The following is a 113,836-nucleotide window of genomic DNA, read 5'->3' on the forward strand; positions in this document are numbered from 1 at the left end:
GCCGGGCCGCGCGGCCCGGCACCGCGCGCGCCTCGTTCGACCGTCCGAGCCAGTCCCCTTACCGAGGAGGATGCGATGCGCACACCACCACCAGGCAGTCCGCCGTCGCGGCGGAGCACCATCGGCGCGGCCGTCGCCGCGGTCGCGGCACTGCTGCTCGCGCAGCTCGCCGCCCCGGCCCGCGCCGCGGGCCCGGAGACCACGGCCGGGCTCGACCAGGAAGCCATCACGGTGGCGAGCTCGTCGCCGCAGCTCGCCGACGCCGTCAACTGGGCCATGGCGCGTGCACGGCAGCACGTGCAGACCGGCAAGCGCGGCCCGGTGAACGGAAACGGCAGCAACCCCGGCACCGGCGAGGCCGACTACATCCCGTCGTACTGGGCGGGCTACGCCCACCGCACCGCCTTCTACTCACGGGACTTCGTGCACCAGGCCGCGGGCGGCCACCTTCTTGGCCTCGAGGAGGAGAACAAGTCCATGCTCACCGCCTTCGCGGCGAGCGCGAACGAGGCGCGCAAGTGGTATCCACTCTGGGCTTTGAACTTCGACGGCAGCCCCTACAACGTGGACTACCGCAGCGACACCAACTTCGTGCGCGAGGTGCCCGCCGTCTTCGAACTCGTGCAGGAGGCCGAGGAACAGTACCGCTGGACCGGCGACGCCGACTACCTCGACGACCCGGTGCTCTGGCAGTACTACACCACGGCGGTCACCGAATTCGTCGCGCTCCACGACACGCAGCTGCCCAACGGCATCGCCGAGGGCACCGGCCGGGGCATCTTCCAGGGCGCCGCGAGCTACAACGAACGTAGCGACCAGGCCGTGATCGAAGCCGGCGACGGGCTCGCCTCCCAGTACCGGGCGTACCTCGCCTACGCATACCTCGCCCGGGAGAAGGGCGATCTCGCAACGGCGGCGACCTTCGAGCAGAAGGCCGCGGCGCTCAAGCGGTCCTTCGAGGACGACTGGGGCGTCGTCCGGGGCACCTGGGAGTACGTGCGGGGTCGCGGCCCGGCGAACGAGCCGTACGCCGGCTTCGGCCGCGAGAACTCCGTCTTCTACGCGGTCAAGGAGTTCCTCGACGCCAACGACAAGCGCACGTGGGACTACCTTGCATACCTCGACCACATGTACGTCGAGGACCGGCCGCCGAACATCGAGGCGACCACGTACGTACCCGACGCGCTGTTCAACTACGGCTTCGACGAGCAGGCGTGGACCTGGATGAAGGACATCACCGCCAAGCTCCACCTTCCACACGAGGTGCCCACGCAGGGCACGAACGGCGACTACCCCGAGACCAGCTTCACGCTCCTGTCGCAGACCGTCGAGGGACTCGCCGGGGTCCGGCCCAACGCGCCCGAGCACGCGGTGTCCGTCCGCTCGCACCTGCCCGCGGAGATCGGATGGCTCGACCTCGACCACATCCGTGTGGGCGAGCACGACTTCGGCGTCCGCCACGACGGCACGACGAAGACGGTCGTCAACCACAACGCCGGACCCCAACCGCTCGAGGTCACCGTGCAGTTCCCCGGCGGCTGGCCGAAGCTGAAGGTCGACGGCAAACCCGTGAAACCCGAGTACGTGCACGTGAACGGCCGGGCGCTCACCCAGGTCACGCTGACGGTTCCCGTCGGCGCGTCCGTCACCGTCACCACGAGCGGTGACGTGAACCCGAACCGGCACGGCGACCTCATCCTCACTCACCCGCAGGACTACGCGCTGCTCTCGCCCGCCGACGGTGCGACGGGCCTGCCCGCCAAGGGTGTGACCTTCGCGTGGGAGCCCTCGGTCAACGCGCGGGAGTACCGCCTGCGGGTCGCTAGCGACGCCGCGATGACCGACGTCGTCGCCGAGGCCACGGTCACGGAACCAACCGCGAGGATCGCCTCCCTCGATGCCGGGCGAACCTTCTACTGGGAGGTCACGGCGGTCAACCCGAAGACCGGACAGGAACTCGTGGTCCCCGGCGGGGAGTGGGGGTTCCGCACCCTGCCCGCCGCCGTGCCCGAAGCGCCATCCCCGGTGGCCGCGTACCGCGTCGGTGACGCCGTCGGCGTCACCTGGACGGCGGCCGAGAGCGCGCTGACGTCGACGGTCTACCGCACGCCGGCGGGGAGCGACGACTTCACGGCCATCGCGACCGGGCAGACCGGCAGGTCCTTCCTGGATCGCGAGGCGGCCGGCGGACCGTATCGGTATCGGGTGACCTCGACGAATGAAATCGGCGAGGGGCCGGGCACGGTCGTCGAGGAGCAGGCGGCGCCCGCCGACGGCCCCGCCGAACACCTCAGCGACCGTGACTGGGTCTCGGCGACGGCCGGGTGGCGGTCGGTGCTGAAGGACCGCGCCGTGTCGGGAAACCCGATCCGCCTCGCCGGCACCGAGTACGCCAAGGGCATCGGCACCCATGCGAACTCGGAGGTCGTCTACGACCTCGAACCGACGGACACGAGGTTCATCGCGATCGTCGGCATCGACGACGTGCAGCGCACCTCGCCCAACGCGTCGGTCGTCTTCCAGGTGCTCGCCGACGGCAAGGTCGTGTACGACAGCGGCCTCATGCGCGCCCAGCCGTACTCGCCACCGCAGCGCGTCGAACTCGACGTCCTCGGTGTCGAGCGGCTCGTGCTGCGGGTCACGGACGCCGGCAACACGAACAACAGCGACCACGCGGACTGGGCCGACGCCAAGGTCCTCCGCCTCCCGGGGAGCTGATGCGCGTCGCGGGGCGGAAAGTCGAAGGCTCCCTTCGATATACGCCTGTCCAAAGACCGCAGGTAGTCGTCAACAACCCGAGTTACCCCGTTCGTTTGACAGACCCTTGACTCGGCTGCGGCGGACCGGGCCGCCGAGGCGGCAGTGGCAGCCGCCCGTGCCGGCGTCTACGCGCCCGCCAGCGGTCCCAACTGACGTTTCGGGACGTCCGTGGCGGATCGGTTTCGGGACCGTCCGACTTGACGATCTTTGGTTTGGTGACAGCCCGTGGCGAAGGGGCTTGCGATCATGCTTACGTCGCGCGGCGCCGCCTGGGCTGGCTCCCGGTCAGCGCCGCCGTCGGGATCGGGCTTGGCGCGGTCGTCCTGGTCGCCAATGCGGTGCTGGTCTTCGCGAGCTGACGCACGTCACGCCATGATCGCCGTTCCGGGAGCGGCGATCATGGCCTGCCTCCGGTGCCGTCGCTCCCCGCCAGGCCGCCACATGGAGCGCAGCGACGTGGACAGCGCGCAAGCCGGGTCCCCGCCGCGCGGGACCGGGTGCTGCACGCCGCCGTCGCGCTCACCGACCATGCGTCGATTCCGTGAGCACGCACGACCTCGCCGAGGAGCTGGGCGCCCGACTGCTCCTGCTTCAACCCTGCGTGCTACGAGCCGGGGCGTCGCCCGCCACCGGTCGCCACCGGTTCGATCAGCTGCGAGAACTCCTCGGGAAGTTGGGCCATGGCGTTCTCGAACTCGTCTCGGGTTACGGCCTCACACAGGGTGGTGAGCACCGCGCGGACCCCGGCACCGGCGAGCGCACGGTCGACCTCCGGACGATCCCCCACCCGCCGCACAAACTCGTCGAGCCCGAACGAGGTGGCCATCTCCCCTCCGAGCGGTCTGCTCAGGTGTTCGGCAAGTCGGTCCGGAAGCTGATAGGCGAGGTCCTCAGCCTGGCCGGCGCTGATCCGATCCGCCAACGTCTCCAACGTCACGCCGGTCAGTGTCGCCGCCTGGTCGGTCGACACCTTTGCCCGCGTGGCCACGGCAATGATGAAATCGTCGTATTCCACCTGATTCTCCTCTCCGGCCAGCTCCTCGTGAACGGCTGGAACGCAGCACGTCGCTTCGTTGAGCGAACTGGTACCTCGACAGCCTGCTAGGACGGAGGGTGATCCGGCCTCATCCCCATCGGGCGAATCATCACGGCGCCCTGCGGCGACGTCCTCGACATTCCGGTGGAACGGGACGAGCGGGAGAGGTGTTGGCGAGGCTGCGCCAGGGCGGCTACGGGCTCACCCGCGGCTGCAGACCGGTCCCGCCGGGAGGGCCTGCGCGGGACCCACCGGGCGGACCTGGTTTGGCCTGAACGCCCCCGGCCATCTCGCGGCGGCCATCACTGCATTGCCGACGGTCGGCTGTCGGGCGGATGACCGATGTATACGGCCTCCGCCCTGCTGCGCCGTTTCCGCTCTCCGGCGACCTCCGCTTTTGTAAGTTGGCGACAGAAGCGTGCCTCCGCCCCCGAGGGGCGTACCCGAAGGAGGCATACGCGTGAGGCCCGGCCCGCTCCCCCGGATCCTTCGCCGGCGAGGCGAGCCGGACTATCCGACGTTCCTGGAGCTCTTCTTCGACCTGGTCTACATCTTCATGCTGTCCAGGCTCTCGGCAGGGCTGGCCGGGGACCTCACCGTCCGGGGCGTCGCCCAGACCGCCGTCCTGTTGATGGCCGCCTGGTGGGTCTGGGTGCTGACCGCGTGGCTCACCGATCTGTTCAATCCACGGCTGCCGGTCATCCAGGCCACCGTCCTGACGGTCATGTTCGGCACCTTGTTGATGGCGATCGCGGTGCCGTACGCCTTCGCCGGGTACGGCTGGCTGTTCGTCGCGGGGTACTTCGGCATCCATCTCGTCCGGGACGCCGTCCTCATCCCCGGTACCCGGGTGAATCGCCCGATCCAGGCCCGGAGCGTCCGGGTGTTCTTCTGGTTCGGCGTCACGGCGCTGCCATGGGTGGCCGGGGCGGTCGTGCACGGAACGGCCCGGCTGCTGCTCTGGTCGGTCGCGGTGGCGGTCGACCTCGGGTCGGCCCGCTTGGGCTGGCCGACGCCGAAACTGGGTCGCACCGAACTGGCCAGTCAGATCTTCACCGGCACCCACCTGTCCGAGCGGCATCGAGAGATCTTCATCATCGCCCTTGGCGAGCTGATCCTGAGCTGCGGCATCGGGCTGGCCGGCAGCGGCTTCCAGGCCGGCCGGGTGGCCACGAGTTTCGTCGGGTTCGCCGGCGCTGTCGTGCTCTTTCAGCTCTACTTCCACCGGGTGCGGCAGCTGTTGGCACCGCCGGCCGTCACGGCGGTGGAGCGGGTCCGGCCCGGCACCTCCACCTCGTACAGCCACCTGGTGATGGTGGCCGGGGTGCTGGTGGTGTCGACCAGCGTCGCGCTGGTCATCGACCAGCCGTTCGGTGCGGCACCGGCGGCCTGGATCGTCGCGATCCTGGGCGGGCCGGCGCTGTTCCTGCTCGGGAGTTGCCTGTTCGACGCCGTGGTCACCGGGCGGGTCCTCTGGTCCCGGGCGGTGGGGATCGTGGTGCTGTGCGTCATCGGCCCCGTGATGCCGCTGCTTCCGCCGCTGGCCATCCTGGTCGTGGCGAATCTGGTGCTGCTGCTCATCCTGGTCTGGGAGACGCTGCCCGCACACGTGCGGCCGGTCCAGGTCACCGCGCCGAGCGGGTGAAGGTCACCCGAGCGCTGGTGGCATCGGCGCGCGGGCGTGCCGGCGGGTGCTCACCAGGTTCGCCGCGGCGACCAGGGCCAGGATGCTCATGGCGAGCAGCGCGACCACGACCGGCGGCAGCAGGCCCGCGGCCGGCGCCGCGCCGGCCAGCAGGACCAGCCCGGCCAGCCGGGACCGGGAGATCCGACCGAAGACCGTGTAGTCCAGCGCTGCGCGGCCGGCCAGGAACAGCGCCGGTCCGCCGAGGATGACCGCAGCCCACGCCGGCGGCGTCTCTCCGAAGGGACGCATCACGACGAGGTGGCTCGTGACCGCCATGCCGCCGATGCCCGCCACCATGATCAGGTGAGTGACCGCGGCGGACTGCGTGAGCAGTGACGGGTTCGCCGATCGCGCGATGGCCTCGGTCAGCAGCTCGCCGGCCCGGTAGATGTAGATCCGCCAGGCCAGCACCACGATCGTGAACACCACCAGGAGCGCCCACGCCCGGCCCATGGTGTAGTCGTTCAGGGTGAAGGTCGTCCCGGTGACGAAGATGGCCGCGCCGAGCGCGATGATGACGAACTGTCGGTACCGCTCGGCGACCCGCTCGCCGACCAGCTGCCACTCCTGTGGCTGCGACCGCCCGAGCTTCGGCAGCGGCCAGCCGAGCGAGGCGGCGACGTACTCCATGGTGATGGTCGCCGCCCAGAGCAGGAGGCGGGTGTGGCCGGTGGCCAGCGCACCGCCGATCCAGCCGACTGCGGCGATCGTGTACCAGAACATGACCCGGCCGCTGCGGCGCGGCTCTGCCGCGCTTGGCAGGAGCAGGAGGTAGTAGCTGCTCGAACCGAGGTGGATCGCCAGATAGGTGATCGCGAAGAGCAGGCCACGCCCGTCGTACGCGTCGGGTGCCGCGGCCGCCAGCAGCAGGCTGCTCGCCGCCACCCCGATGAACTGCACCTGGACCGCGGGCCGCATCAGGTCCAGGGTGTCGGCGGCCCACGTGGTCACCGCCCAGACCAGGGTGAACGCGAGCAGCAGGACCAGCGTCTGGGCGACGCCGGTCCAGCTCACGTCGTCGGCGAGCGTCTTGACCAGGGAGATCATGGCAAAGACGTACGTCAGGTCGAAGAAGAGTTCCAGGAACGCCGGGCGGGCAGGGTCCCGTGGGATCGGAGCCGCCGTGTTGGCACCGCCTTCGGTCACCATCGACGTCCCCCGGACCCCCGCACCGTCCTCGCCTGATGACACCCTACGGGCACCGGCCCGCCCGCACGCTCGCGATCGGCACCATATCCCGCTACCGCGATCTCTCGGTCGTGACGGCCCGGTTGGCGATGGCTGCCGCGCTCGGCGCCGTCGGGGATAACCGAACGCGTTTCCGGTTCCGCATTCCGAGTCGCTGCCCCCGCCAAGAACGGCGAGCCCGTCCGGCAGCGGGCCGAGTTCCCCGACGATGCCGCGCAGCGGTTCCAGGTCGTCGAGCGGTGCCTCGGGGTCCAAATGGGCGAGCGGGACGGCGCGTTCGCGAAGCCAGTCGGTGAACGGGACGCCAACGTATGAGCGGGGCATGCTGACGGCTCGATTCTCAGCGCCGGGAAGGGGCTGGGGCAGCGGCTTCGAGGTCGTCGACGGTGCCGGACATGATGGTGGGGAGATGTTCGGTGAGGTGCGGCAGCGGCCAGTCCCACCAGGCCAGCGCGAGGAGTCGGTCGATATCGGCGTCGCTGTAGCGGCGGCGCAGCAGCCGGGCGGGGTTGCCGCCGACGATGCCGTAGTCGGGGACGTCGTCAACGACGACGGAGCCGGAGGCGATGATTGCTCCGTGACCGATGCGGACGCCGGGCATCACCATGGTCCCGTACCCGAACCACACGTCGTTCCCCACCGTGGTGTCACCCCGTCCGGGCAGGCCGGTGATGAGGTCGAAGTGGTCGGCCCAGGAACCGCCCATGATCGGGAAGGGGAAGGTCGAGGGGCCGTCCATCCGGTGGTTTGCGCCGTTCATGATGAACCGCACGCCCTCGCCCAGCGCGCAGAACTTGCCGATGACGAGCTTCTCGGGCCCGTAGTGGTACAGGACGTTGCGGTTCTCGAAGGCGGTCGGGTCCTCCGGATCGTCGTAGTAGGTGAACTCCCCGACGGTGATCAGCGGTGAGGTCACCAGTGCTTTGAGCAGCACGACCCGCGGTTGGTCGGGCATCGGATGCACCACGGTGGGGTCGGCGGGAGTGGGTGGCATGTGTGATCGCTTCCTTCCGGAGGGCCTTCGACGTCAGGAGTTGTTCTCGGGGACACCGAACCACCGGGTGAGCGCTTCGCGCAGCGCCGGCGCGGCGTGAGCGGCGGATTCGTCGACGGCTGCTGCCCAGGCGACGTGCGAGTCCGGGCGGATCAGGATGGCGTCGGCCGGGCGGTCGTCGGTCCTGGCTGTGCGGACGTCGACGCGGGATCGCCAGCCTCCAGCCGCCCGGCGGAGATCCTCGCGGTCGGCGAGATCCAGGAGAACGGGCCGAGCGGTGTGCAGGAGTTCGCCAAGGCCGGTCACTGCCCGGTCGCTGTGCAGGGCGAGGTCGGGGACGAACGCTCCGACCAACGGGTGGTGGCCGGATGAACCGGGCATCGGGTAGCGGATGTCGGAGCCGGCGACGAGCGCCCCCATGCGGCGCAGTGGCTGCTCGTCGGCGAGTAGCTCCTGAAAGACCTCGCGGAGCGCCTCGGCGGCCGGGTCGGTTCCGCGCCGCATCGCCACCTGGGCCCGGGTGTGCAGCATGGTGCGGGCGCCAGCGAGGGTCCGTTCGTTGTGGTAGGTGTCCAGCAGACCGTCCGGCGCCCAGCCGTGGACCGCGGCGGCCAGCTTCCAGGCCAGGTTGACCGCGTCGAGCATGCCGGCATTGATCGCCACGCCGGTCGCGGGGAATAGATGAGCCGCGTCACCGGCCAGCAGGATGCGTCCTTTCCGGTAATGCTCGGCGTGCCGCGCCTTGAAGGTGAACCGCGACAGCCGGATCGCTTCGCCCACCGGGAGTTCCGCCCCCAGGACGCGACGGAAGCTGTCCTGGAACTCGGTCGTGGACATCGGAGTGTCATCGTCGTACTCCGTGCTCTCATCCTCAGCGGTGTAGAGGGAGACGACGGGTGAATTGGGCGACGCGCCGACGCCGAGGAGCCCTCGGTCCGTGCGGGTGAAGCCCCCGCGGACCGTGCCGAAGCCGGGGACGTCGAGATCACCGTTGGCGAGCACGGTCACCGTGTCGGGAAAGGTGACCTGGGCCAGCCGGTTGACCTCCGGATAGGCGGTGCCGGGGAAAGCGATGCCCGCCCCCGCCCGGACTCGGCTGCGGGCGCCGTCGCAGCCCGCCAGGTAACCGGCGGTCACCCGGTACGGTCCTTCCGGGCCGACCACCTCCGCGGTCACGGTGGCCTCGTCCTGCTCCACCCCGGTCACCTGGTGCCCTCGGCGGATCTCGACACCGAGCTCGCCGGCACGCTCGTCGAGCACTTCTTCGAGGCGCTGTTGCGGGAGCGGTAGAGCACGCAGCGGGGGGTCGACGAGCCCGGTCAGGTCGAGGTGGACGCCGCCGTACGGGAACCGGGGGGCCGGGACGGGGCCGCTGCAGGCGGCCTCGCATCGCTCCAGCAGGCCACGGTGGCGCAGCAGCTCCAGAATCTGTCCGCCGAGGCCACCGGCCTTTGGGGTGTCCCGGCGTCGCCGCTGCCGCTCCAGCACCAGCGGCCGTACCCCGGCCAGGCGCAGTTCACAGGCCAGCATCAGGCCGGTCGGGCCGGCACCCACGATGATCACATCAACATCCATGAACTTCCCTCCAGAACGGCACGTGCCGTGCCGAAAGGAAAGCGCACCGACCGGGATGCCGTCAAGCACGGCACGTGCCGTGCCGGTATGGTGGTGATATGACAAACCCCAGTCGCGGCGCCGCCCGGACCGAGGTCATCATGCGGACCACGCTGGAACTGGGCCAGGAAATTGGCTACGCCAAGCTCAGCATCGAAGCGGTCGCGGCCCGAGCCGGCGCGGGCAAGCACACCATCTACCGCAGGTGGCCATCCAAGGGAGCCCTACTCCTCGACTCACTGCTCTCGCTGCACAAATCCAGCCTGGACTACCCCGACACGGGCGACATCTTCGCCGACCTGCGCACGCAGATCCACGCGGCCGTCGACCTCATGGGCAACCCGCCCTTCGGCCCGCTCTACCAAGCCCTGGTCGGCGAGGCCCAGCATGACCCCCAGCTCGCCGCCGCGCTCAACGAGCGCTTCATCACTCCGCAAGCCGCCATGACCGTCGCCCGACTGGAAACGGCACGCGACCAAGGCCAACTGTCGCCCGCCTTCGACCTGAGCCTGGCCATGGCGATCCTCTCCGGGCCGTTGTACTTCCAATTCCTGATTACTCAGGAACCCCTGACTCACGAGTACGTCGACCGGGTCCTTCGCGCCCTGTTCACCGGCATGGAGAAATCCTCATCAAGCCTGTAAGGGCCTCACCAGCGGCCCGGTCGTCATCGAGCACGCCGGTGACGGTGACAGTAGCAACGTGTTAGGCCCTTGACACCCGAGTGTCCTGGGCAGACCTGACTACCTGGGAGAGTCATGACAAGTAGGTTCACTGAGCTGGTCGTTGACTGCCGGGATCCGGAGAGGCTCGCGGCCTTCTGGTGCGCGGTCCTAGACTTCAAGGTGATCGACCGGAGCGAAGGCAGGGTCGAGATCGGTTCCTGGGTGCCGACCGTCGAGGATGTGCGGGCCCGCCAGATGCCGCCCACCCTGCAGTTCATCCAGGTGCCCGAGGGCAAGACCTTCAAAAACCGGCTTCACCTCGACGTCAGCCCCATCGACGGCAGCACCAAGGACGAGGTGACCAGGTTGCTCAGCCTCGGCGCCACCACGACTGATGTAGGCCAGGGTTCGGACCGCAACTGGGTGGTCATGGCCGACCCCGAGGGCAATGAGTTCGATGTTCTACGCACTCTGGCCCCGGGGAACTAACCAGCCCGCACCTGTACGGCGCGGCCGGCTAAGCGCCGCGCCCGATCGGCGTGAACACCGCTTACAGGGAGGCGAACGCGGCCTACCACGTGGCAGCCTGCCGCTCGCTGCCGCCCTCACCCTCGCCGTCTCCGCCGTTGGCTGGGGCGTTCGTGCGCTGCTGGATCGGTTGATCCGCCGAGCATCAGTTGTCTAGACCGTGCTGGCCAGCCTGGTGTTGCTGAACGAGACAGTCCGCGGTGCCATGACGAGGGCTTGGTCGATGAGCATCCCGCGCAGCATGCTGCGCAGCCGCGCGCTCGCCCACGGCTCGCGCAGCCCGGCCGTTCCGGGAAAGAGCTTTCGCCGCTCGTCGAGCAGCGACACCAGCGCGACCGGCACGCCGAGCAGGGTGCGCACCAACCCGGCGATGCGGTCGAATACCGGCGAGGCACAGGACGACGGTGTCGGCGAGGACTGTCCAGTCGAGATGCTCCGGCAGGTAATGCGACAGTTGATTGATCGCGAACACGTGCACGAGATCGCAGAACGGCTCGAGTGTCGTGGCTCGTCCTGTCGCGGAGTCTCGCCAGCGAGCCACTCCCACTCAATACCATCCCGCGCCTTCGCGGGGACGGGCGTCGAGCAGGCGGTCGAGGTTCACGGCCGTGCCGATCAACGAGAGGTGGCTGAACGCTTGCGGGAAATTGCCGGTCTGCTCACCTGTGGGTGCGATCTCCTCGGAGTAGAGGCCGAGTGGACTGCTGTAGGTGAGCATCTTCTCCAAGGTCAGAGCGGCGTCGTCGAGCCTTCCGGACTCGGCGAGGGCCCGGACGTACCAGAAGCTGCACATGGTGAAGGTGCTCTCCTGCCCGGGAAGTCCGTCGGGCGAGGCGGCCGGGTTGTACCGGTAGACCAGGCTGTCGGACACGAGTTCGTCGTCCATCGCCCGCAGGGTGGACTGCCACACCGGATCCATTGGCGAGACAAACCCGACGGCGGGCATGACGAGCAGCGACGCGTCCAAGACGTCGGTGGCGTAGTGCTGCACAAAGGCACCGCGTCCAGGGTGGAAGCCACGGGTCATGATCTGGTCGTAGATCTGGTTTCGGGTACGCACCCACCGGGCGATGTCGGCCGGTCGCCCGCGCCGGTGCGCGAGGCGGACAGCCCGGTCGAGGGCGACCCAGGACATCAGCCGCCCGTAAGTGAAATCCTGGCGGCCCCCGCGAGTTTCCCAGATTCCGTCTTCAGGCTGGTCCCAGTGCTCGCAAACCCAGTCCACGAGTCGCACAGTGTTCAGCCACAACTGGTGAGAGGCCTGCAGACCATGGCAGTCGGCCTCGTGAAGACCGTTGAGCACCTCGCCGTAGATGTCGAGTTGCAGCTGGTTCGCGGCGCCATTGCCGACCCGCACTGGCGCTGATCCGCGGTAACCCTCGAAATGGTCGAGGACCTCCTCGGAGAGATCGGGCGAGCCGTCGACGCGGTACATGATCTGAAGCGGCACGTCCCCGTTCCTGGCCTCCCGAACCCGGTCGTCGACCCAGAGCATGTACCGCCACGATTCGTCCGTGAAGCCCAGCGTGAGCAGGGTGTGTACGGAGATTGACGCATCGCGGATCCAGGTGTACCGGTAGTCCCAGTTGCGCTGGCCGCCGACCTGCTCGGGCAGCCCAGCGGTGGGGGCGGCGATGAGTGCGCCAGTCGGCGCGTACGTCATGAGCTTGAGCGTCATCGCCGACCGCTCGACCATCTCCCGCCAGCGGCCGGTGTAGCGGGAACGGCCCAGCCACCGCCGCCAGAAGTCGCGGGTCTGCTCCAGCAGCTCCTGCACCTCGCCTGGGGTGTAGGAGTGCGGCCGGTCAGGCGACACTCCTGTTTCCATGACCACGGCCCCCGCCTCGCCCTCGCGCAGCGTACCCATCGCCCAGAAGCCGCCCGTCTCGCTACGCCGCGCGTCCTGCTCGCCGGGTCCGGTTTCGAAATATCGGACGATGCTGACGGAGAGGCAGAGCGTCTGGCTGCGGAACACCTGCCCCTCGGGGTACGAGTCGACCTCGTGCGGATCCCGTCCATAGTTGAAACGGGGTTCGCACTCGACCCGGAACCGCATCTCGCCTCGGACCACCCGCAGCATCCGCACCACACGGTGACGGTCAGTAGCCCTATCCCCCGCGACCGGCATGAAATCCACGAGCTCACCCACGCCGTCCGCGCTGAGAAACCTGGTGATCAGGATCGGCGTGCCGGGCAGGTACAACTGCTTGCTCACGTACTCGACGCCCTCCGGCGACACCGTGAAGTACCCACCCTTGCGCCGATCGAGCAGCGCGCCGAAGAGGCTTGGCGAGTCGAACCGAGGGGCACAGAACCAGTCCAGAGTCCCGTCCGACGCCACCAGCGCCGCGGTTTGCAGATCACCAATCAAGCCGTGGGCCTCCACCGCAGGGTACGAGTCCACCCAGCCCCTCCCAACTCATGTCGCAGTAACCAGAATGTCCCGTACCGGGCTAAACGCCTACGACCGCTCCTAGTCACGACGGTCCAACCGTCACCTGCGCTCCACCTGGCAATGCAAAAAGCTGTCGGCGATGGCATACCAGTTCTTCGGTCGGTGATCGGCGACGACGAGGCTGGTCGCCGTGAGGTGAACGCAGTTGAGCGCGGCAGCCCCGCTCCGAGGTGGCCCGGGGCCGGCCGGCGCCGCGGATGGTGGCGTTGACGCTTTCGATGGCGTTAACGGCCTTTTCGTCCCGGACTGTTCCCGCGTACCGCTACAGCCACTTGTGGGCGATCAAGGGTGGCGGTAGGCATGCCACCAGGCGCTGATTGGCTCTCGCGCCGCGACGGCGCGCCAGGAAGATTGCAAATCTGATGCCGTACGTAAGGGAGTGGTGATGCAGGTAGCCGTGGTCACCTTCGACGGGTTCAACGAGCTCGACAGCTTCATCGCTTCCGCGCTGATCAACCGGTGCCGTAAGGACGGCTTGGAAGCCTTCATCACGACGCCGACGCCCGTGGTCACGTCAATGAACGGCGTCGAGGTGACCGGGCAGCGCCCGATCGAGTTCGTGACCGACGCCGACGTCGTGCTGATCGGTAGCGGTGTGAAGGCGCGAGAGGTGGTCGCCGACGATCAGCTGATCTCCAAGCTGTTGCTCGACCCTTCCCGACAGCTGATCGGCGCACAGTGCTCCGGAGCGCTGGTGCTCGCCCGGCTCGGGTTGCTCGACGGCATGCCGGCGTGCACGGACATGAAAAGTCGGCCCTTTGTCGAAGCCTGCGACGTCACAGTGCTGGACGCGCCGTTCCACGCCGAGGGGAACATCGCTACGGCGGGCGGTTGCCTGGCGTCCCAGTATCTCGCCACGTGGGTGATCACCCGAATGCTCGGAGAAAACGCCGCGCGCGACGTCATCGGATACGTGGCTCCGGTCGGCGAGAACCAGGAGACCGTCGAGCGGGCCATGCGTGCCGTCCACGAGCGCGAGGTTGCACTGCGCTGACGCGCCGCGATCAGCCTTCCGGGGCGCCCACAGTGCTGGGCGGAGCCGGTCGACCGCCGCGAGTACGGCCTGAGCGGGCTCGCGGGCCGAGCGCGGCACCGCTGCGGTCCATCATCGTCAGACACCGGTCAGGACATCTGCCCTCGTCCTGCCGGCTCGCCATCCCGCTGTTGTTCTTCGCCTCGTTGATTGTTCGCCATGCAGGGGTAGACGAGGCCCCTGGCCGGCGGTGACGCCGGCCAGGGGCCCGTGTCGCGGGGTCTGCCTTCGTCAGCCGTCGGACTCGGGCGACGGGATGTAGGCGCCCGGCACGTCCTCCGGCGCGAGGATCTTGGCCTCGCCCGGGTACGGCTTCTTCCAGTCGTGCGTCTGGTACCACGTGAAGTGGTTCATCTGCGCCGGGTTGGCAAAGTCGGGCTTGGCGTCGGACCCGGTCAACCGCTGGCGCGACTTCCACTCGTCCCACTGGGCGGCGAGCTGCTGCTTGTCCGCCGGCACCGTGCCCGACGGCGCGGCCGCGGCGAGGGGGTTCTGCGGCGCGGGGGTGTCCAGGCCGCAGGCAGGCGGGGTGGCCAGGCCCGCGGTCAGCGAGGTCCGGTTGGGCATCGCGATGAACGGCGTGAAGTCCGGCTTCTTGGTGAACGCGCCTCGCATCGGGCTGGCCGCGGTGTCCTTCTGGTTCATCGGGTGGATCCCGAGGATCTGTTCGATGGTCCGGATCATCGTGATCTGCGTGTAGTAGTGGCCGTCCACGACGCCGCGCTGGGCCCAGGGGCTGATGATTTGAATCGGTGCGCGGTGGCCGTCGACATGGTCGAGGCCGGCCTGGGAGTCATCCTCGACAACGAAGATCGCCGAGTCCTTCCAGTACGGGCTGTGCGAAATTGTGTCGACGATTTTGCCGACCGCGAGGTCGTTGTCGGCGACCTGAGCGGCGGCGTTCGCGGGACCTCCGGTGTGGTCGCTGGAGAGCCAGAACATGTTCAGGTTCGCCGGCCCGTTCTTCGCGAAGTCACGATTCCAGAGCTCGTACCGGTAGATGTCCGGGACGCTGGTGTCGAACTTCGGGAAGCCGGGCACCGACACGCTGTTGAGCGAAGGAATCGGCGAGGACGAGACCATGCGGTAGGCGGTGTCCTGCCCGGTCGCCGCCATGTTCTTGGTGTCGCAGTACAGGTTCTGCCAGCTCGCGCCGACCGGCTTGGTCAGGAACTGGTGAAACTCGCCGAAGTCGCGCACAGTCTTGCCAGCCGCCTGTGCCCCGGTCCAGATGAAACCGGTCCGCTGGTGGCCGAGAGCGTCGTCCTCCGTGTCGTAGCTGCGGATGTACTCACCGGCTGTGGACTCGGTGTACTCCGGGTTGTCGGCCTGCATCAGCCAGTTGTGCCCCTCGGCCGAGTTCGTGCCGATGTCGTAGGTGTTGTCGTACAGCCCGAACTGCTTGGCCATCGCGTGCTGGTTCGGCGTCACGTTTTCGCCGAACTGCGCCAGCGACGGGTCGCCGTTGCCCCGCGGGTCGTCACCGAGGACCTGGTCGTAGGTCCGGTTCTCCTTGACGATCAGGAAGACGTGCTTGATGGTCGAGGGGTCACCGAGCCGCTGCGGCACCGGCTCCGCCTTTGCCTTGTTGCCCTTGGCCAGCTTGACCGAGCCGCCGGTCCAGCCGTTCTGGCTGAAGACCTTGCCGGTTTCGGACTTGATGACCTTGTCACTTGGCAGCCTGAACCGTTGCAGGCTCGACGTCGTGTCGTGGGTGCCGTGCCCGGCGCTGTTGGTCGGGCGACGGGCGTCGATGCCACGGGTGTTAGAAACGAGCACGTCGTTTCCGACCGTCGCGATCTCCGCGGGAAAGTAGTCCGTCGGGAGCAGGCCGACGTAGCTGACCGGCTCCAGCGGGGACGTGTAGCGGTAGACGGCGACGGCGTTGGCGCGGCCGAGCGTCACCAGCAGGTGACCGTCGTCAGTGAGCGTCGCCGCGTCGGGTTCGTAACCGACCGTCGCCTCCGGCCACGGTTGTGTGGCGATGGTCTGCACGACCTCGTTCCGGGCGGTGTCGATGACCGACACGTCGTTGGTGGCTGTGTTGGTGACGAACAGCGCCCCGTTCTTGGCATACAGGGCGGTCGGGTGCAGGCCGACTGTGATGCTGGCGACGGCAGCAGCGGGGCTCGCGAGGTCGATGACGCTGACCGTGCCGGTGGTGGTGGCAGCGGTCACCGGGTCGGCCGGCACCGGGGTGTTGTAGGAGTTGATCGTGGTGTCGCCGGGCCTCGCCGGACGGCCGCCCTCGTTGCTGACGTAGAGCTTGCTGCCGACCATGATCATGTCGCGCGGCGCGTTGCCCACGGCCCAGCTCTGCTGGATGGCTCCGGTCGCCGCGTTGATGGCGACCACCCGGTTCTGGCCGTTGACGGCGGAGTACACGGTGGAACCGTCGGGCGAGAACACCGCCTCAGCCACCAGCGCGCGCCTGGGCCCGTCCTTCGGGATCTGGATAAACGTCGGGTTGGCCAGGCTACCGTCCGGATTCACGGTGAACTTGCGGTAGCCGTCAGCCTGGCCCAGCCACAGCTGCGAGCCGTCGGGCGAGTACGTGGGGCCTTCCTGGCCCACGTCGTTGCCGCTGATGCGAAGGTTCGCCGCGGCGTTGTTGCCGATGAGCTGCTGCACCTTCCAGGTCTTCAGGTCGACGATGGCCAGCGCCATCCCCCCGTCGGTGACCGAGGCCGCCAGGTGGGTGCCGTCCGGGCTGACCGCGGACGACATGATTTTGCCGGTGTTGATGACGAGTCGCTCGCCGATCGGGTTGATGTACTGGTCGTCGGACACGACCAGGCCCTTGTCGGTCAGCTGCCCGACCTGGTCGGTGCCGAACTGGTGCGTCTGGGCGAAAGCGATGCCGGTGCCGGCGGCGACGACGACAGCGGTGGCGCCTGCCGTCGCCAGGGGTAGCCGGCGGCCGATGCGTCGACGGAGGGGGCCGGATCGGTCCTTCTCCTCACGCCGACGGCGGCGTGTTACCTGCATGGAGTCATCCCTTCGTGGTGTGGAGCAGTTCGACGTTGCCGTCGAACTGCCAGAGCGGGTTCGGTGCGTCCCCGGTCGAGGTCCGCACCAGGAAGTAGCCGTTCACTTCCTTCGGTCCGTCGCCATCGGCCACGAACCGCCCGTCGGGGGTGACGTCGAGCTGGTAGATGGCAGTCCCAGCGGCCTCGACGTCGGGGAGATGCCAGGAGACGACGCAACGCCAGTCGTTGCCCGGCCCTTCTGCGGCGAGTTCGCCGCCGCCCTTGTTGCACGTCGCCGTCGCCTTCAGCTGCGCTTCGGTGACGTCGGGCCGGTTGAGCTGCTCGGTCTGCAATCGGTAGAGGTGGGCGAATGCCGTCGCGACTGAGCGCTGCACTTTGTCCTGCTCGATCCCGGAGCCCGTGGCCGGCGTCGCCACGGCGACGGTCCCGACCGTCACGCCAAGCAATCCGACCAGCGGCAGGACTCCGACGGTGACCGCGCGGCGCCCCGAGCCGTCATCGGTCAGGTTGGTGAAGTCGCGTCGAAGGAACAGCCGGTAGGCCAGCGCCGTCGCGGCCACGGCCCACAACATGCTGACCACAACGCCGATCAGGAGCGGCCCGAGCTGAGCCGGACTGGTGAACAGACCGTTCCATCCGATGAAGGCGGAGCCGGGGAGCGCGAGGCGCACGGCGACGGGCAGCGGCAGCATCTGGGCCAGCTGCATGGCGAGCGCGACGAGCGCGGGCAGCAGCAGCCCCATCGGGGACCGACCCAGCGCGACGGAACCGAGTAGCCCGACGGCGGCGAGGGCCAGCGTCGGGGCGAGCACGCAAACCCAGGCGAGCAAGGTCTTCCCGGCTGCGGCCCCCGGCGTCAGCAGGTGGCCGTCGAGGCCGACCAGTGGGTGGTTGCCGACCGCCAGGACCCCGCCCGCCGCACTGGAACCGGCCAGCCCGGCCACGAGCAGCACAATGACGGTGAGGCTCGACAGTGCCTTCGCGGCGAAGATCCGTCGAGGTGACCGGACCGCTACGAGCAGGTGGCGCCAGGTGCCGAGCCGATCCTCGGAGGCGAACACGTCGCCGGCGACCACCGAGGTCAGCAGCGGGAGCGCCCAGGTGCCCGCGAAACCGAGCGTCACCAGCGGTCCGGCCCACCCGGTGGCGTGCATCCAACGACCGAAGAGGGTGTCGACGGGCAGCGAGCTCTGCTGGCTCACCGCGGCGACGAACAGCGCCGGCGCGATCCAGCAGGCGAGGACCAGCACCCGGATCCGCCATTGCGAGACCAGCTTGACCAGCTCGAAGCGGTACCCGCGCGCCACCGAGACGGGGCGGGCGCCGACGGTGCGGTCGGCGGCGAGGGTTGCGGTCATCGGATGGCCTCCTGCTGCTCGGTGAGGGCGAGGAACGCAGCCTCCAGCGGCGACACCATGGGGGCGAGTTCGCGCACCGCGATGCCCGCGTGCACGAGCCGCACCACCAGGTCGTCGAGGGCGGGCACCAGCGCGCGCACGACGAGCACCTCGGCGTCGTGCCAGGCGTCGTCCTCGACGTGGATCCCGGTCGTGTCGGCAGCCAGTTGGCGGGCGGCCTGCGGGTCGGAGATTCGCAGCCGATAGTCGAGTTCACGATTTTCAGCGGCCAGCTTGGTCAGCGGGCCGGTGAAGACGACCCGTCCGGTGGCGAGGATGGTGACCTCGGAGCACAGTGCCTCGAGGTCGTCCATGCGGTGACTCGACAGCACGACGCTGGTTCCGTCCGCGGCGAGCCGGGCGAGGACACCGTGTACGTGCTTCTTGCCGGCGGGGTCGAGGCCGTTGGAGGGTTCGTCGAGCACGAGCAGCCGCGGCTTGGTGAGCAGGGCAGCGGCGAGCCCGAGCCGCTGCCGCATGCCGAGGGAGAAGCCGCTCGCTCGGTCGTCGGCGACATCGGTGAGCCCGACCTGGCCCAGCACGTCGTCGATTTCCGTTGCCCGGCCGTCGTGGCCGCGCAGGGCGGCCAGCGCGGCGAGGTTCTGCCTGGCGGTGAGCGAGGGGTAGAGACCGGGCCCGTCCACGAAGCCGGCGACACCGTCGGGAGCTGCGAGCGCCCGCGCGACCGGCGTGCCCAGAATCTCGAGACGGCCGGTGTCGGCGCCGGCCAGGCCCAGCAGGAGGCCGAGCAACGTCGTCTTGCCGGCGCCGTTGGGCCCGACCAGGCCGTGGATCTGCCCCTGCGCGACGTTCAGATCGACGCCGTCGAGCGCGACGACGTCGCCGAAACACTTGGTGATGCCGCGAGCCCGGATTGCGGGTAATGCGTCCATGAGCCCCTTCTTTCGTCGCCTTAGGCAACCTAGGGACGGCATCCAACGCAGTCAGGGTCAGCTGTCTGAACGTTCATGGAACGAAAGACGACCGGAGTCCAAGAGGTGGAAACGAACCGATGGAATTTCGGTCCTACTTGGAGTCGGGCCGGAGGGTTGCCGGACGAGTCCGAACAGCACCGCCGAAAGGCCCGCGGATCGGCGTGGGGCGCCGAACAATCGGAGATCCAGCGGTGGCCGCGGGCCACGGCGTCGTGATCACGGGCGACTGTTATCGCACCTCGATCGGCGGCAGGGGACGTCCAAGCCTCAGCTGAGACGTCCCCTCTCGCGATCGTCACTGACGAGCGGGGCTACCGGCGGATCAGGAAGTTGCCGGGCGGTGCCGGACGAACAGCACCGTCGGGATCACCATGACGAGCAGGACGACGCCGCCGACGAGCCAGCCGAGGTGCAGGGCGTCGGTGAAGGCCCGCGGCACGGCCAGGGAGAGCGTGTGTGCCAGCGGGACGGGAAGCCGACCCGTGCTGCCGCCGTGCGTGGCTCCCGCGACAACCGCTTCGGCCGTTTCGGACGGCACTCCGGCCGACGTGAGCTGCTCGTGCAGGTACTTCGGGAAGTGGGCCGTCGCGAGGGTGCCGAGGATGCTCGGGCCGAGCACGCTACCCAGCTGGCGGAACATGTTGACCGAGCCGGCGGCCATGCCGGCCTGGAGCGGCGGCACGCTGTTGACGGCGGCAGCGGTCGACGGCGCGACCAGCAGCGCCGAGCCGACGCCGGCGACGAAGAGCCCCGGCCACATAGCCCCGTACCCGCTGAACGGGCCGACCATCAGCAGCGCCAGGGAACCGGCACCCATGAGGACGAGGCCCGCGGCGAGCACGGGGGCGATGCCGATCCGGCGGGCCAGGCGTCCGGCGAATGCGCTGACGACGATGTAGGGGACGAACATGGGGAGCAGTTTCACCCCGGTCTCCAGGGCGCTGGCGTGAGCGATCCGTTCCAGATAGAGGACGGTGAGCAGCGAGATGCCGACGAAGCCGAACATGGTGACGGCGCCGATGGTCATCACGGTCGCGAACGAGGCGTTCTTGAACAGCCGCAGGTCCAGCACGGGGTCGTGGTGACGGAGTTCGAGCCGGACGAACGCCACCAGCGAGACGGCGAAGACCACGTACGCCACGATGATCGGGAGGCGGCCGTAGCCGCTGGCGCCGCCCTGGATGATGGCGTAGGTCGCCGACGCGGTCGCGATGCGACCACGCTTGGCCTCCGGTCCCGACCGTAGCCCCCAACCACTGCGCGCCGTTCAAGGCGGCGCTTACCCTGCGGCCGGCAAGTCGGCGAGCCGTGCGCCGAGGTCCAGCTCCAGCGGACCCCGGGTCTGAAAGCCGCGGCCGAACAACTCCTTCGACCGGTTTTGCACCTCGGGGGCGGCGACCAATTCCTGGAACCGGCGGCCGTCGGCGCGTACGGCGTCGGCCGGCGGCAGCGTCAGCTCGTTGATCGCCAGTTTGGTGGACTGGATCGCCGCTGAGGGAAAGGACGCGATCCGTCGGGCCAACATGGCCACGAACTCATCGAGCTCGGCGTCTGGCAGCGCCCGGTTGATCCACCCATACCGCTCCGCGAGGTCAGCGTCCGCGTCCTGCGCGCCGAGGATCACCTCCATGGCCCGCCCTCGGCCGAGCAGGCGCGTCAAGTGCTGTAGGCCACCAGCCCCGGGCGCCACACCGAAACCGCACTCCGGCTGGCCGAGCAGCGCGTTCTCCCGCGCCGCGAAGCACATGTCGCAGGCGAGCACGAACTCGCTGCCCGCTCCCCGAGCCCGTCCACGCAGCTTCGCGATCGTGACGACCGGCACCTCGCTCAGCTTGCGCAGCACCATGCCGAGAAAGGCGTCCTGCGGACCCCCGCCCGCCTTGGCCGCCTCGGCCGAGTACTCGGCGACCTTGTTCAGGTCGACGTGAGCGATGAAGAAGTCCGGGTCGGCGCTGTCGAAGACGACTACCCGCACCTCGGTGGTCCTGGCCAGTCCGCCGAGCAGGGTGACCAGGTCCCGTACCAATGCCGGGCCGATCATGTTGATCGGCGGCGCGTCCAGCGTCGCCGTCAGGACGCCGTCGGTCAGCTCGGTACGCAGGGTCTCGAACGAGGCGTTCCCTCGCCTGCTCCTTTCCGTCGCGCGACCGGGGTCGCGGGCAGCGGCGGTCAGATCCCCGGGGCGACCAGCACCCCGGCTCCGCGTCACTCGACGGATCGGCGCCCGATGGTCGCTGTCGATCGTACGGACTGACTCCGTCTGATCGGGGCGCTTCGCCGGATCCCAAGCGCGCACCGCGACGCTGTTCAGGTACTCGTAGAGCCGATCCCTTGATCCAGAGGCGCTTTCCGGTCACACCCTGCCCAGCGGCAAGCAACTTCTCCTAGGCATCCGCCGGGTGCGGCCAGGTCTGAGCCCTACTCCGCCTCGTTTGAGGCGATCAACTGTCGCGGGTTCGGCTGGTTGGCAGAGTGAGACCCGTGCGGACGTCCAGTCGACTCCATCTGGCCCAGGGAGAGGGCAGGGTTACTCGACTGGAGCTGTTCTTGGACCTGATCTTCGTGTTCGCGTTTCTGAACGTGGCGGGTGTGACCGCCGAGCAGCTCAATCCGGCCGGCGTTCCCCGAGGTCTGCTGCTCCTCGTGTTGTTGTGGGGTTGCTGGGCGCCGTACGCGTGGCTCGGCAACATCCTCCGGCTGGACCGAGGGATCATGCCGGTGTTCCTCTTCGGCCTCAGCGCGACGCTGTTCGTGATGGGCCTGACGGCCCGGGAGGCCTTCGTGGACCGCCCCGGCGGGCTTTCCGGGCCTGTCGTGTTCGCGGTCTGCTACATAATTGCGCGTAGTGGCGCCCTGGTGTTCGCCACCGCCGCCGGGGTGGCGGAACCGGGCACCCGCCGGCGGCTGTGGAGAGCCTGGCCGGTGCTCGTGTCCGGCGAGCTGGCGCTGCTGGCTGCCGCCCTCGTGCCGTCGTATGAGCACAGTGAGCAGGCGTTCGTCGGGGATGTGGTGGCCCGCGAATGGATCCGGTTCGCCCTGGTCGCGGGCGCGATCGTCGCCGGGTACGGCGGGACTTTCCTGCTGGGGGCCGGAACCTGGCGGATCAGATCCATCCGCTACTGGGCCGAACGGCACAGTTTGATCATCCTGATCGGTATTGGCGAGGCCATCATCTCGGTGGGGCTGGGGCAGGGTGTCGCCGTGGCGCATCCGCTCACCCCGGAAGTGCTGGCCGGGGCGCTGCTCGGCGTCCTGCTTGCCGGGTTCCTGTGGTGGACCTACTTCGATGTGGCCCGGTTCGCCGCGGAGCTGGCGCTGGAACGGGTATCGCAGGCCCGACGAGCCCTCCTCGGGCGCGACGCGTACAGCTTGCTGCATCTGCCGATGATTGCCGGGCTCATCCTGATCGCGCTCGGCATTCAGCACACGCTGTCCGAGCTGCGCGTGCCGTCGGAAACGTCGGCCGCGATACGGCTGCTGGTGCTCTACGGCGGGGTGATCCTCTATCTCGTCGGCCTGATCCTGTTCGAGATACGCACGCTACGCCTACTCGGCCGATCACCCATCCTCGGAATCCTTCTGGTCGGATCCCTGGCACTGATCGCTCCCCATGTGCCACCGCTGGCCCAACTCGCGCTGTTGACGGCAGCGGTGGGTGCCATGGCTCTGGCCGACGCCACTGTCTTCCGGCCCCGCCACCGCCGGCTGCACGCCGAGATACAACCCGTTCTCCTCAAGCAGTCCGGGGTGACGCCGAAGGAACTCTTCTTCGACCTGGTCTACGTGTACGCATTTCTCCAGGTCGCCACCATAATGGCCGACGACCCGACCTGGCGCGGCGTGGTACGTGGGCTGCTGGTGCTCATCGTTCTCTGGTCTGCCTGGTGCGCCTACAGCTGGTTGGGCATCGCAGTCCGCTCGGAGCGCCCGGTGGTGCTCTGGGTCGTGGTGCTCGTCGTCGCGCTCACCGCGCTGATCACCCTGGCCAGCCCGGAAGCCTTCAACGCCGACGGCAGCGGCCTGCCCGGGCCGCTGGTCTTCGTGACCTGCTACGCGCTGATCCGGCTGTTGTTCCTCGGCGCGTTCTGGGTGACCGTCCGGCAAGACGCGACGCAGCGGGCCGCCGTGGTGCGCAGCGCGGTGCCGACCCTGCTGGCGCTCGTCATCCTGTTTACCGCCGCGTTGATCCCGCAGCCGGTCGGGGATATTCGGCTGCCGACCCCCGCGCGCGTCGGGCTCTGGATCGCCGCCATCGCCGTGGACCTGGTCGGCAACCGGCTCGCCGCAGCCCGTCACCCGTGGACCTGGTCCGCCGAGCACTGGGCCGACCGGTACAGCCTCATCATCATCATCGCGCTCGGCCAAGCGGTCATCTCGATGGGCACCGCCGTGGTCTACACGCCCATCTCCACGCGGATCATCGTCGCCACCGCACTCGGCACGGCCCTGCTCGCCGCACTCTGGTGGATCTACTTCAGCACTACCGCCATCCATGGCAAGCGGATGCTGGTTGCAACCCGCCAAGACCAGCGCACAGCGCTCGCCCACGACGCCTACGCGCTACTGCACCTGCCGATGATCGCCGGCATCGTGCTCGTCTCGCTCGGGCTCGGCAAAACAATGTCGGTGCTGGGCAGTCGGGGCCCATTTGAATTCGGCGCCTCGCTCTACCCGCTTCCGCACCTCGCTCTCTTCGGTGGCGTGATCATCTACCTGCTCGCAGACCAAGGGTTCCACTGGCGTCTAACCCGCCGCACCCACCCGCACCGGATCGCCCAAACCCTCGTGATCATCGCGCTGGCACCCGCCACCGCCCAGCTACCGGCGCTGGTCGCGCTCGCCGCACTGGCCGCAGTATGCCTCGGGTTTGTGACGATCGAGGTGAAGCGCCGAGCTTTGCTAGTCCCGACGTGACCCCCGCCGCCCACACCAGGCGGCGCGAGGATCAGCTGGCCCGCGGAGGCCCGCCCCACCACCGCGTGGGGAGTCGCTCGCCCACCCGGCGAGGATCCACAACCCCAACCGGACACCCGGTGAACGTTAGTGGACACCGCACTAGACGGATTCGACAACCTCTACCGGCAGGGATGGACGTCGCGCGACGCCCGGTCCTGACCCGGGCGACAGGCACTCGGAACTGCACGGCTGAAGCTCAGCCGGCCCCCTGGCCTGGGCCTGCGGCGACGGCGGGGCGTAGGGGCCGTCGTTGTCGGCGCGAGGCAGAAACAGCCGGCATGCGAGAGTGTGGGCCGGTGGAGGTCAACAGCTGGCCGCACCGCCTCGAAGCAGGGAGGCAACCCGCCGATGTTCAACACCGCACGCCTGCAGGTCATCCTGGAGATCGCCCGCCACGGCACCATCGTCGCCGCGGCGGAGCGGCTTGCGCTGAGCCCGTCCGCGGTCTCCCACCAGCTCGCCGCGTTGGAGCAGGAGGCCGGGGTGGCCCTGGTGGACCGGGGGCCGCGCAGTCTGCGGCTCACGGTCGCGGGCCAGCGCCTGGCGGACTACGCGCAGCAGATCTCCGACCTGATGTCGGCCGCCCGCGACGAGCTGGCCGCACACGGCGAGGGCCGCCAGGGACTGCTGCGGATCGGGTTCTTCGCCACCGCCGGCACCGAACTTCTGCCGCGCGCGCTGTCGAGTTTCACCCGGGACCATCCGCAGGTCGAGCTGGCGCTGATCCTGGGGCAGCCGCACGAACTACTCCCCCGCCTGCACCAGGGTGAACTGGACCTGGTGGTCGTCTTCGACCATCCGCTGAGCCCGGCCCAGGAATCGCCGTACGCGAAGGTCGAACCACTGATGGTGGACCCCCAGCTGGTGGTGCTTCCTCCGGATCATCCGCTCGCCCGCCGGCGGCGGCTGCGGCTCGCCGACCTCGCCGCCGAGCCGTGGATCACCACCCTCGGCGTGCAGGGCGAGGTGTCGGTGCTGGAGCTGGCGGCGCGAGCGGAAGGCTTCGCGCCGCGGATCCGCTGCCGCAGCGACCATTACGAGGTCGTGCTGGGCCTGGTCCGGGCCGGTGTCGGGGTGGCGCTGGTGCCGTCGCTCGGCCTGCGCAACCCCGGCGGGGTGGCGGTGCGTCAGCTCGCCCACGCCAAGCTGTACCGGGAGATCGGCGTCGCGCTGCGTTCCGGCAACCCCAACCCGGTGGTCGGCAGCTTCGTCGAGCGGCTGCGCGACGCGGCAGCGGCGCTCAGTCAGGAGTTGTCGGAACGGTGGGGTCCGGCGAGCCGGTCGACCGCCGTACCCCAGCGGCGCAGCTCGGCGACGGCGGCCCGCTCCTCCCCCGGCGCGAACGCGGCGATCACCGCGTAGACGACGGTGTGCCGGCCGGACACGATGCCGATGTCGGCGCGTACCCCGCTGTCGGTGCCGGTCTTGTTCTCCAGCCGGACGCCGTCGCCCGACCACGGGTCGTGGCCGATCGAGTCGGCGACCATCGTGCGGTCGGTGTTCCCGGCGAGCCAGCCGCGCAGCAGCTCGCACGCCTGCGGGCTCTGCCAGGTCCCCTTCGCCACCTCGGCGAGGAACGCGCAGAGTTCTCCGGCGGTGCCGGCGGCGAAGGTGTCCGGTACGCCGGGGCCGCGTGCGGCGCGGATCCGGTCGTGCACGGTGGTGTCCCGCAGCCCGGCGCCGCGGGCCAGGTCCCGCACGGCGTCCAGGGTCACCAGCCGCAGCAGGGCGTTGGTGGCGGCGTTGTCGCTGACCGCGGCGACCGCCGTGGCCAGGTCCGCGACCGTCCACCGCCGGGGCGACAGCTGGCCGAGCAGGCCGGTGCCGCCGACCTCCCGGTCGGCGTCGAGCAGCTCGACCGGCTGGTCCGCCTCAAGGGTCCGGTCGGCGAGCCGGCGGGCCACCTCGCCGAGAAGCAGCACCTTGCCGACGCTGGCCAGCGGCAGGACCAGGTCGGGGTCGGTCGAGAGGGTGCGGCCGTCGTCGAGGCGCCGCACCAACGCCCCGATGCGCACCGCCGGGCTCATCGCCGCCCCGGCACGGCGAGCGGCCGATCCGGTACGGCCAGCACCCGGCCCGGCCGCGCGTCGGTGACCTCGCCGCCGTTCACGACGACCCGGCCGCCGACGAGCACGCACCGCACCCCGTCCGGCCTGGCCAGCGGGTCGTCGTAGATGGCGCCGTCGGTGACTCTGTGCCGGTCGAGGACCACCAGGTCGGCGGCGTACCCGTCGGCGAGCAGCCCGCGGTCGCGGAGGCCGAAGCGGGCCGCGGGCATCCCGGTCATCTTGTGCACGGCCCCCGGCAGGTCCAGCAGTCCCACCTCGCGAACATAGTGGCCGAGCACCCGGGCGAAGCTGCCCGCCCACCGCGGGTGGGGGCGACCTCCCTTCGGTACGCCGTCGGAGCACAGCATGGTCAGGGGGCTGGCCAGCACCCGGCGTACGTCGTCCTCGTGCATGGAGTGGCTGAGGATGGTGACGTCGCCGTGCTCGGCGGCGAGCAGGTCGCAGGCGTAGTCGACGGGGTCGACGCCGCGCGCGGCGGCCAGGTCGGCGATGGTGTGCCCCTGCGCGTCAGGGTTGTTCGGGGCGGACGCGACGCGGATCAGGTCCCAGCCGCCGTTGCCGACGGTGTTCTCCCAGCCGGGCACGCCGGCGACCAGGTCGTGGCGGATCCGGTCGCGGACCGCCGGCTCGGCGGCGGCGGCGAGCATCGCCGGCACGCCGTCGGCGATCAGCCACGGCGGCAACATCGCGTGCAGGGCCGTGCTGCCGGCGGTGTACGGGTAGACGTCGCAGGTGACGTCCAGCCCGTCGGCGCGCGCCTGTTCGAGTCGGGCGAGGGTGCGGACGGTGGCGCCCCAGGCGCGCCGGCCGGCGGTCTTGTGGTGGGAGACCTGCAGCGCCGCCCCGGCGGCGGTGGCGATCTCGATGGCCTCCTCGAGTGCGGCTTCGACCTGGGACATCTCGTCGCGCAGGTGTGTCACGTACGGCTTGCCGTGCGCGGCCGCGACCCGGGCCAGCGCGATGACCTCGTCGGTGCCGGCGTTGACGCCCGGGGAGTAGATCAGGCCGGTGGACAGGCCGGCCGCGCCGGCAGCCAGGGCCTCGTCGAGCAGGTGGCACATCGCCTGGATCTCCGCCGGGGTGGCCCGCCGCTGGGCGAAACCGACCACGGCGGCGCGCAGCGTGCCGTGGCCGACGAGGGCGGCCAGGTGGTTGCGCCGGGCCACGCCCTGGGCGTCGGCGAACTCGGCGAACGACCCGTACGCCGACGCGGGTGGCCCGAACGTCGCGGCGATCAGCTCCCGCACCGGTTCGGCACGCTGACGCGGGACCGGGAACGGGCTGATGCCGCAGTTGCCGCAGATCTCCGTGGTGACGCCTTGCAGTAGCGGCGCCCGGCGCAGCACCTCCCGCTGCGCGTCGTCCCCGGCGAGCAGGTCGGAGTGGGTGTGCACGTCGATGAAGCCGGGCGTGACGGTGAGGCCGGACGCGTCGATGACGTCGGCGGCAGGAGTGCGGCTGCCCGGGGGCAACAGCACGAGCCGCCCGTCGCGCACGCCCACATCGGCGGGGCGGGCCGGCGAGCCGGTGCCGTCGACCACGTCCCCGCCGGTCACCAGCAGGTCCAGCCGCGTCATCAGAGCACCTTCGACAGGAAGGCGCGGGTACGGTCGTGCCGCGGCGCGGCGAGCACTTCCCGGGGCGGGCCCTGCTCGACGATCAGGCCCTCGTCCATGAAGACGAGGTGGTCGCCGACCTCCCGGGCGAAGCCCATCTCGTGGGTCACCACGATCATGGTCATGCCGCTCGCCGCGAGGTCCTTCATCACCTCCAGCACCTCCCCGACCAGTTCCGGGTCGAGCGCCGAGGTGGGCTCGTCGAAGAGCATCAGCTTCGGCGACATGGCCAGCGAGCGGGCGATGGCCACCCGCTGCTGCTGGCCGCCGGACAGCTGCGCCGGGTAGTGGTGGGCGCGGTCGGCCAGTCCGACCCGGTCGAGCAGGTCGGCGGCGCGCCTCCGCGCGGCGGCAGTCGGGACGCCCTTCACCGCGACCAGGCCCTCCATCACGTTCTCCAGCGCGGTGCGGTGCGGGAACAGGTGGAAGCGCTGGAAGACCATGCCGATCGACTCGCGCTGGCGGCGCAGCCGGGCGTCCGGCAGGGGCCGCAGCCGGCCGCCGCGCTCTTCGTATCCGATCAGCTCGCCGTCGACGTAGACGCGGCCCGCCTGCGGCTCCTCGAGGTGGTTGAGGCAGCGCAGCAGGGTGGACTTGCCGGAGCCGGACGGGCCGACCACGCAGACCACCCGTCCGCGTTCGATGGTCAGGTCGATGCCGCGCAGCACCTCCAGCCGGCCGAAGCTCTTGCGCAGGGACCGGCACTGCACCATGGGCGGGGTCATCGGGCGCTCCCGGTGAAGCGCAGGTTGCGGGTGATCCGCCCGCGCAGGGTTCCCGGGGCGGTGGCGCCGAAGCCGCGGCTGAACCGGCGTTCCAGGTAGTACTGGCCGATGCTGGCGACGGTGGTCAGGACCAGGTACCACACGGACGCGACGATCAGCAGGGCGATCACCTCGAAGTTGGTCAGGTAGAGCCGCTGGGCGACGGTGAGCAGGTCGGCGCCGGCGATCACCGAGACCAGCGAGGTGGTCTTCAGCATGGAGATGAACTGGTTGCCGGTCGGCGGCACGATGATCCGCATCGCCTGAGGCAGCACCACCCGCCTCATGATCTTCATGCGGGACATGCCCAGGGCCGCCGCGGCCTCCTGCTGGCCCGGGTCGACCGCACGCAGGCCGGCCCGGACGATCTCGCTCATGTAGGCGCCCTCGTTGATGCTCAGCCCGAGCAGCGCCGCGACGAATCCGGTGACCAGGGTGTTCGTCTCCCAGGTCATCAGCTTTGGGCCGCCGAACGGCACGCCCAACCCGACTTCGGGGAAGATCAGCGCGATGTTGAACCAGAAGATCAGCTGCACCAGCAGCGGCGTGCCGCGGAAGAACCACACGTAGGCCATGGCGCCGGCGCGCAGGACGCGGCTGTCGGAGACCTGCATCAGCGCCACGACGACGCCGAGCACCACACCGATCACCATGGACGCGACCGTGAGCTGGACGGTGACCCAGAGCCCTTGAAGGATCACCCGGTCGAACTGGTACTTGACGACGATGTCCCAGTGCAGGTTCGGGTTGATCGCAATGCTCCAGGCCAGCCAGGCCAGGACCAGGGCGGTCACCCCGGCGGCCAGCCAGCGCCCCGGCCGCAGCGGGTGGCTGATCCGGTTCACCTCCGGGCCGGCGGGCCCGGCCGAAGCCGGGCCCGTGGCGGTCGTGTCCACCGGTGTGCTCACTTCTGGTCGTTGACCGTCGCGGTCTGCACACCGCTGCCCTGCACGCCCCACTTCTCCAGGAGCTTGGTGTAATCGCCCGAGTCGATCAGCTCCTGCAGGGCCCGCTGGACGGCGTCCCGCAGCTGGCTGTCCCTCTTGTCGATCGCGATGCCCCACGGGCCGGCCTCGTACTGGGCCTCCAGCACCTCGTACTTGCCGCTCTGCGTGGCCAGCAACTTGGCGACCGGGTAGTCGACGATGGTGGCCACCGCGCGCCCGGCGTCGATCTGCAGCAGGCCGGTCGGGGCGTCCTCGCTCTGCGAGATGGTCATCTTCTTGGCGCACGAGGTGTTCTGCTTCTCGCCGATGGCGAGGTTGGAGCTGCCCTTGGCCAGCACCACGGCGCGGCCGCACAGGTCCGCCAGGTCCTTCACCCCGGCCGGGTTGCCCTTGGCCACCATGATGGCGCCACCGGCCTGGAAGTAGTCGACGAAGTCGACGGCCTTGCGGCGCTCCTCGGTGTCGCTCATCGAGGACATCGCCAGGTCCCACCGGTCGGCCTGCAGACCGGGGATCAGGCCGGGGAAGCTGGCGTTGGTCATCTCCAGCTTCAGGCCGAGCCGCCCGGCGATCGCCGCCGCCAGCTCCGGGTCGACGCCGATCAGGTCCTGGGTCCCCTCCTTGTACATCTCCATCGGCGGGTAGCCCTCGGCGGTAGCGACCCGCAGGACGCCCTTCTCCTTGAGGGTGGCCGGGACCAGGTCGGCCGCCTTGGCGTCGGCGGCGACCGAGGCGGAGGCACCGGCCTGCGGCGTCTGGCCGCTGGTCGAGCGGCCGCAGCCGGTGACGGCGAGCGAGAGTGCGGCGAGACCGACGACAATGCGAAGCGCACGCTTCCTGACCACCGGAAACCTCCTGCCTGAGACGATGGCGGGGACAATATCCGGGATCGGTTTGCATGAACAGCCCGAATGCTTTGCGGGGTGAGCACGTAAGTCTTCGATGCTCGCCAGTGGAGTGGGAGATGGCACCTGGCCGCCCCCTCCCCGGGCGCTCGCCGAGCGTCTGGCTGGCAGCGCGGGAAGCCGGCGGCCAGTTGGGGACCGCGGGGTGGAATGCCCGCCGGGATCTTGCTGTTGACGTTGCCGGACACCGGCATGCACCACTGACCACAGGGGCTTCGACATGGCGCAGATCCGAGAGCTCTACCTGAGTGCGGCAGCGTCAGCGGCGAAGCTGCTCGCCGCCCCGCAGGTGGCCGCTGCCTGGCATGAGCCGAGCGCGTTGGCGAAGCTGAGCGTTCGAGGGCTGGCCGGACACCTGGCCGGGCAGATCTTCTTCATCCCCAAGGTGCTCGCCGAACCGGTGCCCACCGAGAAGGTCATGCCACTCCACGAGTACTACGCGCGGGTGAGTTGGATCGGGTCAGACCTCGATGATCCGTTCAACGTCCTCATCCGCACCAGTGGCGAACAGGACGCCGCGGATGGCCCGGCGGCGCTTGCCGCCCGCGTGGAAGCGACCGTGGAAGAGCTACGAGCCGTGCTGCCGGCTGCGCCTTCGCGGCCGGTGCGCCGCCCGACCTGGGGAGCGTGGTCGATCAGCCTGGACGACTTCGTGACGAGTCGGCTCCTGGAAGTCGTCGTCCACTGCGACGATCTCGCCTACAGCGTCGGCGTTCCGGCGCCCGAACTGCCCGCCCAGGCCATCGAGACCGTCGTCGACGTGCTCTCCCGCATCGCCATACGCCGGCACGGCGCCACCAACGTGCTGCGGGCCCTCAGCCGTGCCGAGCGTGCGCCCGCCTCGATCTCCGCGCTGTAGAACGCCGGGACGCCTGTGTCTCACGCCTTAGCGGCGACCATAAGGACGTCGATCAGCGCGTGTTTGCGACGGCCGCGCCGGGTGGGCGGTCGTCCCCGGCGCCCCGCCCGGCCCGACCTACCGGGCGGGCAGCTCCTTGACCTCCGCCACCCAGCGGCCGGTGAGCCGGCACCGGCGGGATGCGCCGGCCGGACGAGAGCAACCGGGCGAGGATCCCCGGCACCAGGAGCCACAGCGATGCACCATCAGGTTGGCGACCCTCAGGAACGCCGCCCGACGGCGGGGTGCCGCGCGGCGGTGGCTGCAGCCGGTTGACTACTGCCTGTTCGGCAAGCCGCAACAGCGCGATGCCTCCCGCCGCATCGGTGCACCCGTCCGACATGTCGGTCTGATGGCTGCTTCGGCCGCCCCATGCCTGCCTGGTCGTGATCCCGGCCACCTCCGCCGTCTGGCCATTGGCGGTCGCACAGGGCGGGCGGCAGGGTCATGGGTCGGCGTCGTCGCGCCAGCCCCATCCCAGCAGGTCAGGAGCGTTCGTTGCCCGCCCACCGGCGTCCCCGCCCACCCCGTTCGGCCGCGCTGCCCGTCGCGACCGGAGCCCTCGCCGCCCTGCTGGTCGGCGGAGCGGGTCTCGGCTTCGCGCTGATCGGAGACGCCGAGGCTGACCCCGGCAGCGCCGCGCCGGCGCCGGCCACCGGCGCGCCGGGCCTCCGGCCGGCACCGGCCACCCCCACGCCGGATCCCCCGGCGACGCCCAGTGCCGCCGCCGTCTCCGGTCCGTCTCCCACCGACATCCCGCCGACTGATCAGGTGGCCCGGACCGAGCCGGTGCGGCAGCCGACCGCCGCCCCGGCGACTCCACGCCCGGCGACCGGCGCACCGAAGCCGACGGCCACAAGTCCGGCCACCAGACCACCGACCACGAAGCCGACGCCCGGACCGACCGGTGCCCCCTCGTTGCCCCCGCCCACCGCCCCACCCAGCCCGTCCGGTACCCCCAGCCCGTCCGGCACGCCCGGCCCGTCCGGCACTCCCACCACGTCCCCGTCCACGCCTGGTCCGACCCCGTCGAGCGGAACGCCGGGGCCGAGCAGCCCGGCGCCCAGCGGTTCCGCGTCCACCGACCCGGCGTCGCCATCGGCAAGCCCCTCAGGTACGACGACGCCGGTCACCTCCTGACGGTCGCCGCCGTAGACAGGCCAGAACCCGTGTGCTCGTGAGGTGGTCCGGCCCTGAAGTCACAGCCTCCGGCTGGCATCAGACGCCGCACCACGGGGCGGTCGGGCGCGGGAGGCCATTCGTGCCCACGGCGGCGGGCAACGTGTTGCCGCAACCCGAGGGTCAGGAGCGGCAGGGGAAGCTGCTCCTCGCGCAGGTCACGCCGGTGTTGTACGCGTCCCGTACGCCGGGACGGTAGCTGTCGCGGCATCGCGCCGGCCGGCGGGTGGCGGCGAGACCTGTCACGGCCGCGAGCGTGCCGCCCGCCGCGGATCGCGGTGGGCGGCACGGTTCGCGCGTGACGTCAGGAGATGACGACGTCGCTGTAGTAGTAGCGCAGAATCGCCTGGTAGCTCTTGCCCGAGTTCGCGAGGTCACGCGAGCCGTACTGCGACAGCCAGTCCCCGGTCACCCAGCCACCGCACGCGGTCGTGGTCGCGCAGTAGTGGGCCTGCAGGATGTTGCCGCTGCGGGTCATCCGGGTGGACCAGGTGCTGTCCACCGCGGCGGACGTCGACGCCTGCGCCGACGACGGCCGGTAGACCTGGTCGCCGGTGTCGTCACGGACGTCGTAGCACTGACCGCCGGGGGTCTTGCGGGTCGAGTGCAGCGCCCAGTACCAGCCGTAGCTCTTGACGGCTACGGCACCGGCCTCCAGCGAGGCGCTCGGCCAGCTCGGCACCCACTCGTTCGGGAGGACGTTCTTGACGTACGTCTTGAAGTCGACCCGGTCGACTCGGCCGAGGCTGACCCGGTAGACCAGGATGGTGCTTGGCAGCTTGCTGTTGGTGCCGTCCGTGCTGCAGCCCGTCGGCCCGCTCAGCAGTTCGTGCGAGGCGTTGTTGTTCTTCAGCGTGGCGTTGAGGTTGCCCTTCGCCCCGGCGGCGAAGTCCTGGCTCGCACCGGCGAAGTTGCTGTTGAAGTAGACCCGCACGGTCTTGCCGGTCCGGTTCCACACCGACGCCGCGTTGTTCTTCACGCACACGCCTTGGCCTGCGCCCGCGCCCTTGAAGTCGTAGCAGGTCGGCTGGGTCGTGCCGTAGTCGTCCAGGGAGTCGGTGAAGTCGGAGACCGAGCCGGCCTGGTTGCTGTTGTAGTAGTAGCAGAACTCGCCGCTGTCGCAGCCCCCGTCGCGGGCGGCCGCGGACGCCGCGCCCGGCGCCACCGCGACGAAGGCGAGCGCCGCCACCAGGACGGCCAGAATGGCCGGAATTCTTTTCAGGATGGTCATCCGTGGTCGCCGATCAGAAGTGCTGGAAGCTGGCTGGGCGCCGTTCAGGCGCAGCTGTGCGCGCATGCCGGGTCACCAGCCGCTGGGGACGTAGGCCCAGCCCAGGTAGTCGGACCGGTCCCGGAACGTGTTGGTCTGGTACACGGTCGGGCCGGTGCTGATGGCGCTGTTGCCGCCGATGGAGAGCATGACGTGCCCGGCCGAGGTGGTGGACGTGAAGAACACCGCCGTTCCGGCGGGCGGCACCGAGCCGGTGTGGATGCGCCCGTTGTCCTTCTGCCACTGGTAGTGGGTGCGGGCCGTGGCGAACCGGCCGCTGGTGCCGAACGCACGCTCGACGAACAGTTCGCACTCGTTGTTCCAGTCGGTGTGCCCGAGGCGTGCCTTCGCGAACGCGACGGCGTCGGCCGCGCGCGGGTCGGCCGGGAAGGTGCCGCTGGTGCCGCCGATGTTGTGCGAGGCGTTGTTGTTCTTCAACGTCGCGTTGAGGTTGGCCTTCGCCCCGGCCGCGAACGACTGGCTCGCACCGGCGAAGTTGCTGTTGAAGTAGACCACCACGGTCTTGCTGGTGCGGTTCCACACCGACGCGGCGTTGTTCTTCACGCACAGGCCCTGTCCGGCGCCCGCGCCCTTGAACTCGTAGCAGGACGGCTGGGTCGTGCCGTAGTCCTCGATCGACCCGGTGAAGTCCGAGATAGAACCGGCGTAGTTGCTGTTGTAGAAGTAGCAGAATTCACCGCTGTCGCAGACTCCGTCGCGGGACGCCGCCTGTGCCGGCGAGGCGACGCTCAGGATGGAGGTGGTCATGGCGAGCGCTGCGCCGACGACGGCGAGGTTCTTGCGGATGTTCATGGTGTCCTCTCGTGGACAGTGAGCGATGGTGGTGGATCGGGTCGGGTGCGGGTCAGTGCCCGCGCTGGTACTGCTCCCAGGTCAGGATCGGAACCTGGGGGCCGTCGTCCGGGCCGCGGTTGGCCAGGCCGTTCATGCCGAGGTAGTAGTCGCCGACCTGGTGCTGCGCCTGGCTGGACAGGTCCGTGTCGTTGATCGCCGTGGCGTGGATGTGCCACGGCCAGTCACCCTGACTGGGGTCACGGACCCAGGCGGCGAAGCCGACCTGGCGCAGGGCCCGGGCGACGGCGGTGCGTTTGGCCGCGGTCATGCCGGTGACCGCGATATCCACCACACCCCCGCCGTCGTGCGTACCGGCCGAGGTCGGGTCGCCCCCAGGGTTGTACGAGCCCTGCTCGAGCACCAGGGTGGAGCCGAGCAGACGCTGGGCCTCGGCCAGCATCGCCTGGGTGCGGGCGTCGACGACGTACCCGTCACGCTGGACCTTCGCGCCCGGACCGATCGTCTTGCCGACGGTGTACCGGTTGAGCCCAAGCTTCGTCAGCGACGTCGTGCCGGGCAGCCCGTTCGCCGCCAGGCCCGTGTAGCCGAGCGAGCGCTGGTAGGCCGCGTACGCCGCGACGGTCTGGGTGCCGAAGTAGCCGTCGACCCACTGCGCGTCCAACAGGTTCGAAGCCTGCAGCGCCTGTTCTACGGCGAGCACGGAACTCTTCGCACCCGGGGTCAGGGTGTTGTCGGCACGGCGCGGGTCGATCTGGGCGGCCAGGACGGTGGCCTCCATGTCCACGACGGGCCGCGCGGCCGTGGTGACGGTCCGCTGCGCTGTGGCGCCGGATGTCGCGGCCCACGCATGGGCCGGAACGCCGACGGCCACGCAGAGCGCGGCGAGCCCGACGGTCAACCAGGGACGGCGCAAGGTCGGTCCTCCTCGTAGCTGGTGAGTCTCGTTCGGAACGGACATCACCCTGCGAGAGGAGACGTGCTGTTCGGTACCCCCGCTGCCCTGTCAGATCCGTCAGGCCGTGACCGACCTCGATGGATGCGGTGTTGTCAGGTTGGGCGGCACCCGGGTCTGACATCGGGCGGTCGCACGCTGACAGCCGTCGGGGTGACCGAGCACCCGGGAGATCGACCGGGGCGGCAGCTCGGCGGGCTTGACCGCGGCTGCCGCCGGGCGCGCTCAGGCGGTGACGGTGACCATGAAGTACACCGGCCGGCGGGTGGGAAAGAACTCCTGCCCGTGCTCGTCGACCATCTTCCAGCTGACCCAGCACTTCCCCGGACGGTTCGGCGCGGTGACCACCACACTGATCATCACCTGCTCGCCGGGCGGCGTGTCGCCGATCGCCACCCGATCCGGTGTCTGGCAATCGTCATCGTCAGCGGTGGGGTTCGTCCGCGCGAGGAAGCGGTTGTGCCAGGCGACCGATCCCACGTTCTTGAGCGCCCATACCTTTTCGAATCGGGCGTTCACCTTCACCCGCGTACCGTCAGGGATGGTGACGTCGGCGACGAACTTGCTCGAGTCGCCGGGAATCAACGCGTCCGAGAACGGCGGCGGCTGCGGCGACGACGACGCCGCTACGGCGCCCGAGCCGCCCGGGGTTGAGCGGCCGCGGACGGCGACGCCCAGGGCGGCGACCAGCGCCACCACCACCACGGTCGCCGCGGCGGCGAGCCACGGCAACCGGTGCCGTCGCGCAGCCGCGACCTCGTCCTGCACCGCCGGCAGGTGCTCCGCGCCCCGCAGCGCGCGTGGGCCCGCCGGCACGAGGTCGGCGGACGTGGCGACGCCGGACACGACGGGCCCACCGGCCGTCGCAGCGATCACGGCGCCGGACGTCTCGGCGGCCACGACGCGAGTCGCCACAGCGTCGGACATGCCGGCGCCGGTCTGGGAATCGACGTTGACCGGTGCCCGGACGCCGTCGGGACCGGCGTGGGCTGTTCCCGCGCGCTGAGCATCCTCCCAGCGGCACCGCCACTGGGCCTCGTCGGCCTCGCAGGCCCGGACGAACTCGCGCGTGGTCTCCCAGGAGGGGAACCTTGTTCCAGCGGCAGCTTCGTGCAGCGTGGTGTGCGAGATCCGGCCCGACCGCCCCGCCATCTTCCGGAACGACGGATTGCCCACGCCGGTCCGCAGTGTCCGCAGCTGTTCGGCGAATTCCTCGGCGGCCACGCGGTCCGGACCTAACTGACCCGCAGCACGCTGGTTTTCCATGTATCCCCCATGTCAGACGCCGACGTCAGACGTTGTCAGAGCGTGTAAGAGGCTACCGAACGGCGTCGTCGGTCATCAATGTCGTGGAGGCTTGGCCTTCTGCGGGTAGATGGTCTCGTGACGGGCGAGCATGGCGACGAACTCGCCGATCTTCCGCTCGCGGGTCTGCGCTCGTTTGACGGCATTGATGCGGTGGATGAGAGCGAACCGGTTGGTTTTGGTGAGCACGTCGAACATGGCCTGGGCGTCGGGGTCGGCGGCGATGGCGGCGAGGAGGTCGTCCGGCACCTCGGCTTCCGACGGCGGGGCGTAGGCCGCCGCCCAGCGCCCGTCCGCCTTCGCGGCTTCCACCGCGGCCCGACCCGGGGGCAGCATCCGCCCCTCCGCCTCCAGCCGGGCCACGTGGGCGACATTGCGCTGAGACCAGGAACTGCGGGGCCGGCGAGGGGTGAACCGGATCCAGGAGGTTTCCTGATCCAACTTACGGGCCTGCCCGTCAATCCAGCCGAAACACAGGGCCTCGTCGACGGCCTGCTGCCAGGTCAGCGTCGTGACTGTGCCGCCCTTTTTTGGTCAGCGCGAGCCAGACACCGGGCGACGTGGCGTGGTTGGCCGACAACCACATCCGCAGCGCATCGGCGTTGGCGACGATCAACTCATCCAGTTCGGCGCTCCCCATGACGGCAGGCTATCGCTGCGCCGTCGCCGCAACCTCTGCCTGTGCGCCATATCGGCGGCGAGGCCTGGTATCGAACCACTCGCGCAGTTGACGGGGACTCCCCCGAGCACGCTCCCGCTGCCGCTCGGCCGCCGCCCCGCAACCGTCAGGGGCGCACGACCCCGAGCTGGAACTCGTGCACCCAGTTCGCCGGGTTCTCCGGGTCGAACTCGAGGCAGACCTCGCGGGCGTACCCGACCGGCGTGTAGCCGTTGTCGTCGATCCACCTGGCCAGGATCTGCATGCTGCGGAACGCCTCGTCCATCGGGCCCCGGTGCACGATAGTGGCGGCGGCCTCGATCCCGGGCAGGTCGAGGATGTCGAGCGTGCCGTCGCCGGCCGGCGTGCCGGCGGCCACCTCGACGGCCGCGTGCACCCGAACCTCCTGACCGTCGCCGTCCGCGCCGGGTTCCGGCACGTAGTAGGCGATCGGCGAACCGGTCACCGTCGCGCCGGTCTGGTTCAACCGCCGCCACATCTCCTGGTACAGCGGCCCGATCACCGGCCCGATGTCCGGGCCTTCGTAGCTGGCGGCCACCGCCGAAAGCTCGGCGACGCGCGCCTGCGGGATGCGCTTCAACACGACGTCTTCAGTACTCATGTGCCCCTCCTGTTCGATCATGCGCAGCCGCGCCGAGATGCCGGCCAGCCGGGCGGCATCGGCCCTGAGCTGCTCCTCCAGTTGTGCGCGCCGCAGCCGGAGCATGCCGTGCAGCTCCTCGACGGTGACCTTGTCGTCGAGGATGTCGGCAACCTGCGCGAGCGTGAGTCCCAGGTCCTTCAGGGCGATGATCCGGTTGAGCCGGCGCAGCTGGTCGGCGCGGTAGTGGCGGTACCCGCTGCCCGGATCCGTCGCGGCGGGCCACAGGAGGCCGATCGCGTCGTAGTGGCGCAGCATCCGCACCGACACGCGGCCCAGTGGGGCGAATTCTCCGATGCTGAACACCGCCTCATCCTGCGGCCTGACACGGTGTCAGGGTCAACACCGGACGTGGCAATGGACCCTCCGTCGATGCCGTGGCTCGCAAGCCTGATCATGGCGGCCGTAGGATCGCGGAGTGGACGACGTGGCCGGCGCGGATCGTCGATCTCCGGGGTCGGGGACCGGCTGGGCGCGGCTGGCAGTCAGTCACTGCCAGTACCAGGTGTTCACCGCGCCGGGTGAGTTCGGCCTGAGGATCTACACGCTCGGTGACGACCTGCTGCACGTCGGCGGGCCGAATGAGTTCACCGGCTTCTGCGGCATACACACCGGCTGGATCGAGGCACGCGTACGCGTGGTGCCCGGGCCTCCGGCGGCGGTCGACGTCGGCTGGGAGGCGATCAGTGAGGCGACCCTCTGGAGTCCCAGCGGCCGGCTGTCGGTCGTCGGCCTGATGGGCGGCACCGCGGAGGCCCTCACCGACATCGCCGTTCCCCGCGGGCTGATCCGGGTGCGGGTGCACGCGCGCGACCGCTTGCACGAGTCCGTACGCACCGACGACGACCCGCCCGAGCGGCACGAGCTGCACATCTGGGCGGTGTCCGAAGAGACGCCATGGCGTACGGTGCTGGCCGACCCGCGAGGCCGTGACTGGGAGCAGAAACCGGCCAAGGCCGCCGAGTGGGCCATGCTGTCCCTGGTACCGCGACCGTCCGGTCGCCCGGCCATCCTGCCTCCGCCGCCACCCGACCTGTACGAGGACGACTCCGGCCTGCCCCGCGTAACGGTGGTCCGCCACCGGCCCGCGCCGGTCGAGATCTCCGGGGAGACGCTGCCCGCCGGCGACCTGGAGGTCCGGTTGGATCGGGTCGACGACGAGACCCTCACGTGGTCGTGGGCGGCCGCCGACGAGCCGATCTTCCCTCAACCGCTGGACACGCTGCCCGACGACGAGCCGAGCATCGTGCGGCTGACCTCCGGCCCCGACGGCTTCACCCTGCGGCACGAGGGAGTCCTGGGCCGGCACGCCTTCGCCCTCGGCCTGCTCTGGGAGCACCTGCTCGACACCGTGGGGTCGTACCCGTGGATCGAGACGTTGCGTGGGCAGGCCGCCGAGGCGACCGCGCGAGCCGAGGACGCCCGCCGCCGGAAGGCCGCACGCGACGCCGAGCAGTGGGGAGGTGCTCCGCCGTCGGACCGGGTCCGTGGGCTCGTCAGCCAGGCGCGATCCCTGGCCCGGATCGACCGCCCGCTGCTCGACCGGATCGACGCGCTGCCCGCCACCCGTCAGCGTGAGGCAGCCCGCTGGGCGGCTCGCCGCGCGATGCGGGTCGCCGGCCTGGAACGGATCGAGTGGGTCGCCGACGCGCTCGCCGCCGCCGAGGCCGACCGCCCACTGCCGCCACTCTTCACCGAGCGGAGTGGTGGCGCCGCGTTCAACCGGCTCCTGTCCGATCCCGAGACGCCGCACACCACCATCACGCTCCACCTGCCCGCGAGGGCGTCCGGCACACGTCGCGTCACCGATGCGCTCCAGCAGGCCGCCGCGTTTCCCGCACTGATCGCGCTGGCGAATGACGATCCGCTGGTCGCCGCGATCGACGCCGTCTACAACGCGGCGATCGCCCACGGCGACGACCGCGACCGCTTCCTCACCGAAGCCCACACAGTCGTTCGCTGAGACTTCGAGTCCGCACGCGAGGTCAAAGGCCACGCCCGAACACCGTGCTGCAACCTACGGAGCCGAGTCGACGAACGCCCCGACGCCGAATGACGGAGCGTCGCTCGCGCTCTCGGGCCGAGATGGATGGATGCGGCCGACGTGATGCTCGCGCGGACAGCGGGGGCAGCCGTCCACCGAATGGTGTGGGACCATCACGCGGTGCCTGAGTTGATCGTGCGGGACATGACGAGGGACGAGTTCGAGCAGTGGCGCGACCGCACCATCCGAGTATTCGCGGATGAGCAGGTAGCAGCCGGAAGCTGGCCCGCGGACGAGGCGCTCGGGTTGGCCGCCAAGGCGAACGACGTCCTGCTGCCGGACGGCTTCGCGACTGCCGGAATGCTGTTCCTGAGGGCCGTGCTTCCCGACGGCAGCTGTGTCGGCGTGTCGTGGCTGGGCTTGACGCATCCGCGCGGCGCGCCCGACTGTGCGTTCATCTACGACATCGAGGTCGACGAGGCGTACCGCGGAGCCGGCTACGGACGCGCGCTCCTGGCCGCTGCCGAGGACGCGGTGCGATCGCGTGGTGTGGGTCGCCTGGAGCTCAATGTCTTCCGCGACAACGCCCGGGCGATTCGGCTGTATGAGACTTCCGGCTATCGCGTCGTGACACAACAGATGCGTAAATCGCTCGATTGACCAAGAGTCAGACCGGCGGCCGCCCCCGGTGCACTGAGCTGCCGCTGACCGCGCGCCGGTGAGCGTCCGCTCGTGCCGATGTACCTGCACTGGTGCCGCCAGATCATGGTCGTCGTTGCCGCCGATCGACCGGGGGCACCGATACCTCGGGCACGGCCGAAGGGCAACCATCCTTGCCCGGATGATTGCCCTTCGACCGGCGCACGGTTCCCGACTGAGTGGGTGGTCAGGCAGCGCGGCGGGCGCGGCGGCGGGCCCGCATGAAGGCTGCGTCGCCGCGCACGTCGCCCCACCAGGACCATGGAACGCTGGTCACATACCGGCCGATCGACGCGAAGGCCGGCGCTGCGTCGGCGTCGCGGCCAGTGCGGGCCAGCCCGTAGGCCAGGAAGTTCACGTCGTTGAGCCAGTCGGCGTGCCGGGTGGCCGGCTGGTGGAACCACCGGGACAGCGCGTTGTCGAGATCGGACTGCATGACCGGATCCTGCCGCCACCGCTGGCCGATCTCGTCGGCCGTGCTGCCCGGAGCCTCGCGTTCCTGCTCCCACAGCGCCCACTCGGCGGCGGCCCGCACCGGCAGCAGATGCAGCGGTGAGCCCGCAGGCGCTTCGGCGGCGACCGACCGGGCGAAGCCGAACATCGCCTCGTGCGAGCCGCCCCATTTCCGGCAGTGGGATTTCAACTTGAGTATGTGCCCCGCACGATTCCAGGGGTCCCGCCGGGTCAGCTCACGCCACGTCTCCTCGATGTCCTCCTGTGGCGCGCTCTGGTCGATCATGAGTTCCAGCCGATTCGCCCACGGCGTGGGATCCTCGGGCGCGAGCCGCATTGCCAGGTCGTTCACCTGACCGGCCAGGTGCAGCAGGCGGTGGAACTCGGCCCACTGCCCGCTACGGACGTTGGCGGCCCAGTCCCCGCCGCGCACCTCCCAGGCTCGTGCCGACAGGGACTGCGCACGGACGAGCTGAGCATCCGGATTGCTGGGCGAGCTCGCTGCCCAGCGGTCGGTCCAGGCGGCCTCGGTGTCGACCCGGCCGGTCGTACGGTCGACTCGGGATCCCAGCCCACCCGCGGTCGATTCGGCCAGCACGCGGACGTAGCGTGCCCGACGGTCATAGTCACCCCGGGTGGCAGCCAGAGCCTTACGGGCCGGCCCGGTTTCGGTGCCGTACCGCGCTTGCATGCACGCCTCGCGCAGCACGGCGTCGTCCTGCGCCAGGTTGGTATCGATCTGGCGGGTGAGCAGCCGCCACAGGGTCGAGATCATGATCAAGGATGATAGGCGTCCGCTGACGTCCGCCTCAGCCCTGGACCGGTCTCGCGCGAGCCTTTCACGCTGCTGTGCCGCGTGCCCTCAACAGTCCTCGGCACGTAGCACGAAACGGGCTGAGGAACGGGAGGAACCGCCACCGGAGCACGGCCGACGCCTCAACGCCTCCTTGCCATCGTCCGTGCCGCCACGGTCACTGCCGCTCGACGCCACATAACGGCCGCCCAGTCCGGACCGTCATCGCCGACGGTGCTCCCCCGCCTCGACATCGGCTTCCGTGACGCTCAGGTCAAGATCTTCCGGCGTATCCGGATCTGCCGCAGTTTGAGGTGTCGTTACGAGCGGACGAGATCGTAGGCCCGCGCCAGGTCGTCACCCCAGGACATGGCGTGGTCACGCACAAATGCCCGATACAGCCGGTCCCGAACCGTCTCACGGCGCAGCCAGGCGGCCAGCGTGGCCGGCCTCCGGTCCGCGAAGTTGAGCCCGTTCACGGTGTCGGCCAGGTGGCGATCTGCCGCCGAGCTGAGCGTGAGGTTCCACATGTCGAGGAATCGCGTGACGTTCTCGCCGCCGGCGACGACCGCGTCGAGGAAGGTGGTCGGGTCGAGGAACGACCCGACCTGCGACGGGTACGTCGCCAGCAACGACCTCCACACCGCATCCAGGTAGCCGTCAATGGCGTCCTGCTCGGCTTCGGGCCAGGTGCGCCACCGCTCACGAGGCAGCTTGCCCAACACGATCGCTGGGTCGAGTTCCGTGGAGGTGACCATGCTCTCCAGCAGCAGGGGCAGCAGGCTCTTCAGGTCGTCGCGGCTGCCGACCGTGTTGCCGAGGCTGACGGTCAGCGAGAACAAGTCATGATCGTCGACCGGTCTCGGCCCCCGGCAATGCGGGCAGCCATCGAGCAGCGTCCTGCCCGGGTACCGGGCAAACGCCTCCCGGAGTCGTGCTGTCGCCGCAAACAGATCGCCGTTCACCGGCCGATCCTCGCAGCCCGCGCCGGCTCGACATCGGCGACCTCGGCGAGGGTCACGGCCGCCATGTCGTGCGCGTGCGCGGCAAAGAAGGCAAAATGCCGCCTCCTCGTCCCGCTGTCGCCAGCAACGGCCAGGGTTTTCGACCCGGGCGTGGACGACCGCGCTGGTGGGACTGACCGGCGGCACTGCGTCAGTTGCTCAGACAACGAGACGACGTCGGTTGATGAGCTGCGCACATCTGCCGCTGGTCGCGCGGTCGCTGGTGGATGCGCGGATGGAAGCGGGTTTATGGTGGCCGGATGCTTGACCTGAGCAGGCTAGACCTGGAGGAGATCGCCACCGCGCTCCAGGACCAGACCGACTACGAGCATCGATGGCTGATCAACCCGCAGACTGGCGAGATCGTGGTCTGGACGACGGACGGCGGCCTCGACGGGCACACGCCCGTCGACCTAGACGAACTCGACCTGGTGGGCATCGACCCGCTGCCGTCCTACGTCTGGTACCAGGACATGGCCGACTTCGCTGAGAGGATCAGTGACGCGGCGGCCGGCCGCCGACTGGCGCGAGCTATCCAGGGCAAGGGTGCCTTCCGCCGGTTCAAGGACGAGTTGCACGAGGAGTATCCGCACCTGCTGCCGGCGTGGTACGCCTTCCGCCATGTGCGCGCAAAGCGGCGGGCGATTGAATGGCTGGTCGACAACTCGCTGGTCGACGACGAAACGGGCGAGCGATTCATGGCCGAGGACCGAGATCCCGACCTTCCATAAGCTGACGCCCGGGCCGCGCGACTTCCTGCACGACGAACGCACGCATCTGCCGCAGACGGCGCGCCCGGTCAGCGTCCGCTCGTGCCGATGAGCGCGTCACTATGCTGTCGCACCAAGCGTTAGGTGGGGAGGCCGTTGGGGTGTCGGCGATTGCATCGCTGTACGTGCTCGATCGAGACCGGGTGGTGGAACTGGCGGGTCTGGTCGATCGGACGTCGTGGTGGGCTCGGTTGCCTCGCTCCAGCGCCACCACCGACCGAAACGCCGCGTTCTTTCAGGTACTGGCTGAGCATGCACTCCACGTGCGGCCTGGGTACGAGTGGTCGGGACACTGCATGCTGGCGCTGGTGGACTATCTACAGCGTCACGGCGTACGACTGCGGCGCTCGGATCTCAGAGCTGAGTCGTCGGCCATCAACAGGGTCTACGGCGAGACACTCCTGCTCACCCCGGTGCACAAGAAGTATCTGGGCAAGCTCGCTCCCGACGCGCATCGCGAAGACGAGCTCCGGGCCTACTTCGAGAACAAACGTCTCGGATTCGAGGAGGCCGGGATGGCGGCCATGGATGGCCTGGAGCTTCTCCACGACACGTTGTCCGGATTGCAACCGGACGAGGTCCTGCTGCTCAACGTCGGCTAGGCTCGCCCACTGCAACGCACTCATTTGCCGAATTGAGTGCGCCATCAAGGAGCTTCGTCAGTCCAACTGATTTCAATTTTGTCCGGTGGCGTTACGAGACAGATCTTTGGGACGTCGGGAAGCTCTGTTGCAGTTCACGCCGCACCGTCACGCAATAACGGGGGCGCAAGACAGCTGTCAGGAATCCGACACGACTCACATTTTCGCCCTCATCGTGCGGCACACTTCGTGGCCGTGATCGATGTCGTTTTGGACGTACTTCCCGTGATAATTTCGTCCGTCGCCTTGGCGGTGGCCGTAGTCGCCGGACGGCGACAATGGCGTTCTGCAAGAAACGCGAACGCTGTAGCGGCAGTTTTAAAGCTATTCGAGGAATATCGGACAGACGAGCTAAGGTCGGCGCGACGAGCGGTCTTTCAGATGGAAGATCTTCCCGTCGGCGCTGCGCCAGCGCTAAGGAATCTACCTGACGACCTTAGGGCGCCTAGCGAACGAGTCGCCCAGTATTTCGATCATGTTGGCCTTCTAGTGGGACATCGACTGGTACCCGCCAGACCCATGATCTCCTTCTTCGGATTCGGCTGCGCAGCATTGTGGAAAAAACTTGAGCCCTGCATCATTGCCGAACGCGAATTGCGAGACGTCGGCTACTACCTAGGGTATTTCGAAGGCTTTGCGGTGCTCTCCGAAAAAATCGGCGCCGACGAGATGAACCGTAACGTCACAATTCATATGCGTTCCGGAAGAATGCGGCTTGAATGAGCTGGTCCGGCAGAAACCTGCCGGATGGGGGACGCTGACCACCGCCAGCGGCGCTGTAGGTGTACGGATCTGCCGAGCTGATGGTGCTGCGTGCAGACAGGGGCATCACAATCCGTGTTGAGGCCAAGCCCCTCGGTTGGCTGCCGACCTGATCAGCAGCATGACGGCACTGCGTAGCGAGACTGCGTGCGGGGCCAGAGTCGCTGGACTGTACCCCTACCCTCGGATCATGAACTCACCGGGCAGCAGGTGGAACATCAACCTCGACAACGAGGCCAACGACGCGGCCGTGCTCTTTTCCCATGGCCTAGCGATCACCGAGAACATCACCCGTGACTACACCGCCGCCGCCGTCGCCGCCATGTCGCTGCTCGCCCTCGGCGCCGAGAAGCTGCTCAAGCTGACGATCGGGCTCGCCCATCTCGACAGCGGCAATCCGTGGCCGAGGCAGGGATACATGAGGCGAGACATCGGCCACCGCGTGGCGACTGCCGACAAGACGGCTCGTGACCTGCTCAACCTGAACAGCGGAACTGCGCCAGGCGATGTGCAAGAGAAGGCTGCACGGGTTGACGGCGACAAGATTCTAGCAGTCGCGCTAGCTGCACTTGAGCGCTTCGGTGACGCCGGTCGATTCTACTTCCTTGACTCGTTAGGTGAACAGCCGCAGATGGGGCGTGCACCGCATTTTCTGTGGCTGGATATGGTCAGCGAGATCATGACCGCAGAGCCGGGCCTGGTACCCAAAATCAACACGGAGGAGGAGTTCCGGCAGGCGCGAGCCAGCATCAACCAGGTGATTGTGGGCTCGTTGACTGGCTGGTGGGACTTCTATCGGTCGGTGTGGACCACCGGTGTAGTCGGGGAGCAGGCAAAGGGGTTCTCCTCGACAATCCGTCTGGCCACTCGGTAGGGGGAGCGCCTCGTCGGTTCAGCCGTGGACGATGCGGCAAAAGCACACCGACGTCCTCTTCTGCCGCCGTTCGTGCGCGCAGCAGGTGGCCGCTCCTCACGGTCCGTGACCGGCCCGGTGGAGCCGATGATGTCCGCAACTGTCGATGAGCGTGCATCGGCGCGCACGGTCAGGCGGTCGTTCCCGGCCACTGGGCGACGAATGCTGCGCCGGGAATCCTGTCGTCGACGAGCAGACCGACGAACTCGTCGAGCATTACTTCGAGATCGTCGTGGCCGGTAAGTTCGTAGCGCATGTTGACGATCCTGTCGTCAGCCAGGCGGACCGTGTCCAAGTCCGCCTCGCCGCTGAGCCAGATCGTGACCTGAGCGAGCCACGCCGAAGCCTCGAAGTCGACGCTTACGACCGGCTTGCCCTAGTTCGGTTGGATTGGGCGAGCGTGCCAGCGCATCTCAAGTCGCGCCCAAGTCTCGGCACGGGCCGTAACCGCAACGGACAGCGCTTCGAGCGGAAACGTCACGCGCGCAACTATCGCACGCCGGGCCCTGGCCGCCGCTGACATCCGCATCTGCCGCCGACCTGGCGCTACGTCTGGTAAACCGTCGCCTGGCGGGCTGCGCCGCCCGCTCGTGCCGACGAGCGGGTGCTCCGGGTTCATCCGGACCATCGAGTACGAGACCATCGGGCAGTGTCTGACAGCCACAACGGGGCAAGCGATCACTTGGAATCTTGTCGTACTAGTCTTCGCCGCATGGCCTTGCGACCGGACGAGTTCTATGACCACGCAGTCGCCGTCGCGGACAGCGAGCGCCGGCTCCCGTTGGCACGTATGACGGGATGGGAGATCAGTCCGTTCGAGCCGGACGGACTTCGCGTAGCGCCGTTGCGCCCGCCGGTGCTCCCGGAGCCCGCGCGCCACGGCGAGGATCCGTCGGACTGCAACGCCTGCCGCGACCGGGACGAAGGGATCTGGTTCAACGATCACTGGCGGCTGGTCCGGATTCCGGGAGTGGGCGTCCCGCTGGTGCTCATGCTGTATCCGCGCGCCCACTACGACATGGCGGATCTACCTGACGAACTGGCCGCCGAACTGGGGCTATTGAGCACTCGCATCGTCCGCCACATGCAGGCACTGCCGCACATCTCGCGGGCCCACGTCTACCGCATCGGAGATGGTGGCGCCCACCTGCACGTCTGGTTCTTCGCTCGGCCCGAAGGACAGGCCCAATTGTACGGGTCGTGGCTGGTCGTCTGGGACGACCTGCTACCGGAGTACCCAGCGGACGTCGCAGAAGCTGACGCTCAAATCGTGGCAGACGCGTTGGTCGCGTCCCACGGAGGCCACCGGTCGCCCACCAGCAAACCGGCCGCCTGACCGGCCTGATCCATGACCCGGATGTCACCGTCACGGCTGTTGCCACCGCCGCCGTGCGGATTGGCCAAGGTCACGTATCCGGATCTGCTGCTGACCGCGCTGCATCGCTTGACCATGGGCCGAGCGTGAGGGAAGACGGTTAGCTTGCCTCGCGGTCGGGGGACGCCGACACTTGCCGCGTGACGACGGTGTACGCAATCGACGGGAGGCGGGTGCAGACGCTGGAGGACTTCTGGCGAGTGATCGGCGAAGCCGTGAATGGTCCGGGCGGGCACTTCGGCCGGAACCTCGACGCGCTCCACGACTGTCTGCACGGAGGGATGGGCGCCCCCGAGGACGATGACTACGTCTTCGAGTGGCGTCACCACGAGGTTTCCAGGCGCAATCTTGGATACACCGAGACGGCGAGACAGCTGAAATTCCGGCTCGATCGCTGCCACCCGTCGAATCGGCCCTTGGTCAAAGCTGATCTCAGGGCCGCGAGGGCTGGAACAGGTCCGACCGTCTTCGACTGGCTTACTGGCATCCTTGACGAGCACGGCAAACTTCGTCTGGCATAGCGCTACTGCGGCTCAGGATCGGGGTAGGGGCCCTCGACCCGTCTGTTGACCATCTCCTCCTGGCCGACGATGCGCTGGGTCTGTTGGCCCGTCGAGAACATCCGCATCTAGCCGCGATCCGCGCAGGTACCCCCGAACGGCCTCGCCGAGTTGGCTCTAGGCTGCTGCGATGCAACCCCGCTTGATCAACCAGGTGCGGCTGCCCGGCATTCGGAATGTCACGCAGGCAACCGGCCTTGGCTGGGTGGTCACCGAACACAACAGCGTCACTGTGAACCTGATCGACCACGAGCTGCGTCGCGCGGCGCGACTTGCGGTACCCCTCGACGACCCGCAGATGAACGTCGCTGCCACTGATCAACTCGTCGCGGCGGGCGATGAACATCAGATCGTCGCTCTTGACCACCACGGCGCAGTTCATTGGCGCAGCACCTGGGATCGGCTCGGCGGCAGCGCCGGCGCAGACTTCCACCTGGACGGCGAGCACATCCTCTGGGTTCGTCTGGCCGACACCAGGGAACTTGTCGCCATCCATGCCACGACCGGCAAGGAGCTCCATCGCACGCCGCTGCCCGGCCCCGAGGCCGCCATGTTCGTGCACCGACCCGTGGACACCTGGACCGGCTTGACGCTGCTCCATCCTGACCCGTCACCCGCCATGCTCGTCGGTCTGGACGCCGAACACATCGTGCTGCGACCGTTGGCCGGTGACGACCTCGCTGCTTTCAGCCCGGCAGGGGACCAGTACCTGACCGTGGCATTCGGCGGCTTCCTGTCCGTTCGCGACGTCACCGCCGACACCGTGATCGCGGAGCGACACCTCGAAGATCTGCCGGGCCTGCCACCATGCCACGCGAGCTGGCGACACCTGGACCGGGCCGTGTTCCTCACCGACGAACTGATCCTGATCGACGTCAGCACCGCAGACCTGCCGGACGACGCCGAGGACCATCTACTGCTGTCGGCGCGCGGCCTCAGGTGCCGCTCCCAGGTGCGGTATCCGCACCCCCACAGATCCGGCGCCGTCCACCCCACACAGCAGCCAGGCCGATGGCTCACCCGCCATCACGAGGAGGACCAGCTCCGGCTGTGGCAGCTTGACGGTCGCCTCGAGGATGAGCCGCTGCCAGGTCAAATCGCGCTGCTCTGACCACAGCCCTGCCGCCGGCCAAGCTCCGTTCGGGGAAGACCAAAACCCCGGAACCGTCACGTAGACGTTCGCACGGTGATGACCGGCATCCTGGGTTGACCTCGGTACTGTGAACGCCGCAGGCCGTGGCAGAACATGGTCGATACGACGACGGGAGCACGGTCCATGGCATATGTACGACGCTTCGACCACGTCGGCATCACCGTCGCAGATCTCGATGTCGTGACGGCCTTCTTCGTGGCGCTCGGCTTGGAGGTCGAGGGCAGGACGTTCGTCGAGGGCGAGTTCTTGGAGACGGTCTGCGGCATTCCCGACTCCCGCACCGAGATCGTCATGCTGAAGTCGCCCGACGATGGTGCCCGCCTGGAGCTCGCGCGCTTCGTGCGGCCCGACTCCGTGCCGGGCTCGCCGGCCGCCATGGCCAACGAGCTGGGTTTGCGCAACGTGTCCTTCGAGGTCAACGACTTGCAGGCCGCTGTCGATTGGGCAGCGAGCGAGGGCTACGGACTGGTCGGCGGCATCGGCGAGTACGAGGGTGCTTGGCGGATGGCCTACATCCGAGGGCCTGAGGGGATCATCGTCTCGCTGGCCGAGCGCCTCGGCTGAGCTCGCTACGCGGGCATCTGGCGCTGTGCGCGCCCGACCCCGACGAACTAGAGGTGGTCGCAGTACGGAGAGCAACGACGGCCAAGGGCGTGACCCAGGTCCCGCAGAAGGGTGCCCAGGCGCTCGGCCTCCTCGGCAGTGGGCGGAGTGATCGCTGCGCCGGCCGCGATGTGCTCTCCGGCCTCGTACAACGCGACGTACAGATCTTCGGCGGTTGCGCGGTCGAGCCGCAGAACGATGTCATCCCCCATGCGCAGACCCTAATCGCACGTCGCGCGGCACCGGCTGGCCAAGGTCGGGTGCACGGACCCGCCGCAGACCGCGGTCAGCAGCACTGCCAGGTGAACATGGCTCGGTCGAATCGCCGGGCAGCGAGGTCGTCGGGTCGGATGAGCCAGTAGAGCATCCCGACGTCGCCCCACATCATGTTCGCGTTGTCGTCGCTGTCGAACTGGGCCAGCAGCAGCCATCGGCTGGCCTCGGAGGCGAGTGCGGGGTCTTGCCAGTCGACGCTGCCACCCAGTGCCGCCTGCGCGACCTCGTACTCGACGTCGCCCTGCACCGGCGAGGCGTAGCCGCCGAGTTGGTGCAGCGGGCCCTCGCCACAACTGATCGCCGAACAGAACTCCTGGCGTCGAAGCGGATGCTCCGGTTCTGCCGCCTGGCTGAACCCGGTCCCGAACGCGTCGTGCAGCACGGGATGGTCGTACGAGGGCGCCGTCGACACCGCACGCGAGGCGAGCCGAATGCGCTTGTAGGGTTCGATGCCCTCGGGAGTCGCCCGCTGCGCACTGGCTTCGCCGGCAGGCACGTACACGACGCGGGCGCCGGCCTGAGACTCCGGATCGCTGACGAAGACCATCGCATCGCCGTCGTCGTACTGGCCGTCGAAGTAGAAGAACAGAAGCCGGCCGTCGACCGGCAGCCCCATCTCGCTGGCCACCGGTGGCAGCGCTGCGCAGTCGACGGAGGCGATGAAGCTCAACGGCCCGTGCCCCTCCCAGACCGGCCACGCCACGTCGTCGGGCAGCTCCGGCTCACCGCCCAGGTATCCGACCGCAGGCCCGTTGCCGTCGCCGTCGCCGTCGCCGTCAATGATCAGCCGGATTCCCGGCCGCAGCAGCGACATCCAGGTGTCGGCGACGCCTGCCGGTAGGTGCTCACGGGCAGCCGCCGCAAGATCAGTCTGGCTGGTCATGCCGAGCATCATGCCACCGCACACCGACACCGACGTCGGTGCTGGCCCGCCCTGGCCTCACCGTCGGCCCGGCCCCGCTGCCGGCCGAGCCACTACCGGGTCAGCCGGCCGAGGGTCGGCCTCCATAGAGGTAGGGCTCACCTCATCCTCATCTGCTGCGACGAGCGCATCGGGCGTGGGATCGGCGGTCTAGCATCGAGCGGTGGATTCGTCCCTTGACACCTTGCCGAAGATCGGCGCACCGGCGACGCGGGCGCTGAACGCCGCCGGCTACACCGCGCTGCGCCAGCTCGCGGGTGTGCCGCGCGCAGAGCTTGCCAGATTGCACGGCATGGGTCCGAGAGCACTGAACATCATCGAGGCCGCCCTCGAACAGCACAACCTACGGCTGACCTGACGCCAGCCGGACGCGCCACGTGGAACCGCCACACGAATCACATCTGCCATCACGCCACGTTGCGTTGATCGAGTAATCGAACCTCCTTCCCTGGGGGGAGGTGAGTCCCCCGAGGAGGGGAGGCGTCCTGGCGCCCAAGTCGACGATCTTGGTGGCATGAGAGTTCACGGCAGCGCTCGATGGGCGTACGGCATGGTCGCGTGGCTGGTCTTCTTCGTCGTGTCCCACGTGGTAGTGGTGATCTTCCCCGGTGACGATCCGACCGGTGACGGGCCGTGGGATCTGAGGGCGTACGTGATCTTCAACATCGTTCTCATCCTCATGGCGGCCGTCGGGACGGCTGTCGTGATGGCCACCGTCCGGCCATGGGGACGACGTGTCCCTCGGTGGGTGCTCCTCACGCCGCTGTGGTTCGGCAGCACGCTACTCGTCGTCCGAGGCGTTCCTGGGATGGCCGAAAACCTGCTCATGGCTACCGGTATCCGCCGAGGCGGTTTTGTGGGGGCGGAAGACATCTCCACGGCTGAGCTCTGGGCCGGCCTTGGGATCAACACCTATTTCTTTGTCGGTGCGGTGCTGCTCGTGGTGACGACGGTCTCCTACGTCCGCCGATCACGAGTCCGCCGCCAGCCAGAAAGTCCGTCGGAGTTCAGAAGCGCCGGCCTTCGTCACACCAACTCGTGACTCGGGTCGCGGGCACAGGCAGGCGTCTGGCTAGGTTGCAGGAGGTGTCCCAGACCTGCTCGCGGCAATTCGTGTCGATCAGACCGTGCTCGTCGTCGATCACGTTGAGGTCGGCGACGAGGCCACGCGAAGCACGTTCGGCGGCGTTCGAGCCGATCGGGTGCCTCGGGTGCGATGGCGTTCGACGGCGCGCCGAGCCCGGTTGTATGCGCCCTTCAAGCGTGCTCCACCGCGGTCGCCGTTGTGCCGCCAAGGCTCTTAACAACGTGGGGTGTAGTTGGGGACCGAAGTGCGCCAGGGCGCCCGTCAGGGATCGGCGCCGGCTCGATGCTGGCGGCGGCGCGTGATGCCGGATGGGCCGTCGGCGATAATGTCGGCGTGGAGTATGTGTCCAGAATGCCCGGTCCGCCGCTGGACGGGCTGATCGACGACCTCTACTACCTGGAGGGCGCCCCGCCGTACTCCCGGTTGATGCTGCCGGCGGCGCCCGCGCCATTGCTCATCGTCAACCTCGGGGCGCCGTTTCTCATCCGCGCAGGCACCGACGTAGACGCTGTGGAGTACGCCGACGGCTGCGCGGTTAGCACACCCACGCGTGCGTGGGAGTTCAGCTACCCAACCCCGACCCGGTCCGTGGGCGTCCACTTCAGGCCGTGGGGCCTGGCACCGTTCCTTTCGATGCCCGCGTTCGAGTTGTGCGACCGACCTGCGACGGTGGAGCAGATCTGGGGCCAGCCCGCTATCGCTGAATTGCGACACCGACTGACCTTGACGGACGCACCGCACGAAATGCTGATGTTGCTCGAGGAGGACCTGGTGCGACGGCTGCGGGTGATCGACGGTCTTGACCTGGTCCGCCAAATGAGCAGCGCCGTCGCGGCGACAGGCGGGACAGTGCCGATCAGCGACATCGGTGTGGCGGCCCGCGCCAGCAGCACGTATTTGGCGAAGCGGTTCAAGGCCGTAGTCGGTGTCACGCCAAAACGGCTGGCTCGCAGCTACCGCTTCAGCTCCACCGTGTTGGCGCTCGACGTCGCTGCACCGATCGACTGGGGAGACGTTGCCGCTGGCGCGGGCTACTTCGACCAGGCCCACTTCGTGCGCGAGTTCCGGGAGTTCACCGGGCTCACGCCGACCCGGTACGCCGAAGTCCGGCGCCGGTTCCTGCGCGATCATCCCGACCACGTCCTGGACGGCTGGCCGCTCCCAGCCGATTGATTTCGTACAAGAGCGACAGCTCACGCCGCACAAGACTTGGGATTCCAGACAGAGGAGGATCCCATGGGGAAAGTGGTCATGAACGCGTCGGTTTCGGTGGATGGTTTCATCGCGGCTGAGAACGACGATCCCGGTCCGATCTTCGAGTGGCTGGTCAGCGGTGACGTGCCGTTGGACGAGAGTGGCGTTCTGAAGGTGTCGCAGGCTTCGTTCGACTACGTCCGGCCGTACTGGGACGAGGTCGGGGTGACCATTGCCGGCCGTCACGCCTTCGACATCACCGACGGGTGGGATGGGACGCCTCCGAGTGGGATCGACCAAGTGGTCGTGGTGAGTCACCGGGGTGCGCCCGAGGGCTGGGACCTCCAAGCGCCGTTCCACTTTGTCGACGGCATCGAGGCGGCCGTGGCCAAGGCGCGGGAGCTTGCGGGTGACCGCACTGTCGAGTTCGCTGCTGGCGACGTCGGCGGCCAGGCGCTCGCGGCAGGTTGGGTCGACGAGGTACGCATGGACGTCGCACCCGTCGTGCTCGGGTCCGGTAAGCGCTACTTCGGCTCCGTCGACGCGCAGCACCTGCTGGAAGGCCCAGACGTAGTTGTTCAGGGCAACCGGGTGCTTCACCTGCGCTATCGGGTGCGCCGTTGACCGATCTGAGTCCCTGCTCGAGACCGGCGGCTTCAGACCTCAACTACACCCTCATCTGTGATGAGCTTGCATCCGGACGTGCCGAGAACAGTGCGTCAGACCAGTCCACGGAACCGCTTCGCCCGGTAGGCACCTTCGACCTGACAGTCGGTCCCGCTCCACACTTCAACATGGCACTCGCGGATGACCTCTCGGACTGGACCGACTGGGATGGAGCGGCGTTCGCGCTGGGAAGGACACTTGGCCTGTTCGCAGGCTGTGACTTCGTCGAGGTGAAGCATGTCTTCTGGACCAGCGGCGCGTTGGGCGACGGGCTCCATGACGCACTGCTGGCTCTCTCCGAAGCGGGCGTGCTCGATCGTCGCGAAGTACCCGACGAGCAGTTCCGCTGGCACCAGACGACTGTCTGAGCCGGAGTTCCGGTCGGCATCCGGATCTGCCGATGAGCGCGTCACTATGCTGTCGGACCAACCGCTAGGTGGGGAGGCCTTTGGGTGTCGGCGATCGCATCGCTGTACGTGCTCGATCGAGACCGGGTGGTGGAACTGGCCGGTCTGGTCGACCGGACGTCGTGGTGGGCTCGATTGCCTCGCTCCAGCGCCACCACCGACCGAAGCGCCGCGTTCTTTCAGGTCCTGGCTGAGCATGCACGTCCCGTGCGGCCTGGATACGAGTGGTCGGGATACTGCGTGCTGGCGCTGGTGGACTACCTACAGCATCGCGGCGTACGACTGCGGCGCTCGGATCTCAGAGCTGAGTCGTCGGCCATCAACAGGGTCTACGGTGAGACACTCCTGCTCACCCCGGTGCACAAGAAGTATCTGGGCAAGCTCGCTCCCGACGCGCATCGCGAAGACGAGCTCCGGGCCTACTTCGAGAACAAACGTCTCGGATTCGAGGAGGCCGGGATGGCCGCCGTGGACGGCCTGGAGCTTCTCCACGACACGTTGTCCGGGTTGCAGCCGAATGAGGTCCTGCTGCTTAACGTCAGCTAAGGCTCGCCCACTGCAACGCACTCATCTGCCGCCGACCGCGCGCCCAGCTGCTACCGCCCGACTCTGCCGGGATGCGTGCGCCGGACATTGGAATCGGCGCGGTGACGACGGAGATACGCTGGCCCCCGCCATGCGGGCGTTGGACCGGCGGGAGACAGGTCCCGGTCTACGCTCCACCTCAGGCTTGGAGGTCCCGGTGACACTGGCCGACCTGTTCCGGTACGCCGACGGCACGCTGGATGATGATCCGTGGCCGCTCGTGCGGGAGTTGGCGGCGAGCGGTGATCGCTCGGCGGCAGCGTCCGTGCAGGCCGCGCTGGAACGCTACGCGCGCGAGCGCAACTGGTATGGCCGGGACCTGATGGCGCACGTGTTGGCCGGACTGTCCGGGGCCGAGGTGTTCCCGCTGCTCCTGCGGGTTTTCGCTGGCGCGCTGCGCGGCGAGGACGACGATGACGGGGAACGACTGGGCAGAGCGTTGGGTGCGGTCATGCGAGCCGACCGGGCCGGCTGCCGGGCCGTCATCCTCCCGGTGCTCGCCAGCAATGATCCCGACTTGCGCAGAGCCGCGTTGTGGGCGCTGGGCTATGTGTTCGAGTCGTCCGACATGGGGACGCTGCGCGAGGCGCTGGCCGATCCCGATCCGGCAATCCGGCGGACCGCCGTTAACTCACTGCCGAGCGTGGCCGAGGACCCACAGGCATATGAGCTTGTCGTCGCGGCCTTGCAGGATCCGGACGCCTGGGTCCGGCACCATGCCGTGCTCCTGCTGGCCTGGTCGGCCCCGCCTGCGGTCGTGGATCATCTGGTTCCGCTGACCTCCGATCCCTCTTGGTACGTCCGATCCGCGCTGGGCCAGGCGATCGGCCGCAGGGCCGCGAACTCCGATCGCGCCGCCGCCGCAGCCGCCGCCCTGCGCAAGCTGCTCGCCGACCCCGAGTCGGCGGTGCGGTCTCACGCGGCCACCGGCCTTGGCCTGCTGGGCGAATCGCTCGACGCCCTCCAGTCCACGGCGGACGACCCAGACTGGTGGGTACGCGCTGCCGTCACGAATGCCCTCGCCGCCAACCTGCGGCGCTGGCCGCCCGCCCGTCCGCTGCTAGCCCAACTGACCGGCGACACAAATCCGACTGTGCGGGAAACCGCATCGAAAGCACTCCGCGCCTCCTAGTAACACCCGCCAAACCTGGTAACAGGGCATCCGGAAGCAGTCCACACCGGCCGACCCGGCGCGCGCTCACGCCGCGACGCGCGCGTCCGACCATGGTCTCCGAACGTCCGACTCTGCCGGGATGTGCGCACCCGATCACGGCGGCAACGATGCCGACGACAGCGCGTGCGGGCCGTGGGGCACCCGGTCGCCGGGCTCGCCCACGTGGCACCATGTTGCGCTATGGATCATCAGGGGCAGCTTCGTCGTGCAGCGCTCGCGTTGGGCATCCCGGACGACGAGGTCAGCCGGTTCATCCAGCACCTCCGTTTGTCGATCCGGTTGAGCGGAGGATCCAGCGGTGGTCCGGTCGGGCAGTTCGGTGGGTTGCCCCGGCTGCCGGTGGGCATGGACTGGCCGTCCGACGGGGTCAGTCCGTTGCCGTTCATCTTCTCGGTCGACTGTGCGGCGCTGCCAAGAGTCGACGGCTTCGGCCTGCCGGCAGACGGCTCGCTGCTGTTCTTCCTGAACCACGAGCAGGCCGCTGCCACCGGGGAGCGGCGGTACGGGCGGGTCGTGTATGTGCCGGCCGGCACCGAGACCGAGGTGGCGGCAGGATCCACCGACGACGCGTTCGTCGACAAGCAGTACGACGTCGGCGCCACGCTGCGCGCGGAGTTCCCCGATTGGTTCGGGGCCGACGACGAGGACGACGAGGACGAGGACGACCTGTCGCCTTTCCAGCAGCAGTTGGCCCGTGACCTCGAGCGTGACCTGCCGCACCTTGACGAACTCTGTGCTCTGGCCAACGATCTCTGGCCGCCTGACAAGGGGTACGCCAGCGCCTATATCGGCGGGTATGCCGACGAGGAGGTGATCAAGAGCATTGCGGAGCAGACCCTCGCGTGGCGCGAGAAGACCGGCGAGATCGTCATCCCGGTCGCGAAATGGTATTCCCATGTGGAGAAGGAGACGCACCGGCTGACGATTGAGTGGGTGTCGCTCGCCCGCTTTCCCGTAGAAAACGAGTTCTATTACCGGAGTGACGGGAGTTTCGTGATCCGTCACGACGACCTGGCCGCTGGCCGGCTGGACGAGGCGCTTTCCGTGGCTGAGTTGATCCCATAGAACACCGACGGCGCCGGATACGGCCACGATCTGCATTGCCTGCGATGCCGACGCCAGATGCTGGGCATCCGCCATTGCCGATGAGCGGTCTCCCGTGGACGGTCACCAACACGCCGAACATGGCCCGCAGATCGGACATAGGCAGCGCACGAGTGGGCGATTCCATGCATGCCACGGTATTGACCCTGGCTCACCTCATTGCTCGCCAACGTCAGCCGTCACCCAGGACTAAGGGTTGTCTCGCAGCTCTTCTGGTCACGAATCCCGGTGGACTGTCAGGAGCGATGATCAGAGACTGTGGCGATGGAGCCGACAGAGTGTGCGCTGATCGTCGCCGTGCCCGAGGCCGAACGGGCCGTGGGGCGCTTCCGGTCCGCTCTGGACATCGCGGCCAACTGGGGAGTGCCCGCTCATGTGACCGTGCTCTACCCGTTCTTGCCCCCAGACCGGATCAACGACGATGTGCTCGCCACCCTGAGCCAGATCTTCGAAGCCACACCGCGGTTCGATATCTCATTCGCGGAGGTCAAGTGGTTCGGAGACAACGTGGTCTGGCTCTCGCCACAGCCGGATGGCGGGTTGCGCCAACTCACCGCGGCCGTGTGGCTGCGATTCCCTGAGGCTCCGCCGTATGCCGGCGCCCATGCCGACGCCGTACCGCACCTAACCATCGGCCATGATGCCCCGAAGCACGTCCTGGCCCAAGCCGCCGAGGCTGTCGCCGGCCACCTGCCGATCCGCGCCACTGTCGAAGCGGTCCGGCTCATTGCCGGGGCGCCGGAACCCGACTCCTGGCACACACTGCGCGAGTTTCGGCTCGGCTCGGCATAGCGCCGCTGCATAGCTACGCCGCTCAGCCGACCCGTACTGACCCCACTCGGGACGGCACGTAGTGATCGGCAACGATGTCCGTGTGCAAACGATCACCGCGTCCCGATCAGACTGGATTCACCCGTTCACCGGCCTGTGCCCTACCCAGTTTCGGCGGCTGGTGCGCCTGGTTGCCGCCCGTGGCGGCTCCGCCATCGCCGATGGCCGCCCGGGCCGGCAATGGGCACTGAACCTCGCGGATCGGGTCTTGCTGGTCGCCGCGTATTGGCGCACAAACCTCACGATGCGCCAGCTCGGACTGCTGTTCGGCGTCTCACACTCGGCCGCGCACCGGGTCATCGACAGCCTCGGGCGTCTCTTGGCCCTCGCGCCGGTGCGCCGCCGGCCCAAGGACCAGATCGCCATCGTCGACGGCACCCCGGTACCCACCCGCGACCACCGCCTGGCCGCCCGGAGCAAGAACTACCGGTACTCGGCCAACCTGCAGGTCGCCATCGACGCCAACACCCGCCGGGTCATCGCCCTCGGCAAGCCGCAACCCGGCAACCGCAACGACACCGTCGCCTACCGCACCAGCGGAATCGCCACCGCCCTCGCCGGGCGGACGGTGATGGCTGATGGCGGCTACCAGGGCAACCCCGAAGTGATTATCCCCAACCGCAAACCTCGCGACGGCAGCCCACTACCGAAGTGGAAGGAACGCCTCAACGCTGAACACCGCGCCATCCGGGCCCGAATCGAACACACCCTCGCCCGGATGAAGACTTACAAAATCCTGCGCGACTACCGCCGCGCCGGCACCACCCTGGCCACCACCGCCGCCGGCATTGCCCACCTCCACAACATCGCCCTCGCCGGCTGACCGCCGGACAGCACCGGGGACGTTCGTCCCGCCCGAGTTACGAGACGTCGCTTAGAGGCACTGTCATGCCGCGATGCGGGCGCTGAGGTGTCGTGGATCGGATGGCGGATACGTGCCGACGGAGGACCCTGTGAGAGCCGGGAGGTGAGGGATTTCCTCCCGGCTGGTCGACCTAGCCGCGGATCAGGCGGTCGCGGCCGGGGCGTACTCGGGCTCGCGGCCCTCGCTCGCGGCCGTGGCGTTGCCGCGGTCCGTCATGGAACGGCGGACCACCAGCGCCAGCCCGGCGAGGATGACGGCGGCTGCGGCCAACTCGGTCGGGCCGACGGGCTCGTCGAGCAGCAGCCACGCCGCGCTGAGCCCGAAGACCGGCACCAGGAGGCTGAACGGCGCCACCCGCGCGATCGAGTACCGGGCGATCAGCCGGTTCCAGATCCCGAAGCCGACGAGGGTCGACACGTACGCGACGTATGCCACGGCGAGCAGCGCGCGCCAGGACATGCCGGTGATCGCATCGAGGACCGCCTGTGGGCCGTCGACCACGCCGGCCAGGCCGAGCAGCGGCAACGGCGGCACCAGGCTCGACCAGACCAGCAACGAGAGCGGGCGCGTCTCGCCGCTGGCACGCATGACCAGGTTTGCCACGGCCCAGCTGGCCGCCGCGAACAGCGTCAGCACGAAGCCGATCACCGTGGCGTCGCCGCCGCTGTCAATCGCCAGCACGCCGATCCCGACCGACCCGACCAGCACGCCGGCCACCTGCGCCCGTCCCGGCCGCTCGCCCAGCACGGCCGCCGCCAGCAGTACCGACATCAGCGCCTGCGCCTGCAGCACCAGCGAGGCCAGACCGGCCGACATGCCAGCGGCGAGCGCCGTGAAGAGCGCGCCGAACTTCAGGACGCCGAGCACCAGCCCGTAGGCGACCACGTAGCGCAGCCGGGCGCTGGGGCGCGGCACCAGGAAGACCAGCGGCACCGCCGCCGCGACGAAGCGCAGCGCGGTCAGCACGAGCGGCGGCAGGTCGCGCAGGCCCAGCTCGATGGCGACGAAGTTGACGCCCCAGATGGCGGCAACGAGCAGGGCGAGAAGTCGGTGCGATGCTTTCATGGCGACAACGCTGCCCGAGCGAACGCTTAAGGACCAGTTCAAAGTTCTTCATCGCTGTTGTAGCGTGGCTACATGGACCTTGATGTTCGCCGGCTCCGCGTGCTGCACGAGGTCGCGCTGCGCGGCAGCGTCACCGCCGCCGCCGGGGCGCTGCACGTGACCCCGTCGGCCGTCTCCCAGCAGCTCGTCCAGCTGTCCCGGGAGGCCGGGCACGAGCTGGTCGAGCGGGCCGGGCGCGGAATCGTGCTCACACCGGCCGGCGAGGTGCTGGCCAGCCACGCGAAGACCGTGCTGGGGGCGGTGGAACAGGCGGTGGCCGGGCTCGCGGCAATCCGCCACGGGGTCAGCGGCACGGTGCGGGTCGGCGCGTTCGCGTCCGCAGCCGGCGCGCTGGTGGCCCCCGCCGCCGCCCGCGCGCGGGCGAAGCACCCCGACCTGGACGTGCGGGTGATCGAGGCCGAAGACCAGCAGAGCCGCCTCGACCTACGCTCCGGCACCCTCGACGTCGTGGTCCTGCAGGAGTACGACCACGTGCCCGCGCCGCTGGTCGACGACCTCGACCGGCACCCGATCACCACCGACCCGATGCACCTGATAACCCCGGTCGGGTGGCGCCGTCACACCGGCCGGCTGAGCCAGCTGCGCGATGTGCCATGGATCGCCAGCGCCGAGCACACGCCGTGTCTACGCTCCACATTGCACGCCTGCCGGCTCGCCGGCTTCGAGCCGGACATCCGGCACCGCTCCGTCGACTTCGCGCTCACGCTGGACCTCGTCGCGGCCGGGCTGGGCGCCGCGCTGGTGCCGGAGCTGGCGCTGCGCCACGTGCCACCCGGGGTGCACGTGGAGCCACTGGTCGAGCCGGTCACCGAGCGACGCATCTTCGCGGTCACCCGCGCCCTCGGCGGCACGGCGCAACGGCCCGCAGTGGACGCCCTCCTGGCCGAGCTGAGCGCCCCGGCCGAAGCCCGGACCTGAGCCGAACGGTGCGGTGAGCCCGAACGTCGTAACCACGCCCTACGGTGACACCATGGACTGGAAGATTGAACTCATCCCCGTTCCGGTGACCGACGTCGACCGGGCCAAGGCGTTCTACCAGAAGGTGGGCTTCAACGCCGACCACGACCACACGGTGCACGAGAGCCTGCGGTTCGTCCAGCTGACGCCACCCGGCTCGGCCTGCTCCATCGTGATCGGCGAGGGCATCACCGACAAGACTCCCGGCACCCAGGAAATCCAGGTTGTGGTCGCCGACGCCGAGGCGGCGCGCCGGCAACTGCTCGACGCCGGCGTCGATGCCAGCGAGGTCGACGTGCAGCCGTGGGGCAACTTCGTCTACTTCGGCGATCCGGACGGCAACAAGTGGTCGCTGCAGGCGATCGCATCACGCCCCAACGGCTGACCGACGGCCCGCGACGGCCCCTGGCAAGGCACTGATGTGCCGTCGACGCGACGCTCACCAGCCGCAACTCTCCGACTCTGCCGATGAGCGAAGGTGTCAGATGGTGTCGGACCGCTTAGCGCGGTCGATGCATGCTCGCACCACGGCGGCTGGGGCAAGGCCCTAGCATTGCCCCGATGATCGAGGACTTCGCGGACCGGCTCCTGCGCGACCTGGCCGGCCTCGACCCGTGCACAGCGGTCGTCGAGGCTGGCGAGCAGGATGTCGACGGGCTTACCGACTACAGCCCGGAGGGCCACCAGGCCCGCGCCGACCTCGCGGCCCGCGCCCTGCGCGAGCTCGAGATCCTGGGCGACGCACGGCCGACCGCGACCCCGCTGCACGGCCACCTCACCGAGCGGCTGCGTACGCGTATCGCCTTCCACGACGCCGGGGAGGACCTGCGCGAACTACACGCGGCGGCCACCGGGCCGCTCCAGCTCATCCGCCAGGCCGTCGAGGCCGCGGTCCCCGGCCGCGGCGCCGAGGGCGCGGCCTTCGAGGAGGGCTGGGCTCGTGTCGGCGCACGCCTGGCCGCGATCCCGGCAGCCCTGAACGGGTACGCCCGCAGCCTCCTACTCGCCGCGGAGCGCGGCAATGTGCCGGCGCGGCGCCAAGTCGAGCTCGTCACGCAGCGCTGCCGCAACTGGATCGACGACGATGTCGCCCTGGTGGATCGCTACGGCGGAGGGCGTCAGCGGGCGTCGTTGCAGGCCGCAGCGGCGGGCTCGCGAGAGGCGTACCAGAAACTGGCCCGGACGCTGACCGCGGACCTGGCACCGCGGGCCGTTGACGAGGAAGCGTTCGGCCAGCAGAGGTACGCGCTCTGGGTCCGCACCTTCCTCGCGGCCCAGCCTGACCTGCGCGAGCTGTACGACTGGGGCTGGGACGAGTTCCGCGCGACAGAGGCAGAGCTGATCGCGGAAGCGAAGGCCCTGGGCGGGACCGTGCCAGAGGTGCTTTCCTGGCTCGACAGCCCCGACGCACCCGGCACCCTGAGCAGCAGGGAGGCGTTCGCCGCGTGGCTGCAGGAGCTGTTGGAGGTCACCACCGAGCGGCTGGACGGCGCGCACTTCGACATCCCCGCCCCGCTGCGGCGCATCGAGTCCCGCGTGACCACGTCGTCCGGCATCGCCTACACCGGGCCGTCGCGGGACCTGACGCGACCGGGCCGGGTCTGGTGGTCGCTCCCCGAGGACGCAGCAAGCTTCCCCACCTGGTACGCCCACAGCACCGCCTACCACGAGGGGGTTCCCGGCCACCACCTTCACCTCGGCGCCGAGGCCTGCCGGGGAGGCCTCGGGCAGCGGCTGAACCTGCTCGGCGGCCTCTCCGGCAGCCAGGAGGGCTGGGCACTGTACGCCGAGCGGTTCATGGACGAGCTCGGGCTCTATGAACAGCCGGGCGCTCGACTGGGGTACCTGTTCATGCGGCTCCTGCGGGCGGCACGGGTGGTGCTCGACATCGGCCTGCACCTGCGATTGCCGATGCGGTCCGGTGACAGAGCACGGTGGACGCCGGATGCCGCACTGCAACTGCTGCGGGACCGCTGTCACCAGGGGCCGTACGCGTCCGCCGAACTCGCGCGCTACCTGGGCCGGCCAGGACAGGCGCTGGCCTACAAGGTGGGTGAGCGCGTGTGGCTGACCGGCCGCTCGGCCTTTCCCGGCGACCGGCGCGCATTTCATCGCCGGGCGCTGGAGCTGGGCTCGCTGGGCTTGGATCAGTTGACGGCCGCCCTTGCGGGTGATGGCGCACCACTCGTGCATGGCGGTGACACAGGCCAGGGACCGCGCTCGTAGCCGCACCTCACTGACGTCCGACCAGTCTCAACCAGGGCCAGACTGACAGCGCGTACCGTCCATCGCCCGGCGGCTCCGCTTCCGTCAGACGCGAGGGCTCGGATCTTCGTCCGGTGACGAGGCTCGGGTGGGTGGTGCCGGAGACAGATCCGGGTGAGCGCCGGTGATTCCGGCCGCCTGTTCGTGTGCCCGGTTCACAATCGCCTCCGCCTCCCGCCGGGCGGCGGTCACGATTGCCTCGGCCTCGAGCCGCGCCTCGGCGCGGTGGTCGTCGGCCTGCTGCTCGGCGAGCTTGAGAATCTGTTCCACCCGGGTGCCCAGGCCGCTAAGGGTTGGCCGCTGCCGGTCCCGCCGTCGTCGTTCCCGAAGGACCGCCGATCCGGTGGTCGTCCCGTCGTCTGTCACCCCAGCATCGTCGTGGTGGACCACGTCGTCCGCAACGAGATCGGGTTCCGTCGTACCGACCAGGGAGAGCGCGATGCCGAGCGCGGCGATCGCGATGCCGGGCCAGACGGCGGCCGGCCCAAGGGACGAACCGACCAGGGCGCCAACACCCAGACCGAAAAGTACGGCCGCAGTCCTGGCCGGCTTGCGCATCGGTCCTCCTCACGTGATGCGGGCATGGGGCTTCCGGTTCCAGCATGAAGACCGAGTCAACCCAGCTCGATCCCCGACGGAACGTCCCGAGGCAAAAGGAACGGCTGGATCAGGAGAGCTTGGTAGTCGGACGCCAGTTCGTTCATCGCTTGGTGGGGTGGCGGCCTTGTCGCCCGTGGTATTCCGGCCGGGTCCTAGCCACCCCTGACCCATGTCAGCATTTCCCGCCAGTCGCCAGCAGACGGCGTGTGAGCGGCGTTCTCGCCGATGCGGATCTCGGCGTCGGGCATCCGCGCGGCGATCAGTGGCGCGTCGGCGACAGCTCTGCCGGGATCGCGTCGACCAGCCCAGATGAGGACCCGGCAGGGCACGTCCCGAAGGTGGAACCCCCACGGACGAATGTCGGTGGCCAGCCAGTCGTTGACGAGGCCGGCGGCGCCTTGAAGGGCGCCTTCCAGGTTGGACTCCTCATCTGGCTGCATCCAGGGGTCCTGGCCACTCGCCAGCAGCTCTCGGTGCTGCCTGAGGGGGTCTTCGGCGTACCAGGCGGCGGCGCGAGTCACGTAGGGGCGGCCGAGTCCCGGGATGGTGCACACCGCCCACGCCTGGAGCCGCTGCCAGCCGCGTACCGTCCGCAGCTCCCGGTATGGTCCGGTGAAACCGGCGGTGACGACGCCGGTGAGGCGTTGCGGGAACCGGGCACCGCAGGCCACAGCGTACGGCGCGCCACCGGAGAACCCGGCCACTCCGAAGCGCTCGATTCCCAGCGATCCCATCAGCGCACCGACGGCATCGGCGACGCCGAGCAGGGTTGGTCGGCGCGCGGGTGTCGACCGACCGTATCCGGGCCGGTCCACGGTGATCAGGCGGACACCCACCAAGGCCGCGTCCTCCGGTCGGCTGAGCCGAGAACCTGGCGTGCCGTGCAGGTACACAACTGGCACACCGGCCGGATCGCCGTACTCCGCCCAACTAAGAACCCGATTGTCGGGTAGTGCGAGATCCATGTCGCTCCTTCGCTTCCCGGAGGAAACCGTGGTCACTTCCACCAGCCCTCGGCGGAGTGTCACGCATCGTGTGACGCCAACCCGTTACGGATCAAGCGGAGTACGACAGCCTGGCATGCCGGCAGGACTCGAAGTCGACGCACGACAGGAAGTGTGGACACGGCGGAAAGTCTCATCGCCGTGACCTGTTCGACGGCGCCGCCGTGCAGGGGGGCGACGTCCAGGCGGTGAAGGTTGTTGGCCCTCGGCTTGCGTCCCGACGGGCACGCAACGGGCACGCGCTGCGTCGGCGCTGCCTTGAAGGAGTTTCCGGGATGATGTCGTATCAAGGCGCAGCCGTTCGTAGTACGAGTGTGCGGCGGCCGGCCGGGCCACCGGACACGAGGCGTCGGGTGAGGCCCTCGTCCGGGGACTGAGAGGAGACGACCCATGACGGAGTACCTGATCACCTTCAACGATGAGTGGGTGCCCGACCACACGGCGGAGGAAGTGCGCGAGAAGGGCCGGGCCGCCCGGGCCGTGATTGAGGAGATGCAGGCTGACGGTGTCCTGATCTTTAGCAACGGCGGGCTCGACCGGTCCACCGTGGTGTGCAGTGTCGAGCCGGTTGACGGCAGGCCGGTCTTCACCGACGGCCCGTACGTCGAGTCCAAGGAGCACCTCGGCGGCTTCGCCGTCGTGGACGTGCCCGACGACGCGGCGGCGCGATACTGGGCCGGCAGGCTCGCGACGGTGCTCGACTGGCCGCAGGAGGTGCACCGGTTCCGCGGTGCCGGGGAGGCCCGGCGTAACGGGCAGCAGAAGCGTCCGGCTCAAGGCACTGCTCGGGCCTGACGGCCCTCCCAGCGCGCGCCTTCACCCCCGCCCTGAAGGGCGGAGCACTGGCCCGCATTCCGGTAGCGGTCGAAGTCGCCGTTGGCGAGCAGTGCGCGGAGTGTCAGGACGGCTTCCGCGCCGGGGCTCCGCCCGGCTGTCGACGCGTTCGTCCGACAAATTCGCTACCCGGCGGCCGGAGCGCGGTGATACACAACCGAGGTGCAAAACATTTTGGAGTTCCCCGAGGTCCTGCGGCTGATCGAAGACCGCTCGGCCGCGTTCCGCGCCGCGATCGCGTCCGCCCCCGACCTTGACGTCCAAGTCCCGAGTTGCCCGGACTGGACGCTGCGCGAACTGGCGCAGCACCTCGGCGACGGCCGCCGCCGCCAGGCCGCCATCATCGCGGCGGGCCCGGGCGCTGAGCCCCCGGCGAGGACGGACCCGAAGGGCGCCCCGACCGCGCCCCGCGACCGCGAATCCCTGGACGCCTGGCTCGCCGAGTCGACCGAGCTCATGCTCGACGCGATGCGCGAGGCCGGCCCCGACCGCGGCTGCTGGACCTGGTGGGGCCGCTCGCAGGCCCCACAGACCAGCGGAGCCGTGGCCAGGCACCAGATCCAGGAGATCGCCGTCCACACCTACGACGTCCAGCTCACCCAGGGGGCCGCGCAGCCGCTGCCGACGGACGTCGCGGTCGAGGGCGTCGACGAGTTCCTGACGACCGTCGCGGCGACGACCGTCCCCTGGCCGTTCAAGCCGGCGACCATCGACCTGCACACGACCGAGGGCCGCTCCTGGCGCCTGACCCTCAACGCTGACGGCGTCCGCTGCGACGACCTCGCCGCCGACGCGGAGCCGGGCGACATGGCGATGCGAGGCGCAGCGAGCGAACTGGTCCTCTACTTCTACGATCGCGTCCCGCTCGACGGCCTGGAGACCACCGGCGACACCGAGCCGATGGAACAGCTCGCAGACTGGGACCCGAACGCGTAAAACGCGCACTTCCCTGCCTTCCATCGACCCACACGCCGTGGAGCGGCCAGGGCCAGGGCGACAAGGTGGAGCGCCCTGCTGGACGAACGATCTTGTCGCCCTGGCCCTGATCTGCTCGGCTTCGCCTTGGTCAGCGGCTGGCGTGACGGCATCCCCCGAACGCCCCCGCCGGTCACGCCCCTGCTACGGACAGGGTGTGCCCGCGCAGACGTCAACGACCTTGCCGGTGAGCAGGAACATCGCCTTCTGCCTCTGGGCCCCGGCCTGAGCGCGCGGGAACTCGTGCGGATCCGCCCCGTACTCCGGTCCGGCCGGTGCGAGGTTCGTCGGCGGTGGCGCGTACGCCGTGCCGCTGTTCCAGATCACGATCGCCGATCCGGTGTACGGGTACCTGCGGATCGGGGCGATGCCCCAGTACGGCCGCACGTCCGCCGACCAGCCGTCGGCGAGCGCCGGGGTGTGGATGCGGGCGCCGATCGTGCGCGCCTGCACCTCGGCGGCGGCGGGCGAGACCTGGTGGTCGCCGAAGGCCACGTGCATCAGCACCTGGTGCGCCGGGGTGCGCGGCAACGGGCGGTCGGTCATGTGCTGGGCGTACCCGTTGGCCTCGGAGCGGTCCCACAGCATCTGCAGCAGCGCGAGGATCAGCTGCTGGTCGACCTTGTCCGGGTAGGAGCCGTCCATGACCTGCTGGAACGGGGCGAAGTCGACGCTGCGTTGCAGCAGCGTCGAGTAGTTCATCGCCGGCACGCCGAGCACCGAACGGGTCCAGTCCTGGGCGATGGCGGTGAGCGCGCCGCCGTTGATGCCGCCCTGGCTGTTGCCGTCGTAGTGCAGCCCACCGGCCACGTCGATCAGCGGCCGCGCGGCGGCGTCCCGGAACGCCGGGTGGGCGGCGAGCCCGCCCGGGTGGATCATCGCGCGGCCCAGGAAGAGGAAGTTCAGGAAGCTCTGCTGCAACCGGTCCACCACGGCGGGGAAGGCACTGAGGTCGGTGAACGCGCCGGCCACGTAGGGGACGTCGGCCGCGGCCATGCCGATCCAACTGGTCGCGCAGAAGGTGAAGTCGTACGTGTTCGACATCGTCTTGACGTTGCCGGCGTTGATCTCGGTGGGCCGGCCGAGCAGGCCGTGGCCGTAGAGCGACAGGTGCGCCGGTTTCGCGGCGGAGGCGCTGCGCGGGATGTTGCAGACGAAGTCCGCCGCCACCGTCGCGCCGGATGGCGTGGGCAGGGCGTTGGGTTCCGGTGGTGTACCGTCGCCGCCGGCCGGTCCGTAGTGCAGCCGCGAGCCGGGCCCGCCGTCGCCGGTCAGATAGGACGGTACGCCGATGGTGCCGGTCACCTGCCGGGCGATCAACGGATCCTGCTCCGGCGAGTAGTCGGTCACCTGGGTGACGGTGAACGACGGCGCGGCCCGGCGGAGGGCGGCGAACGCGGTGTCGCGGATCGCGAGCATCCGCCCGGTCAGCCCGTGCCGGCTGGCTACCGTGAAGTCCCAGGCCAGGTAGAGGCTGTGCCGCTTGACGCCGGTCCGGCCCAGGTCGGCGAGAATCCGTTTCATCTGCGCGGCGCGTGCGTCCCGGTGGCCGAGGCCGGCGCCGGTCGCGTACGCGCGGAACGCCTTCGGCGCCGGGATCATCGCCCCCGTGCCGTCGCGCATGCCGCGCAGGCCCACGACGTACCGGGCGCCCTCGGTCAGCGCGACCGCGGGCCGGATGATCAGCAGTTGCCGGTCGGGCTGGCCGGCGGCGTGCGCGTCCAGCTCGGCCCAGTACGGGGTGCGCTCGACGGTCCGGGTGTTGAGCAGCACGATCGGCGCGTCCGGTGCCAGCGAGCGGCCGATGTCGGTGACGGGCGCGATGCCGGTCGCCGCGGCGTCGAGGCCGGGCACGCGTACCAGGATCGGCGAGCCGGGGCTGAACCCGTCCTGTCGGTTCCACTCCGCCGGGTCCATCGGCGCCCCCGCCACGTTGGTGGGCATCGCCGAGGTCGCGAACCGCACCCGCTTGCCGGTGGGGCTGGTCCGGTCCGGCACGGTGAAGTAGTCGTTCGGGAACGGCAGCAGGCAGGCCGTCGGGTCGATGGGGTCGCACGTCCGGTCGCCGGCCGGCGCCGGAGCAGTGGGCGGCGCCGCGGCGGCGGGCGAGCCGAGCAGCACGGTGCTCGCGGTCACCAGCACGGACACGGCGAGGCGGAGGCGTCCGGGTGTGGTCACGCGTGTCTCCTTCGACACTGGACGGTGGGCCGACGGTGAATGGTGGGGTTCTTCCTACGCTCGTGAACAGCTGTCGGCAAGGGCCCGGTGACCGGGCACCGCCCGCTCCGGCAGGTCGGTGCCCGGCGCCTTCCGCCGTCCGCTGCCCGTGGAGGGGCGGCGGACGATCGTTCGCGGTCCTGCGCTCGGTCTTTCTGGCCGGACGCGAAGCATCCCTCTCCCGTTCGTCCACATCGGTGGACGGTCCGGGAAGGCGGTTGCGCGCGCTCAGGCGCCGCCGGCGGCGTACGTCGCGATGATCGCGCCGGTGCTGGTCACCTGGCTGTCGGCCAGCCGCAGCGGACGGTGCGCGCCGTCCGTGCGGAACAGGCGCTTCCCGCCGCCCACGAGCACTGGGTCGATCATCAGCCGGAGTTCGTCCAGCAGATCCCGGGCCAGCAGCGACTGGACGAGCCCGGGGCTACCGATGACGTGCAGGTCCCTCCCCTCCCGCTGCTTCAGAGCGCCCACGGCCGCGCCGAGGTCGCCGCGCAGCAGCGTCGACCCGGGCCAGTCGAGGGGCTCGGGGAGGGTGGTCGAGGCGACGTACTTCGGCAGCGTGTTGAAGGGCTCGGCGAGCACCTGCTGATCCCGCGGCGCGTTCGGCCAGTGGGCGGCGAAGATCTCGTACGTGCCACGCCCCAGCAGGTAGCCGCCCGCGCCGCGCACGTTCTCGATCACCCAGTTCATGGACAGTTCGTCGAAGTAGCGGGCGTGCCATCCACCGTGCCCGAACCCACCGCTCGCGTCCTCGTCGGGATAGCTGGGTGACTGCACCACCCCGTCCAGCGTCATCCACACGTTCGCGATCACCTTCCGCATGCCGGCCTCCTACCGATCGGTGCCCGCCGTCCCGCGCCCGTGGGGCGGACGGCTCTGTCAACCGCTGGGACGGAGCCGAGGGTTCCTCTTCGACATGACGGGATTCCCCTGCGTTGTCGACCGGCCGCCGCGTCCTTGGTGCAGCGGGTGACGGGCCGCGACGGGGCTGGCCCCGCGGGCCACGGAGAGTGGAGTGGGCGAGCTGGTCGTGATCGAGAACGTGACGCCGGACGGGGTCCTGCGGGCGTCGGGCGAGGAGGCGTGCTGCCGTTCGGCAGCCGCGATGGTGTCCGGTCTCACCGCGGCCTGGTCCGGCGGGTGCCGCCAACCGGCCGGTACGCTTGATCGAGTACAGACTGTACCCATATGTCCGCCAGCGGAGGGGTGACCATGTCCGATCACATCGACCTCGCTCGCCTGCGGGAGGTGCTCGACGGGCCGTGGGCCGCCGTCCGCAACGCGCACCGGGACCACCTCGACGCGCGCTTCCTCCCGGTCTACGGCGAGACCGGCGACCAGGCCCGCGCGCGGATCACCCGGCTGCTCACCGAACTGCCCACCGAGCTGGGGATCGCCTCGGCCTTCCCGACCGAGTACGGCGGCAGGTCCGACGTGGGAGGCTCGATCGTCGCCACCGAGATGCTGGCGCAGGTCGACCTGTCGCTCATGGTCAAGGCGGGCGTGCAGTGGGGCCTGTTCGGCGGGGCCGTCAGCGCCCTCGGCACGAAACGGCACCACGACGCGTACCTGCGGAACATCATCTCCGGCAAGATCTTCGGTTGCTTCGCCATGACCGAGACCGGTCACGGCTCCGACGTCCAGCAACTGCGCACCACCTGCACGTACGACCCGCACACGCAGACGTTCGACCTGCACACCCCGCACCAGGCCGCCCGCAAGGACTACATCGGCAACGCGGCACGCGACGGGCGGATGGCGGTGGTCTTCGCACAGCTGGTCACCAACGGGCGACGGCACGGCGTCCACGCGTGGCTGGTCCCGATCCGCGACGCGCAGGGCAACCCCCTGCCCGGCGTGACCATCGGCGACGCGGGAGCCAAGGCCGGCCTGCTCGGCGTGGACAACGGGCGGCTCAGCTTCGACCACGTGACGGTGCCCCGGGACATGCTGCTGGACCGGTACGGTCAGGTCGCGCAGGACGGGACGTACACCAGCCCGATCGAGAACGACTCCCGCCGCTTCTTCACCATGCTCGGCACCCTGGTGCGCGGCCGGGTGAGCGTGGGCGGCGCCGCGTCGGCGGCCACCAAATCGGCGCTGACCATCGCCGTGCGCTACGGCGACATCCGCCGGCAGTTCGGCACGCCCGACGCGGATCGGGAGGTGCTGCTCAACGACTACCTGGCCCACCAGCGCAAGCTGCTGCCCGCCCTGGCCACCACGTACGCGTTGCACTTCGCCCAGACCGCGCTGGTCGCCGCGCTGCACGAGGTCCAGGGCGGCGACGGCCCGGTCGACGAGCACCGGCAGCGGGAGCTGGAATCCCGGGCCGCCGGCCTCAAGGCCGCGCAGACCTGGCACGCCACCCGCACCATCCAGATGTGCCGCGAGGCGTGCGGCGGCGCCGGCTACCTGTCCGAGAACCGGCTACCCAGCCTCAAGGCCGACACCGACGTCTTCACCACATTCGAGGGCGACAACACGGTGCTGCTGCAACTGGTGGCCAAGGGCCTGCTCACCGGCCACCGCGACGAGTTCGGTTCGCTGGACGGCTGGGGGCGCGCCTCCTTCGTCGCCGAACAGGTCCGCGAGATGGTGCTCGAACGCACCGCCGCCCGGTCGCTCATCGAGCGGCTGATCAGCGCCGTGCCCGGCCACGACGAGGAGGTCGCCGTCACCGACCGCGGCTGGCAGCTCAAGGTCTTCGAGGACCGCGAGCGGCACCTGCTCGACGGCGTGGTCCGCCGCCTCCGCAACGGCGCGGCCACGAAGAAGGACCACCCCTTCGACATCTTCAACGACGTCCAGGACCACGTCCTCGCCGTCGCGGCCGCGCACGTCGACCGGGTCACCCTGGAGGCGTTCGTCGCCGGCATCGAGGACACCGCCGACCCAGCGGTCCGGGCGCTGCTCTCCCGGGTCTGCGACCTGTACGCGCTCAGCGTCATCGAGGCCAACAAGGGCTGGCTCCTGGAGCACGGCCGGCTCACGCCGGCCCGCTCGAAGGCGGTCACCGGGGTCGTGAACGGCCTGCTCAAGGAGCTGCGCCCGCACATGCGGACGCTGGTGGACGGCTTCGGCATCCCGGACGCGTGGCTGCACTGCGCCATCCTGCGCGAGGAACCCCTCCGGCAGGAGACGATGGCCGCCCACGACGCCGCCGGTGATCCCCAGACCGTCGCGGCGTAGCGGGTTACCGCCGGGAAACGGAAACGGATCTCGCCATGACGAACGACGACTGGCGTGCCAGTTCCGCGTGCCGGCGCCGGGCGTCGTCCGCGGCCGGGTCACGCAGGTCGTCATAGAAATGATCACGAGACACATGACAGGGCGTCGCGAGAATGAATCGCACGCGGGCTGATGCCGCACCTACCCTGTCGGGCATAGGCACACGGGAAGCGCGTCAGGTGAGGTTGTGGTGCCGGTGAACCCCGCTGGGGAGAGTGACGCGTCGCAGGCCAGTGACCGTCTGGACCCGCATCTTCAGGCCCTTGCCCAGTGTCTTGATGTACCGCTACCCGAGGACGCCAGCGACGAACATCAGCGGTGGTCGCTCTACCAGAGGGCGATCGGCGGCGAGGCGTGCCATCCGAGGTTGCTCGCCGCGGTCTTCCTCGACCCGGGCGACCTGCTGGTCGCGGCCGTGGTGACCCAGATGATGGAGTGGGTTGAAGTGCCCCACCGCGAGCAGTGGATCGAATTGGCACGCAACGAAAGTGACCGGCAGTATGCCTCCCGGCGCGCGCGAGAAGTCGACATCCTGCGGATCCAGGGCGCCGTTCCGGAACTCACCCGGGAGACGCTGTCGGCCTGGACTGACTGGCTTCAGATTCGGCTTGCAGAGACCTCCATGGCGGTGCGCACCCTCGATCACCTGGCGAAGTACGGCAGAACGAAAAGGATCCGGCGGACGGCTGCGAAACGACTGGCCGCTGTTTAACCCGAAACGCACTGATCTCGGTAGATCCGCACGGCACCAGGCCTCGCTGACCTTTGACACGGTCCGCGTGCGCTCAGCAGGCACGCCGGTCAGGTGCCGGCCATCGATGCCGGAGCAAACAAGTGCGGCGCCGGGTCGGCGGCGCGGATCGCGACGACGACCTGTGTCAGTTGCTGGCAGTCGCCGCCGGACGCCCTGACGAGGGCGTCCGCATCAGCGTGGTTGCCGAGGTAACACTCGGCGATGGCCGACAGGAGAAACGCGACGTTGCACAGGTCCGGCGGGTCGATACCCGGCCGAACGTCGAGAAGCAGCGACCGCGCCTGCTCCGGCCGCTGGTTGAGCAGGTGAGCAAGGCTCATGGCGACACGAGCCGACAACATGTGCGGCTGCACGTGGAAGGCCAGCTCGGCCAGCTCCGAGATCTCCACGACCTCTCGGTGTTCCACCGGTGAGCCGTTCACCACTGCGCCGTACAGGTACCACAAGCCGAACTGAACGGTGAGCACCTGCCCGATCGTGGCGGCGGCCATGGGGTCGGTGCGGTCGGCGCGAGCCAGCGCCGCGAGCCGCTCGGCGTCGGCGACGAAATCCGCCGCCGACTGCGTGTGCCCCGTGCTCCAGCGCTCGTGGAAGGCGGCGAGCGCCAGTCGCGGGTCGTTGTCGTCGGGGACAGGATCTCCGAGACGATGGTCGCCGACCTCCCCTCGGGTGATCGTGCGCACCGTCCGGCTTATCTCCGCCTGGTAGTGGCCCGCCCGTAGCGCGGCGCGAGTGGCCGTCGGCGCCAGAAGCCAGCGAAGCAGGTTGCGGCCGTCACTGCGGGGCGACGTCCCGGGGATGAGATTGACCACCCCGAGCAGCGCCCCGACAAGCGCTGCGCCGAGCAGTACGACGCGGGTGAACGCCGTGCTCGTCAACGCCGCCGCGGCGCCGAGCACCGCCGCGGTGCACAGGTTCACCATCGGGCCACCGAGGTAGAACAACACCATCCGCAGCGGCAACGCGGCCGCCGCCGGCGCCGGCCGGACCCACACCTCGCTCCGCCGGCCGGTAAAGGGCGCGATACGGACCGCGGTGACCGGCAGACCCAGCAGCTTCGCCACGACGAGGTGCCCGCACTCGTGCAGGACGATGTGCACCCACAACGACACGCAGGTGAGGCCAACGGCGGCGATCGCACCCGTCACGGACTCGGTGACGATCAGCGCGAACGCCACCGCCTCCGACACCAAGAGGATGGACGCGACGACCAGCCGTCGGCGGGAGGAGATCACCGGGAGATGGTACGGCCGGACAGGTAAGACCGAGGTCCTCACCGTACGCACGTCGCACACCGCGCCGCCGATTCGCGTTCGCGATGCCCGCCCAGTTTCGCCATCGTCTTCTGCCGCAGGCCGCGCCCGCCGGCCGCAACCGTGCGACTCTGCCGATGAGCGTGAACACTGCGCCAAGCCGTCCAGGCTTCTGTGTTTGCGGATTGAGCCGCCCGCCCGGATCAGTTCACACAGAGGCAGAAGGGGTGACCTGCCGGGTCGAGGAAGACCCGGAAGGAGGTACCGGGTTGGTGGGAGTGTTTGGTTGCGCCGAGATCGAGCACTGCCGCCTCGGCGGCGTCGAGGTCGTCAACGATCACATCGAGGTGCATCTGCTGGGGAAGCTCCTGGGTTGGCCACTCCGGCAGCCTGTACCCATCCACCTGCTGGAAGGAGATGCACTGACCGTACTCCGCGCGGACCTCAGCCCAGTCGGACGAGACGTCAACCTTCCAATCCAACATTGCGCCGTAGAACCTTGCGAGTGCACCAGGATCGGGACAGTCGATGACGATGCTGGGAAAGCGAGCGATGGCCATGCCGGCCATGGTACGAGCGGTCACGGACGATCCACCTCCGGCGCCGCGACGTGGGGCCTCGTCTCCCGCCGCACGTCCGCTCATGGCCGGACATCGATCCTGCGCAAAGTCTCTAAGTAGCCGCGAGGCACTCGTGACCGAAGATGCATCGACGCTGATCGCCGGTGTCCGGACGTGCCGATATGCGGGCTCCTACGCGGAGAGGCGGTTCCCCAGACGTGACCTCGGCTCCTCGCGTGGAGCAGCTCCAGAACCCACCCCCAGGCTGCCGGACGTCGACGACGCCTGAGCCCGGCTTCAATGGGCGAGCGAGGTGACGAGACCTGCCGCGAGAGCGGCCCGCTCCAGCATCCCGGAGACCGTGGCGTGCTCGTCGCGGGCGTGCGCGCCCGACCCGACGGCACCCACGCCGTCGAGCACCGGCAACCCCAGGGCCGCGGCGAAGTTCCCGTCGCTGGCGCCGCCGACGGCAATCTCCCCCAGCTCGAAGCCGAGCTGCCGAGCCAGCACCCGGGCCTGGGCGAACAGGTCGGCGATGGCCGGGGTCCGGGCCATGACGGGCCGGTTCCACCCGCCATCGACACGGGCCTGGACCAGCGGGTTGCTTGGCCGCCACCCGCGCAGTTGCCGCTCGATCCGCTCCGCTTCGGCCTCGGAGGAGACCCGTACGTCGACGCCGGCGTGCGCCGAGCCGGCGGTGACGTTGCGGCGGGTGCCGCCGTCGACGACCCCGACGTTGACGCTCGTGCCGGCCGGCAGATCGGTCAGCGCGGTGGCGTGCAGGACGAATTCGGCCAGCGCGGTGACGGCGCTGGCGCCCGCGGTGGGGTCGAGCCCGGCGTGGGCCTCGACGCCGGTGAGGGTGAGGTCGAACAGCCCGACGCCCTTGCGGGCGGTCTTGACCGCGCCGTCCGCGCTGGCCTCGAACACGAGGACGGCGGCCGCGCCGTGGCAGGCTTCTTCGATCACCGGGCGGGAGGCGGGGCTGCCGAGTTCCTCGTCGCCGTTGAGGATGAGGCGCACCGGCGGACGGGGCAGGCCCAGGGCGTCGAGGGCGCGCAGCGCCCACACCGCCTGCACGAGGCCGGCCTTCATGTCGAAGACCCCCGGCCCGCGGATAATGTCGCCGGTGACATCGAACGGGATGTCCTCGATGGTGCCCAGCGGCCAGACGGTGTCGTAGTGGGCCAGCACGGCGACCGGTGCGGAACCCTGCGAGGTGCCCGGGTAGTCGAGCACGAGGGTGTCGCCGTGGTCGCCGCCCGGCGCGGTGCGCGCCGCGGCCGAGAGGCCGAGACGCTGCTGCACCCAGGCGCGAACCCAGTCGCGGCCGCGGGCGAGGGCGGCGAGGTCGTCGCTGGGCGTTTCCAGCCGGACGTACGCGGCCAGGTCCGCCAGCATGTCGTCGCGGTGTGCGCGCAGGAAGCTGTCGACCGGACCCAGGTCGAGGTGGCTGGCCACGCTCATCGCGCGGCCTCCGGCTCCACCATCCGGTCCAGCACGGTCAGCCGGTCCTCGCTCATGGTCGACGGATCGGCCTCGACCTCGGCGAGCTGACCGAGCATGGCGCGCAACACCGGCACGTCGATGTGGTGACGCTCGGCCGCTTCCAGCACCGGCGCGTACTGGGTGGGCACCTCGGTGGCGCGATGTCGCACGGCGATGTCCCGCCAGATGCCGCTGCGGGTCTTCGTCTGGGTGCCCAGCCACGCGACGAGAGCGTCGGTGGCCGCGTCGGCGTCCGCCGGGCTCGCGTCGGCGGTGTAGGCGGTGGGCCGGAACGCGTCGAAGGGCTCCAGCGTGAGGCTTTCCGCGGCGGCGACCGCGAAGACCTCCCGGGCGAGGGTGTGCGCGGCGGGACGGTGCCGGTCGAGCAGTTGCGCCATGGCGTCGTCGGCCAGGGCCGTCGCGGTGAGCATCGCGCCGAAGCCCAGCTTGGACCACAGGAAGCCGGCCACGTTGTCGCTGGCCACGGCGGGGCCCCAGGCCTGCAGGTCCTGGACCAGGGTGCGTACCCGGTCGGTGACCGCGCCGGTCAGCTCACCGATCGCCATGGCGCCGGCCCCACCGTCGGCGATGACCCCGGGGGCGGTGACGTCGGCGAACAGGTCGACGAAGGCCGCGATGGTGCGCTCGGCGCCGACGTGGCGGGCGATGACGTCCTCGTTGAGCCCGTTCTGCAGGCTGACCACGTACCCGTCGTCGGCGAGGTGCTTGGCGAGCCAGGCGGCGGCCCCGTCGGTGGCGTGGGCCTTGACGGCCAGCAGCACCCGGTCGAGCGGGTCGGTGACCTGGTCGGGCGTCAGGGCCGCGGCCACCCGCTGCGCCTCCCGGGTGCCGGCGCGCTCCAGTACGATCCCGTCCTCGGTGATGGCGGCGACGTGTGCCGGGTCGGCGTCCACCACGGTGACCTGATGCCCGGCCCGGGCGAGGTGCCAGGCCACGGTGCCGCCGATCGCCCCGGCGCCGACGATGGTGTAGCTGCGGACAGTCACAGGGTTGCTCCTTGCGTGGGGTGCGGATCGGGTGCCTGCACGTCGCTGAGGCCGGGCCAGTGCGGCGGCAGGGTGGTGGTGCCGGCGGACGCGCCGCCGTCGACCCGGAGAACGGTGCCGGTGACCCATTCGGCGGCCGGCGACACGAGCCACGCGACCGCGGCGGCGATGTCGTCCGGGCGTCCGCGCCGGCCGAGCGGGTTCACCGACACGGCGGCGGCGTACTCCTCGGTCACCGGGTTGGCCGCGCTGTCTACGGTGACGAACCCCGGGCTGACGGCGTTGACCCGGATGCCGGCGGCGCCCAGCTCGACGGCGGCTGCCCTGGTCAGCATCTCCAGGGCAGCCTTGGAGGTGCTGTAGTGGGCGGCACCGGGGCGGGCCCGCAGCGCCGCGCCGGAGCTGATGTTCACCACGCTGCCGGTCCGTCCGGTCGCGACGGCCAGCTCGGCGAAGGCGCGGGTGGTGAGCATCGGCGCGCGGACGTTGACGGCCTGGACGCGGTCCCACACCGCGGCGTCGAGGTCGAGGAAGCTGCGGGCGGGATAGATGCCGGCCGCGTTGACGACGGCGTCCAGCGGTCCCCCGCGCTCCCAGGCCTTGATGACGACGCGGGTCGGTGCTGCGGGATCGGCGAGGTCGGCGACGTGGGCGTCGGTGTCGGTGCCCAGGGCGTCCAACGTGGCGCGCAGTTCGGGTTCGCGGAGGTCGACACCGGTGACAGCCCAGCCGTCATTGGCGAACTGGGCCGCGATCGCGGCGCCGATTCCACTGGCGGCTCCGGTGACCAGCACGTGCCTGCTCATTCGATCTCCTTGCCCTTGGTCTCCGGCATGGTGGCGTAGACGACGATGCCGATGACGGCGGCCGCGGCGGCGTAGATCCACACCTTGTCGCGGTGGCCGTGGGTGGCCAGCCAGGTGGTGACGTAGGGGGCGGTGCCGCCGAAGATCGCCACGGCGAGGGCGTAGGGCAGGCCGATGCCGGTGGTGCGGACGTCGGCGGGGAACTGCTCCGCCATCACCACGGCGCAGTTGGCGGAGTAGCCGACCAGGAAGAAGACGCCGGCGAGTTCGACGAGGAACAGCGACCAGAAGCCGCCGCCGATGATCTGGAACGCCGGCCAGGCCAGCACGAGGAAGCCGATGGCGAACGCGAGCAGGGTGGGCTTGCGACCGAAGCGGTCCGACAGTTTGCCGCCGAAGGGCAGCAACACCAGGAAGATCGCGATGGCCAGGGTGTTGGCGAGGAACGCGGTGGTCAGCGGGATGCCCTCGGCGGTGTGGGCGTAGCCGGGCATGTAGCTGACCCACATGTAGTAGAGCAGGGTGCCTGCGATGGTGATCCCGACGACGCGCAGCGCGGCGCGGGGGTGCTTGACCAGCATGTCCTTCACCGGCCGCGGCTTGGGCTGCCCGGCCCGCCGCTGGGCGAGCTCGGTAAAGGCGTCGGTCTCCTCGACCGAGACTCGCAGCCACAGCCCGATCAGGCCGAGCAGGCCGCCGATGCCGAATGCGACCCGCCAGCCCCAGGTGGCCAGGGCGTCGTCGCTGAGGGTACGGGTCAGCAGCGTGCCCAGCAGCGAGGCGATCAGCGCGCCGGCGCCGACGGACACCTGCTGCCAGGAGCCGACGAATCCCCGGCGGCCGGGCGACGCGGACTCGATGAGGAAGGCGGAGGACGTGCCGAACTCGCCGCCTGCGGAGAAGCCCTGCACCAGACGGGCGAGCACCAGGACGATCGGGGCGAGGATGCCGATGGCCGAGTACGGCGGGCAGATCGCGATGACCAGCGCGGCGCCGGCCATCATCGCGATGGTCAGCGTCATGCCGGCCTTGCGGCCGTGCCGGTCGGCGTAGCTGCCGAGCAGGGCGCCACCGATCGGACGCATGAGGAACCCGACGGCGAACACGGCCAGCGTGGCCAGCAGGGCGGCGCCCGCATCCCCCTTCGGGAAGAACTGCGCGGAGAAGATGGGCGCGAACGAGGCGTACAGCGCCCAGTCGACCCACTCGACCGTGTTGCCGATCGAACCGGCGATCACGGCACGGCGCTGCTTGTCGGTGAGGGGCACGGCGGGCGCACGGGTGGGTGCGGTCGCGGTGGTCGCGGTCACGGCGAACCTCCGGGGTGGTGGTCGGGGTGAAAGGGGGTGAGGGCGGCCCGCGCTACTCGGCGCGCCTCGGCGGCTCGGACAGCTCCGACCGCACGTGCTCGACGATCTGGGCGTGGGTGGCGAACCAGACGTCGTCGAAGGAGGCCATGTGGTCGAGCAGCTCGGTGAGCACGACCATCCGGGCGCGGTGGCCGATGATGTGCGGGTGCATCGTGAGCTGGAACAGGCCGCCGTCTGCACGGGCCGCGTCGAACTCGTCGCGCCACAGCTGCAGCACGTCGCGCGGCGGCGTGTAGGGCCGCAGGGAGCCGTAACGCTCCATCATGAAGTACGGGGCGTCGTCGCGGATCCACTCCACCGGCAGCTCGACGATGCCGGTGGGCCGGCCGTCGGCGAGCAGCTCATAGCAGTCGTCGTCGGCCATGAGCGACGAGTCGTAGATCAAGCCGAGCTCGGCGATGATCCCCAGGGTGGCGTCGGAGAAGTCCCAGGACGGGGTGCGTACCCCGACGGGGCGCACGCCGGTGATTTTCTCCAGGGTGTCCAGGGCCCGCGCGGCGAGCTCACGTTCGTCCTGCGGCGGGAGCAGCATGTTGCGCTCGTGGATCCACCCGTGGGCGGCGATCTCGTGCCCGGCCTCGACGTAGCCGCGCGCCTCGTCGGGATGCAGCAGCGCGGACACCGCCGGCATGAAGAAGGTGGCCGGCACCGAGTGCCGCGCCAGCGCGGCGAGGATCCGGGGCGCGCCGACGCGGGAGCCGTACTCGCCCTGGGCGAGCTTGCCGGGGCGGGTCTCCCCCTCGCGCAGTGGGATGGTCTCGTGGTCGGAGTCGAAGGAGATCGCGACCGCGACCTTGGCGCCGCCCGGCCACGGCGGCGCCAGCCGGCGCCCTGCCCGGACCCGGTCGACGTGGCCGCGCCAGGTGGCCTCGTCCCACTGCCACGGCTCGGTGGTGGCACTCATCGGCTGCTCCTCTCGGTGACGGACTCGGCGGACAGGTGCGACACGGTGGGCAGCCAGGCGCGCTTGAGCGTGTCGAGTTGCAATGTCGTGTCCGCGCGGCGGACGCCCGGCAGGGCGCCGACCACGTCGGTGGTGAATCGGTAGAGATCCGCGAAGTGGCGCAGCGACACCTGGGCGCACAGGTTGAAGCGCCCGGCGGTGGCGGACAGGTACTTGGTGCCGGGGTCCTCGGCGAGCCGGCGGCCCGCGGCGTCCAGCTGGGCCGGCTCGACGTCGAGCCAGAGCATGAACTCGACCGCGAAGCCCAGCAGCGTCGGCTCCACCAGGGTGCGGAAACGCAGGCAGCCGCGGGCGACCATCGAGTCGATGCGCCGGGCGACGGTGGACTCGCTGGAGTTGACCTGCGCCGCGATCTCCCGCACCGGCATCCGCCCGTCCTCGCCGAGGGTGGCGAGGATGGCCAGTTCCAGGTCGTCCAGGCGATCCGGTGGGCGCTCCCAGACCTGGTCCTCGAACGGGCGCACCGGCGTGGGGCGCATCAGGGCGGCCGCCTCCTTGTCGAGCAGGCCGGTGTCCCAGTCGTGGGCGGAGGTGAACGTCCGCATCACCGTCAACGTCTCGGTGTCGGTGACCAGGTCGGCGCCGGGCAGGTCATGGACGAGCACCTGGGCCAGATCCCGGTGCGTCCGCACGACGAACTCGGCGACCACGTCGACGCTGCCGGAGACCATGGCCACGAAGCGGGCCTCGGGCCGGGCGGCCAGCCGGGTCACCACCTCCCCCGCGGTGCCGGGCCGGCAGGAGACCCGGACCAGCACCGGAACCCCCAAGCCGCACCGCAGGACGTCGACGACGCCAATGACGCGGGCGGCGCCCCGGTTGCGCAGCGCGGTGAAACGCCGCTGCACCGTCGACTCGCTGGCTCCGACGACGCGGGCGATCAGGCCCCAGGGCGCGCGGCCGTCGAGCTGCAGCGCCGCCAGCAGGCGACGGTCCAGCGCGTCGAGGGTGGGCGTGTCATCCATGCGACCCATCCTGCGTGACGAAAAGCCGCACCGCAAGGCTCAGCCATGGGGATTTCCGGCACGGATAGGCCCGCTGCTGCTGCTTATCGGCACAGATGCGCCTCGGGTCGCTGCTCGTGACGGGAGGGCGTCACCACACTTCCGACAGCCCGTATGACCGATTTCAGGGCAAGAGCCGCGCCAGCACGCCGCCCGCAAGCCCACACTCGAGCCGCACCGCGCCAGCCCGGGATGCGCGTGTCGCTGTGCGCGGTCTGGTGGCCGCTGTGGCTCTCGTGTGGGGTGTCCGGGTCGGCTGTTCGCATCGCTGGCGACTGAGCCGCGCGGGTTCGTGTCGCAGGATCGACACGAATGATCCCCAACCTGGGCTGCGCGTTTAGGCGTCATCCTGATCGGCTGACGATCACCCTACCGGCGCGCTCGGGTAGGCCCCGAGCGGTCAACCGGGTTCACGCCAGCCGGGTGGCGTCGACAATCGGACACCCGGAACTGGGTCATGCCCTGGTCCCCGTCGTCATCGAACCGCGGGCCGATGCCCACGCGACTCAGGGGCAAGCAGGTTTGCTGCGCGGCAGCGATCGCCCCACCGAGGGCGATGTCCCTCCCCGCCGGCGATCGTCCGAACTCGGCCACGCTGGTCGCCTTGGCGTAGGTTCCTGGCTGACGACGTGGATGGAGACCGGTGGACAGACTGATCGAACCGCTCGCCTGGTTGGCGGGAGTTTTCGCCTTCTTCCGGCTGAATCAGTGGATGGTCAACCGCAAGGGCCTGGACCACAGGCCGTACTTCGTGCCCAGCTTGTGGGGTCCGCTCGGCACCCTGATCATCGTGCTGGCGAAGCCGCGGGGCTGGAAGCACCTGTAATACCACGTCAGCCCGGCCGGCCGATGCGGGCTGGAGGTCGCCAGCAGGCCGGGGCCGGGACGGCGCTGCCCGCTTTGCGAGCCGCCTTCGGCATCCGGATCTGCCGAGAAGCGTGCACCCGATCTTCGACTGTGTCACCCTTCGCCGGTGACGATCGCCCCTGACATCTCCCCGGACGTCCTGGAATCCGCGGCGGCAGACCCCGCGTCTCCGGCCTGGAGGCTCATCTGGGAAGAGTCGTGTCACCAGGGAACGTGCTATCCGGCAAGCGCGCTTCTGCTGCCCTGGCTCGCGAGGACCTGCGCCGCGTTCTCCCGTCAGGAGCGGGAGGAAGCCGTGGCGCTAGCAGGCTTCATCGCGGCGGACACCGCGGACACCGACCGCGCTGCGTACGCCGAGGAAATCATGGCGCTACGGGCGCTTGCGGCGGAGTCCTTGCCGGGCGCGTCAACCGACAGCATGTTCGTGTACCTGCAGCAGGCCATGCTGGGCTTCGACGGCGACGAAGTGTGGGGAAAACAACTCGACCGAATCAACGACGGGGAGGTCGACGTGCAATGCCCGGGATGCGAGGAGGAACTGACCCTCGACCTCACATCCGACGACTCGCTGATCGAGCCGGGACTCTCCTCCGCGCTGGCCGTCCGCCTACATGCCGAGGCCGTTCAGGCGGCCCGGAACACCGTGGCGACCACTCTGACGCGCCTCTTCGGCCAGCTCACCTGCCCCAGTTGCGGCACCCCGTTCGCGTTGGCCGACCACTTGGCCGGCGTCTCCTACGAGTGAGGCACCACCCTCATCTGCCGCCGTTGGTGCGCGGCGATTTCCAAGCTGGCTACGGTCGGCGATGGGCCCATCGGCGCGGAGGTGTCCTGCGCTGCCGATGAGCGGGAGTCCAGAGATGGTCTCGGTGGATGCCTGACTAAGGTAATGCGGTGCCGATCTACGCTGGCTTCGACGGAGCGCCACTGCATTACGACGAAAGCCGCCAAGGGCAGAGCCGGGACGTTCCGCCTCTCATCGTCCTCGCCGGCGGCGCCGCCCGGCACCCGAGCTATCTCGGGGATCTGGCCGGACTTGGCAGCCGGTACCCGCTGGTCGTGCCCCACCTCCGTGGCGTCGGTCGCTCACCAGAGCCATCCGTGGCCGAGGTGGGCTCGTTCTGGCGACAGGCTGAGGATCTCGAGCGTCTGCGGGACCACCTTGGGCTCGATCGTGTCCTGCTTGTCGGGCACTCGGCAGGTACAAGATTGGCCATTGCGTACGCGGCGCAGTTTCCCCACGGGCTTGCCGGCATGGTCTTGATCACGCCGCCAGCCGGCTACCTAGTCGACACACCGTCTGACACGGTCGAGTTGATCGCCCGACGTCGTGGGGAGCCGGCGTTCGATGCGGCCGTCGCCGCTTCGGAGGCCGGGCCTGATCTGAGTAACGACAACCTGTTCAACGCGTGGCAGCAACGCGCCGCGCCGATGGGGTACGCAGCGTGGGGGCCGGCCCAACAGGCGCACGCGATGGTCGGCCGGTGGAGTCTGCCGGCCGTCAAGGCCTACTTCAGTGTCGAACCTCCGGACGACATTGCCGCTCGGGTCGGCACGCTTGCCGCACCCGTGTTGGTCATCGCGGGGGCAGACGACTGCCTGACCGGCCTCGCGCCAGTGAAGGCCCTGGCGACTCGGTTTCCCGCTGGCCGTGTCGAGGTCATCGACCAGTGCGGGCATTACCCGTGGCTGGAACAGCCGGGCGCGTTCCGGCAAGCGATCGACGGGTTCCTGGACAAGCGGGAATCGGCGGAGACGGATCAGCGGCTCAACTCCTGAACGGCAAGCCTCGCGCACGCTCATGCCGCTGACCGTGCGTTGGCCGCTCGACGGGGCGTCCGAAGCGGATATCCACGACTTCGGGACACGAGCGGCTACCCGATCAGCCAACTGCCGGCCAAGCCGACGACGGTCAGCAGGAAACCGGAAATCATGGCGGGCGTACGGACCGGGCGGCCAGCCAGGAGACCGGCAAGACCGGCGAGCAGGCCCAGGAATGCGGCCGCCCCGGGCAGGGGCCGGGCCCAGTCCGGACCGCTCGCCGGGCAGACCATCTGCCCGGTGTCGCCAATGCAACTGTTCGACATGAGGTAGCTCGACATGATGATCGCGTATCCAGCAAAGGCGAACAGCACGCCGAACGCGACGACGGATCCGACGACGGCGGTTGGACTGCCGTACCGCTTGCTCGTGAACCATCCTGCCCGCACCGTTGCGTTCCCTGTTCTTGTCTGCTGTCACAGTTCTGGATCCAACCAAACCGTTTCCAGCGGTCCGGATTCCGGCTCCGGCATTTGATCAAATCGATAGGCTTCGGCAGCCCTCTTCCATGATCAGATGCACCCTCATGCCGCCACCCGTGCGCGTCCCCTCCATGGCCTGTCTGTGCCGGCTGGAGGCCGTTAGGCTACACATATGGTCCGCGATGAACTGCTGCGGCTGCGAGCGAGGGCGGAGGCTGAGGCGGCGACGCTGGCCCAGGATCTGGAGGCGCTGTTCCTGGCATCGCGGGATTCGAATGCCGACGACGAGCACGACCCGGAGGGCGCCACCATCGGCTTCGAACGCGCCCAGTTGACCGCGCTGCTGGCCGGGGCGCGGAAGCGGATCGCCGACGTTGACGACGCGCTGCGTCGGGTGGACGCGGCGACCTACGGCGTCTGCGAAAGATGCGGGCAGCCGATCGGCGATGAACGGCTCGCCGCGCGGCCGTTCGCCCGCTTCTGCATGGCATGCGCATAGGGCATCAAGGAGAGTGAACACTGGGGGCTCACTAATTCCGGCGAAGCGTTTACGCGGGCCACGACCAGATGGGCTCAACTGCCGCTGAGCATGCGCGCCGGCTTAGGCCGGGTCCGTCACTGATAATGTACGGACACCGGTAGGTCCGGCGCCTTCGAGTGCACTACCGGGCCGAGATCAGTGCGTCGGTGTAGTCGCTCAACTCATGGAGTCGGCACGTGTCGCGCGGCCCGGATGTGGATGAGCGAGATATCCAGACGTCTGCGTGGGTGACATCGAGTTCAATAGCGCCGTGATCACGATGCAAGCGGTCGTCGAAGTCCCCGCGCTGGACAACGACCCGGCGCCGCCATGGCCGGTGGCCCAGACCGGACCGTGGTCATGGCTGCCCCTCAACGCCGACTGCACTGATGAAGAGCTCGGGCTGTTCGTGGCCGCTCTGGCTGCTCGGATCGAGGTGCTGCCTCCTAGCGGCCGCCATGAGGTCGTGGACGCCCTGCTCGCCGAGGAACTACTAATCATCGCCGGTGGCCTGCAGGTGAGTGACCCCAGCACCGGAAGGGTCGTGGTGCCGGGCTGTTGCGCCGGCTTGGAGGACTGGCGGGACTGGGGGCAGGCTCTTGCTGGCGGCTCGCCATGGCTGGGTCACGACCCGGGGCCTGGGATCGAGGCGGTTGGCGAGGACCTGCGGGTGTGGCAGGACGGCGGCCCGGACCGTCATCGCGGCCGCTGGGCCGGGCTTCATGTCGACCTCCCGCGTCATGCGCTGCCGCAGCTGCTGATGGGCGTGCAGCGTGACCTCGTCGGCTTCCTGGACGCCTTGGCTGGATGGGCTGAACGGGCCGACCTGGGCCGGCAAGGGACGGCCTTGGTGAGGGCGATCGACCACAGCTTCACGATCACTGCACCATGGGACTTGCCGGAGGGTTAGCGGAGCGTCCACGGGCCGGGTTTGGCAGGTGCGTTGGACGCCACGGTTTTCACGGGTGGCTTCTCGATCGATTTGTGCGGAACCGACGAGGGAGCCGGGTTGTGGTAACCCGGCTCCCCTGCTGATCAGTTCGGGTGAAGCGAGGTGAAGAACTGCCTGAGTTCGCCGGCGAGCAGGTCTGGTTCCTCGAGCGGCATGAAGTGTCCGCCCCTACCTGGTTCGCTCCAGTGCCGGATGTCGGTGCAGGCGCGTTCGGTGATCTCGCGCGGGAAGTTGGCCATCGACGGTTCGGTGCTCACCGTGAACGCGGCCGGCACTCTGATGTCGGGCCGTGGACTGTTGTGGTCGAAGTCGAAGTACTGCCGGAACGACGAGCCGATCGTGCCGCTCGCCCAGTACAGGGTGATGATCGTGAGCAGGGTGTCCCGGTCGAACCGGCTTTCCAGGTCCCCGTGGTTGTCACTCCAGTCTCGGTACTTGTCCACGAGCCAGGCGGCCAGGCCGACCGGCGAGTCGACCAGCGCCGCGGCGATGGTGTCCGGCCGGGTGCCCATGATGGCGCTGTAGCCGCCATCGGTCTGGTCGTACACCGCCTCGGCGTCGAGAAACGCCTGCTCGGCTGGGGACAACGGGTGGGAGTCGAAGCTGGCCGGGAACGGTGGATGGATCATGTGAATGCCGACCACCTGCTCGGGATACAGGGCGCCCAGCCAACCGGTGACCACGCCGCCGACATCCCCACCGAAGGCACCGTAATGCTGGTAGCCAAGGACGTCGGTCATCAACAGGTGCAGCGTCTGCGCCATCGAGGCGCGGGTGAGCGGGCCCTTCGGCAGCTGCGAGTACAGGAAGCCGGGCAGCGAGGGAACCACCACGTCGAACGCGTCGGCGGGGTCGCCCCCGTGGCGAGCGGGGTTGGTCAGACGGTCGACCAGGGGCAGCATTTCCACGAAACTGCTGGGCCAGCCGTGACTCAGGATCAGCGGCAGCGGTGCGGGCGCGCCGGCCGGACGAACCGCGGGCACGCGAAGGAAGTGCATGCGCTGGCCGCCGATCTGGGCCTGGTAATGCGGCAGCGCGTTGAGTTCGGCCTCGCGAGCTCGCCAGTCGAACCCGTCGACCCAGTAGGACACCAGATCGCGCAGGTAGTCGGGGTCCGCGCCGGCCTGCCACGGCTGATCGCCGCTGCGGTCCGTGAAGCGGGTACGGGCCAGCCGAGCCCGCAGGTCATCGAGTACCTCGTCGGGTACTGCGATACGGAACGGGGAGAAGGTCATTGTTCCTCCGGTTAGGAGGGCGCTCCCCGACGCGAAGTCAGCGGACAGGGATGGCCGGGTGGAGCGCCCAGACGTGACATTGGGTGTTCACCGGGCTCACCTCCCCTCATCGCTGACAGAGATCACCCTACACGTCCTCTTCTGCCGCTGATTGGGCGCCGCAGCGTGTGACGAACCTGCCCTGGCACTCGACGTGCGGTGGGCGCGCCCGTGATCAGGGCGTCGACGCGCGATCGGCGACGCTTCGGCTGAGCTGATCCGCCCAGCCCACTCGGGCAAGGATTTTCGCGGCGATCTCGGCGGGGGGACGGTCGTTCGGGATCCTGAAGTCCTCAACGGCGGTCCTGGTCGGTGAGGGTAGGGGCCGGTCCAGCGCCCTCAGGTGCCGTTCGAGCTTCGGTCCCGTGTCCCGTTGGCGCAGCCGGTCGCGAACGGTGTCGCTGTCGGCGATCAACCTGACCACAGTGAGCTCACAGCCGGCGAGACTCTCCGTATACCGTTGCCGCTGGGTCACGCTCTCGACGGCGGCTGCAACAACGACGAACCGTGCCCCGGCGGCCCTGAAGTTCGCCCACACCGAGGCCAGGTTGACGTACTTGAGCTCGTCATACACTCGTCCGCCCGCCGGGCCCACGGACGGGGGCGGTCCGAACTGCGCCAACAGGTCGGTGTCAACGACGGCCGTGACGTGGCCGGCTCCGGTCAGCGCCCGTCCGACCTCGTCCGCCACGGTTGACTTCCCCACCCCGGCGACGCCGGTGAGCAGCAGGGCTCGACAACCAGACCTCTGAACGGCTCCCGCGCCCGGGACAGCAGAGGCTGATGGCGTCACATCCGGCTTCAATACGAACCAGTAGCTGACGGTGGGACCTTGCGCGGCCAGACCACCGCCCAGCGCCTCGTACAGCGCCCGGGCGGGGCCGTTGGCCTCGCCCGTCGTCACGAACATCCTGCTGGCACCGGCCTGCGCGCCGGCCGACATGAACGCGCGGAGAAGTGCCGCACCGATCCCCCGCCGACGGTGCTCCTGCGCCACCTCCAGTCGATGGAGGTAGAGCATCGAGGAGGTGTCCGGGCGGATCAAGTGGTAGCCCCAGCACCATCCGAAGATCTCGTCACCGTCGGAGGCCACGAAGGCCAGAGCACCTGGACTGCTGAGAAACGCCTGGGCACCGCCCGACACCGCCCCGAACCTGCCCATGGCGCGATCGAGGAGCCGAACATCGGCTACGGCCAGACGACTGATCACACCTCATTCTGGCCCTCGGCCCGTCATTATCTCGACACACGGGAGCGCACGGATCTGCCGCCGATCGAGGAGCCGTTGCTCCGACGCGGCGCCACGCTGGAACTCGACGGCCAACGCCCACTGGGAGAGTTGGCCGACATCATTGAGCGGTTGCCCGGTCGGGCGTCCCGGCCGCCCGGCGGCGGGCGAGCCAGCCGGCCAGGGCCAGCAGCACCAGCGCCTCCGCGACCAGGATCACGATCGCCCACCCGCCGCCGGCCCAGCGGGCCAACGTGACGTACCAGTAGCGCACGAGCAGCGTGAGCAGCGTGACCGCGAACACCAGCGAGGCCAGCCCGTAGAGGGCGTACGCCGCCCGGTCGCGGGGCCGGTAGCCGCGTACCGCCGCGGGGCCCCGGCGCAGCAGCCGGCCCCAGAAGCGGTAGCTGTCGGTGCGCAGGTCGGCGAGGTTCAAGGCGTGGCTGAGCATGTAGTAGCCGTCGAGCCGCAGGAAGGGCACCAGGTTCAGCGCGGCGGTCGCGGTGCCGAACAGCAGCATGGTGCCGGCCAGGTCGTGCAGCGCCCCGGGTGCGCCCCAGATAAAGAGCGCGGCGAACGGCACGAGGGCCAGCATGCTGACGAACACCCCGGCGAACGCGGTGGCCACCCGCCGGCGCGCGGTGAACAGCACGATGTCGTCGACCTTGCAGTAAGGAGCCAGCATCGGGAAGCGCCACATCACGCCGATCTCGGTGCCCCGCCCGCCGAAGTGCCGGCAGGTGAGGCCGTGCGCGCACTCGTGCAGGAAGACGATCAGCCAGGTGATCACCACCGACGCCAGGATGGCGGCCAGGGGCCGGTCGCCCCGGGCGACGACGTCGAGCAGCTCGGGCAGGCGCAGGGCGACGTACCCGGCCAGGGCCAGCACCACGAGCAGCGCCGGCAGCACGAACCACCAGGTGAACAGCGGGGCCAGTCGGGGCAGCAGCCGGTCGAAGAACCGGTCCGGGTCGTAGAGCGGCCACCGGGCCGACAGCGGGCCCCGCTTCGTGCGCGCCGCGCCTTCGGCGGCGGTCGCGGTGAGCCGGGCGAGGGCCGCCGGGTCGGTCGCGCCGTCGAGCAGTTGCCGCTGGTGCAGCATGCCGAAGAGCTGCTGCCAGTTGTCCGGCCCGAGCCGCTTCCCGAAGGTGGTCGCGTAGTCGGTGGCCAGGTCGTCCAGCGTCCGGGTGCCGTCCATCCGGGACAGCAGGAAGTGCTCGCGCGGCCCGATCCGGTAGAACCAGCCGGTCTCCGGGTCCTTGACGTGGTGGACCAGCTTCTCCCCCCGCCACTGGCCGGGGCCGAGCACCACCTCGGCCCGCAGCCGGGGCCGCGTCCAGGTGGCGTCCGTCGTGGTCATCGTGGTCCGGCCGGGGCGAGGTCGTCGAGCAGGGCGGTGCGCAGCACGTACGACAGGTAGATCTCGTCGAGGATGCTCACGCCGAGCCGGTTGTTGGTCATGTGCACATACGAGCTGAGCAGGATGGGCAGGGCGGCGTCCAGGTCGCGTACCTCGGTGGGCTCGGCGCCGCCGCGCTGGAACACGAGCTCGCCCCGCTCGGTGGCGGCCACGACCCGGTCGCGCAGTTCCCGGCAGTGCGCCGACCAGCGGCCCTCGACGCCGCCGGGCCGGACGTCCGCATGGTCCCGCGCGCCGTTGCGGATCTGGGTCAGCCGGTCGCGCAACGCTGCGTCCATCCGCCGGTAGCTGTTGTCGAAGCTGGCGTGGTAGTCGTCGCTCGGCTCGGAGTAGGAGACCTCCCAGAACCGGCGGTACTCGTCGAGGAACTCGGCGATCCGCCGGTCGTCGGTGAGGAAGACCGCGCACATCATCATGGTGAGCTGGGCGGACAGCCCGAGCAGCACCGGCCGGACGTGCACGTTGGTGGTGGCCAGCAGGTCCAGCACCACGTCGCTGGAGTGCTCGAAGTGCCACTCGGCCAGCTCCATCCCGGCGGGCCCGCCGTAGCGGCCGTACTCCCGCTCGTAGGGGATGTGGTGCCAGCTGTTGTTGGCCCGCATCGGCATGACGCCGTCGGGGCCGTACTCCTCGTCCCAGCGCTCGCGGCCGTACTCGGCGAGGAACATCTGCTTGTACAGGTCGCCCAGGCCGTCGCTGTCCACCTCGTAGAGCGCGGGGCGGCGGCGCAGGAACGCCGCGATGGCCTCGTCCACCCGCGCCCGGACGACCGCCGGGTCGGCGCCGGGCGCGGGCAGCACCCGCAGCCGCACGTGCGGCCCCTCCATCCAGTACTTGATGAAGAAGTAGCGGCTGATCAGCCCCTCGGCCCGCAGCTCGTCCACCAGCGGCCGGACCCCCTCGACCAGCATGGGGTTGGCGTTGCTGGCGTAGAAGACGTGGACGCTGAGCCAGTCGTGCTCCACCGGGGAGGGGAAGGGTGTCATCGGTCATCCACCTTTCCGGCGCGGACGCCGTTGAGTTCGACGGTCAGTTCGGTCACGTGGGTGCCGCCGGGGCCGCGCAGCACCTGCTCGTCGCGGTCCGGCAGCATCTCGGTGAGCACCAGCCGGCTGCCCGCGCCCCGCCCGGTCGCCTCCAGCAGTTGCAGGCAGAAGTGGCTGTCGAAGTCGACGTACAGCGGCTTGTGGTCGGGCCGGCCGCCGGGCTGCGCGGCGGGCTGGCCGTCGTCGGCGGCCGGGGTGAGCCGGCTGCCCTCGGGGGTGGCGAAGACCCGGCGGGGCAGGTTGTTGTCGCGGCGCCAGCGCTGCCAGCGCAGGAACCAGTCGGCGTCGCTCTGCTCCGGGGTGCGCGGCGGCGGCAGGTGGTCCGGGTGCAGCTTCCACATCCGCCGTTGCAGCACGAGGTCGCCGTGCACGATGCGCGGGTATCCGGCGATGCCGTGCCCGGGCAGCGGCACGGTGGTGCCGGCCCACAGGTCGGGCTGGGCCATGCCCAGGTAGGCGAAGGTGAGCAGCACCTGCTGCACCTCGGGCAGCGCCATGGGCAGCAGGAACCCCAGGTAGACGGGGATGACCTCGGCGTCGAGCCGGCGGGAGCGCAGCAGCAGCCGGTCGGTCACCGGGTCGTGTTCGACGCTGAGGTCGTCCATGTGGATCTGCTCGGCGGCCGGCCGGAAGCTGACCTCACCGGGGCAGACCAGCTCGTACGGAGTGACCGCCGGGTGCAGGTTGAGGTTGGTGGCGTCGTACCCGCCCTTGAGCTCGGCGAGCACGGCGCCCGGCGGCGCCAGCCTGGCCAGCTCGGCGCGGAGCGTGCCGGCGAGGTCCTGGTCGGCGAAGAGGTGGGCGAAGCGGGAGAACAGCAGCGTCATGCCGGAGTAGATCCGGTTGACCACCACCCGGTGCCGCTCGCCTTGGTCGGCGATCTGGAGGAAGAACGACCGGGGGTCGAGGGTGCCGAGGGTCTCCGGCACCATGGCGGCCACCTCGGTCATGAACTCGTCGTCCAGGCGCAGTTCCTCGGCGCCGGCCGGCAACCGGTCGTACGCCTCGTTCATCCGCCGGGCGACCTCGACGCGGGCGTCGTCGAGCGCGGTGATCTCCTCCTGCTTGAACCAGTTCTCCTGCCGCACGTAGGTGTTGTCGGCGTCGAACGCCCGGCGGCGCATCATCCGCCCGCTGTAGTGCTCGAAGAAGTCCTGCTGGAACTCGTGGGCGAAGGTGAGCAGGTCGTCGCAGCGCCCGCCGGCGCCGTAGCGGGCCCGGAAGAAGCCCTTGGTGGCCAGCCGGCGCGGCAGGTTGATGTCGAACACCGGCATGATCCGGGCCAGCGCCCGCAGGCCGGGTAGGACGTCCCGCTCCCAGCGGACCCGGTCGGCGGTGACCGGCCGCCCGGTGCGCAGCGTCGCGTCCTCGTAGAGCAGGGTCCGCGGGGCCGGGACGTCGGCGCGGCCGAGGTCCTCGTGGGCCGCGACGAGCTCGCGCCGGATGTCGGCGAGCACCCGGCGGCGGCCGGCCACGTCGTGCTCCGGGTAGCCGGTGGCGAGGCGGTTGGCGCTCGCCACCCGCTCGGCGAGCCGGTCGGCCCAGTCGCGGCCGATGCCGCCCAGCGCCCGCCGGTAGCCCTCGACCGGGTCGTCGGCGTGGATGTCCAGGTGCAGGTTCGGCACCACGAGCAGGCCCACCCGCAGCAGGTGGTGCAGGTACTGGGCGATCTCCGCGGCGGGCCGGTCGTCGGTGGTCAGCTCGTCGACCAGGTCGGCGAGGCGCCGGACCCGGCCGCCGTCGAGCGCGGCCAGGATGTCGTGCAGCACCCGACCGGTGGGCAGCACGAACAGCGACTCGTGGATCGACTCCAGGGTGATGGCGGCCTCGCCGTCCTCGGAGCTGGTGCGGCGGCGGCGCAGGTAGCGCAGCCGGCCGCGCTCGATGCGCCAGCCGGTGGTGAGGGCGACCGGCAGGTCCGCGCGCAGCGTCTCGTCGGCGAGGACGACGGCCGACAGCCGGCCCAGCGCGGCCAGGTTGAGCCGGGCGGCGCCCCGCTTGGCGTCGCCGGTCCGGTCGGTCACCGGCGCCACGTCGAGCAGCGGGCCGTCGCTCGGGGCGAAGGTGCCGACGTTGACGGTGGTGAGCCGGCTGAACGGGCTGGTCTTGCAGGCGGTGCGGAACGCGTACTCGAGCAGGGACCGTTCCACCCGCCGGGCCCGCTTGCCGAGGCGGCCGGGCGCGGCCAGGTAGGTGGGCAGGTACTGGTCGAGCGACGGCGAGGCGAGCAGGATGCCGCCGCGCAGGTCCGGGTCGTCGGCCAGCTCGCGCAGCACGTCCCGGCGCTGCGCCAGCTCCGCGGCCAGCACGGCCGCGCCCTCGGCCAGCTCCCGGCGGTACGCCGCGAACGTGTCCAGCCAGCCGGCCAGCATCCGGTGCGTCTCCGCGCCCAGTTCGGCGGCGGGCCAGGCCGCGGGGTCGGCGGGGTCGGGGCGGCGCAGGTTCCACACGTCCCGGCGGAGCCGGATGAGCCGACGCCGCAGCCGGTCGTCCGCGAGGTTGCGGGCGACCGCCTCCTGGAGGGCGTCGGCCAGCGGCGGGCCGGTCGCCCGGAGCCGGTCCTCCAGGTCGAGGGTGCGGCGGGCCCAGGCGGCGGTGCGGTCGAAGGCGAGCCGGTCGGCGACCTCCAGCGGCAGGCCGGCGGTGCGCAGCATGAACACCTCCGGCATCCGCCAGGACACCTCGGCGGCCGCTGGTGCGGGCAGGGACACCGTCACGGGTCTCTCCTTCGTCGACGTGGTGGGGTCAGAGCCGGTGGACGAGATCGGCGGTGCCGTCCGGGTGCCGCCCGAGCAGCAGGAACAGCACGGTCCGCTCGTCGGTGCCGGACAGGCCGAGGGCCTCGTCCATGGCGACGTTGTCGAAGCCCAGCACCGCGCCGCAGCCGACCCGCTGGGCGGTGGCCGCGCAGTATCCCCGCTGGGCGACGGCGCCGATCTCGGCGTTCAGCAGCCGGTAGCCGCGCGGGCCGACGGCGTCGAGCACCGCGTCCAGCCGACCGGAGATGGCCAGCACGGCGCCGACCTGACCCATCGTGTAGTTGGTGAGGAAGTACTGCTGTTGCAGGAAGGCGGACATGCCGCCGTCGGGTTCGGCCGCGGCGGGCAGCAGGGCGTGCCGCCGGGGGCAGTAGCCGTAGGTGCCGGCGGCGAGGCCGTCGACGTGGTTGGCGAACACCCACAGGCGAGTGAGCGCCGGCGCGTCCGGCGGCAGCCCGGCGTCGGCCGGGTGGTGCCGCCCGGCGGCGGCGAAGGCGAGGGTGGTGCCCAGTTCGGCGGCGGTCAGGTCGGGCGGCCGGCGGAACCGGCCGAAGCTGCTGGACCGGGTGGCCAGGACCGTCGACAGGGGACTGTCCAGGCGTTCCAGCAGCGGCGCGGGCAGGGCCACGGGGTCGCCGGGCAGGTCCCGGGGCGCGGCCGCGGCCAGGGCCTGCGGCGCGGGGACGGGCGGGGCCGCCGCCGCCCGGTGCACGGCGGTGACCGCGGGGAACTCCCGCAGCCGGCGGGACCGTTCGAACGCCGGGTACCGCACCTGGACGTCCGGGCTCGGCCCGACCGGTCCGGCCGGGTCGGCGCCGGCCCAGGTCAGGGGTACGACGGCGAAGGCGCTCTCCCGGTCGCCGTCGAGGCCGAGCAGCCGGTCCACCGGCGCCGGGTCGAAGCCGAGCAGCCGGGGCAGGGGTACGCCGAGGGCACGCGCGAGCAGGTCCCAGGAGCCCAGCAGGGCGCCGAGGTCCTGGGTGACCACGTGGTAGCAGAAGCTGTTGTATTTGAACGAGTTCTTCCAGAACCGGATGGTCGCCACCAGGAAGCTGTCCGCGTCGCCCGCCTGCGGGCCGGCGGCGGCGCGGATCCGGTCGGCGACGTCACCGAGCAGCAGCCGTTCCAGCACGTGCGGGCCGGTGCCGTAGTGGTAGACCCCCGGCAGCAGCGGTGCGGAGCCGCCGGCCACCAGGTAGAGCTCCACCGGGTACATCCCGCCGCCGGAGGCGGTGCCGCGCCCCCAGACGGCGTGCTCGAAGTGCGCCCGCTTGGCCAGGTCCTGGTTCCAGTTCACGGTGAGCCGCCGGTCGAGCACCCCGTACGACAGGCGCAGCAGCGCCGCCAGGGCGGGCAGCGACCAGCCCCCGGGCGGCGGCAGGCCCTCCCCGGTGAACAGGTCGCGCAGGGTGGGCAGGGTCGGCAGGTCGACGGGCAGCGGCACCCGGGGCGCGTCGGGGTAGCTGGTGTGCCGGGACGGCTGGTCGACCCAGTCCACCTCGTAGTTGAGCGGTTCCATCGGGACCCGCGCCCGGCGGAACACCGCCTCGGCGTACTCCCGGACGACCTGGAGGGCCTCCTGCTGCATACCGGTGCTCCTAGGGGAAGGGGTGCGGGTGGGGGTTGCGGCCGGTGGCGCCGAGCCGGTCCGGTCCGTGCGTGCCGCGGGCCAGGTGCCGCTCCAGCCGGTCGCTCCACAGCACCCGCTGCCGCTGCCAGCCGAAGTCGATGGGGACCAGGGCGGGCGCCACCACCGCCATGGTGTGCACGCCGGCGACCTCCTGCTCGGGGCAGGTCTGGTCGACCGCGACCACGTCCCCGCCGAGCCCGGCGATCAGCCCGCACAGGTACTCCATGTCGGCGCGCAGGTCGTCGGAGGTCGGCCGGGTCGCCAGCCAGTCCCCGTACAGCTCGTCCATCGAGCGCAGCGGCGGGTCGTCGAAGAGGAAGGCGGCGTGGCGGGTCATCTCCGGCAGCCCGTACAGCAGGGCGTGGTGGCTCAGCTCGGTGACCAGCGTGTAGTCGCGGATCATCGCGCGCAGCTCCGGCTCGCTGGCGGCGACCCGTTCGTCGAAGCCGGGCACGTAGGACGCGGTCTCGCAGACGGCCGCGCGGACCGCGTCGTCGGGGTCGAGGCTGGCGCCGGCGGCGAAGCAGAGCTGGCCGAGCCCGTCGCCGCGCTTGACCGCGACCGCGGTGACCACCGGCACGGGCAGGTCCGCCCGGGTGTCGAACAGCCGGATGTCGTAGCCGAGCAGGTCGACCCGGTCGAGCATGAAGTGCACCCGCTCGTCGCGGCAGGTCGCCGGGTCGATCTCGGCGAGCCGGGCCGAGCCGTACCAGGCGAGCAGGAACGCGTCCCGCTCGACCAGCTCGAGCATGCCGTGCAGCAGCGCCTCCTCGGGGCAGCTGCCGCTGGCACAGCCGTTGGAGCACTCCTGGACGAACTTGCGGTGGTCGGTGCGCCGGTCCAGGTAGTAGACGAGTTGCTCGGGCACCAGCCGCGGCACCCGGTCCCGCAACGACCAGCCCCACACCCAGGGCATCGGCCGGTCCGGCGCGTACGGCTCGTAGTAGAGGCCGTGGCCCTGGTAGAACGCCGGGTGATAGCCCAGCCCCGCGGGGTCCAGGGCGTCCGGGGCCAGGTTGGCGTAGCTGTCGAATACGCTGGTCCGCCGCGTCCGGGGGAACTGGCCGGCGTACCGTTCCAGCCCTTCCAGCAGGGCGTACGTCTCGCTGCCGCCGTAGCTGTTGGCGTGCCCGCTCCACCACATCTCGTGCAGGTCGTAGCGGCTGCGGATGCGGAAGTAGCCGGTCACCGGCGCGGTGGCGGTGGCGTTGTACGCCCGCAGCGCCCCGCCGCCGAGCGCGCCGGCCACCGGGTTCGCCAGCGCCGCGACCGGCAGGTCCAGCTCGCCGGCCGAGCGCAGCCGGTACGCCGACGGGTCCGGCTTGGGCCGGCTGGTGAGCGGGAGGACGGCGGCCGCGGCGGTGTCCGGCGCGGCGGTGGCACACGCCGGGCACTCGGAGTCGGCCAGCACCGGCACGACCGTGGTCTCCAGGGTGTCCATCCGCAGCTGCCACAGCTGTCCGACGCCGGGCTTCCCGGTGCGCGGCCGGGCGGCGTCCAGCAGGAGCTGCCACAGCGCGTCGACCGCGAACGGCGTCAGGTGGGGCAGGGCGGCGACCGTGCCGACCCGGGCCTGGTGCTCCAGGGCGTGCCGCTCGTCGCGTACCCGGATGGCCTGCCACCGGCGCTGCGTGCAGATCGGGCAGGGGCCCGGCCGGCTGCCCGGCGCCGTGCCGGTGTCGGTCCACCGTGGCCCGACCAGCGCGGTCGCGCCGTGCAACCAGATCGGCACCACCGTGCCGGTCATGCCGTCCCCGCCGTCGGCGTACGCGTCGGTGAGGCCGAGGGCGGCGATGCGGACGGTGACGCCGTCGAGCGGCGTGTCGGGGCCGGCCGGCTGCCGCGCGCGATCCTGGAATCGCTCGTGGAACGCCTCGCCGAGCTGTTTGAGGCTGCTGTCCCACCCGGTGGAGGTGGTCCGGACATCGACGATCATGCGGTTCACCTGTCTGCGGTCGCGGGCTGCGGGAAACCGGTGCCCCGCCGGCGTGGCTCGCCGGCGGGGGCGGTACGGCGGTGGGTTCAGATCACCCGCCGCCGCATCCGGTGCTGGTGCTGCTGCTGCAGCAGCTCGACGTGCTGCAACTGCAGCAGCTGGAGCAGGAGCAGCTGGAGCTCGACCAGTCCATGACCATCGCGTCGATGGCGTCGACGTCCTCGATCTCGAACGTCTCCGTCTCCAGCGCGCGCAGTTCCTCAGTCAGTTCCGGCATTTCCGTACACCTCCCCTCTGGCGGTCAGGGCGCGCGGCGCCGGCGGTCGTCCGGAGCGACCGGCGGTTCCGTCGCTCAGCTGGTGCTGCTGCAACTCGACGAGGTGCAGCTGCAACAACTGGACGTGCTGCAACTGGAGCAGCTCGATGTGCTCGTGCTGCTGCTGCAGATGTCCATGAGCTCGGCGGACAGATCAGCGATGTCCTCGATCTCGAACGTCTCGGTCTGCAGGTCGCGCAGCTCGCTGCGGACCGAGTCGGGCAGTACGCCGGATGTCGGGGGTTGTGTGGGCACAGGCCTCTCCTTGAGCCGCGTTCGAGCCGGTCGTCGGTGGTCCGCCCGCACCACCACGGTGGCTGCGGAGGCACGCAGGGGCTACTCGCCGGCGTCGGCCGGCGGCGGATGGTGCGTCATCGATGCGGCGTCCCACCGGGGATCGGATTCGTCAGCGTCGGGGGCAACCCCGTCGGACCGGTCAGCCGCAGCTGGAGGTGCTGGTGCTGGTGCTGCAGCAGCTCGACGTGCTGCAGCTGCAGCAGCTCGAGCAGGAGCAGCTGGAGCTGGTGGCGGCGAGCGCCTCGCCGCCGTCCTCGACCTCCTCGATCTCGAAGGTCTCGGTCTCCAGCTCGCGGAGCTCGTCGTTCAGGGTGATCGGCATGTTGTCACCTCCCTTCCGTGGTGCGTGCCTCGCCGAAACCACTGACGTGGTGGTTCAGTCGGCCGCCGGGGCGTGCCGGCGCAGCAGGACGACGCCGCTGCGGAAGGCCCCGGTGGCCCGGACGTCCCGGGTCGTCGTCTCGACCAGCAGGGCGCTCATCCCCCGCTGCGCCAGCGCGGCCAGTACGGCCGCCCGGTCGGTCGGCGTGGCCGCCGCCGCGGCCGGGGTGGCGCCGACGGTGAGCACGGCCGGGTCGAAGTCCCGCAGCACCGGGTCGCCGAGGTCGGCGACGGCGCTCTCGAAGTGCCGCACCTGCACCCGCCCGACCGCGTCGCGCACGGCCGCCAGCCGGGTGGCGACCGGGTCGTACCCGCCGGCGAGCGCCCAGTCCCGGTCGCCACCGTCGGGCGGCTCGGCGACGGCGAGCACGGCGTGCGCCGGCTCGGCCCCGGTCAGGGTGTAGACCGACAGCCGGCGGCCGAAGCGGTGGGCGGCCTTGACCACGAACGCGGTGTCGTCGTCGCCGACCAGGTCCTCCTCGCTGACCGGGCGCACCTCGGCCCGCCCGCGCAGCGCCTCGATCAGGGCCCGGTAGGCCAGCGCGTCGGCCAACCCCCGGTCGGCGACCTCGTCGAGGGAGCCACCGGCGGCGGCGCCGGCCACCGTCGGCTCGGCCCAGCCCTCGGCGTTGAACCCGGAGGTCGGCAACGCCAGCGCGGCCGGCACCCGGACCGACCCCGTCCCGTCCAGGACGGTGGCCGTCAGCCAGCGGGTGCGCCGCCGCTCGTCGGCCGGCGCCCCGGTCGGCGTGAGCTCCGACCAGGGGACCGGTTCCTCGCCCCGCTCGCGCAGCTCGGCGGCCGACGCGGTGACCGCCGCGGCCAGGTCCGCGTGGCGGGCGGCGTGGTCCCGGACCGCCACGCGGTACGCGGCGAGCCGGGCGCCCATGACGGTGTGCACGTCGAAGGCCGTCACCTCACGCGGCCCGCGCCGGCCGGGCAGCCGCAGCCGGGCCGTCTTCAACGGCGCCTGCTCCAACGGGTCGTCGACGAACCGGCTGAACACCCCGACGTTCGGCGTCACCAGCGCCTCGGCCCGCTGGTAGGTCTCCTCCTCCGCGCCGGCGGACGGCCCCGGGTCGGTCACCTCGACGTCCCGGCAGACCGGGCACGCCGGGTGCGGCAGCACCCGCTCCCGGGTGGACTCCAAGGTGGCCATGTCGAGCAGCAGCACCCCGCCGCCGGTGTCCGGCGCGAACGCGCCGGTGAACGCGCGGAACAGCTCGAAGGCGGCGGCGTTGCCGAGCATCCGGGCGGTCACCTCGGGCAGGGCCGCCACGACGTCGCCGCCGACGGCGAGCTGACGCCAGAACTCCGCCGCGGTCGCCGGGTCCGCGGCGGCCGCCAGCCGCAGCTGGGCGCAGTGCCAGCACGGCGTCTGTCCGGCGAGGACGGTCGGGCCCACCACGGCGCGCTCGTCGTCCCAGCGCACCGGCACGAGCAGCGGCCCGTCCCGGTGGCAGTCGCGGGCCAGCGCGGCCAGGCGGGCCAGGCCGTCGGGGCCGGTGCAGCAGACGACCGCGTCCACGGCGCGCAGGTCCGGCGCCCCTTCGTGGCACCGCACCTCGGCCGGCAGGCCGTCGGCGCGCAGGTCCGCCAGCTCCGGCCGCAGGGCCTCGGCGTACCACTCGGGGTCGTCGTCGGTGTGCAGGTCGAGGCGGACGCAGCCGTTGCGGAGCAGTCCGGTCGCGGCGGCCAGCAGCGCCTCTCCCCCGCCGCAGAGCGCCACCCGGGCGGAGTGGAAGCGCCGGAACCGGCCGGTGGGATCGTCCGCGAAGTGGTCGATGAACTCGATCTGGGCGGCGAAGCGGCGGGCCAGCGGCTCGGGAAGAGCGCTGCGCTCCCCCGCGTCCTTGGCGAAGCCGCGGTCGAGCAGGGCGCGGACCAGGGTGAGCACGGTCTGCCGCTGGCCCGGGTCGAGGGCGGCGGTGAGCTGGGCGAGGGTGTGCTCCCCGGTCAGGTACGGGCTGAGCGACGTCAGCCAGCGGAACGCCGACCTGCCCTTGATCAGGAACGCGCTGTCCGGCCCCCGCAGATACGCGCCGGCCGGGGCGTCCAGGAACACGACGTCGTGCCGCAACTTGGGGCGCATTTCCAGGCTGGTTGCACCGTCCGGCGGCTGGCTCATGCGACCCCCCATGACAACGACCACGGTCACTTCTAAAGCGTCTTCATGCTGCCCAAGGTCATGTCTTTCGTCAACAGATTGTTTCGCGGGAGGCAGTGACGTGAGCAGATTTCAGCGGATTGAGCTGCGGCTAAGACAAAAACCTCCGGCGGCCCGGAAGGCGGCCCTACCGGAGCCGATCGATCTTCGGTACTCTGTGCGCGTCGTCACTCCGCCGCAGGTCAGAGGCCCGAATGCCCGCTGCAGGGCGCCGTCTCCATGGCCTGGAGCGGGGCGGCACGAGCGCGGACCGACCAGCTTTCCGGCGCGTCGGACCCGCCTTAACCAGCGCTAAAGTCCAGCCAGGGAAATAAAAACCCCGCAGTGCAGTCGGAAATGGGAAGGAATCCGGGATGAACGCGAAGCAAAACCCGACCGACAGCCCGGCGGCACGGCATCGCACGATTGCGGTGGCACGTTGAGGAATGACCGTTTTGCCATTGAAATTCATCAAGTGACCAAACGTTATCCCGGCGGGATCACCGCCGTGGACGGCCTTGACCTGCGGGTGCACGAGGGCGAGGTGCTCGGCTTCCTCGGGCCCAACGGCGCGGGCAAGACCACCACCATGCGCATGCTGGTCGGGCTGGTCCGGCCGACCAGTGGCCGGATCGAGGTGCTGGGCCGGCCGCCGGGCACCCCCGAGCAGCTCGCCCGGGTGGGCGCCCTGATCGAGTCGCCCGCCTTCTATCCCCACCTGTCCGGTCGCGACAACCTGCGCCTCGCCGCCCGGTACGCGGGCGTGCCCGAGCGGGCCACCGACCGGGTGCTGACCGAGGTGGGCCTGACCGACCGGGCCGGCTCGCCGTTCCGCACGTACTCGCTCGGCATGAAGCAGCGGCTCGGCGTGGCCGCCGCCCTGCTCAAGGAGCCGACCCTGCTGATCCTGGACGAGCCCACCAACGGCCTCGACCCGGCCGGGGTGACCGACATCCGCGAACTGCTCCGCACGCTCGGCCGGCACGGCCGCACCGTGCTGCTGTCCAGTCACGTCCTCGGCGAGGTGGAGCAGATCTGCGACCGGATCGTCGTCATCGACTCCGGGCGGCTGGTCGCCGACGGCACGCCGGACGAGCTGCGCGGGTCGCTCGGCCAGGCGGTGCTGGTGATCGACGCCGACCCGGCGGACCGGGCGGCGGAGTGCCTGCGCGGGCACGACGGGGTCCGGTCGGTGGAGCTGGTCGACGGGCTGCTGCGGGTCACCACCGACCCGGCCCTGGCCGCGGCGCTGAACCGCCGGCTGGTCGAGGCCGGGATCGACGTGCGGGAGCTGCGCCCCGTGCGGCACTCGCTGGAGGAGGCGTTCCTGAGCTTGACCGCGCCCGCGCGGCCGCAGACGGCGGGGTCCGAACGGCAGGACCAGGGACAGGACGTGGCGACCACGACGGGGGGCGTCCGATGATGACGGCGGTGCGGGCGGCCTGGTTCGCCGACCGGAAACGGCCGGCGGTGTGGACCGTGACGGCGACCTGGCTCGCCCTGGCGCTCGGCTTCGGCATCGGGGTGCCCTACCTCGTGCACCTGGCGCTGGCCGGTGACCCGAAGGAGGCGAAGTCGGCCGAGTCCCTGCTGGCCGCCGTCCTGCCCGGCCAGCTGGTGCCCACCGGGATCGGGCTGTTCCCGCTGTTCGGAGGCGCCATCCTGGTGATCCTCGGCGCGCTCGTGGTAGGCAACGAGTACCGCTGGGGGACGTGGAACCTCATCTTCACCCAGCGGCCACGGCGGGTGCAGGTGATGGCCGGGCAGGCCGTCGTCCTGTGCGGCCTGACCCTGCTGATCGCCGTGCTCACCTTCGGCGTGCTGGCCCTGACCACCGGCGCGCTGGCCGCCGTGGAGGGACGGGCCGCCGACTGGCCGTCGGCCGGGCGGCTCCTGGCGGCGGTGGCCGGCGCCTGGCTGATCTGCACCGCCCACGCCGCCGTCGGCTGGTTCCTCGCGATCGCGTTCCGCAGCGCCACCACGGCCATCGCGGTCGGTCTGATCTGGACGCTGGTCCTCGAGAACGCGGTCAGCGCGCTCGCCCTCGCACTGAGCCCGCTGGAGGTGGTCCAGAAGGTGCTGCTGGCACCGAGCTCGGGCGCGCTGGCCGGCGCCCTGGGGGCGCGGTCCCAGTTCGACGGGGGCACGCCCGGGGTGCTGGAGTCCTCCAGCGCGCTGGTGCCGACCCTCGTCCTGCTGGGCTACGTTCTGGTCATGTTCGGAACGGGCAGCTGGCTGGCCGCGCGGCGCGACGTCGGCTGACGCAGCGGAGGAGATGTCGAGATGGACTTCCTGCTCGCCTTCGCGGTGACCGGCCTGGCGGCCTCCGGGGGCTGGATCGCCTGGGCCGCGGTCCGGGGCTGGTCGCGCGCCCGCGACCGGCGCCACGAGCTGCGGCTGGCCCGCGCCCGCGCCGGCGCGGACATCCGGCGCGCCGAACTGGCCGCGCAGGTCCGCGAGATCGAACTCGCCAACGAGACCTACGAGGACTTCGTCCGCCGCCACCCGGAACGCGAGTCTTGATCGCTGCCGACTCTGCTGGTTGGCTGGCCGCCATGACTGATCTCGGGCCCGTCGCCTGGCCGCCTGAGCCGATCCGGACCGAAAGGCTCGTGCTCCGTGAGTCCGAGGCCCGGGACCGTGCGGCGTTCATCGAGCTGCTGTCGTCGTCGGAGGTGCACACCTACCTCGGCGGCCCCCGTCCGCGTCACGAGCTTGAGCGCGAGCTGGCCGAGGTGCCCGGGCGGTGGCCCGGGAGTTTCGTCGTTGATCTCGACGGAGCGATGATCGGCCAGATCCTGCTCAGGAGAGCAACCGAGCATCGTCGCCCGGTCGCCGTGGGGAAGGCCGATCTCGGCTACCTGTTCCTGCCGCGGGCGTGGGGATCCGGGTACGCCGCCGAGGCGTGCGCCGCGGCACTCGACTGGTTCGACGGTGTCCTTCCCGGCGAGCCGGTGGTGCTCACCACCCAGACCGCCAACGCCGGCTCGATGCGCCTCGCGGCGAAGCTGGGGTTCACCGAGGTGGAGCGGTTCCACGCCTGGGACGCCGAGCAGTGGCTCGGCTTGCGGTCCCCGGTCACGCCACCCGGGTGAGATCGTTCTCGACAGCACGGCCTCACCCCTGTTCCACGCCTTCGCCTCGGCGGAGCAGACGTCGCACGCCAACGCGAGTGCCCACACGGCGGCGCGTTTGCCCAGCTACGCCTCGGGCATTCGCGCCGGGGAGCACTGGGCGTGCAGGGACGACAGCCAGGGGGCGTACGGGGGCATGCGGGGCAGCGTCGCGGTGAAGCCGGAGGTGACCGGCGGCGAGTCGGTGGGGCTGGCCGACGTGGTGTGGGACAACGCGCTCCGGAAACCGGACACGGTGCAGTTTCTGCGCCCGAACCCGGACGTCCGGTCGTGGCCCCCGCGCCAGTCCGGCGCCGGCGACGCGGGCGCGGTGACCTGCGGACAGTTCCGCGACGACGTGCTGGCGTTGGCGCGAGGACTCATCGCCGCCGGGGTCGCCCCAGGGGACCGGGTGGCGTTGATGAGCCGCACCCGCTACGAGTGGACCCTGGTCGACTATGCGGTGTGGACGGTCGGCGCGGTGACCGTTCCGGTGTACGACACCTCGAGTGCCGATCAGCTGGCCTGGATCCTGGCCGACTCCGGCGCCGTGGCGTGCGTGGTGGAGACGCCCGAGCACGCGGCGATGCTGACCGGTGTGCGGGACACCCTGCCGAAGCTCGGACAGGTGTGGCAGATCGACGCCGGCGACCTGATACGGGCAGCGGGCCGGGGCCAGAACCTCGACGACGAGCAGGTGGAGGCCCGTCGTCGCGCGGTGTCGGGCCGGGACGTGGCGACGATCGTGTACACCAGCGGGACGACGGGCCGGCCGAAGGGCTGCGTGCTGACGCACCGCAACATCCACCTCGACGTCGGCAACGCCGTCGCGGCGCTGCCGGAGCTCTTCCACGAGAGGGCGTCGACGGTGCTCTTCCTGCCGTTGGCGCACGCGTTCGCCCGGATGATCCAGGTGGGGATGGTGCAGACCCGGGCCACGATGGTGCACAGCGCCGACATGAGCGGCGTGATGGATCAGCTACGCCGATACCGGCCCACGTTCGTCCTCGCGGTGCCACGCGTGTTCGAGAGGATGCACAACCGGGCGCGGCAGAAGGCCATCGAGAGCCACCAGGGTCGCCTCTTCGCCGTCGCGGACCGGGTGGCGGTGCGGTACAGCCAGGCCCTCGACCGCCCGTCCGGCCCTTCTCCGGCGCTCCGGCTGGCGCGGCGGGTCTTCGACCTGCTGGTGTACCGGAAGCTGCGGGCCGCGCTCGGCGGACGGTGCCGCGTCGCGATCGTCGGCGGCGCCCCCCTCGGTGAGCGGCTCGGCCATTTCTTCCGCGGCGCCGGTCTGACGGCGCTGGAGGGCTACGGGTTGACCGAGACCTCCCCGGCGCTGGCGGCGAACCGACCGTCGGCGATGCGGATCGGCACGGTCGGCCGGCCGCTACCGGGTGTGGAGTTGGCGATCGCCGACGACGGGGAGGTCCTCGTCCGCGGCGACGTGGTGTTCCACAGCTACTGGAACAACCCGTCCGCCACCAGCGCGGCGTTCACCGCCGACGGCTGGTTCCGCACCGGCGACCTCGGCAGCCTCGACGACGACGGCTATCTGCGGATCACGGGCCGCACCAAGGAGATCCTCGTGACCGCGGCCGGCAAGCACCTCGTCCCCGCACCGATGGAGGATCGGGTACGCGCGGACCCGCTGGTCAGCAACTGCATGCTCGTCGGCGACGCCAAGCCGTACGCCGCCGCTCTGATCACCATCGACCCGCAGGCATGGCAGCGGTGGCGGACCGCTCACGGCCACCCGCGCGCATCGGTGGCGGAACTACGCGACGACCCCGCCCTGCGCGGCGAGATCCAGGCCGTGGTCGACCGGGCGAACAGCTCGGTCTCCAAGGCGGAGGCCATCAAGACCTTCCGCATCCTGCCCGACGACTTCACCGAGGCCAACGGTGAGCTCACCCCCACCTTGAAGATCAAGCGCGAGGTGGTGGCGCGGCGCCGCGCCGCCGACATCAACGCTCTCTACGCCGGCCATTAGGCCGCGTCTCGACGTCGGGCCGCACCTGAGAACGACACCCCCGACGTGACGCCGCAGCGGACGGCCGAGGTCGGCTACCGCTACCTGCGCAAGCTGCGGTACTGAGAATCCGCCTGCACGAGTGCTGACGGGCACCAGGGCCGGCGGCCGGACATGCCGGCCCTGGTGCCCGTGACACCCGTCGTCAGTCGCGCGCCCAGCGGCCGACGACGGCCGCCGCGCCGCCGCCCCGGCGTACGGGCTCCGCAGCGGCGATCAGCCGGCCGTCCGGCAGGAACTCGATTCCGGTTGCCGCGCCGATCTCCGCGGTGGCCGAGAAGGCGTGGCCCGGGGGGAGGCCGGTGGCGTACCCGGTGATGAAGGCCGGCTCCGCCTGGGTGCTGGCGCCGTTGCGCTGCGACGCCCGCGGCGCGGCGAGGGCCTGCGGCAGCGTCATGCCCCAATCGATCCGGTTGACCAGCATCTGCAGGACGGTGGTGATGATCGTGGCGCCGCCGGGCGAGCCGACGGCCAGGAACGGCCGGCCGTCGGCCAGCACGATGGTGGGTGCCATGGAGCTGCGCGGGCGCTTGCCCGGCCCCGGGAGGTTCGGATCGGTCGCGGCCCCCTGGGTCGGCGCGAAGTTGAAGTCGGTCAGCTCGTTGTTGAGCAGGAATCCCCGGCCGGGCACGACCATGCCGTTGCCGCCGGTCGCCTCGATGGTCAGCGTGTACTCCACGACGTTGCCCCACCGGTCGGCCACCGTCAGGTTCGTGGTGCCGGTGCGGTCGTCGCGAACGTCGGCGGCGGTCGCCGCCGAGCAGCCGCCGTAGGCGCCGTCGGGGACGCCGGGCGCGACCGGCTTGGGCAGCGCCGCCGACGGGTCGATCAGGCAGGCCCGCTCCTTGGCGTACGCGTCGCTGAGCAGCTCGCGGAGCACGTTCCGCTGGGTACGGTCGCCGACGTACCGGTTGCGGTCGGCGAACGACAGCGCGCTGGCCTCCAGGTAGTGGTGCATCGCCTGGGTCGCGGTCATGGACCGCAGGTCGAACTGCTCGAGGATGTTGAGCGCCTCCCCCACGGCGGTGCCGCCGCTGGACGGGGTGGACATGCCGTACACCTCGAGGCCGCGGTAATCCGACCGGGTCGGCTCGGGGAAGCGGGTGCGGTACGCGGCGAGGTCGGCGGCGGTCATGCCGGCGGGGCGGATGGGGTACGGCCACGAGCCGACCGGCTGCGCCGCCACCGGCGGGTGCTGCACGGTCGCGACCACGTCGCGACCGACCTCGCCGCGATAGAGGGTGTCGGTGCCCCGCTTGGCGATCAGCCGGTACGTCTCGGCGAGGTCCGGGTTGCGGAAGGTGCTGCCGACCGCCGGCGGCTGCCCGCCGGGCAGGTACAGGGCGCTGGTCGAGCTGAACTGGCCGAACGCCGCCTGGTTCCCGGCGATCTGACCGGCGAAGGTCTCGTCGACGGGGAAGCCGTCCTCGGCGACCCGCGCGGCAGGCGTGAGCACCTGCGCGAGCGACCGGGTGCCCCAGCGGTCCAGCGCGTCCTGCCAGGTGAGCAGGGTGCCCGGGACGCCGACCGACAGCCCGCTGATCCGGGCCTCGTCGAACCGGTACGGCGCTCCGGTGGCCGGGTCGATGAAGGTGGTCTCGCTCATGGAGGCCGGTCCGGCCTCCCGGCCATCGATGGTGTGCACCCGGCGGCTCTTCGCGTCGTAGTAGACGAAGAAGCCCCCGCCGCCGATGCCGGCCGAGAACGGTTCGGTGACGCCGAGCGTCGCGGCGGCGGCGACCGCCGCGTCGACCGCGTTGCCGCCGCGCCGCAGCACCTGCAGGCCGACGGCGGTGGCGGTGGCGTCCACGGTGGAGACCGCTCCGCCGTAGCCGACGGCCACCGGCTCCTTCGGCGGCCCGGACGGCTTCGCGTGGGCGGGCATGGCGGTCCCGGCCACGAGCGTGGCCAGGGCGATGGTCGCGGTGACGAGGGCCCGAGGTCTCATCCGGCCTCCCAGATCGACATGAGTGGACCTCCTGCCTACTCCACCGGCCGGGGGCGGGCAACCCGAGGGTTGACGGATGGCCGGCCTGCTACTTACGGTTCTTTAAACCATCAGGTTGAAAGGGTGGGCGGATGACCACGGATGCGCTGTCCCGCGCCTTCGCCGCCCTCGCGGATCCGACCCGGCGCGACATGGTGGCCCGGCTCTCGGAGGGCGACGCGACTGTGGGCCAGCTGGCCGAGCCGTACCGGATGACGCTGCAGGCGGTCTACAAGCATCTGCGGGTGCTCGAGGACGCCGGGCTGGTCAGCCGGCCGAGCGGGCCGCAGCCCCGGCCGGTGCGCCTGGAGGCGGGGACCCTCGACCTGATGGACACCTGGATCGAGCGCCACCGGCGCCGCGTCGAGCAGCGCTATCGCCGCCTCGACGCCGTGCTGGCCGAGATGAAAGGAGAGAAGCATGGACCGGATCACGGAGACAGTGATCGAAGCCGATCCGAGGCTGCCGGTCATCCGGATGAGTCGTGACTTCGCGGCAACAGCCGAGCAACTGTTCCGCGCCCACACCGATCCCGAGTTGTTCGCCCGGTGGGTGGGTCCCGACACCATGACCACCCGCATCGAGCACTGGGACGCGTCCACCGGCGGCAGTTGGCGGTACGCCTCGGTGCGCGGCGACACGGAGTACCGGTTCCGCGGCTGCTTCCACGACGTACGGCCGGACCGCATCGTGCAGACCTTCACGTTCGAGGGCGAGCCCGACGGAGTCGCGCTGGAGACGTTGTGGTTCGAGGACCTGGGCGACGGCCGTACGCGGCTGCGGACACAGTCCCTGGTCGACAGCTTCGAAGGCCGCGACGCGTGGCTGCGCAGCGGCATGGAGGTCGGCGTCAACGAGGGCTACGCGAAGCTGGAAAGGATGATCGTCGATGGCGCTGTCTGACCACCCGGCCGAGCGGCACCGCCAGGTCGCCGGGCTGTTCACCGACCGGGTCCGCGGCACCCGGTCGTGGGACGCGCCGGCCCCGGTCGCCGGTTGGACCGCCCGCGACGTCGTGCGTCACCTGACCGAATGGTTCCCCGGTTTTCTCACCTCAGGCGCCGGCATCGAGTTGCCCAAGGGTCCGTCCGTGGACGAGGACCCGGTCGCCGCCTGGCAGACCCACGGCGATGCCGTGCAGGCGGTGCTCGACGACCCGGAGACGGCGCACCGCCACCTCACCAACCCCCACATCGGCAGCCTGCCGCTGGCGGCCGCGATCGACCGGTTCTACACCACCGACGTCTTCATGCACACCTGGGATCTCTCCCGGGCCACCGGCCAGGACGACGCCCTGGACCCCGAGTTCTGCGCCGAACTCCTCGGCGGGATGGAGCAGATGGAGGAGATCATCCGCTCCTCCGGCCAGTACGGCCCGCGAGTGGCGGTCCCCGAGGACGCGGACGCCCAGACCAGACTGCTGGGTTTCATCGGCCGGGATCCGTTCTGGTCGAAGCCGTGAGCCGCGCTGCCCGGTGACGTCGTTGGCCGGCCGCGGCCCCCGGCATCCCGCCGGCCGTCGGTCGTCAGGACCGCCGCACCGTCGTCCGGTCCCGCAACTAGTGCGCGAAGTCGGCGGCGACGATGCGCTCGTCATGAACGCCGGACGCGTCGTCGGACGCCAGCCAGACCACGGGCGGGCCCATCACGGCGGGGTCCAGGAACGCACGGCCCTCGGGCACGGCGTCGAGCGGCAGCATCCCCGTGACGGTCGCGCCCCCGGGCAGCAGGAGGTTGACGGTGACGCCCGTGTCCCGCAGGTCGGCGGCCATGATGCGGGACAACGCCTCGCTCGCGGCGCGCGACGGTCCGTAGGGCACGAACCCGGCGCGGTGCATGGTCGACACGCTCACGGCGATGTTGACGATGCGTCCACCGCCGGCGGCCAGCATCCGCGGCGCGACCTCCCGCGCCACGAGGAAGTAGCCGGTCAGGTTGGTGTCCACCACGGCGCGGAATCCGTCGACCGGCACCTCCCAGAACCCCCGCGGGTCGGTCATGAAGCGCGGGTTGACGGTGCGCATGCCGATCCCGGCGTTGTTCACCAGCATGTCGACGCGGCCCAGCCGTGACCACGCCTCGTCGACCGCCCTGGTCACCGACGACTCGTCTCGTACGTCCAACTCGATGCCGATCGCCCCCGGCAGGTCGGCCGCGACGGCCTGTGCGCGGGGACCGGACCGACCGGTCAGCGCCACCGCGGCTCCCGCCTCGGCGAGGGCGGTGGCCATGGCCCGTCCCAGTCCGCTCGTCCCGCCGGTCACCAGCACCCGCACCGGGCCACCCGGGCCGGCGAGCGGACCGTCGCCGGCCGCGGTCTGCTCAGGGAGGGAAGCACTCATGGCGGGGACGCTAGGGGCTGGAGCGGGCTCGAAGTCAAGGCGATGTGGTGTCGCCAGGCCGTGGCTGCCGGGCGGCTATGGGGCGAGCACGTCGACGGCGAGTTCCCGCACCACCGACTCGTCCACCTCGACGCCGAGCCCCGGCCCCGTCGGCACCTGAGCGACGCCGTCCTTCACCTCGACCGTCGCCCCGGTGGCGTAGGAGGAGGTGAGGAACTGCCGGCCGTTGAGGTCGACGGGCGTGTCGATGCCGTACGCGGCGAACAGGTGCAGCGAGGCGGCGAGGCCCAGGTCGGAGTCGGTGAGCCCGGAGCCCATGAGCCGCACCCCGGCGTCCTCGGCGAGGGCGCAGAGCCGCCGCGACAGGGTCAGCCCGCCGCTGCGCTGCACCTTGGCGATCGCCACGTCGACGGCGTCGAGCTTCACGAACGTCGCCAGGTCGCTGGGGTGGCGCAGGCTCTCGTCGAGCGCGACGGGAATCGGTGACGACTCCCGCAGCCGGCGCTGCCCGGCCACGTCGTTCGCCGGCAGCGGCTGCTCGAACGCGGTGACGTCGTACTCGGCGAGCCGGCGGGCCATCCGCAGCGCGCCGTCGACGGTGTAGCCCTGGTTGGCGTCCACCCAGAGCGCGGCGTCGGGCGCGGCCTCGCGGACGGCCCGCACCACGGCGGCGTCCTCGGCTTCGCTGTGCAGGCCGACCTTCACCTTGAACGCCCGGTAGCCGAGGTCACCGCCCTCCGCGACCGCGTCGGCGACCTCGGCGGCGGTCTGCCCGGAGACGATCCAACCGAGCTGGATCGTCTCCCGGCGGCGCTGCCCCCACAGCACCCCCACCGGTACGCCGAGAGCGCGGCCGAGCAGGTCGTGCAGGGCGATGTCGACGGCGCTCTTGGCCAGGGGCGAGCCGATGGTGAAGCCGCGGTTGATGGCGCGGTCGAAGGCGGTGGTCACGCCGTCGAGGTCCCAGGCCGGGCGGCCGAGGATGGCCGGGGCGAGGTAGCGGTCGATGGTGGTGACGATGGATTCGGCGGTCTCGTACGTCCAGGCCGGGATCGGGGTGGCCTCGCCCCAGCCGCTGACGCCACCGGCGGTGACCTTGACGAGCACCCGGATGCTGGGCGTGCCGGCGACGGCGACCGAGCCGCCCGAGACGCCGAACGAGCGGATGGTGGGCAGCGCGACGGCGTACGTCTGGACCGCGTCGACGGTCAGGCCGGCGAGCGGGGTCACGAGCCCACCTTGGCGGTGCTGCCGCGCAGGACCACTTCGCCGCCCATCCGCAGGAGCCGGCGCCGTCGCCCGTTGTTCTCGGTGAGCGCCAACTCCATCGCCTTTTCTCCGAGGCGTTGCAGGGGCAGCGCCACCGTGCTCAGCGCCGGGGTGAGGTCGCGGACGATCGGGATGTCGTCGAAGCCGGAGACGGAGATGTCGCCCGGGACGGACAGGCCGTGGTCGCGCAGCGCGGCGCAGGCGCCGATGGCCATCACGTCGGTCAGGGCGAACACGCAGGTGGCCGTCGAGCCCCGGGCCAGCAGCTCGGACATGGCGCCGTATCCGCCGTCGCGGGTGAAGGGGCCCTCGACGATGTCGGTCGGGGCCAGCGCCACGCCGGCCTTGGCCAGCTCGTCGCGGAATCCGCCGAGCCGGTCGGCGACGGTGGTGAGCGCCCGCGGTCCGGAGAGCACGGCGAAGCGGCGGTGGCCGAGGTCGAGCAGGGCGCGGGCCATGGCGGCGGCGCCGGCCCGGTTCTCCGGCAGCACACTGTCGACCTTCAGGCTGCGGTGCCGGCTGACCACGGCGACCCGGCCGCCACCGTCCAGGTAGGGCTTCAGCTCGGCCTCCAGGGCCCGCTCCCAGCGGGCGTCCTCGAAGCCGGAGCCGATCAGCAGGATGGCCGGCGCGCGCTCGGCGCGCAGCATCGACACGTACGCGATTTCCCGCTCCGGGTCGCGGAAGGTGCTGGCCAGCATGACCAGCAGGTCGTTGTCACCGGCGACCCGCATGACGCCGCCGGCGATGGCCGCGAAGTAGGGGTCGGTGACGTCGTGGCAGATGACGCCGACGGTGCGGTGGGAGGCGCCGGCGAGGGCGCGGGCGTGCGCGTTGGGGGTGTACGCCAGCTTCTCGGCGGCGGCGAGGACCCGGTCGCGCAGTTGCGGGGTGACGCGCATGCCGTTGAGCGCCCGGGAGGCCGTGGCCAGCGAGACGTCGGCAGCTCTGGCCACGTCTTCCAAGGTCACGTGCGCCCGTGGCTGCATCGAGTTCTCCCTGCGGAAGTTCTTGACCGGATTATTTCGGCGTGGTTACCGTAGCACCCTGAAAGCGCTTACTGAAAGCGCATTCAGGGCCGGTTCCCCGTCCTCACCGGGGTCGTCCGGCCCTGCCGACGGCACGCGCCTACCCAGCGGCTGGAGACCCGGAAACCGCCGGCCAGCCAGGGAGAACGGAGGGTCATGGCCGCGCAGAGCACCATCGAGCAACCGGAGCGCACCGCTCCCGCCGGCGCCACCGCGTCGGCCGCCCGCCGCCCGGCCAGGGCGGGCGCCGGCCTGCTCCGGTTCGCCCGCAACACCTGGCGCCCCGCCGCGGTCCTGGTGGCCATCCTCGCCATCTGGTGGGTGGTCACGGCCGCCGACCTGGTGAAGCCCTACCTGGTTCCCTCACCCGGCACGACGCTCGACGTCGTCTCCGCCCAGCCGGGCTACTTCGCCCACCACACCTGGATCACCACCTACGAGACGGTGCTGGGCTTCGCCATCGCCATCGTGGTCGGCGTGCTCTCCGCCGTGGTGATGGTCTACTCCCCCACCGTCGAGAAGAGCCTCTACCCGCTGCTGCTGTTCGCCCAGGTCATCCCGAAGATCGCGATCGCGCCGCTGTTCATCGTGTGGCTCGGCTTCGGGCTCTCGCCCAAGGTCGTCGTCGCGGTCCTCATGGCCTTCTTCCCCATCGTCATCTCCACGGTCACCGGCATGAAGTCGATCGACCCGGAGATGCTGCAACTGTCGGCGACCATGGGCGCGGGCCAGGCCCAGACGTTCCGGAAGATCCGGTTCCCCGCCGCCCTGCCGCACCTGTTCGCCGGCCTGAAGGTCGCCGCCACCATGGCCGTCACGGGCGCCGTCGTCGGTGAGTTCGTCGGCGCCAACGAGGGCCTCGGCTACGTGATCCTGCAGGCCAACGGCAACCTCGACACCCCGACCCTCTTCGCCGGGCTGATCATCATGTCGCTGCTCGGCGTGGTCCTCTTCGTCGTCGTGGAACTGCTGGAGTACCTCGTTCTGCCCTGGCACGCCAGCCGCCGCACCGACGCCGCCACCACCCTGTGAACAGGAGAACCCTCGGATGAAGTTGCGTACTCTCGCCGCCGCGCTCGTGCCGGCACTCCTTCTGGCCACCACCGCCTGCGGCTCCTCCTCCGACGAGCAGGAGAAGAACGCCCAGGGCCTCGACAAGGTCACCCTGACCCTCAACTGGTACCCCTACGGTGAGCACGCGCCGTTCTACTACGGCAAGAAGAAGGAGATCTTCGCCAAGCACGGCATCGACCTGACCATCCAGGCCGGGCAGGGCTCCCAGAAGACCGTGCAGGCCACCGCCGCCGGGCAGACCGACTTCGGCTGGGCCGACACCCCGGCACTGCTGTCGGCCGTGGGCCAGGGGATGGACGTCAAGAGCGTCGGCGTCTTCCTGCAGACCACCCCGTCGTCGGTGCAGTTCTTCAGCGACAAGAACATCGCCTCCCCCGCCGACCTCAAGGGCAAGACCATCGCCTCCACTGCCGGCGACGCGCTGAGCAAGACCTTCCCGGCGTTCCTCAAGGCCAACGGCCTG

At 70.2% G+C, this 113,836-nt stretch carries 105 protein-coding genes and 2 pseudogenes (1 of these 107 cut by a window edge); 50 read left to right on the plus strand and 57 right to left on the minus strand.

Annotated features, from left to right (window positions below):
- Positions 1–75: 75 nt before the first annotated feature.
- Complete coding sequence (locus ABZ452_RS27130; protein ID WP_357948557.1) at positions 76–2,718, plus strand: NPCBM/NEW2 domain-containing protein; 2,643 nt, start codon at positions 76–78, stop codon at positions 2,716–2,718.
- Between the two features lie 646 nt (positions 2,719–3,364).
- Here the strand turns inward: ABZ452_RS27130 and ABZ452_RS27135 are convergent.
- The gene (locus ABZ452_RS27135; RefSeq protein ID WP_357948560.1) at positions 3,365–3,775 is read right to left on the minus strand and encodes a DUF2267 domain-containing protein; all 411 of its coding nucleotides are present in this window, start codon (positions 3,773–3,775) and stop codon (positions 3,365–3,367) included.
- A 481-nt stretch (positions 3,776–4,256) separates the two neighbouring features.
- Between ABZ452_RS27135 and ABZ452_RS27140 the strand changes: the two genes are divergently transcribed.
- Entirely contained in the window at positions 4,257–5,441 is a 1,185-nt protein-coding gene (locus tag ABZ452_RS27140; protein WP_357948563.1) for a low temperature requirement protein A, read from the plus strand.
- Between the two features lie 3 nt (positions 5,442–5,444).
- Here ABZ452_RS27140 and ABZ452_RS27145 read toward each other — a convergent pair whose 3' ends face one another.
- The 3 genes from ABZ452_RS27145 to ABZ452_RS27155 form a co-directional block, all read right to left on the minus strand.
- On the minus strand, positions 5,445–6,629 hold the full coding sequence (locus ABZ452_RS27145) for a low temperature requirement protein A (RefSeq protein WP_357948566.1): 1,185 nt from the start codon (positions 6,627–6,629) through the stop codon (positions 5,445–5,447).
- Between the two features lie 382 nt (positions 6,630–7,011).
- On the minus strand, positions 7,012–7,626 hold the full coding sequence (locus ABZ452_RS27150) for a CatB-related O-acetyltransferase (protein ID WP_357948569.1): 615 nt from the start codon (positions 7,624–7,626) through the stop codon (positions 7,012–7,014).
- 72 nt (positions 7,627–7,698) lie between these two features.
- Positions 7,699–9,240 carry an FAD-dependent monooxygenase gene (locus ABZ452_RS27155; protein WP_357948571.1) on the minus strand — a complete coding sequence of 514 codons (1,542 nt, stop codon included), beginning with the start codon at positions 9,238–9,240 and terminating at the stop codon, positions 7,699–7,701.
- A 98-nt stretch (positions 9,241–9,338) separates the two neighbouring features.
- On the opposite strand from ABZ452_RS27155, the gene ABZ452_RS27160 reads away from it, so the two are divergent.
- Both ABZ452_RS27160 and ABZ452_RS27165 read left to right on the plus strand, forming a co-directional pair.
- Positions 9,339–9,923, plus strand: coding sequence for a TetR/AcrR family transcriptional regulator (locus tag ABZ452_RS27160; RefSeq protein WP_357948574.1), 585 nt, complete (start codon positions 9,339–9,341; stop codon positions 9,921–9,923).
- A gap of 114 nt (positions 9,924–10,037) precedes the next feature.
- Positions 10,038–10,433, plus strand: coding sequence for a VOC family protein (locus ABZ452_RS27165; protein ID WP_357948577.1), 396 nt, complete (start codon positions 10,038–10,040; stop codon positions 10,431–10,433).
- A 192-nt stretch (positions 10,434–10,625) separates the two neighbouring features.
- Here ABZ452_RS27165 and ABZ452_RS27170 read toward each other — a convergent pair whose 3' ends face one another.
- Both ABZ452_RS27170 and ABZ452_RS27175 read right to left on the minus strand, forming a co-directional pair.
- The gene (locus ABZ452_RS27170; protein ID WP_357948580.1) at positions 10,626–10,832 is read right to left on the minus strand and encodes a hypothetical protein; all 207 of its coding nucleotides are present in this window, start codon (positions 10,830–10,832) and stop codon (positions 10,626–10,628) included.
- A gap of 187 nt (positions 10,833–11,019) precedes the next feature.
- Positions 11,020–12,876, minus strand: a complete 1,857-nt coding sequence (locus ABZ452_RS27175; protein ID WP_357948583.1) for a glycoside hydrolase family 15 protein — start codon at positions 12,874–12,876, stop codon at positions 11,020–11,022.
- A gap of 436 nt (positions 12,877–13,312) precedes the next feature.
- Between ABZ452_RS27175 and ABZ452_RS27180 the strand changes: the two genes are divergently transcribed.
- Positions 13,313–13,921 (plus strand): DJ-1/PfpI family protein, encoded by a 609-nt coding sequence (locus tag ABZ452_RS27180; protein ID WP_357948586.1) that lies wholly within the window; start codon positions 13,313–13,315, stop codon positions 13,919–13,921.
- A gap of 270 nt (positions 13,922–14,191) precedes the next feature.
- Here ABZ452_RS27180 and ABZ452_RS27185 read toward each other — a convergent pair whose 3' ends face one another.
- The 5 genes from ABZ452_RS27185 to ABZ452_RS27205 all read right to left on the minus strand — a co-directional run bounded on the left by ABZ452_RS27185 (position 14,192) and on the right by ABZ452_RS27205 (position 21,578).
- Positions 14,192–16,948, minus strand: coding sequence for a bifunctional YncE family protein/alkaline phosphatase family protein (locus tag ABZ452_RS27185; protein WP_357948589.1), 2,757 nt, complete (start codon positions 16,946–16,948; stop codon positions 14,192–14,194).
- A 4-nt stretch (positions 16,949–16,952) separates the two neighbouring features.
- Positions 16,953–18,308 carry an ABC transporter permease gene (locus ABZ452_RS27190; protein WP_357948592.1) on the minus strand — a complete coding sequence of 452 codons (1,356 nt, stop codon included), beginning with the start codon at positions 18,306–18,308 and terminating at the stop codon, positions 16,953–16,955.
- Positions 18,305–19,282 (minus strand): ABC transporter ATP-binding protein, encoded by a 978-nt coding sequence (locus tag ABZ452_RS27195; protein WP_357948595.1) that lies wholly within the window; start codon positions 19,280–19,282, stop codon positions 18,305–18,307. Before ABZ452_RS27195 ends, ABZ452_RS27190 begins: the two co-directional genes overlap by 4 nt.
- 322 nt (positions 19,283–19,604) lie before the next feature.
- Positions 19,605–20,495: an MFS transporter gene (locus ABZ452_RS27200; protein ID WP_357948955.1), complete on the minus strand. Its 891-nt coding sequence runs from the start codon at positions 20,493–20,495 to the stop codon at positions 19,605–19,607.
- Between the two features lie 66 nt (positions 20,496–20,561).
- On the minus strand, positions 20,562–21,578 hold the full coding sequence (locus ABZ452_RS27205) for an enoyl-CoA hydratase/isomerase family protein (protein WP_357948598.1): 1,017 nt from the start codon (positions 21,576–21,578) through the stop codon (positions 20,562–20,564).
- A gap of 185 nt (positions 21,579–21,763) precedes the next feature.
- On the opposite strand from ABZ452_RS27205, the gene ABZ452_RS27210 reads away from it, so the two are divergent.
- Complete coding sequence (locus tag ABZ452_RS27210; RefSeq protein WP_357948601.1) at positions 21,764–24,196, plus strand: low temperature requirement protein A; 2,433 nt, start codon at positions 21,764–21,766, stop codon at positions 24,194–24,196.
- Positions 24,197–24,586: 390 nt separating this feature from the next.
- Positions 24,587–25,600 (plus strand): LysR substrate-binding domain-containing protein, encoded by a 1,014-nt coding sequence (locus ABZ452_RS27215; RefSeq protein WP_357948604.1) that lies wholly within the window; start codon positions 24,587–24,589, stop codon positions 25,598–25,600.
- Here the strand turns inward: ABZ452_RS27215 and ABZ452_RS27220 are convergent.
- From ABZ452_RS27220 to ABZ452_RS27240, 5 genes are read right to left on the minus strand one after another with little or no spacing between them, the layout of a single operon-like run.
- The gene (locus tag ABZ452_RS27220; RefSeq protein ID WP_357948607.1) at positions 25,483–26,265 is read right to left on the minus strand and encodes a serine hydrolase; all 783 of its coding nucleotides are present in this window, start codon (positions 26,263–26,265) and stop codon (positions 25,483–25,485) included. The genes ABZ452_RS27215 and ABZ452_RS27220 overlap by 118 nt on opposite strands.
- Entirely contained in the window at positions 26,262–27,884 is a 1,623-nt protein-coding gene (locus ABZ452_RS27225) for a D-aminoacylase (RefSeq protein ID WP_357948610.1), read from the minus strand. Before ABZ452_RS27225 ends, ABZ452_RS27220 begins: the two co-directional genes overlap by 4 nt.
- A complete protein-coding gene (locus ABZ452_RS27230; protein WP_357948613.1) occupies positions 27,884–28,648 on the minus strand; it encodes an amino acid ABC transporter ATP-binding protein in 765 nt (254 codons plus the stop codon). The genes ABZ452_RS27225 and ABZ452_RS27230 overlap by 1 nt, the downstream gene beginning before the upstream one ends.
- Positions 28,645–29,595, minus strand: coding sequence for an amino acid ABC transporter permease (locus ABZ452_RS27235; RefSeq protein WP_357948616.1), 951 nt, complete (start codon positions 29,593–29,595; stop codon positions 28,645–28,647). Before ABZ452_RS27235 ends, ABZ452_RS27230 begins: the two co-directional genes overlap by 4 nt.
- Complete coding sequence (locus ABZ452_RS27240; protein ID WP_357948619.1) at positions 29,592–30,479, minus strand: ABC transporter substrate-binding protein; 888 nt, start codon at positions 30,477–30,479, stop codon at positions 29,592–29,594. The genes ABZ452_RS27235 and ABZ452_RS27240 overlap by 4 nt, the downstream gene beginning before the upstream one ends.
- Positions 30,480–30,759: 280 nt before the next feature.
- Here ABZ452_RS27240 and ABZ452_RS27245 point away from each other — a divergent pair, with 280 nt between their 5' ends.
- A complete protein-coding gene (locus ABZ452_RS27245; protein ID WP_357948622.1) occupies positions 30,760–31,398 on the plus strand; it encodes a maleylpyruvate isomerase N-terminal domain-containing protein in 639 nt (212 codons plus the stop codon).
- Between the two features lie 806 nt (positions 31,399–32,204).
- On the opposite strand, the gene ABZ452_RS27250 is transcribed toward ABZ452_RS27245, so the two are convergent.
- The 7 genes and pseudogenes from ABZ452_RS27250 to ABZ452_RS27280 form a co-directional block, all read right to left on the minus strand.
- Positions 32,205–32,570: a hypothetical protein gene (locus ABZ452_RS27250; RefSeq protein ID WP_357948625.1), complete on the minus strand. Its 366-nt coding sequence runs from the start codon at positions 32,568–32,570 to the stop codon at positions 32,205–32,207.
- A 350-nt stretch (positions 32,571–32,920) separates the two neighbouring features.
- A complete protein-coding gene (locus ABZ452_RS27255; RefSeq protein WP_357948628.1) occupies positions 32,921–33,847 on the minus strand; it encodes a SpoIID/LytB domain-containing protein in 927 nt (308 codons plus the stop codon).
- 72 nt (positions 33,848–33,919) lie between these two features.
- Positions 33,920–34,699 carry a peptidase inhibitor family I36 protein gene (locus ABZ452_RS27260; protein ID WP_357948631.1) on the minus strand — a complete coding sequence of 260 codons (780 nt, stop codon included), beginning with the start codon at positions 34,697–34,699 and terminating at the stop codon, positions 33,920–33,922.
- 52 nt (positions 34,700–34,751) lie between these two features.
- The gene (locus ABZ452_RS27265) at positions 34,752–35,615 is read right to left on the minus strand and encodes a peptidoglycan-binding protein (protein WP_357948634.1); all 864 of its coding nucleotides are present in this window, start codon (positions 35,613–35,615) and stop codon (positions 34,752–34,754) included.
- A gap of 264 nt (positions 35,616–35,879) precedes the next feature.
- Positions 35,880–36,878 carry an NBR1-Ig-like domain-containing protein gene (locus ABZ452_RS27270; RefSeq protein WP_357948637.1) on the minus strand — a complete coding sequence of 333 codons (999 nt, stop codon included), beginning with the start codon at positions 36,876–36,878 and terminating at the stop codon, positions 35,880–35,882.
- Between the two features lie 117 nt (positions 36,879–36,995).
- Positions 36,996–37,599 (minus strand): annotated as a pseudogene (locus ABZ452_RS27275) (YdeI/OmpD-associated family protein).
- A 145-nt stretch (positions 37,600–37,744) separates the two neighbouring features.
- Positions 37,745–38,584 (minus strand): MerR family transcriptional regulator, encoded by an 840-nt coding sequence (locus ABZ452_RS27280; protein WP_357948639.1) that lies wholly within the window; start codon positions 38,582–38,584, stop codon positions 37,745–37,747.
- Between the two features lie 112 nt (positions 38,585–38,696).
- Here ABZ452_RS27280 and ABZ452_RS27285 point away from each other — a divergent pair, with 112 nt between their 5' ends.
- Together ABZ452_RS27285 and ABZ452_RS27290 are read left to right on the plus strand one after the other, a co-directional pair.
- Entirely contained in the window at positions 38,697–40,241 is a 1,545-nt protein-coding gene (locus ABZ452_RS27285) for a hypothetical protein (protein WP_357948641.1), read from the plus strand.
- Positions 40,242–40,442: 201 nt separating this feature from the next.
- Positions 40,443–40,922 (plus strand): GNAT family N-acetyltransferase, encoded by a 480-nt coding sequence (locus ABZ452_RS27290; RefSeq protein ID WP_357948644.1) that lies wholly within the window; start codon positions 40,443–40,445, stop codon positions 40,920–40,922.
- Between the two features lie 226 nt (positions 40,923–41,148).
- Here ABZ452_RS27290 and ABZ452_RS27295 read toward each other — a convergent pair whose 3' ends face one another.
- Together ABZ452_RS27295 and ABZ452_RS27300 are read right to left on the minus strand one after the other, a co-directional pair.
- Complete coding sequence (locus ABZ452_RS27295) at positions 41,149–42,189, minus strand: DUF4034 domain-containing protein (protein WP_357948646.1); 1,041 nt, start codon at positions 42,187–42,189, stop codon at positions 41,149–41,151.
- Between the two features lie 338 nt (positions 42,190–42,527).
- Entirely contained in the window at positions 42,528–43,172 is a 645-nt protein-coding gene (locus tag ABZ452_RS27300; RefSeq protein ID WP_357948648.1) for a hypothetical protein, read from the minus strand.
- A 299-nt stretch (positions 43,173–43,471) separates the two neighbouring features.
- Between ABZ452_RS27300 and ABZ452_RS27305 the strand changes: the two genes are divergently transcribed.
- From ABZ452_RS27305 to ABZ452_RS27320, 4 genes are all read left to right on the plus strand, one after another.
- Entirely contained in the window at positions 43,472–43,942 is a 471-nt protein-coding gene (locus ABZ452_RS27305; RefSeq protein WP_357948651.1) for a UPF0158 family protein, read from the plus strand.
- Between the two features lie 140 nt (positions 43,943–44,082).
- A complete protein-coding gene (locus tag ABZ452_RS27310) occupies positions 44,083–44,583 on the plus strand; it encodes a hypothetical protein (RefSeq protein ID WP_357948653.1) in 501 nt (166 codons plus the stop codon).
- Between the two features lie 558 nt (positions 44,584–45,141).
- Positions 45,142–45,345, plus strand: a complete 204-nt coding sequence (locus tag ABZ452_RS27315) for a hypothetical protein (RefSeq protein WP_357948656.1) — start codon at positions 45,142–45,144, stop codon at positions 45,343–45,345.
- A gap of 229 nt (positions 45,346–45,574) precedes the next feature.
- Positions 45,575–46,258 (plus strand): hypothetical protein, encoded by a 684-nt coding sequence (locus tag ABZ452_RS27320; protein WP_357948658.1) that lies wholly within the window; start codon positions 45,575–45,577, stop codon positions 46,256–46,258.
- A gap of 169 nt (positions 46,259–46,427) precedes the next feature.
- On the opposite strand, the gene ABZ452_RS27325 is transcribed toward ABZ452_RS27320, so the two are convergent.
- The gene (locus ABZ452_RS27325) at positions 46,428–46,553 is read right to left on the minus strand and encodes a hypothetical protein (protein WP_357948661.1); all 126 of its coding nucleotides are present in this window, start codon (positions 46,551–46,553) and stop codon (positions 46,428–46,430) included.
- Positions 46,554–47,009: 456 nt separating this feature from the next.
- On the opposite strand from ABZ452_RS27325, the gene ABZ452_RS27330 reads away from it, so the two are divergent.
- The 4 genes from ABZ452_RS27330 to ABZ452_RS27345 all read left to right on the plus strand — a co-directional run bounded on the left by ABZ452_RS27330 (position 47,010) and on the right by ABZ452_RS27345 (position 49,949).
- Positions 47,010–47,633, plus strand: a complete 624-nt coding sequence (locus ABZ452_RS27330; protein WP_357948665.1) for a hypothetical protein — start codon at positions 47,010–47,012, stop codon at positions 47,631–47,633.
- Between the two features lie 179 nt (positions 47,634–47,812).
- Positions 47,813–48,193 carry a barstar family protein gene (locus ABZ452_RS27335; RefSeq protein WP_357948668.1) on the plus strand — a complete coding sequence of 127 codons (381 nt, stop codon included), beginning with the start codon at positions 47,813–47,815 and terminating at the stop codon, positions 48,191–48,193.
- A 169-nt stretch (positions 48,194–48,362) separates the two neighbouring features.
- A complete protein-coding gene (locus tag ABZ452_RS27340; RefSeq protein WP_357948671.1) occupies positions 48,363–49,343 on the plus strand; it encodes a hypothetical protein in 981 nt (326 codons plus the stop codon).
- A gap of 165 nt (positions 49,344–49,508) precedes the next feature.
- On the plus strand, positions 49,509–49,949 hold the full coding sequence (locus ABZ452_RS27345; RefSeq protein WP_357948673.1) for a VOC family protein: 441 nt from the start codon (positions 49,509–49,511) through the stop codon (positions 49,947–49,949).
- A 47-nt stretch (positions 49,950–49,996) separates the two neighbouring features.
- Here ABZ452_RS27345 and ABZ452_RS27350 read toward each other — a convergent pair whose 3' ends face one another.
- The gene (locus ABZ452_RS27350) at positions 49,997–50,200 is read right to left on the minus strand and encodes a hypothetical protein (RefSeq protein WP_357948676.1); all 204 of its coding nucleotides are present in this window, start codon (positions 50,198–50,200) and stop codon (positions 49,997–49,999) included.
- Between the two features lie 74 nt (positions 50,201–50,274).
- The gene (locus tag ABZ452_RS27355) at positions 50,275–51,147 is read right to left on the minus strand and encodes a YwqG family protein (RefSeq protein WP_357948679.1); all 873 of its coding nucleotides are present in this window, start codon (positions 51,145–51,147) and stop codon (positions 50,275–50,277) included.
- Between the two features lie 202 nt (positions 51,148–51,349).
- Between ABZ452_RS27355 and ABZ452_RS27360 the strand changes: the two genes are divergently transcribed.
- The 10 genes from ABZ452_RS27360 (at position 51,350) to ABZ452_RS27405 (ending at position 59,057) form a co-directional block, all read left to right on the plus strand.
- Positions 51,350–51,544, plus strand: a complete 195-nt coding sequence (locus tag ABZ452_RS27360) for a DNA-binding protein (RefSeq protein WP_357948682.1) — start codon at positions 51,350–51,352, stop codon at positions 51,542–51,544.
- Between the two features lie 192 nt (positions 51,545–51,736).
- A complete protein-coding gene (locus ABZ452_RS27365) occupies positions 51,737–52,228 on the plus strand; it encodes a hypothetical protein (RefSeq protein WP_357948684.1) in 492 nt (163 codons plus the stop codon).
- Between the two features lie 378 nt (positions 52,229–52,606).
- Positions 52,607–53,446, plus strand: a complete 840-nt coding sequence (locus tag ABZ452_RS27370; protein WP_357948686.1) for a helix-turn-helix domain-containing protein — start codon at positions 52,607–52,609, stop codon at positions 53,444–53,446.
- Between the two features lie 63 nt (positions 53,447–53,509).
- Positions 53,510–54,091, plus strand: coding sequence for a dihydrofolate reductase family protein (locus ABZ452_RS27375; protein ID WP_357948689.1), 582 nt, complete (start codon positions 53,510–53,512; stop codon positions 54,089–54,091).
- Between the two features lie 170 nt (positions 54,092–54,261).
- Positions 54,262–54,501 carry a hypothetical protein gene (locus ABZ452_RS27380; RefSeq protein ID WP_357948691.1) on the plus strand — a complete coding sequence of 80 codons (240 nt, stop codon included), beginning with the start codon at positions 54,262–54,264 and terminating at the stop codon, positions 54,499–54,501.
- Positions 54,502–54,585: 84 nt separating this feature from the next.
- Entirely contained in the window at positions 54,586–55,086 is a 501-nt protein-coding gene (locus ABZ452_RS27385; protein WP_357948694.1) for a hypothetical protein, read from the plus strand.
- Between the two features lie 196 nt (positions 55,087–55,282).
- A complete protein-coding gene (locus ABZ452_RS27390; protein WP_357948697.1) occupies positions 55,283–56,257 on the plus strand; it encodes a HEAT repeat domain-containing protein in 975 nt (324 codons plus the stop codon).
- A 222-nt stretch (positions 56,258–56,479) separates the two neighbouring features.
- Positions 56,480–57,364, plus strand: coding sequence for a DUF1963 domain-containing protein (locus ABZ452_RS27395; RefSeq protein ID WP_357948700.1), 885 nt, complete (start codon positions 56,480–56,482; stop codon positions 57,362–57,364).
- Between the two features lie 303 nt (positions 57,365–57,667).
- On the plus strand, positions 57,668–58,195 hold the full coding sequence (locus ABZ452_RS27400) for a 2'-5' RNA ligase family protein (RefSeq protein WP_357948702.1): 528 nt from the start codon (positions 57,668–57,670) through the stop codon (positions 58,193–58,195).
- An 82-nt stretch (positions 58,196–58,277) separates the two neighbouring features.
- Positions 58,278–59,057 (plus strand): transposase, encoded by a 780-nt coding sequence (locus ABZ452_RS27405; protein WP_357948705.1) that lies wholly within the window; start codon positions 58,278–58,280, stop codon positions 59,055–59,057.
- A gap of 183 nt (positions 59,058–59,240) precedes the next feature.
- Here ABZ452_RS27405 and ABZ452_RS27410 read toward each other — a convergent pair whose 3' ends face one another.
- Positions 59,241–60,164, minus strand: a complete 924-nt coding sequence (locus ABZ452_RS27410) for an EamA family transporter (RefSeq protein ID WP_357948708.1) — start codon at positions 60,162–60,164, stop codon at positions 59,241–59,243.
- Between the two features lie 72 nt (positions 60,165–60,236).
- Here ABZ452_RS27410 and ABZ452_RS27415 point away from each other — a divergent pair, with 72 nt between their 5' ends.
- The 3 genes from ABZ452_RS27415 to ABZ452_RS27425 all read left to right on the plus strand — a co-directional run bounded on the left by ABZ452_RS27415 (position 60,237) and on the right by ABZ452_RS27425 (position 63,407).
- On the plus strand, positions 60,237–61,142 hold the full coding sequence (locus tag ABZ452_RS27415) for a LysR family transcriptional regulator (protein WP_357948711.1): 906 nt from the start codon (positions 60,237–60,239) through the stop codon (positions 61,140–61,142).
- Between the two features lie 52 nt (positions 61,143–61,194).
- Positions 61,195–61,566, plus strand: a complete 372-nt coding sequence (locus tag ABZ452_RS27420) for a VOC family protein (protein ID WP_357948714.1) — start codon at positions 61,195–61,197, stop codon at positions 61,564–61,566.
- A gap of 176 nt (positions 61,567–61,742) precedes the next feature.
- Positions 61,743–63,407 (plus strand): DUF885 domain-containing protein, encoded by a 1,665-nt coding sequence (locus tag ABZ452_RS27425; protein ID WP_357948717.1) that lies wholly within the window; start codon positions 61,743–61,745, stop codon positions 63,405–63,407.
- Positions 63,408–63,572: 165 nt separating this feature from the next.
- Here the strand turns inward: ABZ452_RS27425 and ABZ452_RS27430 are convergent.
- Positions 63,573–63,746: pseudogene (locus tag ABZ452_RS27430) on the minus strand (cell division protein DivIVA); the annotation flags it as partial.
- A 452-nt stretch (positions 63,747–64,198) separates the two neighbouring features.
- Positions 64,199–65,011, minus strand: a complete 813-nt coding sequence (locus ABZ452_RS27435; RefSeq protein ID WP_357948720.1) for an alpha/beta hydrolase — start codon at positions 65,009–65,011, stop codon at positions 64,199–64,201.
- 429 nt (positions 65,012–65,440) lie between these two features.
- Between ABZ452_RS27435 and ABZ452_RS27440 the strand changes: the two genes are divergently transcribed.
- On the plus strand, positions 65,441–65,845 hold the full coding sequence (locus ABZ452_RS27440; protein WP_357948723.1) for a YciI family protein: 405 nt from the start codon (positions 65,441–65,443) through the stop codon (positions 65,843–65,845).
- 201 nt (positions 65,846–66,046) lie between these two features.
- Entirely contained in the window at positions 66,047–66,820 is a 774-nt protein-coding gene (locus ABZ452_RS27445) for a maleylpyruvate isomerase N-terminal domain-containing protein (protein ID WP_357948726.1), read from the plus strand.
- A 183-nt stretch (positions 66,821–67,003) separates the two neighbouring features.
- Here ABZ452_RS27445 and ABZ452_RS27450 read toward each other — a convergent pair whose 3' ends face one another.
- Positions 67,004–69,037, minus strand: coding sequence for a hypothetical protein (locus ABZ452_RS27450; protein ID WP_357948729.1), 2,034 nt, complete (start codon positions 69,035–69,037; stop codon positions 67,004–67,006).
- A gap of 267 nt (positions 69,038–69,304) precedes the next feature.
- Entirely contained in the window at positions 69,305–69,898 is a 594-nt protein-coding gene (locus ABZ452_RS27455) for a dihydrofolate reductase family protein (RefSeq protein WP_357948732.1), read from the minus strand.
- A 390-nt stretch (positions 69,899–70,288) separates the two neighbouring features.
- Between ABZ452_RS27455 and ABZ452_RS27460 the strand changes: the two genes are divergently transcribed.
- Both ABZ452_RS27460 and ABZ452_RS27465 read left to right on the plus strand, forming a co-directional pair.
- Positions 70,289–72,268, plus strand: a complete 1,980-nt coding sequence (locus tag ABZ452_RS27460) for an acyl-CoA dehydrogenase (RefSeq protein WP_357948735.1) — start codon at positions 70,289–70,291, stop codon at positions 72,266–72,268.
- A 229-nt stretch (positions 72,269–72,497) separates the two neighbouring features.
- A complete protein-coding gene (locus ABZ452_RS27465; RefSeq protein ID WP_357948737.1) occupies positions 72,498–73,019 on the plus strand; it encodes a hypothetical protein in 522 nt (173 codons plus the stop codon).
- Positions 73,020–73,108: 89 nt separating this feature from the next.
- On the opposite strand, the gene ABZ452_RS27470 is transcribed toward ABZ452_RS27465, so the two are convergent.
- From ABZ452_RS27470 to ABZ452_RS27505, 8 genes are all read right to left on the minus strand, one after another.
- Positions 73,109–74,296 (minus strand): hypothetical protein, encoded by a 1,188-nt coding sequence (locus tag ABZ452_RS27470; RefSeq protein ID WP_357948740.1) that lies wholly within the window; start codon positions 74,294–74,296, stop codon positions 73,109–73,111.
- Between the two features lie 221 nt (positions 74,297–74,517).
- Positions 74,518–74,874, minus strand: coding sequence for a VOC family protein (locus ABZ452_RS27475; RefSeq protein ID WP_357948743.1), 357 nt, complete (start codon positions 74,872–74,874; stop codon positions 74,518–74,520).
- A gap of 297 nt (positions 74,875–75,171) precedes the next feature.
- Complete coding sequence (locus tag ABZ452_RS27480; RefSeq protein WP_357948746.1) at positions 75,172–76,341, minus strand: M20 family metallopeptidase; 1,170 nt, start codon at positions 76,339–76,341, stop codon at positions 75,172–75,174.
- On the minus strand, positions 76,338–77,369 hold the full coding sequence (locus ABZ452_RS27485; protein ID WP_357948748.1) for a 2-dehydropantoate 2-reductase: 1,032 nt from the start codon (positions 77,367–77,369) through the stop codon (positions 76,338–76,340). Before ABZ452_RS27485 ends, ABZ452_RS27480 begins: the two co-directional genes overlap by 4 nt.
- A complete protein-coding gene (locus ABZ452_RS27490; protein ID WP_357948751.1) occupies positions 77,366–78,175 on the minus strand; it encodes an SDR family oxidoreductase in 810 nt (269 codons plus the stop codon). The genes ABZ452_RS27485 and ABZ452_RS27490 overlap by 4 nt, the downstream gene beginning before the upstream one ends.
- The gene (locus tag ABZ452_RS27495; RefSeq protein ID WP_357948754.1) at positions 78,172–79,485 is read right to left on the minus strand and encodes an MFS transporter; all 1,314 of its coding nucleotides are present in this window, start codon (positions 79,483–79,485) and stop codon (positions 78,172–78,174) included. The genes ABZ452_RS27490 and ABZ452_RS27495 overlap by 4 nt, the downstream gene beginning before the upstream one ends.
- Before the next feature lie 52 nt (positions 79,486–79,537).
- A complete protein-coding gene (locus ABZ452_RS27500; RefSeq protein ID WP_357948757.1) occupies positions 79,538–80,449 on the minus strand; it encodes a polysaccharide deacetylase in 912 nt (303 codons plus the stop codon).
- The gene (locus ABZ452_RS27505) at positions 80,446–81,474 is read right to left on the minus strand and encodes an Lrp/AsnC family transcriptional regulator (RefSeq protein ID WP_357948760.1); all 1,029 of its coding nucleotides are present in this window, start codon (positions 81,472–81,474) and stop codon (positions 80,446–80,448) included. The genes ABZ452_RS27500 and ABZ452_RS27505 overlap by 4 nt, the downstream gene beginning before the upstream one ends.
- A 682-nt stretch (positions 81,475–82,156) precedes the next feature.
- On the opposite strand from ABZ452_RS27505, the gene ABZ452_RS27510 reads away from it, so the two are divergent.
- The 3 genes from ABZ452_RS27510 (at position 82,157) to ABZ452_RS27520 (ending at position 84,159) form a co-directional block, all read left to right on the plus strand.
- Positions 82,157–82,339, plus strand: coding sequence for a hypothetical protein (locus tag ABZ452_RS27510; RefSeq protein WP_357948762.1), 183 nt, complete (start codon positions 82,157–82,159; stop codon positions 82,337–82,339).
- Positions 82,340–82,486: 147 nt separating this feature from the next.
- Complete coding sequence (locus ABZ452_RS27515) at positions 82,487–83,125, plus strand: hypothetical protein (RefSeq protein ID WP_357948765.1); 639 nt, start codon at positions 82,487–82,489, stop codon at positions 83,123–83,125.
- A 149-nt stretch (positions 83,126–83,274) separates the two neighbouring features.
- Complete coding sequence (locus tag ABZ452_RS27520; RefSeq protein ID WP_357948768.1) at positions 83,275–84,159, plus strand: alpha/beta hydrolase; 885 nt, start codon at positions 83,275–83,277, stop codon at positions 84,157–84,159.
- A 95-nt stretch (positions 84,160–84,254) separates the two neighbouring features.
- On the opposite strand, the gene ABZ452_RS27525 is transcribed toward ABZ452_RS27520, so the two are convergent.
- Positions 84,255–84,590: a hypothetical protein gene (locus ABZ452_RS27525; RefSeq protein ID WP_357948771.1), complete on the minus strand. Its 336-nt coding sequence runs from the start codon at positions 84,588–84,590 to the stop codon at positions 84,255–84,257.
- 205 nt (positions 84,591–84,795) lie between these two features.
- On the opposite strand from ABZ452_RS27525, the gene ABZ452_RS27530 reads away from it, so the two are divergent.
- Complete coding sequence (locus tag ABZ452_RS27530; RefSeq protein ID WP_154226623.1) at positions 84,796–85,122, plus strand: TraR/DksA C4-type zinc finger protein; 327 nt, start codon at positions 84,796–84,798, stop codon at positions 85,120–85,122.
- A 265-nt stretch (positions 85,123–85,387) separates the two neighbouring features.
- Positions 85,388–86,053 carry a hypothetical protein gene (locus ABZ452_RS27535; RefSeq protein WP_357948773.1) on the plus strand — a complete coding sequence of 222 codons (666 nt, stop codon included), beginning with the start codon at positions 85,388–85,390 and terminating at the stop codon, positions 86,051–86,053.
- Between the two features lie 125 nt (positions 86,054–86,178).
- Here ABZ452_RS27535 and ABZ452_RS27540 read toward each other — a convergent pair whose 3' ends face one another.
- The 11 genes from ABZ452_RS27540 to ABZ452_RS27590 all read right to left on the minus strand — a co-directional run bounded on the left by ABZ452_RS27540 (position 86,179) and on the right by ABZ452_RS27590 (position 100,474).
- Positions 86,179–87,330: an epoxide hydrolase family protein gene (locus ABZ452_RS27540; RefSeq protein WP_357948775.1), complete on the minus strand. Its 1,152-nt coding sequence runs from the start codon at positions 87,328–87,330 to the stop codon at positions 86,179–86,181.
- A gap of 214 nt (positions 87,331–87,544) precedes the next feature.
- Positions 87,545–88,579 (minus strand): GNAT family N-acetyltransferase, encoded by a 1,035-nt coding sequence (locus ABZ452_RS27545; protein ID WP_357948778.1) that lies wholly within the window; start codon positions 88,577–88,579, stop codon positions 87,545–87,547.
- A gap of 139 nt (positions 88,580–88,718) precedes the next feature.
- Positions 88,719–89,957: a M50 family metallopeptidase gene (locus tag ABZ452_RS27550; protein WP_357948781.1), complete on the minus strand. Its 1,239-nt coding sequence runs from the start codon at positions 89,955–89,957 to the stop codon at positions 88,719–88,721.
- Positions 89,954–91,003, minus strand: a complete 1,050-nt coding sequence (locus ABZ452_RS27555; protein WP_357948784.1) for a thiopeptide-type bacteriocin biosynthesis protein — start codon at positions 91,001–91,003, stop codon at positions 89,954–89,956. Before ABZ452_RS27555 ends, ABZ452_RS27550 begins: the two co-directional genes overlap by 4 nt.
- On the minus strand, positions 91,000–93,780 hold the full coding sequence (locus ABZ452_RS27560) for a lantibiotic dehydratase (protein ID WP_357948786.1): 2,781 nt from the start codon (positions 93,778–93,780) through the stop codon (positions 91,000–91,002). The genes ABZ452_RS27555 and ABZ452_RS27560 overlap by 4 nt, the downstream gene beginning before the upstream one ends.
- 28 nt (positions 93,781–93,808) lie before the next feature.
- Positions 93,809–95,410 (minus strand): SagB family peptide dehydrogenase, encoded by a 1,602-nt coding sequence (locus ABZ452_RS27565; RefSeq protein WP_357948789.1) that lies wholly within the window; start codon positions 95,408–95,410, stop codon positions 93,809–93,811.
- Between the two features lie 10 nt (positions 95,411–95,420).
- Positions 95,421–97,388 carry a TOMM precursor leader peptide-binding protein gene (locus ABZ452_RS27570; protein ID WP_357948793.1) on the minus strand — a complete coding sequence of 656 codons (1,968 nt, stop codon included), beginning with the start codon at positions 97,386–97,388 and terminating at the stop codon, positions 95,421–95,423.
- Between the two features lie 91 nt (positions 97,389–97,479).
- A complete protein-coding gene (locus tag ABZ452_RS27575) occupies positions 97,480–97,665 on the minus strand; it encodes a thiazolylpeptide-type bacteriocin (protein WP_046564718.1) in 186 nt (61 codons plus the stop codon).
- 75 nt (positions 97,666–97,740) lie between these two features.
- Positions 97,741–97,959 carry a thiazolylpeptide-type bacteriocin gene (locus tag ABZ452_RS27580; protein ID WP_225853738.1) on the minus strand — a complete coding sequence of 73 codons (219 nt, stop codon included), beginning with the start codon at positions 97,957–97,959 and terminating at the stop codon, positions 97,741–97,743.
- Between the two features lie 181 nt (positions 97,960–98,140).
- Entirely contained in the window at positions 98,141–98,323 is a 183-nt protein-coding gene (locus tag ABZ452_RS27585) for a hypothetical protein (RefSeq protein ID WP_046564715.1), read from the minus strand.
- A gap of 54 nt (positions 98,324–98,377) precedes the next feature.
- Complete coding sequence (locus tag ABZ452_RS27590) at positions 98,378–100,474, minus strand: TOMM precursor leader peptide-binding protein (RefSeq protein ID WP_357948797.1); 2,097 nt, start codon at positions 100,472–100,474, stop codon at positions 98,378–98,380.
- 529 nt (positions 100,475–101,003) lie between these two features.
- On the opposite strand from ABZ452_RS27590, the gene ABZ452_RS27595 reads away from it, so the two are divergent.
- The 5 genes from ABZ452_RS27595 to ABZ452_RS27615 all read left to right on the plus strand — a co-directional run bounded on the left by ABZ452_RS27595 (position 101,004) and on the right by ABZ452_RS27615 (position 105,634).
- A complete protein-coding gene (locus ABZ452_RS27595) occupies positions 101,004–101,951 on the plus strand; it encodes an ABC transporter ATP-binding protein (protein WP_357948799.1) in 948 nt (315 codons plus the stop codon).
- Positions 101,948–102,790 (plus strand): ABC transporter permease, encoded by an 843-nt coding sequence (locus ABZ452_RS27600; RefSeq protein WP_357948802.1) that lies wholly within the window; start codon positions 101,948–101,950, stop codon positions 102,788–102,790. The genes ABZ452_RS27595 and ABZ452_RS27600 overlap by 4 nt, the downstream gene beginning before the upstream one ends.
- A gap of 21 nt (positions 102,791–102,811) precedes the next feature.
- The gene (locus ABZ452_RS27605) at positions 102,812–103,051 is read left to right on the plus strand and encodes a hypothetical protein (protein ID WP_357948804.1); all 240 of its coding nucleotides are present in this window, start codon (positions 102,812–102,814) and stop codon (positions 103,049–103,051) included.
- A gap of 89 nt (positions 103,052–103,140) precedes the next feature.
- A complete protein-coding gene (locus ABZ452_RS27610) occupies positions 103,141–103,623 on the plus strand; it encodes a GNAT family N-acetyltransferase (protein ID WP_357948807.1) in 483 nt (160 codons plus the stop codon).
- A gap of 175 nt (positions 103,624–103,798) precedes the next feature.
- Positions 103,799–105,634, plus strand: coding sequence for an AMP-dependent synthetase/ligase (locus ABZ452_RS27615; RefSeq protein WP_357948809.1), 1,836 nt, complete (start codon positions 103,799–103,801; stop codon positions 105,632–105,634).
- Positions 105,635–105,818: 184 nt separating this feature from the next.
- Here ABZ452_RS27615 and ggt read toward each other — a convergent pair whose 3' ends face one another.
- Positions 105,819–107,621, minus strand: coding sequence for a gamma-glutamyltransferase (ggt, locus tag ABZ452_RS27620; RefSeq protein WP_357948811.1), 1,803 nt, complete (start codon positions 107,619–107,621; stop codon positions 105,819–105,821).
- A gap of 131 nt (positions 107,622–107,752) precedes the next feature.
- Between ggt and ABZ452_RS27625 the strand changes: the two genes are divergently transcribed.
- Genes ABZ452_RS27625 through ABZ452_RS27635 form a run of 3 tightly spaced genes read left to right on the plus strand, consistent with a single transcriptional unit; the run spans position 107,753 to position 109,122 of the window.
- Positions 107,753–108,148, plus strand: coding sequence for a metalloregulator ArsR/SmtB family transcription factor (locus ABZ452_RS27625; protein WP_357948814.1), 396 nt, complete (start codon positions 107,753–107,755; stop codon positions 108,146–108,148).
- Positions 108,081–108,563 carry an SRPBCC domain-containing protein gene (locus ABZ452_RS27630; RefSeq protein WP_357948816.1) on the plus strand — a complete coding sequence of 161 codons (483 nt, stop codon included), beginning with the start codon at positions 108,081–108,083 and terminating at the stop codon, positions 108,561–108,563. Before ABZ452_RS27625 ends, ABZ452_RS27630 begins: the two co-directional genes overlap by 68 nt.
- Positions 108,550–109,122 carry a TIGR03086 family metal-binding protein gene (locus ABZ452_RS27635; protein WP_357948819.1) on the plus strand — a complete coding sequence of 191 codons (573 nt, stop codon included), beginning with the start codon at positions 108,550–108,552 and terminating at the stop codon, positions 109,120–109,122. Before ABZ452_RS27630 ends, ABZ452_RS27635 begins: the two co-directional genes overlap by 14 nt.
- Positions 109,123–109,219: 97 nt before the next feature.
- On the opposite strand, the gene ABZ452_RS27640 is transcribed toward ABZ452_RS27635, so the two are convergent.
- The 3 genes from ABZ452_RS27640 to ABZ452_RS27650 all read right to left on the minus strand — a co-directional run bounded on the left by ABZ452_RS27640 (position 109,220) and on the right by ABZ452_RS27650 (position 112,260).
- Entirely contained in the window at positions 109,220–110,002 is a 783-nt protein-coding gene (locus ABZ452_RS27640) for an SDR family oxidoreductase (protein WP_357948822.1), read from the minus strand.
- 75 nt (positions 110,003–110,077) lie between these two features.
- Positions 110,078–111,232, minus strand: coding sequence for an enolase C-terminal domain-like protein (locus ABZ452_RS27645; protein WP_357948825.1), 1,155 nt, complete (start codon positions 111,230–111,232; stop codon positions 110,078–110,080).
- Complete coding sequence (locus ABZ452_RS27650; RefSeq protein ID WP_357948827.1) at positions 111,229–112,260, minus strand: LacI family DNA-binding transcriptional regulator; 1,032 nt, start codon at positions 112,258–112,260, stop codon at positions 111,229–111,231. The genes ABZ452_RS27645 and ABZ452_RS27650 overlap by 4 nt, the downstream gene beginning before the upstream one ends.
- A gap of 195 nt (positions 112,261–112,455) precedes the next feature.
- Here ABZ452_RS27650 and ABZ452_RS27655 point away from each other — a divergent pair, with 195 nt between their 5' ends.
- Both ABZ452_RS27655 and ABZ452_RS27660 read left to right on the plus strand, forming a co-directional pair.
- Complete coding sequence (locus tag ABZ452_RS27655) at positions 112,456–113,331, plus strand: ABC transporter permease (protein WP_357948830.1); 876 nt, start codon at positions 112,456–112,458, stop codon at positions 113,329–113,331.
- A gap of 16 nt (positions 113,332–113,347) precedes the next feature.
- Positions 113,348–113,836: the beginning of an ABC transporter substrate-binding protein gene (locus ABZ452_RS27660; RefSeq protein WP_357948832.1), read on the plus strand. It continues 528 nt past the right edge of the window; the window shows 489 of its 1,017 coding nt (coding positions 1–489); its start codon is at positions 113,348–113,350; its stop codon lies beyond the right edge, outside the window.

The sequence above is a fragment of the Micromonospora sp. NPDC005707 genome, from assembly GCF_040631005.1.
In the GTDB taxonomy this organism is placed as follows: domain Bacteria; phylum Actinomycetota; class Actinomycetes; order Mycobacteriales; family Micromonosporaceae; genus Micromonospora.

What these genes read in the sequence shown, in the direction of transcription:
- ABZ452_RS27500 (WP_357948757.1), bottom strand. Translation starts at nt 80,449, where the DNA reads ATGAGTGCCACCACCGAGCCGTGGCAGTGGGACGAGGCCACCTGGCGC.
- ABZ452_RS27395 (WP_357948700.1), top strand. Translation starts at nt 56,480, where the DNA reads ATGGATCATCAGGGGCAGCTTCGTCGTGCAGCGCTCGCGTTGGGCATC.
- ABZ452_RS27420 (WP_357948714.1), top strand. Translation starts at nt 61,195, where the DNA reads ATGGACTGGAAGATTGAACTCATCCCCGTTCCGGTGACCGACGTCGAC.
- ABZ452_RS27365 (WP_357948684.1), top strand. Translation starts at nt 51,737, where the DNA reads ATGGTCGCGTGGCTGGTCTTCTTCGTCGTGTCCCACGTGGTAGTGGTG.
- ABZ452_RS27350 (WP_357948676.1), bottom strand. Translation starts at nt 50,200, where the DNA reads ATGGGGGATGACATCGTTCTGCGGCTCGACCGCGCAACCGCCGAAGAT.
- ABZ452_RS27435 (WP_357948720.1), bottom strand. Translation starts at nt 65,011, where the DNA reads ATGGATCTCGCACTACCCGACAATCGGGTTCTTAGTTGGGCGGAGTAC.
- ABZ452_RS27475 (WP_357948743.1), bottom strand. Translation starts at nt 74,874, where the DNA reads ATGGCCATCGCTCGCTTTCCCAGCATCGTCATCGACTGTCCCGATCCT.
- ABZ452_RS27425 (WP_357948717.1), top strand. Translation starts at nt 61,743, where the DNA reads ATGATCGAGGACTTCGCGGACCGGCTCCTGCGCGACCTGGCCGGCCTC.
- ABZ452_RS27220 (WP_357948607.1), bottom strand. Translation starts at nt 26,265, where the DNA reads ATGAGCCCGGCGGTGCGCATCGGGGCGTTGGTGCGGCGCCTCGACGAC.
- ABZ452_RS27330 (WP_357948665.1), top strand. Translation starts at nt 47,010, where the DNA reads ATGGCCTTGCGACCGGACGAGTTCTATGACCACGCAGTCGCCGTCGCG.
- ABZ452_RS27150 (WP_357948569.1), bottom strand. Translation starts at nt 7,626, where the DNA reads ATGCCCGACCAACCGCGGGTCGTGCTGCTCAAAGCACTGGTGACCTCA.
- ABZ452_RS27540 (WP_357948775.1), bottom strand. Translation starts at nt 87,330, where the DNA reads ATGACCTTCTCCCCGTTCCGTATCGCAGTACCCGACGAGGTACTCGAT.
- ABZ452_RS27490 (WP_357948751.1), bottom strand. Translation starts at nt 78,175, where the DNA reads ATGAGCAGGCACGTGCTGGTCACCGGAGCCGCCAGTGGAATCGGCGCC.
- ABZ452_RS27455 (WP_357948732.1), bottom strand. Translation starts at nt 69,898, where the DNA reads ATGCGGAAGGTGATCGCGAACGTGTGGATGACGCTGGACGGGGTGGTG.
- ABZ452_RS27230 (WP_357948613.1), bottom strand. Translation starts at nt 28,648, where the DNA reads ATGACCCCGCCCATGGTGCAGTGCCGGTCCCTGCGCAAGAGCTTCGGC.
- ABZ452_RS27315 (WP_357948656.1), top strand. Translation starts at nt 45,142, where the DNA reads ATGATCTCCTTCTTCGGATTCGGCTGCGCAGCATTGTGGAAAAAACTT.
- ABZ452_RS27635 (WP_357948819.1), top strand. Translation starts at nt 108,550, where the DNA reads ATGGCGCTGTCTGACCACCCGGCCGAGCGGCACCGCCAGGTCGCCGGG.
- ABZ452_RS27345 (WP_357948673.1), top strand. Translation starts at nt 49,509, where the DNA reads ATGGCATATGTACGACGCTTCGACCACGTCGGCATCACCGTCGCAGAT.
- ABZ452_RS27260 (WP_357948631.1), bottom strand. Translation starts at nt 34,699, where the DNA reads ATGAACATCCGCAAGAACCTCGCCGTCGTCGGCGCAGCGCTCGCCATG.
- ABZ452_RS27570 (WP_357948793.1), bottom strand. Translation starts at nt 97,388, where the DNA reads ATGATCGTCGATGTCCGGACCACCTCCACCGGGTGGGACAGCAGCCTC.
- ABZ452_RS27160 (WP_357948574.1), top strand. Translation starts at nt 9,339, where the DNA reads ATGACAAACCCCAGTCGCGGCGCCGCCCGGACCGAGGTCATCATGCGG.
- ABZ452_RS27625 (WP_357948814.1), top strand. Translation starts at nt 107,753, where the DNA reads ATGACCACGGATGCGCTGTCCCGCGCCTTCGCCGCCCTCGCGGATCCG.
- ABZ452_RS27440 (WP_357948723.1), top strand. Translation starts at nt 65,441, where the DNA reads ATGACGGAGTACCTGATCACCTTCAACGATGAGTGGGTGCCCGACCAC.
- ABZ452_RS27505 (WP_357948760.1), bottom strand. Translation starts at nt 81,474, where the DNA reads ATGGATGACACGCCCACCCTCGACGCGCTGGACCGTCGCCTGCTGGCG.
- ABZ452_RS27550 (WP_357948781.1), bottom strand. Translation starts at nt 89,957, where the DNA reads ATGACCACGACGGACGCCACCTGGACGCGGCCCCGGCTGCGGGCCGAG.
- ABZ452_RS27305 (WP_357948651.1), top strand. Translation starts at nt 43,472, where the DNA reads ATGCTTGACCTGAGCAGGCTAGACCTGGAGGAGATCGCCACCGCGCTC.
- ABZ452_RS27190 (WP_357948592.1), bottom strand. Translation starts at nt 18,308, where the DNA reads ATGACCGCAACCCTCGCCGCCGACCGCACCGTCGGCGCCCGCCCCGTC.
- ABZ452_RS27255 (WP_357948628.1), bottom strand. Translation starts at nt 33,847, where the DNA reads ATGACCATCCTGAAAAGAATTCCGGCCATTCTGGCCGTCCTGGTGGCG.
- ABZ452_RS27410 (WP_357948708.1), bottom strand. Translation starts at nt 60,164, where the DNA reads ATGAAAGCATCGCACCGACTTCTCGCCCTGCTCGTTGCCGCCATCTGG.
- ABZ452_RS27325 (WP_357948661.1), bottom strand. Translation starts at nt 46,553, where the DNA reads ATGCGCTACGAACTTACCGGCCACGACGATCTCGAAGTAATGCTCGAC.
- ABZ452_RS27165 (WP_357948577.1), top strand. Translation starts at nt 10,038, where the DNA reads ATGACAAGTAGGTTCACTGAGCTGGTCGTTGACTGCCGGGATCCGGAG.
- ABZ452_RS27225 (WP_357948610.1), bottom strand. Translation starts at nt 27,884, where the DNA reads ATGACGCGGCTGGACCTGCTGGTGACCGGCGGGGACGTGGTCGACGGC.
- ABZ452_RS27460 (WP_357948735.1), top strand. Translation starts at nt 70,289, where the DNA reads ATGTCCGATCACATCGACCTCGCTCGCCTGCGGGAGGTGCTCGACGGG.
- ABZ452_RS27180 (WP_357948586.1), top strand. Translation starts at nt 13,313, where the DNA reads ATGCAGGTAGCCGTGGTCACCTTCGACGGGTTCAACGAGCTCGACAGC.
- ABZ452_RS27565 (WP_357948789.1), bottom strand. Translation starts at nt 95,410, where the DNA reads ATGCAGCAGGAGGCCCTCCAGGTCGTCCGGGAGTACGCCGAGGCGGTG.
- ABZ452_RS27195 (WP_357948595.1), bottom strand. Translation starts at nt 19,282, where the DNA reads ATGCCGTCCCTAGGTTGCCTAAGGCGACGAAAGAAGGGGCTCATGGAC.
- ABZ452_RS27155 (WP_357948571.1), bottom strand. Translation starts at nt 9,240, where the DNA reads ATGGATGTTGATGTGATCATCGTGGGTGCCGGCCCGACCGGCCTGATG.
- ABZ452_RS27650 (WP_357948827.1), bottom strand. Translation starts at nt 112,260, where the DNA reads ATGCAGCCACGGGCGCACGTGACCTTGGAAGACGTGGCCAGAGCTGCC.
- ABZ452_RS27555 (WP_357948784.1), bottom strand. Translation starts at nt 91,003, where the DNA reads ATGACACCCTTCCCCTCCCCGGTGGAGCACGACTGGCTCAGCGTCCAC.
- ABZ452_RS27585 (WP_046564715.1), bottom strand. Translation starts at nt 98,323, where the DNA reads ATGCCGATCACCCTGAACGACGAGCTCCGCGAGCTGGAGACCGAGACC.
- ABZ452_RS27480 (WP_357948746.1), bottom strand. Translation starts at nt 76,341, where the DNA reads ATGAGCGTGGCCAGCCACCTCGACCTGGGTCCGGTCGACAGCTTCCTG.
- ABZ452_RS27185 (WP_357948589.1), bottom strand. Translation starts at nt 16,948, where the DNA reads ATGCAGGTAACACGCCGCCGTCGGCGTGAGGAGAAGGACCGATCCGGC.
- ABZ452_RS27320 (WP_357948658.1), top strand. Translation starts at nt 45,575, where the DNA reads ATGAACTCACCGGGCAGCAGGTGGAACATCAACCTCGACAACGAGGCC.
- ABZ452_RS27130 (WP_357948557.1), top strand. Translation starts at nt 76, where the DNA reads ATGCGCACACCACCACCAGGCAGTCCGCCGTCGCGGCGGAGCACCATC.
- ABZ452_RS27640 (WP_357948822.1), bottom strand. Translation starts at nt 110,002, where the DNA reads ATGAGTGCTTCCCTCCCTGAGCAGACCGCGGCCGGCGACGGTCCGCTC.
- ABZ452_RS27600 (WP_357948802.1), top strand. Translation starts at nt 101,948, where the DNA reads ATGATGACGGCGGTGCGGGCGGCCTGGTTCGCCGACCGGAAACGGCCG.
- ABZ452_RS27245 (WP_357948622.1), top strand. Translation starts at nt 30,760, where the DNA reads ATGGCGCAGATCCGAGAGCTCTACCTGAGTGCGGCAGCGTCAGCGGCG.
- ABZ452_RS27575 (WP_046564718.1), bottom strand. Translation starts at nt 97,665, where the DNA reads ATGCCGGAACTGACTGAGGAACTGCGCGCGCTGGAGACGGAGACGTTC.
- ABZ452_RS27375 (WP_357948689.1), top strand. Translation starts at nt 53,510, where the DNA reads ATGGGGAAAGTGGTCATGAACGCGTCGGTTTCGGTGGATGGTTTCATC.
- ABZ452_RS27590 (WP_357948797.1), bottom strand. Translation starts at nt 100,474, where the DNA reads ATGCGCCCCAAGTTGCGGCACGACGTCGTGTTCCTGGACGCCCCGGCC.
- ABZ452_RS27295 (WP_357948646.1), bottom strand. Translation starts at nt 42,189, where the DNA reads ATGATCTCGACCCTGTGGCGGCTGCTCACCCGCCAGATCGATACCAAC.
- ABZ452_RS27655 (WP_357948830.1), top strand. Translation starts at nt 112,456, where the DNA reads ATGGCCGCGCAGAGCACCATCGAGCAACCGGAGCGCACCGCTCCCGCC.
- ABZ452_RS27605 (WP_357948804.1), top strand. Translation starts at nt 102,812, where the DNA reads ATGGACTTCCTGCTCGCCTTCGCGGTGACCGGCCTGGCGGCCTCCGGG.
- ABZ452_RS27380 (WP_357948691.1), top strand. Translation starts at nt 54,262, where the DNA reads ATGGCACTCGCGGATGACCTCTCGGACTGGACCGACTGGGATGGAGCG.
- ABZ452_RS27215 (WP_357948604.1), top strand. Translation starts at nt 24,587, where the DNA reads ATGTTCAACACCGCACGCCTGCAGGTCATCCTGGAGATCGCCCGCCAC.
- ABZ452_RS27630 (WP_357948816.1), top strand. Translation starts at nt 108,081, where the DNA reads ATGGACCGGATCACGGAGACAGTGATCGAAGCCGATCCGAGGCTGCCG.
- ABZ452_RS27355 (WP_357948679.1), bottom strand. Translation starts at nt 51,147, where the DNA reads ATGACCAGCCAGACTGATCTTGCGGCGGCTGCCCGTGAGCACCTACCG.
- ABZ452_RS27530 (WP_154226623.1), top strand. Translation starts at nt 84,796, where the DNA reads ATGGTCCGCGATGAACTGCTGCGGCTGCGAGCGAGGGCGGAGGCTGAG.
- ABZ452_RS27340 (WP_357948671.1), top strand. Translation starts at nt 48,363, where the DNA reads ATGCAACCCCGCTTGATCAACCAGGTGCGGCTGCCCGGCATTCGGAAT.
- ggt (WP_357948811.1), bottom strand. Translation starts at nt 107,621, where the DNA reads ATGAGACCTCGGGCCCTCGTCACCGCGACCATCGCCCTGGCCACGCTC.
- ABZ452_RS27400 (WP_357948702.1), top strand. Translation starts at nt 57,668, where the DNA reads ATGGAGCCGACAGAGTGTGCGCTGATCGTCGCCGTGCCCGAGGCCGAA.
- ABZ452_RS27615 (WP_357948809.1), top strand. Translation starts at nt 103,799, where the DNA reads ATGCGGGGCAGCGTCGCGGTGAAGCCGGAGGTGACCGGCGGCGAGTCG.
- ABZ452_RS27415 (WP_357948711.1), top strand. Translation starts at nt 60,237, where the DNA reads ATGGACCTTGATGTTCGCCGGCTCCGCGTGCTGCACGAGGTCGCGCTG.